Raw genomic sequence first — 112,901 nt, 5'->3', positions numbered from 1 at the left:
GCTTCCGCGGCGGCGCAGGTGTGACGGGTCGGTGCTCGGGTATGCACAAGATGTTTGCTGCCGGGCGGCGGGGATCCGGAGGGGGATCCCGGCCGCGGCTTCACCGATAGCACGCCCCGGTCGGCGTCGTGCGTAACGCCATGGAGATACGTTCGCCGAGCATCGTAGATTGGGTCCGCGCCGCGGTTGCCCGGGAGTAGCCTCAAGGTTGTCCGCTCGAGGAATCGAGGTCGCGATGCACGAGATGGCCATCACGCAGAGCGTCATCGACGCCGTCTGCGAGCACGCGGCGGGCCGGCGGGTGCACTCCGTCACCGTCGAGGTCGGCGCGCTGTGCGCCGTCGTACCCGAGGCCATGCGGTTCTGTTTCGAAGTCGCCGCCGAGGCGACCGTAGCCGAGGGCGCGCAGCTGGTCCTGGTGGAGATCCCCGGGGTAGGGGCGTGCCGGACCTGCGGAGCCGAGTTCCGGCTGCCGGACCCGATCCTGCTGTGTCCCTGCGGCAGCGCCGACGTCGAGATCCGCGCCGGGCGCGAGCTGCGTATCCGATCGATGGAGGTGAGTGAGGCATGTGCGCAACCTGCGGTTGCGGCGACGACGCCGCCGCGCTGATTCGCGTCCCGCACGACCACCAGCACTCCGAGGCGCACGACCACGCCCATGAGCACCCCCATCCCCATGAGCACACGCACGGCCCGGACGCCGACCACGTCCACGTGCCCGCCACCGAGACCGTCAGCCTGGAGCTGAAGGTGCTGGCCAAGAACGACGAACTGGCGCAGCGCAACCGGGCTTGGCTGGCCGAGCGCGACATCGTCGCGCTCAACATGACCAGCTCGCCGGGCGCGGGCAAGACCAGTCTGCTGGAACGCACCATCCGCGAGTCCGGCCGGACTCCGATCGCGGTGATCGAGGGCGACCAGGCGACATTGCTCGACGCCGAACGGATCCAGGCCACGGGGTGCCGGGTCGTGCAGGTCAACACCGGCGCGGGATGTCACCTGGACGCCGAGATGATGTATCGCGCGCTGGAGAAGCTCGACCCGGCGCCGGGCACGCTGCTGTTCGTCGAGAACGTCGGCAATCTGGTCTGCCCGGCGCTGTTCGACCTGGGGGAGCGGGAGAAGGTGGTCGTCATCTCGGTGACCGAGGGGACCGACAAACCGCTGAAGTATCCGCACATGTTCCAGGCGGCGGGACTGGTGTTGGTGAACAAGACCGATCTGCTGCCGTATGTCGATTTCGATCTGGACCGATGCCGGGAGTACATCCATTCGATACATCCCGGCGTCGAGGTCCTTCCGCTGTCCGTGAGCAGCGGTGCAGGCCTGTCTACCTGGTATGACTGGCTGGCCGAGCGGCGTCGCGCGGCCGGTTCGGCGGCTCTTGAGGAAGCCGCCGGGCGCGCTTAAGGTGAAGTGATCAGGATCACATCCACGGGTGACCCCTTCTTCGAGAAAGGCGAGATTCGGCCCCCGGTGGTCCGCTGCGGAAGGTGGCGAGACATGCCCACTCAGGAAGCAGTACGAGCCGAAGAAACGCTGATCCACGTTCTCTGGATCAACGCCGGACTCAGTTGTGACGGTGACTCGGTCGCCTTGACGGCGGCCACGCAGCCGAGCATCGAGGAAATCGCTCTCGGCGCCCTGCCCGGTCTGCCCAAGATCGCCGTGCACTGGCCGCTCATCGACTTCGAGTGCGGCCCGAACGGCGGCGCCGATGATTTCCTGGAGTGGTTCTTCAAAGCCGACCGCGGGGAACTCGAGCCGTTCGTTCTGGTGGTCGAAGGCTCGATCCCGAACGAGCAACTCAAGGAAGAGGGCTACTGGTGCGGGTTCGGCAACAATCCCGCCACCGGACAGCCCATGACGACCAGCGAATGGCTGGATCGTCTCGCGCCGAAGGCCACGGCCATCGTGGCGGCGGGCACCTGCGCGACCTACGGCGGCATCCACGCGATGGCCGGCAACCCGACCGGCGCGATGGGCGTGCCGGATTACCTCGGCTGGGACTGGAAGAGCAAGGCGGGTATTCCGATCGTGTGCGTGCCGGGCTGCCCGATTCAGCCGGACAACATGTCGGAGACGCTCACCTATCTGCTCTACATGGCGACCGGACAGGCGCCGATGATCCCGCTGGACGACGCGCTGCGGCCCAAGTGGCTGTTCGGGGCGACCGTGCACGAGGGCTGCGACCGGGCCGGCTACTACGAGCAGGGTGAGTTCGCCACCGAGTACGGCTCGCCGAAATGCATCGTGAAGCTCGGCTGCTGGGGGCCCGTGGTCAAGTGCAACGTCCCCAAGCGCGGCTGGATCAACGGCTTGGGCGGCTGCCCGAACGTCGGCGGTATCTGCATCGGCTGCACCATGCCGGGCTTCCCGGACAAGTTCATGCCGTTCATGGACGAACCACCCGGCGGGAAGTTCTCGTCCAGCGCATCGGGGCTCTACGGATCGGTGATCCGCAGCCTCCGTCACATCACCGGACGCACCGTCGACAAGGAGCCGCACTGGCGGCACCGGGGCCGGAAGCTGGAGACCGGCGCGACCCGCACTTGGTAGGAGGATCTCTGATGACACAGATCATCCCGGAGCCGTCGCACCGGACGATCGAGCCGGACCGTCTCGTCGAGATGGCGTGGGACCCGATCACCCGCATCGTCGGCAGCCTCGGCATCTACACCAAAATCGACTTCGAGAACCGGGAAGTGGTCGAGTGCCACAGCACCTCGTCCATCTTCCGCGGCTATTCGATCTTCATGAAGGGCAAGGACCCGCGCGACGCGCACTTCATCACCAGCCGCATCTGCGGCATCTGCGGTGACAATCACGCCACCTGTTCGTGCTACTGCCAGAACATGGCCTACGGCGTGCGCCCGCCGCACCTCGGCGAGTGGGTCGTGAACCTGGGCGAAGCCGCCGAGTACATGTTCGACCACAACATCTTCCAGGAGAACCTGGTCGGCGTGGACTACTGCGAGAAGATGGTCTCCGAGACCAACCCGGGCGTGCTGGCCAGGGCGGAGAACACCGAGGCGCCGCACGCGGGCGACCACGGGTATCGCACGATCGCCGACATCATGCGGGCGCTCAACCCGTTCACCGGTGAGTTCTACCGGGAGGCGCTACAGGTCAGCCGGATCACCAGGGAGATGTTCTGCCTGATGGAAGGCAGGCACGTCCACCCGTCCACGCTGTATCCCGGTGGACCCGGCACGGTCGCGACGATCCAGTTGATGACCGACTACCTGTCCCGGTTGATGCGCTATGTGGAGTTCATGAAGAAGGTCGTGCCGATGCACGACGACCTGTTCGACTTCTTCTACGAGGCGCTGCCGGGTTACGAGAAAGTCGGTCTGCGGCGCACGCTGCTGGGTTGCTGGGGCTCGTTCCAGGACCCGGAGTTCTGCAATTTCGAGTACAAGGACATGGCCGACTGGGGCCGCAAGATGTTCGTCACCCCCGGCGTCGTGGTCGACGGCAAACTGCTGACCACCTCCCTGGTCGACATCAACTTGGGCCTGCGGATCCTGCTGGGCAGTTCGTACTACGAGGACTGGACCGATCAGGAGATGTTCGTGAAGACCGATCCGCTGGGCAACCCGGTGGACCGGCGCCATCCCTGGAACCAGCACACCAACCCCCGGCCGCAGAAGCGAGACCTGGACGAGAAATACAGCTGGGTGATGTCGCCACGCTGGTTCGACGGCACCGACCACCTCTCGCTGGACACCGGAGGCGGCCCGCTGGCCCGGCTGTGGTCTACGGCGCTGGCCGACCTGATCGACATCGGGTACGTGAAGTCGACCGGCAACAGCGTGCAGATCAACCTGCCCAAGACCGCGCTCAAAGGTCCGGTCACGCTGGAGTGGAAGATCCCGGTGCACGGCAGCAACACCCTCGAGCGCAACCGCGCGCGCACCTATTTCCAGGCGTACGCGGCGGCCTGCGCGCTGCACTTCGCGGAGAAGGCGATGGCGGAGATCCGGGCCGGCCACACCAAGACCTGGGAGAAGTTCGAGGTCCCCGAGGAAGGCATCGGCTGCGGCTTCACCGAGGCGGTGCGCGGCGTGCTGTCGCATCACATGGTGATCCGGGACGGCAAGATCGCCAACTACCACCCGTATCCGCCGACGCCGTGGAATGCCAGCCCGCGCGACAGCTACGGCACGCCCGGCCCCTACGAGGACGCGGTGCAGGGCCAGCCGATCTTCGAGGAGAACGACCGCGAGCACTTCAAGGGCATCGATGTGATGCGCACGGTGCGCAGTTTCGATCCGTGCCTGCCGTGCGGCGTGCACATGTACCTCGGCAACGGAAAGTCGCTGGAGAAACTGCACTCACCGACGCAGACGCTCACCCCCGAGTGAGTCCGCGTCGGGCGAAACGACCGGAGGTGACGGTGGAGGATCGCCCGGACGACCAGGACGACGCGACATTCGGTGAAGCCCGGTGGCGGGAAGCCGGCGATCGCATCGAGACCTTGCTCGAGGCGAGTTCGGCGGGCGGTGCGCTCGCCCGCGAGCGCGCCGAGCAACTGGTGCGCGAACTGGTCGGACTCTACGGCGCGGGGCTGACCCGCGCGGTCGCGCTGCTCGACGCGGAAGCGGTCGAGCGGTTGGCCCGCGACGATCTGGTCGCCAGCCTGCTGCTGGTGCACGGGTTGCATCCGCACGATGTGTCCACCCGGGTGCGCACCGCGCTGGACAGCGTGCGCCCCTACCTCGGTTCGCACGGCGGCGACGTCCACCTGGTCGACATCGTCGACGGGGTGGTCCGCTTGGAACTGGCGGGTAGCTGCAAGAGCTGTCCGTCCTCGTCGGTGACGCTCGAGCTGGCCGTAGAGGACGCGGTGCGGGCGGCGGCGCCGGAAATCGAGTCCATCGAAGTGGTGGCCGCGCAGACGGAGTCGGCGGGGGTGATCTCCGCCGACTCGCTGTTCTCCCGCGTGCGCGCGGACGGCGCACGCTCCGGCAACTGGGTCGCGGTGCCCGAACTGGCCGAGTTGAGCGCGGGTGAGGTGGGCGGCTTCGACGTCGCCGGGCTGATCGTGCTGGCCTGCCGGGTGGGCGAGGAGCTGTACGCCTACCGGGACCACTGTCCCGGGTGCGACGGCTCCCTCGCGGGCGCGGTGCTGGAACGGCGCGTGGGATTCCCGGCCGGTGACGCGGTGCTGCGGTGCCCCACCTGCCGGGCGCACTACGACGTGGTGCACGCGGGCGCCCGGGTCGACGGCGACGGGCATCTCGAGCCGCTTCCCGTGCTCGTGCGATCCGGCGAACTGTCGGTGGCGGTGCCGGTGGGGGTGCACGGGTGAGCACACCGTTTCGCGCGCTCCAGCGAATCGCCGCCGACCGCGGGCCCGCTCCCCGGCCCGGCGAACGGTGCGAGATGTGCGCGGAGCCGATCGCCGAGCAGCACCGGCACGTCGTGAACGTCGAAGGCAGGCAGCTGATGTGCGTGTGCCGCGGTTGCTATCTGCTGTTCGTCGACCAGAACGCGGCGCTGCGCTATCGAGCGGTGCCGGATCGGTATCTCGCGTTCCCCGATTTCACGATCAGCCGGGCGGAATGGGACGCGCTGGAGATCCCGGTGAGCCTGGCGTTCTTCTTCCGCAATTCCGCGCTGGAGCGGACGGTGGCGTTCTATCCCGGGCCGGCGGGTGCGACGGAATCGGAATTGCCGCTGGAGCAATGGAACGCGATCCTGCACCGGCATCCCGAGCTGGATGTGCTCGCTGCCGACGTGGAAGCGCTGCTCATCCGGGTGCCCGACCGCCGCGCCGAGCAGGCGGCCTGCCTGCTGCTGCCGATCGACGCCTGCTACGAGTTCGTCGGCCGGATGCGGCTGCTGTGGCACGGCTTCGACGGCGGTCAGGACGTGCACCGGTATCTGGAACAGTTCTTCGCCGAGGCGTCGGCGCGCGCGAGAGCCGGGGGTGCGGCATGAGCCCGGTGTACTCGACGACGTTCGCCGTGCTCGAGATGAAGCCCGAGCCGTACGCCGTCGCGCCGATCCTGTCCGCGCGCGTCGGCATCGCCGCGCTCGCGGAGGAACCCGTGCACGCCATCGCCCTGCGCGCGCAGGTGCGCATCGAGCCGTTCCGCCGCGGCTACTCCGACGAGGAGGCCGCGGGCCTGGTCGATCTGTTCGGTCCGCGCGAACGCTGGCACGAGACCCAGCGTTCGTTTCTCTGGATGCACTGCGCCACCATGATTCCCGGTTTCACCGGCGGCGCCGAAGTGGATCTGCCGATGCCGTGCACCTACGACTTCGAGGTGACCGGGTCGAAGTACCTGCACGCGTTGCGCGACGGTGTGGTTCCGCTGCTTTTCCTGTTCAGTGGAACCGTTTTCATCCGGGGCAGTACCGGATTCGCCATCCAGCAGATCCCGTGGGACCGCGAGGACAAGTTCCAGATGCCCGTGTCGGTGTGGCAGAACCTGATGGCCGCGTACTTCCCGAATTCCGGGTGGGTGCGGCTGCACAACGACACCCTCCGCGCGCTGGCCGCCTACAAGTCCGGCCACGGCCTGCCCGGTTTCGACGACGCGGTGACCCGCCTGCTGACCAGCACCGAGGAGACGCCGTGACCACCGCCGACGCCCGCGCCCGCGCTCGTGCCGTTGCCGACGCGGTGCTCTACGAGGGCTACTTGCTCTACCCCTACCGGGCCGACGCGCGCAAGAACCAGTCGCGATGGCAGTTCGGCGTGCTGGGGCCGCGCGGAGCCGCCGCCGCAGGGCTCGGTGAGGAGCAGGCGCTGTCGGCGCAGTGCCTGCTCGCCCCCGGCGAACATCCGGAGATCACCCTGACCGTCCGGTTCCTCCAGCTCCAGCGCCGCCAAGTGATGGACGGGGACGGCACGTCCGTCGCCGAGTGGTCCGACGGCGAGCGGTCGTGGCTGTCCTGGGACGAGGCGGTCGAGCAGGAGGTCGTCATCGGTCCGGTCCCGCCGGGGCGCCTCGTCCGGTCGCTGGACGTCCCGGGCGGTCGCGACACCGAGGAGATCGCCACGGCCGCCGCCCCCGGGCGAGGCACGCTGGTGCGGACCCGGCTGCCGCTGGCGGGCGAGCTGGAACTCGCGGCCGACCGGGACGACGGCTTCGCGCGGCTGACCGTCATCCTGCGCAATGTGGGCGAACCCGCGACCGACCAGCGCGACGCCATCGCACGCTCGCTGATCGGCGCGCACGTCATCGCGGAGATCACCGGAGGCGAGTTCGTCTCGCTGCTGGAACCGCCGCCGGACGCGGTGGCCGCGGCCGCCCGCTGCGATCGGTACCGCTGCTTCCCGGTGCTCGCGGGACCGCCCGGCGACTACAGCATGCTGCTGATCTCGCCGATCATCCTCTACGACCACCCGGAGATCGCGGAGCAGAGCGAAGGCGCGCTGTTCGACTCCACCGAGATCGACGAGATCCTCACGCTGCGGATCCTCACGATGACCGACGCGGAGAAGGCGCTGGCGCGGGCCACCGATCCGCGCGCGGCGGAGATCATCGACCGCTGCGAAGCCATGTCACCCGACGCGATGCGGCAGCTGCACGGGGTGCTGCGCGACCCGCACGCCGAGGGGCCGGGACTGATCCCGGAGATCCCCGAGGGCCTCGATTGGTGGGACCCGTCGGCCGACCAGGCCGTACGCCCCGACCTCGACGCGGTGCCGGTCGCGGGCGTGCTCGTGCGCAAGGGCAGCAGGGTCCGGCTGCATCCGTCGCGGCGGGCCGACGCCCAGGATCTGTTCTTCGACGGCCGGTGCGCCCGGGTCGTCTCGGTCCACGAGGACGTGGACGGGCAGGCGCACGTGGGGGTCGTGCTGGACGACGACCCGGCCGCCGAGTTGCACGAATGGTACGGCCGCTACCTGTATTTCGCCCCCGACGAAGTGGAGCCGCTCGACGGCACCGAGAAGTGAAAGGAAGTCCGCTATGGAAACCGTGGGAGTGGTGTCGACAACCGTCGTCGCCGTGCTGGTGGCGGCGGGAGTGTATCTCGGCCTGCGCTCGATCCCGGATCTGCGGCGTTACCTCAAGATCCGGCACATGTAGCGGCCGACCGGAAAGGAGCATCATGGCTGAGCATCGCGAAGAGCCGCAATCGGCACGGGGCGCGCCGGGTTCGCGCGACACCGGCGCCGACGTCGCGGCCGGAGGTCCGGCGGATCGGGAGCCGGGGCACATCGATCACGAGGAGATGACCTCCGCGCACTCCGACGACACCAAGAAGGACGCCGAGTTCACCTCGGAAGCGCCACCCGACACCGAATCGGCGGCGCCTCCCTACGACGAGCGCAAGGAGACCGCCAACGCCCCCTCCGAGACGGCGACCGGAAAGGTCGACGACGCGCGGGTGGGCGGCGCGACAACGCCGACCGAGGAAGAGGGGTGAAAACACGGGCGCGGTGCTGATCGCCGGGATCGGCAACATCTTCCTCGGCGACGACGGATTCGGACCCGAGGTGGTGCGGCGGCTGCCGCCCCACCCCGACCCGGGCGTGCGCGCGGTGGACTACGGCATCCGGGGCATGCACCTCGCCTACGACCTGCTGGACCCCTGGGCCGCGCTGGTCCTGATCGACGCGCTGCCCGATCGCGGCGCACCCGGCCGGATCGAGGTGTTCGCCGCCGCGCCGGAGGACACCGGCGCCGCGCATCTGGACGCGCACGCGATGAGCCCGGACGCGGTCTTCGCCGGAGTGCGCGCCCTGGGCGGTGCGCTCCCACCCACCGTGGTGATCGGCTGCCAGGTCGCCTGCGTGGCGGAGGGCATCGGCCTGTCCGAGCCGGTCGCCGCGGCGGTGGACGAGGCGGTGGCGGCGGTGGGCGGTGTGCTCGCCGAGTTGCTGCCCGCCGGTGCCGATGGTTCCGAGCCGCTGCGGCGGGCCACAGCGCGACAGGAGGACTGACGATGTGTCTGGGCATCCCGGGACGTGTGCTGGCGATCCCCGACGGCTACCACGGCCAGATCGCGCTGGTCGAGGTGTCCGGCGAGCAGCGGAAGGTGAACATCGGCCTGCTCGACGAGGATCCGGCCCGGCCGGGTGACTGGGTGATCATCCACATGGGCTTCGCGGTGGAGAAGACCGACGAGGCCGGGGCCACGGCGGCGCTGGACGGGTTGCGCCTGCTGCAACGCGGAGACCTGCCATGACCACCCAGCGGCTGCGGCGGCGTCTGCTCGTGCGCGGTGTGGTCCAAGGTGTCGGGTTCCGCCCGTTCGTCTACACCACCGCCGCCGAGTTGTCCCTGTCCGGCAGCGTCGGCAACGACAGCAGTGGCGTCGTCATCGAAATCGAGGGAGCCCCGCCGGATCTGGACCGGTTCGCCGAGCGGCTGCGGCTGCGCCCGCCGCCGCTGGCGGTGGTCGAGGCGGTCGAGCAGACCGACATCCCAGTGCGTGGCGGCACCGGCTTCCACATCGCGGGTACCACCCGCGACGGCGGTGGCCGCACACTGGCCTCTCCCGATGTCGCGATCTGCGCGGATTGCGAACGCGAGTTGCGCGACCCCGGCGACCGCCGCTACCGCCATCCGTTCGTCAACTGCACCAATTGCGGTCCGCGTTTCACCATCATCGCGAGCCTGCCCTACGACCGCGAGCGGACGTCGATGGCCGACTTCGCCATGTGCGCCCGGTGCGCGCGGGAATACGCCGATCCCGCCGACCGCCGCTTCCACGCGCAGCCGATCGCCTGCCCCGACTGCGGTCCCACGCTCGCGTACACCGGACCGGGAGCCGGTGCGCCGCTGACGGCCGCGCGGCAGCTGCTGCGCGCGGGCGGCATCCTGGCGGTCAAAGGCATCGGCGGATACCACCTGGCCTGCGATGCCACCGACGAGACGGCCGTCGCGGAGCTGCGCAGGCGCAAACGCCGCGGGGACAAGCCGTTCGCCGTGATGGTGCCGGATCTCGCGACGGCAAGGGCCATCGTCGCCGTCGACGACGCCGCCGCGACGCTGCTGACCAGCCCGGCTCGCCCGATAGTGCTGCTCGCTCGCCGGTCCGCGGCCGGGGAATCCTCCTTGTTCGCAGCCGATTCGATCCGCACCGCTCAGCCGGGTGCAGACACCGCGTCGGTGGGCGCGGCGCGGGCGTGCCACCCGATCCCGGCTCCCTCGGTGGCGCCCGGCAATCCGGACCTGGGCGTCATGCTCGCCTACACCCCGCTGCATCTGTTGCTGTTCGGTCTGCCCGGCGACCCGCCCGGCCCGCAGGCGCTGGTGATGACCTCCGGCAACCTCGGCGGCGAGCCGATCTGCTACCAGGACGAGGACGCGCGCACCCGGCTGGCCGGGCTGGCCGACGGCTGGCTGACGCACAACCGGCGCATCCTGGTGCCCTGTGACGACTCGGTGGTGCGTTCGCTCGACGGCCGTGAACTGCCCGTCCGGCGCTCGCGCGGGTACGCGCCGCTGCCGCTGCTGCTGCCGGTTCCGCTGCCACCGACGCTCGCCGTCGGCGCCGACCTCAAGAACACGTGCGCGGTGGCGGACGGTCGATACGCCTGGCTGAGCCAGCACATCGGCGACATGGATGATCTGGCGACGCTGCGCTCCTTCGACGCGGCCCAGCGCCACCTCGCGGAACTCACCGGGGTGCGGCCCGCCCAACTGGTCGCCGACGCGCATCCCGGCTACCGCTCCACCGCGTGGGCGCGCAGGCACGCGGGTGAGCGAGCCGTGTACACCGTCCAGCACCACCACGCGCACATCGCCGCCGTCATGGGCGAGCACGGACTCGGCGCGAGCGACCAGGTGGTCGGCATCGCCTTCGACGGCACCGGATACGGACCGGACGCGGCGGTGTGGGGCGGTGAGGTGCTGCTCGCGGGTTACAAGGGCTATCGCCGCCTGGCCCATCTGAAATACGTGCCGCTGGCGGGCGGCGATCTCGCGGTGCGCAGGCCCTACCGCATGGCGCTGGCGCATCTGCGGTCGGCCGGGATCGAGTGGACCGAGGACATTCCGGCGGTCGCGGCATGTCCGCCCGCCGAGCGTTCGGTGCTGGCCCACCAGTTCCGGACCGGTTGGGGCTGCGCTCCCACGTCGAGCATGGGCCGGCTGTTCGACGCCGTGTCCTCGCTGTGCGGCGTGCGGCACGTCGTCGACTACGAAGCGCAGGCAGCTATCGAGCTGGAGGGGTTGTCCCGGGCGGGCGCCGAAGGCGCCACCGCATACCGGTTCCCGCTGGTCGATGGTGATCCCGCCCTGATCGATCCCGCACCGGTGCTGGCGGGCGTGGTCGCCGACGTGCGCGCGGGCGCACCCGCGCAGGTGGTGGGCGCCCGGTTCCACGCCGCCGTCGCCCGGCTGGTGCTCGAGCTCGCGGCTCGCTACGCCGCCCCGGCGACGGTCGTCGCCCTGTCCGGCGGCGTCTTCCAGAACGCCCTGCTGCTCGCGCGCTCGTGCGCGCTGCTGCGCGACAACGGCTTCACCGTGATCACCCACCACCGACTGCCGCCCAACGACGGCGGCCTCGCATTCGGGCAACTCCTCGCGTGCAGCGAGGGATGAGCGAAGGAGAGCAACGATGTGTCTTGCGGTACCAGGCAAAGTGCTCAGCCTGCACGAGCGGGACGGAACGCTGATGTCGGTCGTCGACTTCGGCGGCGTGCACAAGGATGTGTGCCTGCAATACATCCCGGACGCGGCGGTCGGTGACTACGTCGTTGTCCACGTCGGTTTCGCTATCCAGCGGCTGGACGAGCAGTCCGCGTTGCGGACCCTGGCCGAGTTCGAGCACCTCGGCGTACTGAACGAGGAATTCGGCGACGGTTTCGCCATCGCCGCGAAGCAGGCGGGCATGGACAATCCAGCCGCCGAGCCATCACGCGAGGAACCGGAGGCCCGGTCATGAAATACCTGGACGAATTCAGCAATCCCGAGCTGGCCCAGCGCCTGCTCGATCGGATCCGCACCGCGACCAACCGCCGCTGGGCGATCATGGAAGTCTGTGGCGGACAAACCCATTCGATCATCCGCCACGGCATCGACCAACTGCTGCCCGACCAGATCGAGATGATCCACGGCCCCGGCTGCCCGGTCTGCGTCACCCCGCTCGAGGTGATCGACAAGGCGCTGGAGATCGCCGCGCAGCCGGGCGTGATCTTCTGCTCGTTCGGCGACATGCTGCGCGTGCCCGGCAGCGCCAAGGACCTGTTCCGGGTCAAGAGCGAAGGCGGTGACGTCCGGGTGGTGTACTCGCCGCTGGACGCGCTGAACCTGGCCAAGGAGAATCCCGACCGGGAAGTCGTGTTCTTCGGCATCGGCTTCGAGACCACCGCTCCGGCCAACGCGATGACGGTGTACCAGGCCCAGCGCCTGGGCATCCGGAACTTCTCGCTGCTGGTGTCGCACGTGCTGGTCCCGCCTGCCATCGCCGCGATCATGGAGTCGCCGACCTGCCGGGTGCAGGGGTTCCTCGCCGCCGGGCACGTCTGCACCGTGATGGGCACCGACGAGTATCCGCCGCTGGCCGAGCAGTACAAGGTGCCGATGGTGGTCACCGGGTTCGAGCCGCTGGACATCCTGGAGGGCATCCGCCGCACCGTGCTGCAACTGGAGTCGGGCAGGCACGAACTGGAGAACGCCTACCCGCGCGCGGTGTCCGCGGCGGGCAATCCCGCGGCGAAGGCCATGCTGCAGGACGTCTTCGAGGTCACCGACCGAGCCTGGCGGGGCATCGGCGTGATCCCGCGCAGCGGCTGGCGGCTGTCGGATCGCTATCGCGAGTTCGACGCCGAACACCGCTTCGCCGTGGGCGACCTGCACACCGCCGAATCGACCATCTGCCGTTCCGGTGAGGTGCTGCAAGGGTTGATCAAACCCAACGAGTGCGCTGCCTTCGGCAAGCAGTGCACGCCGCGTAACCCGCTGGGCGCCACCATGGTGTCCTCCGAAGGCGCGTGTGCCGCCTACTACCTGTACCGGCGGCTCGATCTGCCCGCGGAGGTGGCCCATGCGTGAGGACGGCGCCGCCCCCGTGGCGATCGACGTTGAGGGCTGGGTCTGCCCGATGCCGCTGCGGGACGCGCCGAACATCGTGATGGGCCACGGCGGCGGCGGAGCGATGTCCGGCGAATTGATCGAGCATCTGTTCCTGCCCGCGTTCGGCTCGGCGGCGCACGCCGATCTCGGCGACTCCGCGGTGGTCACGCTCGACGGCGCGCGGCTGGCCTTCTCCACCGACTCGTTCGTGGTGAAGCCGATCGTGTTCCCCGGCGGCACGATCGGTGAGCTCGCGGTCAACGGCACGGTGAACGATCTGGCCATGTCCGGTGCGCGCCCGATGGTGCTGTCCACCGCGTTCATCCTGGAGGAAGGCACCGCGCTGGCCGACATCGCGCGCATCGCGCAGGCGGTCGGCACCGCCGCGCTGGCGGCGGAAGTCCAGCTGGTCACCGGCGACACCAAGGTCGTGGACGCCGGACACGGTGACGGGATCTACATCAACACCGCCGGAATCGGCGTGGTGGCCCCCGAGGTCGACATCCGGCCGCAGCGCGCGCGGCCGGGCGACGTCGTTCTGGTCAGTGGTGACATCGGCGTGCACGGTGTCGCGGTGCTCAGTTGCCGCGAAGGACTGGAATTCGGCACCACCGTGCTCAGCGACACCGCGCCGCTGCACGGCTTGGTCGCGGCGATGCTGGCCACCGGCGCCGACGTGCACGTGCTGCGCGACCCCACCCGAGGCGGCGTCGCGGCCTCGCTCAACGAGATCGCCCGCGCCGCGGGGGTCGGCGTATCCCTGGACGAGCGGCAGCTGCCGGTGCCCGACGGCGTGCGCGACGCGTGCGGGCTACTCGGACTGGACCCGATGTACGTGGCCAATGAGGGCAAACTGCTGGCTTTCGTCGCGCCCGAGGACGCCGATCGCGTGCTCGCGGCGATGCGGGAGCACCCGCTGGGCGCGCAGGCCGTGGCGATCGGCCGGTGTGTCGCCGAACATCCCGGCATGGTGGTGGCCCGCACCGCGCTCGGCGGGACCCGGGTGGTGGACCTGCCCGCGGGCGAGCAATTGCCGCGAATCTGCTGACGGCGGACGCAACGGTCAGGAGCCAGAAGGCGAGGTGTGGATCATCGTTCGGATCGCCGATAGCCCCTCGGCGGCGCCCCGCCCACTGCACGGAGGGCAGCGGCGCGGCGTCGCGGGGATGGCGGCGGTCGTCGTCACCCTGCACGTCCTCGGGTGGTCGGCACTGCTGCTGGTCGTGGTCCCCGGCGGGTACGTCGTGGACGGTGCGGTGTTCGGCGTCGGTCTCGGCGTCACCGCGTACACCCTCGGGATGCGGCACGCCTTCGACGCCGACCACATCGCCGCCATCGACAACACCACCCGCAAGCTGGTCGCCGACGGGCGCAAGCCGCTGTCGGTGGGGTTCTGGTTCTCCCTCGGCCACTCCACCATCGTCTTCGTCCTGGTCGCGCTTCTGGCGTTCGGCGTCAAGGCGCTGGCGGGAAACCTGCGGGACGAGCAGTCCGGGCTGCACCGCTGGACCGCGATATTCGGAACCGGTGTGTCGGGAACCTTCCTGCTCGCCATCGGGCTGTTGAACCTGGTCTCCCTGATCGGGATATGGCGGGTGTTCCGCGGCATGCGTCGCGGGACGTACGACGAGGCCGCGTTGCGGCAGCAGCTGGACGACCGCGGCGCCTTGCAGCGGGTGATCGGCCCGCTGACCCGAGCGGTGCGCGCCCCGTGGCAGATGTACCCGGTCGGACTGCTGTTCGGCCTCGGCTTCGACACCGTCACCGAGGTGAGCCTGCTGGTGATCGCGGGCGGCGCGGCGGCGACGGCCCTGCCGTGGTACGCGATCCTGGTGCTGCCGGTGTTGTTCTCGGCGGGAATGACGCTGTTCGACGCACTGGACGGCGCGTTCATGAACTACGCGTACGGGTGGGCGTTCGCGGGGCCGCTGCGCAGCGTCTACTACAACATCGTCGTCACGGGCCTGTCGGTCGTGGTGGCCCTGCTGATCGGCGCGCAGGAGATGATCTCGGTGCTGGCCGACGAATTCGGCATCGCCGACGGTCCGGTGGCCTGGGTCGGCGGGCTGGATCTCGGCGCCATGGGCTTGCTGATCGCCGGACTGTTCGTGCTCACCTGGGCGGTGGCGGTGGCGGTGTGGCGATTCGGCAGGCTCGAACAGCGCTGGTCCGTCGAGCGCGCCGGTGGAAGGCCCTGCCGATGACGGGCGGCGGCGCGGAGATGTTCGCCCGGTACGCGTACGCGCCCAACCGGCTCGGCTACTGCGGGCCGCCCGACGCGGCCGCGTTGCGGGACGGTTCGGAAGAACAGGTGCGCGCGGTGGCGCGCCGGTTCACCGGCGCGTGGCCCTACCTGCGGGTGATGGCCCGGATGACCGGCATCGCCGATCCGCTGGACCGCAGGCTGGTCGAATCCTATTGGCTCGGCGGTGGAGTCGGCGCGAGCCTGGACCCCCATGAGTTCACCGCGGAACTGCTGAATCTGCTCGGCCCGGTCGCGGGCGGGTACTGGACGCATCTGACCCCGCGGTTGGCCGAGGAGGCCGCGGCCAACCATTGTTTCCACGTCTTCGGTGTGTACCCGTGGTCCCGGCTGCTCCGGCACGGCAACGCGCATCCCTTGCACGTCCTCGACAGCTGCCGGATCACCTGGGCAACGGTCCTCGACCGCAGCGGCGGCGAGGTCTCGCTGCGCTGCCGCAGGCTCCGTTGGGACGGAGAACGCCTCACGCTGTCGGCGGAGACGTCCGAATCCGTGCCGATCCGGGTGGACGGGTACGCGGCGCTGCCGGATGTGGCGGCGGGGGAGCGGGTCGCGGTGCATTGGGGGCGGCTGTGCGGGCGACTGGACGACGCCGGGGTGCGGGCTCTGGAGGCGGGCACGGTGCGTCAGTTGGTGGTCACCAATCGGCGGCTGGCCGCGCGGCGGAGCACGGCGAGCTGACGAACGCTGTGCCGCGCCGCCGATCACGAACGCCGAATTCGTGGCGGCGAGCTTCAACGCCCGGACAAGGTCGCCGTCGTCCGAGGCCTATGGTGATGTTCCATTCGGACGCAAATATCCGATCGGTGGAAATGCGCAGCCCTCGACGGTTCGGCGAATTCGTAAGGCGCGACGCCGTTTTTCGGCAACCGGTGCCCGGAGTAGAATGTATACAGCTGTCGATCTCGACCGCGAGGAGTGTCGCGTGGATTCGCCAATGGTTGCCCGGGCGGAAAATTCATCGCTATCCAGGAATTGTTTCCCGGTTATTATCGCGGCGTGTGAGCGCGTTCCCTCACCTTCGAGTTCGATGAGCTGGCCTGCTGCTCGAGTCCTGCTGAAGGGAGGTGAACCACCGTGATGGATCAGATGATGGGGATGGCGCGCGACTGGTGGAATCGCATGTTCCCCGGCATGCAGATGCCGATGTTGCCAATGATGCCGATGATGTAGTAGCCGTTCCGCAGCCGGAAAGTCGAATGATGTCGCGGTGTGGCGTGCGAGTGTTTCGGTCACCGTACCGGTGCGACAAAACCAGCGCGTCACGCGCCGAGTATTCGACGGGCCGAGAATCCACCCCGGGGTCGATTGGGGTCGACCCGATGCGCGGTGTGAATGTCCCGCGCGGCGGGTAAGCCCACTTTCGTCATTCGACCTGATCGACCTCGGCGGAGGTATGCGATGAGCGGTGATCCACGGCAGGGAAAGCGGCCGGTGAGTGCGGTGCTGGCCGGCCCGTACGGGCATCCGTTCCATCCGATACTGGTCACCGTCCCGATCGGCGCCTGGGTCGCCAGTTTCGTGTTCGACATCGCGTCCCGCGTCGTCGACGATCCGGACTTCCTGGTCGAGGGATCGTCCTGGTTGATCGCGATCGGGGTGCTCGGCGCCTTGATCGCCGCGACGATCGGGTTCCTCGATCTGCTCGCGATTCCTACCGGCACGCCCGCCTTCCGTACCGGCTTGCTACACATGACTCTCAATTTGCTGCTGACGGTGGCCTATGCGCTTGGTTTCGTGTGGCGGCGGAGTGCGGACCTCGCGGTCGCGGTCCCGGCCGGGCCGCTGGCGCTGTCGGCGGCGAGCCTGGTGACGCTGGCGATTTCCGGGTACCTCGGCGGCAAGCTGGCTTATCGCTATGGCGTGCGGGTCGCCGACGAAACCACCCAAGCCGGCGGCTTCACCCACTGAATCCCTTCGCATCCCTCAGGAGGCACACCATGGGCATCGCCGCACTGGTTTCTTGGCTGCTCACCGCGGGCGGCGGTTTCTTCATGCTCGGCACGTGGATCGCCCGGGGCGGGACGCGGCAACCGAGTTCCACCCAGCTGCCCGTGCCGGTCGTGTTCGGTCACTTCACGCTGGCCGTGGCCGGACTGATCTGCTGGATCCTGTACCTCGTCCTCGACACGGACGCACTGGCGTGGGTCGCGTTCGTACTGCTGATCCCCGTCGCGCTGCTCGGATTCGCGATGCTGCTGCGCTGGCTGCCCACCTACCGTGCCCGTTCGGCGGGTACGGCGGAACCTCCCGAAGGGCACTTTCCCGTCGCCATCGTCGCGGGCCACGGCGTGCTGGCCGTGCTGACCGTCGTGCTGGTGCTGCTGACCGCACTCGGTGTGGGCACGAGCTGATACCCCCTCGTACCCGGCCCCGATCCTCACGCGCCACCGGAACGCGCCATGACCAGAGGTGCACGGCGGTGTCACTGCCGGGGTTGTCCGATCATTTCGCGCAGGCCCTTCCTGGTACATCGGCGCAGGCCGGCGCGGTGAGGTCGTAGACGGCGACATTGCCGATGTGTACCGCCGTGTAGTGCGCGGATACCCACTCGGCAATGTCTTGGTGCCCGGCCGGGCGCCACCATCCGTTGTCCGGACCCGGCCCGGCGGGCGCCTCGGCTTGGCCGCGCACCCGCCACGAGTCGGGCAGCCGCACCTCTTGCGCGAGGTAGTACGTCACCTGATGAGTGCGGACCATGGTCTGGAATTCGTCGAGGGTGGGTACCGGGTCGTCGGAAGTGAAACCGCCGATGGCGACGACCGGGGTGTGGCTGGCGAGCTCGAGCGACGCGGCGACCGAGGAGCGGTCCACGGCGGCCGACCAGGTCGTGGAGGTGTCGCGCAACAGCGCGGAAAGTCGAGGTTCGACCTCTCCGTTCACGAACGAGGTCACCTCGCGGCGCACGTCGTTCACCGGATCCGGAGCCGCGGGCTCGGCGGGGCCGACGGTCGGGCTGCCGCCGGTATGCGCCTGCGGCAGGGTGGCCGCGGCGTACGCCGTCGATCCGCCGATGCCGGCGAGCACGCCCGAGACGACGAGCACCGAGACGGCTCCGGCCCGCACCCGCCGCGCCCCGCCGGGGAACGCGGCGGCGACCAGTGCGAGCGCCGCCGCCGCCGAGACCACCGCGAGCGTCCAACGCAGGGGCGGCAGCCACTCGGGGTTGCGGTCGAGCAGGACGAACGCCCACAGCCCCGACGTGAGCACCAGTGCGGCGGCGCCGACTCGGCCGAACGCCGCGGATCGCCGCCGCCACATCTCGGCCACCCCGATCGCGAACATCCCGGCCACGGCAGGCCCGATCGCCAGCGTGTAGTAGGCGTGCATGCCGCCGCGCATCACGGTGAACGCGACGCCGTCGACGATCAGCCACAACCCGAAAGCCAGTGCGGCCGCCCGGATCGGGTCGGTGCGAGGCGCCCGCCCACGGGAGACGAGCACCAGTACGAAGGCGAGCAGGGCAGCCGGAAGCAGCCAGGAGATCTCGAATCCGATCTCGCCGCTGAACAGGCGAACCGGACTCGGTCCGCTCGATCCGGCGAACCCGCCACCGGTATGCCCGGCGGCCGGTGGCATCTCGTATCCGGGCGGCAGCGCGAACCGGTTGCCGCCACGGTGATTGTGCCCCAGGAAACGAGCGAACCCGTTGTAGCCCAACACCAGATCCATGAAGGTGTTGTTCGTCGAGCCCGCCAGGTAGGGCCGCGCGGGGGCGGGCCACAGGACCGTCAGCAGGACGTACCAGCCCGAGGAGACGACCAGCGCCGCCGCGGCGGCCGACAAGTGCAGCAGGCGCTTTCGCGCCGAGGCCGGCGCGACGATCAGATAGGTGAGCGCCAAGGCGGGCAGCACCATGAGCCCTTCGAGCATCTTCGCCAGGAACGCGAATCCGAGCGCGACGCCCGCCAGTATCAGCCAGCGCGCGCTCGCCTGCCGCGCCGCCCGGAGCGTGCAATACGCTCCCGCGGTCATCAGCAGCACCATCACGGCATCCGGATTGTTGAATCGAAACATCAACGCCACCACCGGCGTTGCCGCCAGAACGGCTCCGGCCAGCAGACCGGCGGCCCGGTTGGCGGTCGCCTCGGTGACCATCGCGTACAGCAATGCCACCGCGGCCACGGCCATCAGCGCCTGCGGCGCCAGCATGCTCGCGCTGCCGAATCCGAACAGCTGCCCCGATACGCCCATCACCCATTGCGACACCGGCGGCTTGTCCACGGTGATGAAGTTGCCCGGATCAAGGGAACCGAACAGCACCGCTTTCCAGTTCCGTGCACCGGACCAGGCTGCCGCGGCATAGAAGTCGTTGCCCATCCCGTTGACCGTGATGTGCCACAGATACGCGACCGCGGTCCCGATCAGCAGGAGGGACAGCCCCGCGCGCTCCCACCTCCGCGCGCGCGGTAAGCCGGGCGATCCGGCGCGGGTGGCAATCGGATTCGCATCGGGCACCGCGGCCGCGGCGGGGATCGCTGTCACCGCTGGAGCTTTGCAAGCGTCCTGGTGAATCGCCTGCGCATCAGCTGGCAATCAGCTGTGAGTGCCGCGCCTTGTGCCGTTCGGCGAGCGCCGACGGCGCGCATCAGCGCACGGCCGGCGTTCGGTGCTCCTGTGAAACCGTCAGATCTTGCGGATGACCGTGACGACCTTGCCGAGAATCTGTGCGTCGTTACCGGGAATCGGCTCGAAGACGGGGTTGTGCGGCATCAGCCAGACGTCCTTGCCGGTGCGCTTGAAGGTCTTCACCGTGGCCTCCCCGTCGATCATCGCCGCGACGATGTCGCCGTTGTCGGCGACGTTCTGCTGTCGCACGACCACCCAGTCGCCGTCGCAGATCGCCGCGTCGATCATGGACTGGCCGACCACTTTCAGCAGGAACAGGGAACCGTCGCCGACCAGCTCGCGCGGCAGCGGGAAGACGTCCTCCACGGCCTGCTCGGCCAGGATCGGGCCACCGGCGGCGATGCGACCGAGCACCGGGACGAACGTGGGGACGGGACGGTCGACATCGACGGTGATCTCACCGTCGTCGACCGCTGCGGCAGGGAGGCTGGTCACCGACCGCACCACCTCGTCCAGACCCCGGACGTCCACGGCGCGTGGCCGATTCGGATCGCGGCGCAGGTAGCCCTTGCGCTCCAAGGCGCGCAGCTGATGGGCGACCGACGAGGTGGACGTGAGGCCGACGGCGTCACCGATCTCCCGGATGCTCGGCGGGTAGCCGCGCTCGCTCACCGAGGAGCGGATCACCTCCAGCACTTTGCGCTGACGCACGGTGAGATCCGCTCCGCTACCCGCCGCGTCGGCGCCGCTCTCGGTCTCGTCGCCCGTGTCGTCCGTCTGCCTCACCGCAACCGCCCTTTCCTGCTGTGCCAGGCCGGTCGGTGCCCGGCATGCGTCCTCATGGCCTGTCGTGTCTTCGGTTCTTCGAATCTAGTCCGGTCGCGCCGCTGGATCAAACATCTGTTCGACGTATGTCGGGTGTTCCTGCTGACTTTGTCCGCGACGCGTGGTAGAAATCGAACACCAGTTCTTCGAACACATGAGCGAATGGCGACTGAACAAGTGTTCGAACAGCTCGAACGCCGACGGAGCACCTACCACGGAGGTTTGTCCGATGAGCACTGCGATCAGCGATGTCACCCCTTCCCTCGGCTCGGCGGTCGCGCAACCCGAGCGCCCCGCCGATCCCGATCGGGACGATCTCGGCTACGAGACCGCCCGGCGGTTGCTGTGTGATGGTGCGCGTGCCCGCGCACTGACACCCGCGTACCGATCCGCGGCCGATCGGCGCCCGCCCGGGGCGCGTCCCCGCGCCGGAGCGGTCGCCTACGACCGGGGTTCGCGACCGCTCGCGCGGCGGCGTGCTCATGGTGAACACCCGATGCGCCGGGTCGAGCAAGCGCAGATCGGGTTCGCCGTCCTCGCCGTCACCGCGCTGGTCACCGCCTTGGTGGTGGCGGGGCTGATCGCCCTGGCGCATGTGCGGGCGGGCGAGTGGGGCGGTGATTCCGGTCGGCCGGTACCGGCGGTGGTGGACGGCCCGGGTGCGCCGGTGGGCGGCATTTCGCGCTGAGCGGAAGGGAATTCGGCCACCTTGGGCGGCCGGATTTGTTGATCGACAAACTAGAACGTGTTGCTACCGTGCTGAAAACGTGATCCGGGCAACACCGCCCGAACGATGTCGGGATCTTCAGCACATGACACTCCTCAGCGCAGGCCGCTCGGTTCGCCTCTTCCTCCGCGCGGCCGCCTTGTCCCTCTGTCTGGTCCTCGGACTCGGTGCACCATCGATCGCCCGGGCGGAACCCGCGTACGCGGCCTATCTGGACCTGCCCTCCGTCAACGGTGACGGTGCGGGGGCGGGCGGACTCAGTCCCGCTCTGCCACTGAACGAATCGGATCTCGCCGAGGCGTTGCGGCAGGTACGGGCCGACGGTGTGGCGCCGCGCCGCTACGCGACACTGCTGCACCAGTACTGGCTGGTGATCGCCACCGGGAACGCCGATATCGATCCGGCGGCCTGGGATCCCGGGCAGGGCCCGCGTGCGAACGAACGCACTTTCAACCAGGTCTACGTCAACTACCTGCGGCTGGCCACGCGCCACCCGGAGTTCTACTGGGCGGGGCTGGCCGGCATCGCGGGCGGATCGTTCGCCTCCGGATTCTTCGACATGGGCGATGTGGGCGTGGTCCTGGACCTGCCCGGCATCCATCGGCTGGGCGACGCCGTCGCCGATCTGCTGCGCGCGACCCCGCCGGAATTGACGCGGGCGCTGCCGGAGGACATCCGGCTGCTCGCCACCGAGGGCTCCCGCCTGAGCGCCGCGGACGTCGCCTGGTATCAGACCCGCCTGATGATCATGCAGAAGCACATCTTCACGGATCTGGTGCCGATGCACGAAGCCTACGTCGCGCTGGGCATGCGCGGGATCGACGAGATGTACGCGGCGGGTGTGCTCGACGACGACATCCACACCGCGTGGCAGTCGATCGCCTCGGGCACCAGGGACGGTTACATCGACGCGCTGATCCGGATGACCGATCGGGAACAGAACCACGTCGTCGCCGACCAGTGGGACGAGACGTCGGCGGGCCGGGCGCCGATCGGCCGCGTGCTCACCTATGTCAGCACCATCGCGGGCAAACCCGGAGTGCCGGGCGTCCGCGCGCCCGGCGTGTTCGCCCCCACGCTGGTCGGCGCCGAAGTAGGTGGCCGCAGCCTCGCGCTGCGCGTGCCGTTGCCCGGCTTCAACTGGGCCGACCGCGAGACACGCTGGCACTACATCACCGGTGACCTGGTGCCCCGCCATATCGATATGGAGACCGACCCCGCCCTCGCCGGCGCCGTCCTCGGCGAGGCGTTCTGGGGCAAACTGGCCCGTGGCCGCCTCGCCGCCCGATTGCCGGACCTCCTCGCCGACTTGACCGCGCACTGGCAGATCGCCGGATGAGGAAGCCGCGTCCGGCAGCGGGGGTGAGTGCGGCAATTCGGGAACCCGGACGGGTATCCTCGAAGTGTTATGCAGGTATTCCGCGTGTCGCACGAGGAATGTCTGGTGCCGGGGTATAGACCTCTGTACACGGGCTCGCCGGACCGATCGCCCCGATCGGTGCCCGGTCCGGACGCGAGCACGCGCATCGACGAAGGATTTCTCGGATGCATTGCCCGTACTGCCGACACCCCGACTCCCGGGTGGTGGACTCGCGCGAGGCCGACGAAGGCGCGGCCATCCGCCGGCGTCGCGCCTGCCCGCAGTGTGGGCGGCGGTTCACCACCGTGGAGACCGCCATCCTGTCGGTGGTCAAGCGGAGCGGCGTCACCGAGCCGTTCAGTCGCGAAAAGGTCATCCGGGGTGTGCGCCGGGCCTGCCAAGGTCGTGAAGTCGACGACGACGCGCTGAACCTGCTGGCGCAGCAAGTGGAGGACGCGGTGCGCGCCAAGGGATCTCCCGAGGTGCCCAGTCACGAGGTGGGGCTGGCCATCCTGGGCCCGCTGCGTGATCTCGACGAGGTGGCCTACCTGCGGTTCGCTTCGGTCTACCGGTCGTTCACCTCGGCCGAGGACTTCGAACGCGAGATCCGGGAGATGCGCCAGGCGCGCGCCGAAGCGCTGTCGGCCGCCGACTGATTCAGCGCCGCACCGCGGCGATCGCCTTCTCGATTCGCTTGGCCGACACCGGAAACGGGGTACCGAGCTTCTGCGCGAACAGGCTGACGCGGAATTCCTCTATCATCCACCAGATCTCGGTGACCGCGGGCGCGTGCCTGCGGCTCTGCGGGAGCGACGCGACCAAGCGGTCATAGGCGGCGAGCACCCGATCGATTTCGGCCATGCCTTGCCGATCGCGAACGGCCGAGCCGGGCAACGCCTCCAGTCGCGCCACCGCCGCTTGGAGGTAGCGCGGCAGCTCACGCAGCCTGGCCGCGCCCGTTTCGGACACGAAGCCGCGGAACACCAGGTTGTCGAGCTGATGACGGACGTCTTCGGCGATGTCGCGCTCGCTCGTTCGCGCCAGTGCCACCGAAACCTGGTGGGCGCCCGCGAGCACCGGCACGACCAAGCGCACGTAACGAGCGACGGTGGCGGCGAAATCCGGACGGATCCGGGCGACGAGCGCGTCGAACTCCGCCGGGTCGTGCACCGGCCCGCCGGCGGACACGAGCAGTTCGTCGGCGGCAGCCGCGCGGCAGTCGTCGAGCAGCGCCTCCAGCGAGCCGTACGGATTCTGGCTCAGGGCAAGGCGATCCGCGGGCGACAGGCCCGCGGTGGAGCTACGGGCCGAAGCGGGCAGCGTGTGCAGCAGCAGCGTTCTGGTGCCGAGGCGCATGGCGGCGGCCTGCTCCGCGGCGGAGCTGAGCACCCGGACCGCCACGCCGTCGCCCTCGGCGACGAGCGCCGGGTATCCGATGACGGTCTGCCCCGCCACCTCGCGTCGCACCGTCGGCGCGAGGGTGCCGAGCGATTCGGAGGTCCACACCGTGGCAGGCGGGCGTTCGGCTCCCGCGGTGGCCCGGGCGACGGAGGCGGAAACCTGCTCGGCCAGGCGCGTTTTCAACGCGGCGAGACTCTTGTCCCGGGCGAGCACGGTGCGGTCGTCGCCGATGGCCGCGAAAGTCATGCGCAGGTGGCCGGGCAGTGCGGAGACGTCGAAGTCGGTGGGGGCGATCGGCACCGAACCCAACCGGGACAGCTCGCGCGCCAGCCCGGCCCGCAGCGGCTCCGCCCGCGGGGTCAGCGCCGCCAGGGCGGCGGCCGCGAAATCGGGTGCGGGGACGACGCTGCGTCGCAATGTCTTCGGCAACGTCTTGATCAGAGCGGCGGCCAGCTCGTCGCGCATGCCCGGCACCAGCCAATCGAAGCCGACGGCGCGGACGTGGGCGAGCTGTTCCACCGGGATCCGCACGGTGACGCCGTCCTCCTCGTTACCCGGCTCGAACTGGTAGGACAGCGGGAAAGCGAGTTCGCCTTGGCGCCAGGAGTCGGGGAAGGCCGCCGGGTCCAGTGCGGCCGCGCCTTCGTTGACCACGGTGGAGGTGGAGAAATCCAGCAGCTCGGGGTCTGCCCGGCGTGCGGTGCGCCACCAGCTGTCGAAGTGACGCACCGAGACGATGTCGGCGGGCAGGCGCTCGTCGTAGAACGCGAACAGCACCTCGTCGTCGACCAGGATGTCCCGGCGGCGGGCACGATGCTCCAGGTCGGCCACATCGTCGAGCAGCGCGCGATTACGGTGGAAGAACTCGTGGCGGGTCTGCCACTCGCCCTGCACCAGGGCGTGCCGGATGAACAACTCCCGCGACAACTCGGGGTCGATCCGGCCGTAGTCCACCGGCCTGCCGGTGACCAGCGGAATCCCGTACAGCGTGACGCGTTCGTAGGCGCGCGCCGCGCCCCGCTTGGCCGACCAGTGCGGCTCGGAGTACACGCGTTTGACGAGGTCGCCCGCGAGCCGCTCGGCCCATTCGGGCTCGATCTTCGCGGCCATCCGGCCCCACAGCCGTGAGGTCTCGACCAGTTCGGCGGCCATCACCCAGCGGGGCGGCTTCTTCGCCAGCGACGAGCCGGGGAAGATCATGAACTTGGCGTTGCGCGCGCCGAGGAATTCCCGGGATTCCGCCTCCCTGACGCCGATATGCGACAGCATGCCCGCCAGCAGCGCTTGGTGGATGGCGGTGGAATCCCAGGGGAGTCCGTCGTTGTCCGCGACGGTCGCCGCGGTGGCGCCCCGGCCACGTTCGGCGCCGGGGCGCCTGTCGCCCCCGCGCGTGGACCGGCTGCGGCGTGATCGGTTGCCCTGCTTGCCGTCCGGCGCGGCCGCTTCGGTTCGACCCGGTTCCGCCTGGCTCGCCGAGTCCTGTGCCCGCGCCGACCATCCGAGGCCCTTGGTGATCGTGCGCAGCTGCCCGTGCAGGTCCTGCCACTCCCGGATTCGCAGGTAGTGCAGGAACTCCTCCCGGCACAGCCGCCGGAACTGGTTGGACGACAACGACTTGCGTTGTCCGCCGAGATAGTCCCACAGCCGCAGGTAGGCCAGGAAATCGGAACCCTCGACCGTGAAGCGCGCGTGTTTGGTGTCGGCTGCCTGCTGCTGCTCGGCGGGTCGTTCCCGGACATCCTGGATCGACAGCGCCGCGACGATGACCAGCACGTCGGCCAGGCAACCGGTGTGTTGCGCCGCCACCAGCATCCGCGCCATGCGGGGGTCGACCGGCAGCTGCGCCATGTCCCGGCCGATCGGGGTCAGCGTCAGGGCGGTCGCGCCGTCGCCGTCCGTCCGGGACTTTCCGTCCCGGCGCGCGAGTGCGCCGAGCTCTTCGAGCAGGGCGATGCCGTCGCGGATGGCGCGGCGGTCCGGTGGCTCCACGAACGGGAAGTTCTCGATGTCGCCGAGGCCGAGCGCGGTCATCTGCAGGATGACCGCGGCCAGGTTGGTGCGCAGGATCTCCGGATCGGTGAAGACGGGCCGGGATTCGAAGTCGTCCTCCGAATACAGCCGGATGCAGATGCCGTCGGCGACGCGACCGCAACGCCCGGAACGCTGCCGCGCCGAGGCCTGCGACACCGGTTCGATCGGCAACCGCTGCACTTTGGTCCGCATGGAATACCGCGAGATCCGCGCGGTGCCCGGGTCGACGACGTACCGGATGCCCGGCACCGTGAGCGAGGTCTCCGCGACATTCGTCGCCAGCACCACCCGGCGCCCGGTGTGCGGGGCGAACACGCGGTGCTGCTCGGCGGCCGACAGCCGAGCGTACAGCGGGAGGATCTCGGTGCGCGGCAGCTTCCGATCCCGCAGCGCGTCCGCGGTGTCGCGGATCTCGCGTTCACCGGACAAGAACACCAGCACGTCGCCGTCACCCGCGGCGAACAACTCCGTCACCGCGTCGCCGATCGCGTCCACCGGGTCCCGGTCGACGATGCGGGTGTCCTCGTCGTCTTCGTCTCCGGCGGCGCCCGGAAGTTCCAGCGAGAGCGGTCGGTAGCGGATCTCCACCGGATACGAGCGTCCGGAGACTTCGACGATCGGTGCGGGAGTGCCTTGCTCGTCCGCGAAATGCCGGGCGAACAGCTCGGGATCGATGGTCGCGGAGGTGATGATCACCTTGAGGTCGGGCCTGCGGGGCAGCAGTTGCTTCAGGTAGCCGAGCAGGAAGTCGATATTGAGGCTGCGTTCGTGCGCCTCGTCGATGATGATCGTGTCGTAGCGGCGCAGCAGCCGGTCGCGCTGGATCTCGGCGAGCAGGATGCCGTCGGTCATCAGCTTGATCAGGGTGTGCTCGGAGGCGTGGTCGGTGAACCGCACCGTGTAGCCGACGACGTCGCCGAGTTCGGTGCCCAACTCCTCGGCGATCCGCTCGGCGACGGTGCGCGCGGCGAGCCTGCGGGGCTGGGTGTGCCCGATCGTGCCGCGGATGCCGCGGCCGAGTTCGAGGCAGATCTTCGGGATCTGGGTGGTCTTGCCGGAGCCGGTCTCGCCCGCGACGATCACCACTTGGTGCTCGGCGATGGCGGCGGCGATGTCCTCGCGGCGGGCGGTGACCGGCAGCTGTTCCGGATAGCGGATCTCCGGCACCGCCGCGCGCCGCGCTTCGACCCGCAGTTCGGCGGCCGCGATGTCGGCTTCCACCTCGCCCAGGTCGCCGCCGCGCGCTTTGTCGAGCCTGCGCCGCAACCGGTGTTCGTCGCGAAGGGAGAGGTTCGCCAAGCGGGTGCGAAGTTCGCGGGAGTCGGTGGCGGCTGTCCTGGTCATTGCATCGACCAGCCTAGCGAAACCCGCCAGCGGATTTTTCCACCAGCCACCGCGGCCGGTAGCCGAGTGGGAACTGAAGCCCCGTCCCTGCCGGTGACATGCGCCGATACGCGGGACCGGACGAGGACCGAGGATGCGGGCCCGGCGTCCGGTGGCCGCTGGTCACGGTCGACGGGCTGCCGCGGCGTCCCGGATCGGCGCCGTCTTGCGCTGTGCACGGCGCCCTGACGGCCGGGAGTGGACCCCGCCCCGGGAACCGGTAAAGGTGGAGACATGAACGCGCTATGGCATGGCTTCGCCGACATGGGCGCCGTCGAGCGGGACGGAGCGTTCGTGGTCGCTCGCGGAGACGGCGTCTACGTCTTCGACCGGGCGGGCAATCGGTACCTCGACGCGACCGCAGGCCTGTGGTTCGCCAACGTGGGCCACGGGCGCGGCGAGATCGCCGACGCGGTGGCCGCCCAGCTGCGCACGATCGCGCACTACTCCAATTTCGGCGACATCACCGAGCCCGCCACCCAGGAACTCGCCGAGCGGCTCGCCGGCCTCGCCCCGGTGCCGGGCAGCAAGATCTTCTTCACCTCGGGCGGTTCCGACTCCGTCGACACCGCGACCAAGCTCGCCCGCCGCTACTGGCACGAACTCGGGCAGCCGGGGAAGACGATCGTGGTCGGGCGGCGAATGGCCTATCACGGCATGCACGTGGCGGGTACGGCGCTGGCGGGCCTCCCAGGCAATCGGGAGGGCTACGGCGAGCTGATGCCCGCGGCGCGGACCGTCGAGTGGGACGACGCGAAAGCCCTGCTCGCGCTGATCGAGGAGGTCGGCGCCGATCGGATCGCCGCGTTCTTCTGCGAACCGGTCATCGGCGCGGGTGGTGTGTATCCGCCGCCTGTGGGCTATCTCGCCGAAGTCCGGCGCATCTGCCGCGACCACGACATCCTGTTCGTCGCCGACGAGGTGGTGACCGGTTTCGGCCGCATCGGCGGAGCGTGGTTCGCCTCGTCCCGGTTCGGGCTCGAACCCGACCTGATGACCACCGCGAAGGGACTGACCTCCGGTTATCTCCCGATGGGCGCGGTCTTCGCCGCCCCGCGCGTGGCGGAGCCGTTCTTCGGCGGCGGCGTCTGGTGGCGGCACGGCTACACCTACGGCGGCCACGCGGGCGCGGCGGCCGCCGCCCTGGCGAATCTCGACATCATCGAGCGCGAAGGCCTGCTCGAGGCCGCCCTGCGCGTGGAGGCGAGCCTGCGCGAGCAGCTGTCGGTGCTCGCCGGACATCCCAGGGTCGCCGAGGTGCGCAGCGGGTTCGGCGCCGTCGCTGCCATCCAGCTGGCCGACCCCGCCGAAGGGTTGCCGCTGGTAGACACGCTGCGTGCGCACGGGATATCCAGTCGCGCCGCGGGGCAGGGGGCCATGCAGATCTCGCCGGCCTTCATCATGACCGACGACCAGATCGCCGAACTCGTCGACGGATTCACCCGCGCGTTGAACGATGTGTGATTCACCCGCGTCGGTGATCGGAGCCTTGCATCGGGCCCGATCTCAGAGCGCGCGGGTCATGAAGACGCTGTGCGAATCGGGACGGTAGTCGCCGAACGGCGGGCAGTAGCCGAAGCCGTAGGCGGCGGGCGGGCCGGAAGAAGCGCACTGATCGGTCTGGTCGGGCATGAGTCCATCATCGCGGGTGGCCGGGCGCGCTCGCGCCGTCCGCTCGGTCCTGGTGCATGCGAGCCTTCTCAGGAACGTTCGCCCGGGCCGGGCGACTCCGTGACTCGAAGTGATCGCCTCATCTCGTCGCCGTAACGGACTGCGGCACAGTCTGTTCGGCCGGGCGCTGCCGGAAGTATCGCTCTCGGTGCGGAAATGCTGGTCGATTGCCGCAGCGGCGGCCGATCAGCGATGGGGGCGAATCGAAAAGGGCACCTCCACCCCTTCGGGATGCGAGCATGGGAGGGCGACGACCGTGGTCGCCGTGCTGAGAGGTGGTGGGGTGTGGCGGAGTTCGTGCAGGAGTATGCCGCGTTGCGGTGGGCGGTGGTGGCGGCGTTCGTGGTCGCCGCGGTGATCGTGCTGTCGCGGGTGACGGCGCCTGCGGTGCAGTCCGCCGATCCCGCCGAGGCGTTGCCGGATTCTTCCTCCGCCCGGGATGCCGCGGCCGGGCACTCCGAGTCCGACGCGGCCCATCTGGTGATGTGCCTGGTCATGCTCGGCATGCTGGTGTTCCCCTCGGGCGCGAGCCCGCACGCGTTGCGCGGTGTGCTGACGGCGATGGCCGTGGTCTTCGCCGGACTGTTGATGCTGCGCGCCGCCGAGCACGCCACCCAGGGGCGGGCGCTGCCCATCGACCGCTTGGTCCCGCTCGGCTACCACATCGCCGCCGCCGCGGCGATGCTCTACGCGATGTCCGGTCACACCGCCTCAGGCCACGTCGGCGGCCCGGCCGTAGCGCCCGCGCTCGGTCTGGCCGCGCTGTTCCTCCTCGACGCACTCCTGGTCGCGGTCGCCGCCTGCACCGGCTGGGCGCATGCGCGGCCGTCGGGCCCGCTGAGGTTGCTCGCGCGTTCCGGCGGTTGCGTCGCCGCCCTCACCGGGCCCGCGAAACCGTGGGCGGCCGTGCCGCACATGGTGATGGACGCCGGCACCGCTTACATGCTGGTGGCCGTGATCATTCGGTGACCGCGACCAATCCGGGTCCGCCCGCATACCGAACCCCTGTGCATGCAGGCACGGGATTCGGCGATGAGCAACGAACACGGTTCTGCTTCACCCCACCGATCGGGCGCCGCGGCACGCGAAGATGCCGATGGCCCGGCGCTCGCGTGCCCGCTGCCGACCGGCTACGACCGATCCCAGGCCACCCGGGCGAATCGTGAGCTCGCGGCGTTGCTCGCCGCCACGGGCACGGGCGATCGTGCCGCGTTCACCGAGTTCTATCAGCTCACCAGCCCGCGGGTGTTCGGGCTGACCGTGCGGATCCTGCGCAGTCACGCCGCCGCCGAGGAAGTGACCCAGGAGGTCTACCTCCAGGTGTGGTCGATGGCCGACCGCTACGACGCCTCGCTGGCCAGTCCGGTCGGCTGGCTGATGATGCTGGCTCATCGCCGAGCGGTGGATCGGGTCCGCGCGGAGAGTTCGGCCACCAGCCGGGACCTGGTCTACGCGCACGAGCATCTGGGCCGCGACCACGACGTCGTCGCGGAATCGGTCACCCAGCGCATCGAAGAGCAACAGGTGGCAGGCTGCTTGCAGAACCTGACCCCGACCCAGCGTGAGGCGATCGCGTTGGCGTATTACAGCGGGTGGACCTATCGGGAGGTAGCCGATCACCTCTCGGTGCCGTTGCCCACGATCAAGACCCGCATCCGCGACGGGCTGAAGAGATTGGAGAAGTGTTTGTCCGGGGAACGCACCGATGGTTGACGCCTCGCCACGGTCGGAGGCCGACCTCATCGACCTCGCCTACCCGTGCGCGCTGGACGCGGTCGCCGATATCGAGCGCAGGCATATCGATGCCCGCCTCGCGGCCGCGGACCCGGACGTGCGGCGGGCATTCTCCGACACCGTCTGGCAGGTGCGCGACGTCATGGGGCGGCTCGCCGTGCTCGACGAGTTCGCGCCGCCGCCGGAGCTGGAACGCCGCATCCTGGCCGCGCTGCCCGACGAGCCGCCCGGGCCCTCCGTCACGCGTCTCTCGGCGTGGCGGCGGCGGCCGCTGCGCTGGGCGGTGCCGATCGCGGCCGTCGCGAGCCTGGTGTTCGGTGCAAGCGTGCTGACCGCGCAGTTCATCGGCTCGCCGTCCGATCCGGCCGCTGCCGACCAGGTGCAGGTGCACCCGGGTGTGCGGACGGTGAACGGCTCGTTCGCCGGTGGCGGCGTGCTCGTCGTCGACGTCTCGTCCGAACTCGGGCGCGCGATCGTGGTGTTCGACCGGGTCGCGCCGCCGCCTTCGGGGCAGGTGTATCAGATGTGGTTGGTCGGCTCCGATGGACAAGCCCGCTCCGCCGGGGTGCTGAGCGACCTGCCGTCGACCACTCGGCCGTTCGTCACCGGTTTCCGGTCGGGCGACGTGCTCGCGGTGAGCATCGAACCCGACGGCGGCTCGGACGCACCGAGCGGCGATCCGATCGTAGGGGTCACGCTGCCCTGAGCGGGGACTAGATTTCCACCGGTTGGTCGCCGACGACTCGCCCGCCCAGGTGCACCCACCCGTCGGAGTCCCATCGGGTGAACATTTGCGAGCCTTTGCCCTGGGTGATGATCAGGCCTTTGCGCAGCAACGCCGTCAACGCCACGGCCGCCGCTCCGGTGGCCTCGTCCTCGGAGATCCCCATGGTCGGCGCGAACATGCGCGATCGCAGGACGGCGCGATGTTCGTCGGTCCACGCCCACAGGTAGTGCGGGCCGCCGGGAAACTCGTCCGGGTGCAGCGTGGCCAGCACCTCCGGGTCCTCCAGCTGATGGAAGGTGAACGGCGGCGCCCATTCGCCGCGAGCGGTGATCCAGGTCAATCCCTCGGTGAGTTCCACCGCCACCGGGCCCGCGGGCACAGCCAGGGTCCGCAGGGGGATGCCCTGGGACGCGAACCACCACGCGGTCCCCACCGAGGGGTGGCCCGCGAACGGGAGCTCCACCGTGGGGGTGTAGATGCGCACCGCGACCGTGCCGTCGACCGGCTCCTCGACCACCACGGTCTCGCTGTAGCCGGCTTTGGCCGCCAGCGCCTGCCGATCGGCCGCGGCCACCTCGGACGCCCGTGCGATACCCAGCTCGTTGCCGAAGCGCCCGGTCGCGTCGGTGAACACTCGCACCACATCAACCTGTGTGCTCATGCTCGACGAGCCTACCCGTGTGCCCTTGCGGGGGGCTGTCGGCTGGACCACATCGGGAATGCGAAAGAGGCCCCCGTCGCAGGACAGGGGCCTCTTTTCGAGCGAAATCAGATCGCGGCCGTGCTGAGCGCCTCGGTCGATTGCACCGCCTGGCCGACACCGGCCACGATGGCAGCGGCGCGCAGCGATTCGAAGATCACTTCGCGCGAGACGCCCGCTTCGCGCAGAGTGTGCTCGTGCGCCTCGAGGCAGTGCGCGCAGCCGTTGATCGAGGAGACCGCGAACGACCAGAGCTCGAAGTCGGCCTTGTCGACGCCGGGCGCACCGATGATCTGCATGCGCAGTCCCGCCCGCAGGTCGTCGTAGCGGCCGCCGAGGAACGCCTTGCCCCGGTAGAACACGTTGTTCATGCCCATGATCGAGGCGGCGCCGAGTGCGGCGTTGTACGCCTCCGCCGACAGCACGTCGGCGGCTTCCTCGGCGATCTCGCGCAGCGTGGTCGTCGACCGGGTCGCGGCCGCCGACGCCAGCAGGGTGCCCCACAGCTGCTGCTCGTTCAGCACGGTGGTGCGCGCGATAGATGACAAGTTGAGCTTGAGGTCCTTGGCGTACTCGGGAAGGGAGTTCTTCAGGTTCTCAATGCTCATTCGGCGATTCCTCTACTCGGTGCGGTCCCCGTATGGGGACTGTGTCGTTCTCGATGATGTGGGCGGCGCACCCGAAATCCCGGGTGCGAAGGGGTATTTCAGAGGCTGGCAGCCAAGAGTTCACCGGCGTTGATGGTCGGATCGCCCTTCTTCCAGTTGCAGGCGCACAGCTCGTCGGACTGCAAAGCGTCCAGCACGCGCAGCACCTCGTCGACGTTGCGGCCAACGGAACCCGCGGTGACGGAGACGAACTGGATCTCGTTGTTCGGGTCGATGATGAAGGTGGCGCGGTCGGCGACGCCGTCGGCGTTGAGCACGCCGGTGGCGGTGGCCAGTTCACGCTTGAGGTCCGAGAGCATGGGGAAGGGGAGGGTCTTGAGATCCTCGTGCTGAGCGCGCCACTGGAAGTGCACGAACTCGTTGTCCACCGAGGCGCCGAGCACCTGCGCGTCCCGGTCCTCGAATTCGTCGTTGAGCTTGCCGAACGCGGCGATCTCGGTCGGGCACACGAAGGTGAAGTCCTTGGGCCAGAAGAAGACGATCCGCCACTTGCCCGCGTGGTCGTCGCTGGTGATCCGGGTGAAGTAGTCGTCAGGCTGCTGAGCGTCGACCTTCGACAGATCACCGCCGATGACCGCGGTGAGGTTGTATGCCGGGAATTGGTCGCCGATGGTCAGCAGGGCCATGCTCGTCTCCTCGTCAGGTTGGTTGCCAACTGTGTTCTGCGGTATTGCGGGGCCGTTGCGGTTCCACGAGCCACCGCCTCGGGCCGGCACTCACACCGCCGGTGGAAAAGCTCACCGGCGATCTTGCCCAAGGGTGCGTAAAAGGTAAAGGTGATCAGTCGCACTACACTGATAGGCGTGACTGATCAGACTTATCAGCCCACCCTGTCACAGCTGCGTGCGTTCGTGGCGATCGCGGAATACCGCCATTTCGGCACCGCGGCCACGCGCCTCGGTGTGAGTCAGCCCACGTTATCGCAGGCGCTCGCCGCTCTGGAACACGGGCTCGGGCTCCAGCTGATCGAACGGAGCACCCGCCGCGTGCTGGTGACCGCCTCCGGGATGCGCTTGCTGCCCAAGGCGATGGCGACGCTGGAGGCGGCCGACCGCTTCGTCGCCTCGGCCACCGGCGACGGACTCGGCGGCACGCTGCGGATGGGCATCATCCCGACGGTCGCCCCCTATGTGCTGCCCGGGTTGCTGCCGGAACTGCGCAAGCGGCTACCCGAGTTGCGTCCGCAGATCGTCGAGGACCAGACCGCCCGGTTGCTGGACGGCCTGCGCACCGGCGTACTGGACGTCGCGCTGCTGGCGGTGCCCACCGAGATGCCCGGCCTGGTCGAGATCCCCCTCTACACCGAGGAATTCGTGCTGGTCACGCCGCGCGGTCACGAGCTGGCCGGGCGCACCGATCTCGCGGCGGCGGTGCTGGACGCCCAGCCGCTGCTGCTGCTGGACGAGGGGCACTGCCTGCGCGATCAGACATTGGAGGCCTGCCGCTCGGCCGATGTGCACCCGGCCGCCGTCGGTGACACCCGGGCCGCGTCCCTGTCCACGGTGGTGCAGTGCGTCGCCGGTGGGCTCGGCGTGACGCTGATCCCGCAGATGGCCGTCGCGACGGAAACCGCGCGCGGCACATTGGATGTCGCGCACTTCGGCGCCCCCGCCCCCGGCCGTACCATCGGCCTGGTCTTCCGTACTTCCACTGCTCGGGCCGATGATTACGAATATCTGGCCGCCATCGTCCGCGCTCAGCGGCCGATGTAGCCGCGCAGCCCGTGAGAGCGCGTCGAGCCAGGGTGAGAGGAGGCACGAGGTGGCATCGGCGGCGCGGGGAGACGGGCGGCTGGGCCGCCTGTCCGGGCGGGATGACGCGCTGTTCGTCTACGGCACGCTGCAGTTCCCCGAAGTGCTGGAGACGCTGCTCGGGCGAGTCCCGCCGAGCGAACCGGCCGAGATGACCGGTTGGCGCGCCGCCGCGCTGCCGCGGCGGATCTACCCGGGGCTGGTCGCCGCACCCCTTGCCCGCACCCGCGGTGCGGTGCTGAGCGGTCTCACCGCGGCGGAGTGGACGATCCTCGACGCGTTCGAGGACGACGAGTACGACCTACGCCGAGTGCGCGTCGAGCACCGGAATGTTCCGGTGTGGACCTATGTCTGGACGGTGGCGGCGGATCCGGCGGACTGGCAGCGGGAGCGGTTCGCCGCCGAGCACCTCGCGCATTTCGCCGCTCGCTCCGCGAGGTGGCGACGAGATCCGGCGAGTTTCCCGGATCCGGCCGGACCGGGATGGTCGGGGCCCTCGGCGTGAGGCGCACGGACGCCGCCTCTTGCCATTCCAAGACGACCGGTCGTATATTCAACGCATGGCACGACCACGGCGCAGCGAAGACACTCGGCGGCTTCTGGTCGAAGAGGGTGCCGCGGGTTTCCTGACCAGCGGCTATCACGGCACCGGGATCAAACAGATCCTCGACCGGGTCGGGGTGCCGAAGGGTTCGTTCTACAACTACTTCGACAGCAAGGAGAGTTTCGGGCGCGCGATCATCGAGCACCACTCCCTCTGTGTGCAACGCAACCTGACCGAGGCGTTCGCCGACGCGCCGGACCCGGTGAGCGGATTGCGGGCGTTCTTCGGGCGGCTGATGGACGACTTCGTCGCGTCCGATTTCACCGGCGGCTGCCTCATCGCGAATCTGGGCGGCGAACTGGAAGGCAGTGAGCTGCTGCGGGAATCGCTGTCTAAGGCGTGGGCCGCGTGGCGCGACCGTATCGCCGAGCAACTCGCGCAGGGGCAGCGCCTGGGCATGATCCGCGCCGACATCGAGGCGGGCGAGCTGGCGGATCTGCTGCTCGAATCCTGGGAGGGGGCGGTGATCAGGATGAAGATCGATCGCACCCTCGACCCGCTGCGCAAGTGCCTGGATCGCCTCCTGGGCGACTACTTCCTGCCCTGATCAGGGCGTCACACTCATCGGGCGTCTCGGCCGACCATTCGAAGACGACCGGTCGTATATATGAAAGGACAAGCCATGGCGAAGACGGTCATCGTGACCGGTTCCTCCAGTGGGATCGGCCGCGATATCGCACGGGCATTCGTGGAGCGCGGCGACAACGTCGTGCTCAACGGGCGAGACGAGGCAAAGCTGATGGAGGTGGCCGCCGCACTCGGTGCGCCGGAGCGAGTGGCCACGGTCGCGGGCGATATCGGCGCGGCCGCCACCGGAGCGACCTTGGTCGGCGTCGCCGTCGAGCGGTTCGGCGGCGTGGACGTGCTGGTCAACAACGCGGGCATCTTCGGAGCCAAACCGTTCGTCGAGGTCACCGAGGGAGACCTGGACGGCTATCTGAACGGAAACCTCAAAGGCACCTACTTCACCACGCAGGCCGTGGTGCGGCGATTCCTGACCCAAGCGAGAGGCGGCAGCATCGTCAATATCGGCACCGTGCTGATCGACCATGCCCTCGCCGGGCTGCCCGCCACGGCGGCCCTGGTCAGCAAGGGCGGCGTGCACGCGCTGACCACCAGCCTGGCCGCCGAACTCGCCGCCGACGGCATCCGGGTCAACGCGGTCGCCCCCGGCGTCATCCGCACGCCGCTGTTCGGCGACGGCGACGAACCGGCCTCCGCCCGGCTCGCACTGCTCAATCGCATCGGCGAAGTCGCCGAAACGACGGCCGCGGTGCTGTATCTCGCCGATGCGGAATTCACGACCGGACACATTCTCCCCGTCGACGGCGGGTTCATCGCTGGAAGGGCGGCCTGAAATGCCGTACGTGAACATCAAGGTCACCGACGAAGGCGTGACCCGCGAACAGAAGGCGCGGCTGATCGAGGGCGTCACCGATCTGCTGCACGACGTGCTCGGCAAGGCGCCCGGGAGCACCTACGTCGTGATCGACGAAGTCGCCCTGTCCAATTGGGGTGTCGGCGGGGTCGACGTCGAGCGGTGGCGTGAGCAGCAGCGCTCCTGAACCGCGAACTCTCTGCCGGACAACTCGTCACGAGGAAGTCGCACCGGAACCGTTACGTTCCCCTCTGCCGCCTCTCGATACGGCCTATACAGCTCGATGGCGGAGAGCCGCGGTGCCAACTTTGCTACCGAACGCCGGATGCGCCGGTCCCGTTCGGGACCGGCGCATCCGGGTGCCTTGGCCTAGACCCGCAGCGCGTGCGGTTCGATCGCGCCGCGCACCAGCGCCCGCGCGTCGATGGTCTCGGGCCGGTAGGGCAACCGCGCCAGACGATCGGTCATCCCGCCGACCGGATCGTCGACCGTGTCCACCAGCCCGAACAGGAACGACCACTCGTGCTCGTCGCTGCCGTAGTGCACGACGGTGCCGAACTGCTCGTGGAAACGCTCCCAAGACCGCTTCAGCGTCTCGTTGCGCCACATGGTCGCGCAGCCGGCCTGGGCGCACAGCACCCCACCGGGCGCGAGCAACGCGCGACATCGGGACAGGAACTCCGCCTCGTAGAGCCGATTGTGCTGCGCGTCCTCGACGCGCTCGTCCGGCAGGTCGATCACGACGACGTCGTAGCGGGTGCCCGCCTGCGCGGCCGTGGCCAGGAAGTCCCAGCCGTCGGCGTAGTGCACCTTGATCGGTCCATCGCCCTCGACGGCGGCGGCCAGCTCGTCGCTGGAGTAGCCGTAGGGCAGGTGCCGGGCGCACAGCTCCACCTCGAGCTGGTCGATGTCGACGTGGTCGACGTGGGTGGCGCCCGCGGCGACCGACATCTGACTGGCGACACCCTCTCCGGAGCCGATGATCAGCACTTTGTCCAGCTTCTCGGCCAGCGCGAAGGCGGGGACCATCATCGCCTCGTGGTAGGTGAGCTGGGAGAACTCGGTGGACTGCCGGTCGTCGTCGGAGAACAGGCTGATGCCCTGCTCGGTCCGCGCGATGACCATGTGCTGGAACGGGGTGTGGGTGTCGACGATCACCTCGTGCAGGTCCCAGATGCGGGTCAAGCCCGCGCCCACCGGTTCCTCGATCCGCTGGCTGCCGTGTCCCCTGCGGATGACCTGCATGCGAACATCCTTGGGAGCCAACGCGTCCCGCAGTAGCTCGACCGCTTTCGACGCGCCCGCGCCGATGCTGCCGCAGGTGAACACGTCGACGAAGATGTCGCCGGACTCCGGATAAGTGTGAATCGAGGCGTGGGACTCCGACAACAGCGCGAGGACGGTCACCCCCTGCGGTTCGAACTTCTTGTGTACGACATCGCAGATGGTGACGCCCGCCGCGATCAGAGACTCACGCAACGCCGATTCGAGTCGTTCGAGATCGTCGCAGAGGTCTGCGTCGACACCACCGAACTCGGCCAGCACATGCCAACCGGTGAATTCCGCCGTCATGGGCAAACTCACTCTCGCTCAGCGCCCGAGACATGAACGGTCAAGGGCGGAAAACCATTGAATGACACCGACGAATAGCTCGCGGTATAGGCACCGGTGTCGAGGATTCGAACGCGATCACCGGCTCGCAACGTGGTCGGTAGGAGGACTCGCGTGCGTTGATACAGTACATCGTCGCCGTCGCAGGTCGGACCGGCCACCACCGCCTCGTCGACGGGGTCGCCGTCCCGGTCGGTGACGAACCGGTAGGCGATGTACTCGTTCTCCGTCTCGGCCATCCCGTTGTAGCGGCCGATGTCGAGATACACCCAGCGCCGTCCGTCCGGCGCGGTGCGGACGCCGACGACCTCGGCGTGAATCGTGCCCGCCGAACCGACCAGTGCCCGGCCCGGTTCGACGACCAATCCGGTATCCCCGGAAAGGAATTCGGCTGCGGCGTGCTTGACCACAGCGGCGATCTTGCCCAGCCCGGGCGCGGGGTCGGCGTAGGAAATCGGCATCCCGCCGCCGATGTTCACCGAACCGACCGCGATGTCCTTGTCGGCCAGCGCCTCGGCGATCCGGCCCGCCTGCTCGATGCCGATCCGCCAGGCGGCGGGGTCCAGTTGCTGGGAGCCGACGTGGAAGTACGGCCCCGCGACCACGAGCCCGAGGTCGCGGGCCCGGACCAGCAGCCGCAACGCCTCACCCGGGCTGCAACCGAACTTCGTGCCGAACGGGGTGCGCGACTCCGGCGCCGAGGCGAGGAACCGGCACTCCACCTCGGAGCCGGGCGCGTGCTCGGCTATGCGCAGCAAGTCGTCCTCGGTGTCGAAGGCGAAGCGGCGCACGCCCGAGGCATAGGCCCTGGCGATATGCGCGGCCTTCTTGATGGGGTTGCCGTAACACAACCGCTGCGGCGCCACCCCCAGCCCGAGGCAGAGGTCGATCTCGCCGACACTGGCGACATCGAATTCCGCGCCCTCCTCGTCGAGCAGGCGCACGATCGCCGGCACCGGGCTCGCCTTCACGGCGAAACGGATCCTCGTCGTGGCGCCCGTGTCCGCGGACAGGGCGGCATCGAGCGCGCGGTAATTCTGGCGGACACGCTCGGGATGGATGACAAGGTAGGGCGATTCGGGCATAGTTGATCTTTCGCTTGGGCAGCGGGGGAGAGAGTATCAGCGGCCCGTACCCAGAAACGAATCCGTCGAAACCTGGGTTCGCCACATGGTCGCGCACCCTGTCCTCCTTGCGCGACGGAGCTGCTGACCTGCGTGGACACGGGACCGATGGGTGATGCGGGCTCAGCCGGCGGACACGGTGACGTCGTCGAAGACGACTTCGCCCGCGGCGTCGGACTCGGCGAGATCGACCACCGCGTCGATCGACCAGCCGTGCTCGCCCGCCGGGTCGTCGAGCACCTGGCGCACCTGCCAGAATCCGGGTCTTCGTTCCACCTGGAACAGTTGCGGACCTCGGGCGTCGGGGCCCGTGCCGATCCGCTCGTACTCCGCGTAGTAGTCCGCGAGCGCATCGGCCCAGTCCGGTCCTGGACTCAGTTCGGCCAGTTCGTCCCAGCGTCGCAGTGCGGCCAGTTCGACGCGGCGGAACATCGCGTTACGGACCATGACCCGGAAGGCGCGCTCGTTGGCGGTGATCGGGCGCACCGTTTCCGCGCCGAAGGCGAGCTGGTCGGCGTCGGTCTCCGCACCCGGGTTGGTCAGTTGCTCCCACTCGTCGAGCAGGCTCGAATCCACTTGGCGCACAAGCTCTCCGAGCCATTCGGTGATGTCGTCGAGTTCCTCGGTGCGCGCCGACTCCGGCACGGTCCGCCGCAGCGCGCGGTAGGCGTCGGCGAGGTAGCGCAGCACCACGCCCTCGGAGCGGGCCAGCTCGTAGAAGGAGATCAGCTCCGCGAAGGTCATGGCGCGTTCGATCATGTCGCGCGCCACCGACTTGGGCGCGGGCGCGAATTCCGACACCCACGGGTGGCCTGCGCGATAGGTCTCGTACGCCGGTTCGATCAGCTCGGCCAGCGGTTTGGGCCAGGTCACCTCTTCGAGCAGTTCCATCCGCTCGTCGTAGTCGATGCCGTCGGCCTTCATCTCCGCGATGGCCTCGCCGCGAGCCTTGTGCTGCTGGGCCATCAGCAGCTGGCGCGGATCCTCCAGAGTGGATTCGATGAGCGACACCACGTCGAGGGTATAACTCGGGGACTGTTTGTCCAGCAGGTCCAGCGCGGCCAGCGCGAACGGCGACAGCGGCTGGTCGAGGGCGAAATCGCGCTGCAGGTCGACGGTCAGGCGGGCGCGGCGGCCGTGGGCGTCCGGCTCAGGCAGTTGCTGCACCACCCCGGCGTCGCGCAGCGCGCGATACAGCCGGATGGCACGCAGGATGTGCCTGCGCTGGGCGGGACGCGGCTCGTGGTTGTCCTCGAGCAGGTGACGCATGGCGGTGAAGCAGTTGCCCGGCCTGGCGATCACGTTCAGCAGCATGGCGTTGGTCACCGTGAAACGCGACACCATCGGCTCGGGCTGCGCGGCCACCAAGCGGTCGAAGGTCTCCTCGCTCCAGGACACGAAGCCTTCCGGCGGTTTGCGTCGCTGCACCTTGCGCTGTTTCTTGGGATCGTCGCCCGCCTTGGCCAGCAACCGGGTGTTCTCCACCTCGTGTTCGGGAGCCTGCACGACCACGGTGCCCATGGTGTCGTAACCGGCCCGGCCCGCACGGCCCGCGATCTGATGGAACTCCCGTGCCTTGAGCCTGCGGGTGCGCACGCCGTCGAACTTGGTCAGCCCGGTGAGCAGCACGGTGCGGATGGGCACGTTGATGCCGACGCCGAGGGTGTCGGTGCCGCACACAACCTTCAGCAGACCGTCCTGGGCGAGACGTTCCACCAGGCGCCGGTACTTCGGCAGCATGCCCGCGTGATGCACGCCGATGCCGTGCCGGATCAGCCGCGACAGGGTCTTGCCGAAGCCCGCGGCGAACCGGAACTCGCCCAGCGCGCCGGCGATCGCGTCCTTCTCGGCGCGCGTCGCGAAATTCACGCTGGTCAGCGCCTGCGCGCGCTCCAGCGCGGCGGCCTGGGTGAAGTGCACGACGTACACCGGGGCCTGGTGGGTGGTGACCAGTTCCTCGAGGGTCTCGGTGATCGGGGTGCGGGCGTAGGAGAAGCTCAGCGGCACCGGGCGCTCGGTACCCGCGACGATCGCGGTGGAGCGGCCGGTCCGGCGCTCCAGGTCGCGGGCGAAGAAGTCGACCTCGCCGAGCGTGGCCGACATGAGCAGGAACTGGGCACGGGGCAGTTCCAGCAACGGAACCTGCCAGGCCCACCCCCGGTCGGGGTCGGAATAGAAGTGGAATTCGTCCATCACGACTTGGCCGACCGCGGCGTCCGCGCCCTCGCGCAGCGCCAGGTTGGCCAGGATCTCCGCGGTCGCGCAGATGATCGGCGCCTCCGGATTCACCGCGGCGTCGCCGGTGACCATGCCGACGCGTTCGGCGCCGAACACCTCGCAGAGAGCGAAGAATTTCTCGCTCACCAGCGCCTTGATCGGGGCGGTGTAGTAGGTGCGCAGCCCCTGGGTGAGGGCGAAGAGATGTGCGCCGACCGCGACGAGCGATTTCCCGGAACCTGTTGGGGTGGCGAGGATGACGTTGGATCCGGATGCCAGCTCGAGCAGCGCCTCGTCCTGCGCCGGGTAGAGCGGGGTGCCCTGCTCGGCGGCCCACATTCCGAACGCCTCGTAGAGCGCGTCGGCGTCGGTCCCCGGGATGTCGAGCAGTTCGGTCAGATCCACTCCGACCACCCTACGGCCTCGCCGGCGAACGGCCGTGCAGGGGCGACAGGGACCCGGCCGCCGCGCGGCTCAGTCCTGCTCGCCCTCGTCCCCGCCCTTGTCCCGGCTCTGCTCGGCGAGGAACCGCTCGAACTCGGCGCCCAGTTCGTCACCGCTCGGCAACTCGCCGTCGCCCACCAGCAGGCTCGACTGCCGCTCCTGCGCGGTGACGAAGCTGTCGTACTGCCGTTCCAGGGCGTGCACGACGGTCTCCACCTCGGCGTTGCCCGCGATGTGCTCGTTGACCTGTTCACGCACCCGGGCGGCGGCCTCGCCCAGCGCGGCCAGCGGGAACTCCAGACCGGCGTTGTCGGCGACGTTCTCCAGCAGCGTCTGCGCGGCCTCCGGGTAGGCGGTCTGCGCCAGGTAGTGCGGCACGTGCACGGAGAAGCCGACCGACTCGTGCCCGTGCTGCGCCATCCGGAATTCCAGCAGCGACGACGCGCTGCCCGGCACCTGCAACTCGCCGGGCCACCGCTGGTGGTCGGAGATCAGGTCGCGATCCGAGGAATGCGCGGTCACGCCGAGTGGACGGGTGTGCGGAATGGCCATCGGGATGGCGCTGAGACCGATGCTGCGGCGCACGCCGAGCTGTTCGGCGAGCAGTCGCACCGCGGTGGTGAACTTCTCCCAGCGTAGGTCCGGTTCCAGGCCCGCGAGCAACAGGAACGGGGTGCCCGCGGTGTCCCGCAGAGCCCAGAGGTTGAGCTCCGGCTCGGCGTAATCGGAGAAATGATCGGTCTTGAAGGTCATGAGCGGACGGCGCGACCGATAGTCCAGCAGCTCGTCCACGTCGAACGAGGCGACCAGTTCGCTTTCGAGGCTCTCGCGCAGGTGCGTGGTCGCCAGCCGTACCGCGTGCCCGGCGTCGGTGAAACCCTCCAGCCCGTGCACCAGGACCGGGCCCGCGCCGTCGGCGGACGACAGCTGCGGAGCGGGGAACTCCAGTTCGTACATTCGCGACTCGTAGTCCATCGCGTACTCCTTCCTGCGCGGCTCCTGCGGCCCGGACGCGTACCGCACGCGCCAGTGTGATTGCCTGCCCGATCGTTCGCCACCCTTGCTGGTGGTGCGAGACGAGCAGTCGTCCGGACCGGGGACCGCTGTCCATTGTCCCCCATGTCGTGGCGGTCACCGCGCACGGCCGGACACCGACCCGTACTCCGAGGCAACAGCATCGGTGGCTCGCGCATTCCCGGCCCGGCGGCGTGGCATCGCCGGCTGGACACCAGGAGTTTGGCACAGTGGGGGTGTGACCGTGGCGGATTCCAGGCGCATGCGGCCGGGCTGGGTGGCGCCCGTCGTCTGCGCGGTGCTGCTCGCAGGATGCGGGTCGACGGTACCGGGGCGCCCGGTCTCGTCGGTGCCCGCTACGGTGACCCGGCATGTGAGCGCCGAACTACCGACGCTGTTGCCGGATGCGAACCAGTTCCCACCGCCCTATACGGCGGTGGTGCTGCCGCAGGAAGCCGTGGCCCAGGCGGCGGGCGATCTGGACGGCATGGGACGCGGTGCGGATGTCCAGCCCAGCCGCTGCGCGCCGCCGGATCAGGACTTCGGCCCCGAGCACACCGCCATGGCGGTCGGCACGGACGATGCCACGCGTGCCACGCTGACCGTCGAATTGACGCGCACCGGCGAACCGTTGACGGCATTGCGCGCCCGGCTGGAGCAGTGCGGATCGGTGCGGGTGCAGCGAGCGGGCGCCGCCACAACGGTGACGACCGAGCAGGCTTCGCCACCGCCGATCGACGCCGACGACGCCCTTTCGCTGCGCAGGATCGTGCGGCCCGAGGCGGGAGGCACCCGGCTGATCCAGTCCATGCGCACCCACGTCGCGCAGACCGGAGATGTGCGTGTCTCGGTGACGTATATGTCCTTCGCCGATGACGAACCGGATACCGCGGCATTGAATGCGCTGTTCGCCACCGCGGTGCGCAAAGTGCGCGAGAGATAGCAGACAGAGGCCGGCACCGTAGCAGGCGCCACCGACACGACTTGCGATACCTCCGTCGTGCCGGTCGAGTGGTGCACAGTGTGAAGCGAAATCCCCAGGGCGGCGGAATCGCCAGGTCGGCGGCGCGGGCCGGAGACAGCCGGGCCGCATGGTCGAAGCATGACCAATTCCGCGACCCCGTTTCCCGCTCCCGAACCGGTCGATGCCGGCTGTGCGGGCAAGGACGACACCTCCCGACCGGCAACCGGCAGTGACCGTTCGTCGCCTTCCGGCGTTTCTTCCGAGGCCGAGGTGTGCGTCTCTCCCGCCGCCATGGTTGCGCCGCACTCCTATTCGCATACCGCGCAGAGCGGAACAAGCGCATGGAACCCCGGTGGCGCGGCCGGCGATGCCCGATGCCGTGATGAACCTCCGCCGTTCCGGGATACGCCCGATCACGTTGTGTGCGTGGACGACCCGGCGGAGTTGATCGCCGGTGTGCCCGCCATGCTGGGCTTCACCCCGGAACGGTCGGTGGTCGTGCTCGTCCTTCGGCACGGGACGGCGGGTGGTGCGATAGTCGACGCGGTGGTGCGGTTCGACCTGGACTCGCCCAGCGGGCGGCGGGTACGGGGCGCGACATTGGCGGCGGCGGTCGCGCGGATCTGCGCGCACGACGAGGCGGCCGAGGTCCTGGCGGTCGTCGTGGACGAACGCGCCATGGAACCGGGGGCGGGAGCCGACCGGCCGGGCTGCGCGACCGGACGATTCGATGTGCTGGTCGGCTCGCTCGGCAGGAGGTTGGCGGCATGCGACATCTCGCTCGGCGGAGTGTGGGCGGTGCGTGCCATCGCCGCCGGGCAGCGCTGGTGGACGTTGACGGGGCCGCGGCGGCACGGGGTGCTCCGGGATCCGGCGGCCTCTCTCGTGACGCTGACCCACGTGCTGGACGGCAGGCCGATCCGCGGTTCGCGTTCCGAACTCACCGCACTGGTCGCGCGGGACCCGCTCGCCCATGCCGAGGTGACCGCGCATCTACCGGACGCGCTCGCACGCGCCCGTGAACGCTATGCGCGGGCCGCGCGTCGCGGCGACCCGATCGGATACAGCAGGCAAGCGCTCGACCATGTGCTGTGGCAGATCGCCAACACCGCCTCGGGCGCCGCGCTGATGGCGCCCGAACTTGCGAAAATAGCGGCAGCCCTGCGCGATAGGGCGGTGCGGGATTCGATGTTCGCCTTGGCCGTCGGTGACAACGCCGACGCGGCCGAGGCGGTGTGGGCCGCCCTGACCCGCGCGCTGTCCGGCGCCGATCGCGCCGAGGCCGCCGCTCTGCTCGGCTACAGCGCCTACGTCCGTGGCGACGGACCGTTGGCGGGCATCGCGTTGGAGGCCGCGTTGGAGGCGGACCCCGGACACCCGATGGCGATGCTGCTCGATACCTCGCTGCGCCTGGGCATGCGCCCCGAACAGTTGCGCAGGCTCGCGCACAGCGGCTACCGAACCGCCGCCGGTCTCGGTATCGACCTGGGCGCGCCGACCTCGTGAAACCCGTTGTTCCACTTGTGGTCGACGAGTCCGCGATGCGTAGTCCGGCGAGCCGGGTGCCGAAGTGTTCCGACGACTCCGCAGTGCTTCGTCCGCATGCACGGCGTGACAGCGGTCCGGGCTCCGGCGCGATCGTGACCGCCCGAGTCGGCGCCGGCCCGGCCCGGGCCGTGGGGGAGCGGTTATTTCGCGCTGTGCGCGCGGGGGCCGAGCGACTGGAGGAAAGCCCAGGCGTCGGTGACGATCTCGTCGAGGTCGTTGTGTTCGGGACGCCAGCCGAGTTCGGTGATGGCACGTTCGCTGGACGCGATGAGCGTCGCCGGGTCGCCCGGGCGGCGGGGCGCGTCCTGCGCGGTGATCGGCAGACCGGTGACGCGCTCGCAGGCCGAGATCACCTCGCGAACGGAGAATCCGGTGCCGCTGCCGAGGTTGTAGATCCGATGGGTCCCCGCTTCGGCGGTCGCCAAAGCCAGCAGATGGGCCTGAGCGAGGTCGCGGATGTGGATGTAATCGCGGACCGCGGTGCCGTCGGGGGTGGGCCAATCGGTGCCGAAGACCGAGATCGCCTTGCGATGCCCAGCCGCGACCTGCAATACCAGGGGGATGAGATGCGTTTCCACCACCCGGTTCTCGCCGAGGCCACCGTAGGCGCCGGCCACATTGAAGTACCGCAGGCTGGTCGCCGCCAGCCCGTGCGCGACCGCGTAGGAGGTGATGGCGTGGTCGATGGCCAGTTTCGACGCGCCGTACGGATTGGTCGGGCGGGTCGGAGCGTCCTCGGTGATCGGGACCTGCTCCGGTTCCCCGTAGACCGCCGCGGTGGAGGAGAAGACCAGCCGCGGCGTTCCCGCGCGCCGCATGGCCTCCAGCAGTTCGAACGTCTTCACCACATTGCCGTGCCAGTACTTCTCCGGCTGCTGCACCGACTCGCCGACCAGCGACTGCGCCGCGAAATGCAGGACTCCGTCGAAGGGTTCGGCGGCCAGCAGCCGGGGCGCGGCGACCGCGACGTCACCCTCGACGAACCGGACAGCGGAAGGGACGCCGTCGGCATTGCCGGTGGACAGATCATCGACCACGACCACGTCGTGGCCGGCTTCCAGCAGGACCTGGGCGCAGACGCCGCCGACGTAGCCCGCGCCACCTGTGACGAGAAGTTTCACGTCTCAGGCCAGCTTCACCTGGACGGCGTGCGCCATCTCGTCGGGCAGTTCGAAGCCGTCGTGGCCGGGCACGGTGATGACCACCGACCCCTGTTTCGTCTCCACCGTGACGCGCGCGTCGGGGACCACGCCCGCCTCGCGCAGCCGGCCGATGACCTCCGGGTCGGTCTGGATGTGCTCGGCGAGCCTGCGCACGACGACGGCGTGCAACTGGCCGGGCGGCAGATCGGACAGGCGCAGCAGCGTCTCGTCGGCGGAGGCGGGCGGGTTGATGCCCAGCTCGTCCAGGCCGGGGATGGGGTTGCCGTACGGGGAGGTGGTGGGGTGGTTGAGCACCTCGACCAGGCGGCGCTCGACGTCTTCGCTCATCACGTGCTCCCAGCGACAGGCCTCCGCGTGCACGTTCTGCCAGTCGAGGCCGATGATGTCGACGAGCAGCCGTTCGGCCAGCCGGTGCTTGCGCATGACCGCGACGGCCATGCTGCGCCCCTTGTCGGTCAGCTCGAGATGACGGTCTCCGGCAACCAGCAGCAAACCATCACGTTCCATCCGTGCGACGGTCTGGCTCACGGTGGGACCACTCTGTTCGAGGCGCTCGGCGATCCGGGCGCGCAGGGGCACCACGCCCTCCTCCTCGAGGTCGTAGATGGTACGGAGATACATCTCCGTGGTGTCGACCAGATCCTTCACCTGTTACCCCTTCGTCGGCACGAATTCTACCCACGCACGACGGCACCCCCGTGTGCCGGATCGTGTCGCTCCACGCCGCGCACGACATTCCGGCGGCATTGCGGCAACCCGATCGGCGCACGGCAGGCGGCCATGAGCGTCTTTCTTGTATTTGTACTGCATAGGAACGTTTCGCGGGGTTCCTTGCTTCCCGCTAGCGTTGCGACCATGGCCACTGCACCGCGCGGCGAACCTCAGGCGCCGACCTCGCCCGGGACCAGCCGGTCCGGAACCGTCGTCTGGAGCGAGCGGTTCCTGGATTACACCTGGACTCCGGAGCATCCGATGCAGCCGGCGCGCCTGAAGTTCACCATGGCGCTGGCCGGAAGTCTCGGATTGCTCGAGGGTGTCGAACTGCTCGAACCCGCCACCGCCGGGCGTCCGGATCTGCTGCGTATCCACACGCCCGATTACCTCGACGCGGTCGAACGCGCCGTGCCACCGGTCGGTTCGCCGGCCACGCCGCCCTACGGGCTCGGTTCCCCGGACAATCCGGTGTTTCCGCGTATGCACGAGGCCGCGTCCACGATCGTCGGCGGCACCCTGGCCGCGGCCAGGGAGATCGCCGAGGGCCGCACCAAACGGGCGGTGAGCATCGGCGGTGGCATGCATCACGCGATGCCCGATTCGGCGGCCGGTTTCTGCGTGTACAACGACCCGGCGGTGGCCATCTCCTGGCTGCTGGATCACGGTTTCGACCGGATCGCCTACATCGACGTGGACGTGCACCACGGCGACGGCGTGCAGCGGGCCTTCTACGCCGACCCCCGGGTGCTGACCATCTCGCTGCACCAGCATCCGGCCACCTTGTGGCCCAACACCGGTTGGCCGGAGGAGACCGGCGCGGGTGCGGCGGAAGGCACTTCGATCAACCTGCCGCTGTTGCCCGGCACGCGGGATGCGCAGTGGCTGCGTGGTTTTCACGCGGTCGTTCCCGGCGCGGTGGCGGCGTTCGGTCCGCAGATCGTGGTCAGCCAGTGCGGGGTGGACACACACCGCGAAGACCCGCTGGCCGACTTGGAACTCACCGTCGACGGGCAGCGCGCGGCCTTCCGCGCCATGCGCGAACTCGCCGACCGTTATGCCGAAGGACGTTGGCTGGCCGTCGGCGGTGGTGGATACGGCCTGGTCCGGGTGGTGCCGCGGGCGTGGACCCACTTGCTGGCCACCGCGTTGGACCGCACCGTCGACCCGGCGACGCCGATTCCGCAGGACTGGATCGACTCGATCCGCGCGGCGGCGCCGCGGGCGGAGCCGCCGCGCACCATGGGCGACGGCGGCGACGTCGCCTACCGTCCGTGGGACGGCCCCGGCGGCAGCGGTGAGACCGGTGACGCGCGGGCCGACCGCGCCCAACGTGCCGTCGACATGGCCGTGCTGGCCACCCGCCGAGCGACTTTCGGGTTGCTAGGTCTGGACCCGGAGGACCCTCGTGACTGATTACCCCGATACCTCGGACACTCCCGCCACCCCGCCCCCGCCGCCGCAGCACTGGTTCGCCGATGTGCTGGCCTCCGACGGCGGCGTCGTCCGACTGCGCCCGATCACTCCCAGCGACGCCGAGCGGCTGCAGGAGTTCCACGGCGCACTGTCGGATCGCACCAGGTACCTGCGGTATTTCGGCCCCTACCCGCGGATCTCGCCGAAAGACCTGTACCGCACCACGCATGTCGACTATCACGACCGGGTCGGGCTGGTTCTCGAACTGGGCGAGGCGATCGTCGCGGTGGGCCGCTACGAACTGCTGGAGCGGGACGGGCCGCGAGCGGCGGAAGTCGCGTTCGTGGTCGCCGACGGGCATCAGGGACGCGGGTTGGGCTCGATCCTGCTGGAGCATCTGGCGGGTGCCGCCGCCGAGAACAAGATCGAGACCTTCGTCGCCGAGGTGCTCGCCGAGAACACCGTGATGGTGACGGTTTTCCGCGACGCGGGCTATCAGGTCGAGCGCAGCAGGGATGGATCGGTCCTGCATCTCGAGTTCGCCATCGACCCCAGCGAAGCGCTGCTCTCGGTACGCGATTCGCGCGAACGCGCTTCGGAGGCGCGCAGCGTGGGCAATCTGCTCGCGCCGCGGTCGGTCGCCGTGATCGGGGCAACCCCCGCGCCTGGGCGAGTCGGCGGTGCGGTGCTGGCGAATCTGCTGTCGGGTGTATTCCAAGGACCGGTGTTCCCGGTGAACCCGAACCGCAGATCGGTGCGTGGGGTGCGGGCGTACGCCACGGTCCGGGAAATCCCCGACGAGGTCGATCTCGCCGTGGTCGCCGTGCCGCCCGCGGCGATCGGATCGGTGCTCGACGACTGCATGGCCAAGGGGGTCAAGGGTCTCGTGGTGCTGACCGCGGGTTTCGCTGAGACCGGCGAAGGGGGTCTGGCAGCCGAACGCGAACTCGTGGCCGCTGCCCGCGGTCACGGCATGCGCGTGGTCGGGCCGAGCGCCCTCGGCATCGCGAACACCGACCCGGCGATCGGCATGAACGCGACCCTCGCCACGGTGTTGCCCGGGCGCGGACGGATCGGATTCTTCTGCCAGTCCGGGCCCTTGGGCGCGGCCATCCTGGGCGAGGCGGCGGCGCGCAATCTCGGCCTGTCGACGTTCGTGTCGGCGGGCAACCGCGCCGACGTCTCGGGCAACGACCTGCTGCAGTACTGGGACAGCGACCCGGCCACCGATGTGGTGCTGCTGTATCTGGAGAGCTTCGGCAATCCGCGCAAGTTCTCCCGGATCGCGCGCCGGGTGGCCCGGACCAAACCGATCGTCGCCGTGAGCAGCGGCCGCTCGGTCGCGCAGCCCGCGGGGGACATGGACCGTTCGATCGTGCGGGATCTGTTCGCGCAAGCGGGCATCGTCCAGGTCGACTCGATCTCGGAGTTGTTCGACTGCGCCGCGCTGCTGGGCTATCAGCCGCTGCCGCGCGGCTCGCGTCTGGCGGTCGTCGGCAACAGCACGGCGCTCAACTGGCTGGCCGTCGACGCGGCGCGGGGCGAGGGCCTGCAGGTCGGCGAGCCGGTCAACCTCGGCCCGCAGGCGACGCCGGGCGCGTACCTGGACGCACTGGTCGCGGCCCTGCGGTCGGATGAGACAGACGCCGTGATCGTGGTTTTCGCGCCCCCGGTGCCGCTGCCGACCGCCGGTTTCGCCGACGCGATCCGGGCGGCGGCCGCGGTGCCCGAGTCGGGCAAACCGATTCTCACGACGTTCGTCGCCGAGCAAGGAATCCCGAACCTGCTCGCAGTGCGCGGTCCGGGCGCGACGGCGGCGCACGGGTCGATCCCGTCGTATCCCGATCCCGAGCGCGCCGCGCGGGCCCTGGCGCGGGTGCGGCGATACGCCGAGTGGCGGACCAGGCCCGTGTCGCCGGTGGTGCGGCCGCAGGGCATCGACACCGACCGCGCGCGCCGATTGGTGGCCGACTGGATGGCCGGGTCGGGTGGTCGGCGGCTCACCGATCTGGAGACGGTGGAACTGCTGGCCTGCTACGGCATCTCGGTTGTGCAATTCCGTGAGGTACGCAGCGCCGAGGAGGCGGTGGCGGCCGCCGAGGAACTCGGCTATCCGGTGGCGGCCAAGGCGACCGGTGAATTGTGGCGGCGCAGGCCGGATCTCACGGGCGTCCGGCTCGATCTGTGGCGACCGGAAGCGGTGCGACAGGGATACGCGGATCTGGCGGAGTTGTGCGGTGATCCCGTCCTGCATATCCAGAAGATGGCCACGAAGGGAGTCGGCTGCATTCTGCGCGTTCAGGACGATCCCTCGTTCGGGTCGGTGATCGAGTTCGGCCTGTCCGGCCTGATCATCGAATTGCTCGGCGACCGCGCCTATCGCGCGCTGCCGTTGACCGCCGACGAGGCCACTGCCTTGATCGACGCACCGCGGGCCGCGCCCCTGCTGTCGGGCACTCCCGCGAGCCCGCGGGTGGACAAAGCGGCGTTGGCCGAGTTGGCCCAGCGCATTTCGGCCTTGTTCGACGATCTGCCGGAGATGCGGGAACTGTCCTTCGACCCGGTGCTGGCCTCACCGACCTCGGCGGAGATCCTCTACGCGCGCGGCCGTATCGGCCCGGAGCCGAGTCGTTTCGATACCGGTCCGCGCCGGCTCGGCTGAGCAGGACGAGCCACCCCGGGTGAGCTGTCCCCGGGGAGTGGCGTGGCTGAGACGTCGGCTCACACAAGTCACAAGCGGGATGTCCGATAACGGACGATCCCTCGCACCGCGATTTGGGGATGCGATATTCGTCCTGAGAAAGGCCCAGCTCGCCATGAAGATTCGCAGCCTTGCCCTGTTGTCGTTGCTCGTGACGGCGGTGACCGCGTGTTCGGTCAGCATCGGTACGCCGAAAGTCGAAGAGGCCGATCTGGAGAGGTCGGTGAAGGATTCGCTCACCGAGAAGGTCGGGCAGGAACCCGACGCCATCGACTGTCCCGGCGATCTCACCGGCAAGGAAGGAACGACCATGCGCTGCACCCTCACCGCGGGCGGAGACACCCTCGGTGTGATGCTGACGGTGACCTCGGTCGACGGTGACACCGTGAAGTACGACATCGCGGTGGATCAGAGCTGAGCCCACCGGGCGGACGTGGGGGAAGTACGACACCGCCGACCGGCTCGCGCGACACCCGGAGGGGACGGGCACGCGCGCTTACCGGTCGGCGCGGAGAGGTGACCAGGGCGCAAACGGGTCACCGAGCCGAACGCCGGCGCTGTCTCGACGCAGCCGGCGCCGGGATGATCAGCTGGCGTAGGCGCGGAGCCGATCGGCCCGCTCGCCCTTGCGCAGCTTCGCCATGACTTCACGCTCGATCTGGCGCACCCGCTCGCGGGAGAGGCCGAAGAGCTTGCCGATCTGGTCCAGCGTGCGCGGCTGGCCGTCGTCCAAGCCGAATCGCAGCCGGATGACCTGCTGTTCGCGCTCGTCCAAGGTGGCGAGCACGCTGCGCACGTCGTGGTGCAGCAGGCCTGCGATGACCGCCGACTCGGCCGAGGTGGCCTCGGAATCCTCGATGAAATCGCCCAGCGGGGCCTCTTCGTCGTTGCCGACCGGCATATCCAGGCTCACCGGGTCACGGCTGTGGTCGAGCAGATCGGAGATCTTGTCGACCGGGATGCCGGATTCGCGGGCCAGTTCCTCGTCGGTGGCCTCGCGCCCCAGTTGCTGGTGCAGTTCGCGCTTGATCCTGGCCAGCTTGTTCACCTGCTCGACGAGGTGGACGGGCAGGCGGATGGTGCGGCTCTGGTCGGCCATACCGCGGGTGATGGCCTGCCGGATCCACCAGGTGGCGTAGGTGGAGAATTTGAAGCCCTTGGCGTAGTCGAACTTCTCCATGGCGCGGATCAACCCGAGGTTGCCCTCCTGGATCAGGTCGAGCAGCGGCATGCCGCGGCCGGTGTAACGCTTGGCGAGCGAGACAACAAGGCGCAGGTTGGCTTCCAGCAGATGAGACCGGGCGGCCTGACCGTCGCGCACGATGATCGCGAGATCACGCTTGCGGGTCGACGACAGTCGCTTGCCGGTTTCCAGCAGGTTTTGCGCGTAGAGGCCCGCCTCGATGCGCTTGGCCAGCTCGACCTCGTCGGCAGCGGTGAGCAGCGCGGTGCGGCCGATCCCGTTCAGGTACACGCGTACCAGGTCGGCGGCAGGGCTCTGAGCGTCGAGGTCCGAATCGCTGATGCGCACACGAGTGGTGGCGGGGCTTGTCATGACTTGCCTCCTGTCGGTGGTGTCTCACTCCGATAAACGGACCCGACAGAAAGAAAGTTCCCCGTTACGGCTGGCATAAACCGCTCTGAGCAGCGGTTTCCGCCCCTCTCGTCTGAGAAGTTCCTGAGAAGCACCGCAGCGCGGGGACAATCTCCCGCCAGGACCCGCACCGACCGGCGCGCGGTCGCCGTGTGATCACACGGGCCTGATCAATCCGTGCCGTACCAATCCGGTGACCACGGCCAACGCGTCGGCCGCGAACTCGGCGCTCACCTGCTCGGATCCGTGCGCGAGCGCCAGCAACTCGATCAGCTCGTACAACGGCAGCCCCTCGCCGTGCATTCCCGCCAGCAGTGCGATCGTGGCCTCATCCACTTCGTGCTGCCAGCGGGGCCCGTCGCCGCGGTGCAACCGCGCCACTTCCGGCGTCCAGCCCTCGGCGCTGCGCAGATACACCCGTTCCAGCGCTGTCGCCGGGTCCACGGCGAAACGCGAAGACCAGGCGAGACTTTCGTCACCGGCGACAGCACGCAACCAGGCAGAGCGCTCGAAATACCGGACGGCCTCCTCGCCGAGCGGATCGTCGAAGCCGTGGGTGAGATCCTCGGCGAGCAGTTCGGTGGGCCCGTCGATGCTGCGCAGGTAGACGAAACCGAACCCGATTCCCTCGACGTCGGCGGCCTCGAAAGCGTCCAGCCAGCGCTCCGCACGAGCCTGCGCGGCCGGATCTCGCGGATCCGCTCCCGCGTCCCGCAGCCAGGTGCCCACGTACAGCGCGGGATCGGCGACGTCACGTTGCACCACCCAGGCGTCCACGCCGTGCGCGGGCAACCAGGAGGAGACCCGCCCGCGCCAGTCCTCGTTCTCGACATGGACCCACGCGGCGAGCATCGCGGCGGTGCCACCGGGGGCGAGCAGGTCGGCGGCCTGCGCGATCACCAATTCGCTCGCGCCGTCGAGCGCGAGGCCGGAGTCGCGATAGGTGTGCTCGACGCGCCCGGGACCCACCACGAAGGGCGGATTGGCCACCACCTGGTCGAAGCGCCTGCCCCGCACCGGTTCGAACCAGGAACCCTCCATCAGTTCGATGTCCAGCTCGTTGAGCGCCGCGGTGGCCTCGGCCAGCCACAGCGCCCGGGGATTGACATCGGTGGCGGTCACGCGCCGCGCGTAGGACGCGGCGTGCACCGCCTGTACGCCGCAGCCGGTGCCGAGATCGAGCACCGTCCCGACCGGCCGGGTGGGTGTGGCGCGCAGCAGCGAGAGAGAGGCGTGGCCGACGCCGAGGACGTGCTCCTCGGTCAGGGTGCGCCGGTGCATCGAATCGTCGAGGTCGGACAGGACCCATCGGGTGCCCGCGCCCGCGTCCAGCGGCCGCAGGTCCAGCGCCGCCCGCACCTGGTCGCCGTCGCGGTCGAGCAGGCCCGCGGCGACCGCGCGGTCGATTGCCACGGGCGCGAGCGCCCCGGCCACCTCCCGTTCGGGCAGCGCGTCGCCGAGCAGCAGAAGGCGGATCAGCGTGCCCAGTTCTCCGGCCCGGCGTGCCGCGCGGCGCACCGGCACCGGCTCCGACCGGCCCAGTGCGGCGTGCGCGTCGCCGAGCACCTCGAGCAGGGTGTCGGCGTCGTAGCCCACCCTGGTCAGCGCGGTCCGCAGGTCCGGGCACAGCGCGGTGAGCAGCGATCCGGTGGTCGTCGATCGGTTCGTAGACACACCGGTACTCTGCCACCGCGACCGCCGGGCGCGGATCGAGCGCCCACCGTGTCACGGGGACCTCGACGTGGTGGACGTCCCCGTGACGGGCCTGTGGGATGCCGCCGTGCCGCCGTGCCGCCGTGCCGCCGTGCCGCCGTGCCGCCGTGCCGCCGTGCCGCCGTGCCGCCGTGCCGCCGTGCCGCCGTGCCGCCGTGCCGAGGCCGATCAGACTCCGCTGGGATCGCGTCCGGTGACGCAGTACAGCGCGTCGGCCGGATCGCTCAGGACGATCCAGTGCTCATGACGCTCCACCACGGTCGCGCCGAGCGACTCGTGCCACGCGGCGGTGGCTTCGATGTCGCTCGCGGCCAAGTCGACATGCGCGCTGGTCGGGCGGTTCTCACCGAGGCGCTGCAACAGCAGCTGCATGGGTAACTGCTGTTCCGCGGAGCGCAGGCGGGCGAATTCCGGCCGCCTGCCGGGCTGGAAAGCCCACCCGGTCAGCAGCTTCCAGAAGCGGGTCTCCACCTCGTGGTCGAGCGGGCCGATGTCGAGGCACACCTGGTCGAGGCGCGAGAACGTGCCGTCCGGGGCCCGGACGGCGGGTGCGGGCGTGCTCCTCGCGCGGCCGCTGGGCGTCAGGCAGAACGTCTGGCCGCCGGGGGAGCGCAGCACGGCGTAGTCCGGATGGTTGGCGACCAGCTCCGCTCCTAGGTCCAGGGCGGTGCGGACGGCGGAGGGGATGTGGTCGACGTCCAAATCGAGGTGCACACCGCCGAGGCCGGTCACCGCTTGCATCTTGACGCTCGCCGCGGCGAACAGCGCGGGGTCGGGCAACAAGGTGAGGAACTCGTCGTTCGCACCGCGCCGAGGGGAGAGTTCGGTGCCGGTGACCGTGGACCAGAACTTCGCGCAGTCGTCGAAACGCTGCGTCGGGCGGTCCAGGAAGACCCAGATCCACCGAATCATGTGCGCTCCTGTCTAGTCGCCCGCAACAACGGTGATCGTGTGCGCGAGGTCCCATGCGACCCTAGGTACGCGTGCGCGCCTTGTCGAGAAGATACCGGCGCCCCCTCGATTGGCACGAATTTGATGGTATGTGGCATTTCCGCCACTCGTTGCGTGGACATGATTCCGGCAGGCTCATCCGGTGACCGAACTGCGGACGCCGCCCCCGATTTCTCTCCACACCGCGCCGCGCCGGCGCTTGCATCCGGCATGGCTGGTCGCGGGCGTCGGTTTCATCGCGCTGCTGGGCGCGGCCGGGTTCCGGTCGGTGCCCGGCGTGCTGATGGACCCGCTGCACGAGGAGTTCGGCTGGTCACACGCAACCATCGGGACCGCCGTTTCGCTGAATCTGCTGCTCTACGGTCTGATCTCACCGTTCGCCGCCGCGCTGATGGACCGTTTCGGCATCCGCAGGGTGGTGGCCTGCGCGCTGCTGCTGGTCGCCGCGGGCAGCGGGCTGACGGTGTTCATATCCCGGCCGTGGCACCTGGTGCTGACCTGGGGACTGCTGGTCGGGGTGGGTGTGGGGTCGATGTCGATGCCGTTCGTCGCGACGATCACCGGCCGGTGGTTCGTGCGTCAGCGCGGTCTGGTCACCGGGGTGCTCACCGCCGCGGGCGCGACCGGGCAGTTGGTCTTCCTTCCGCTGGTTTCGGCGCTGGCCCACGCGCACGGCTGGCGGGTGCCGTCGCTGATCGTCGCGGCCGCGGCACTGGCCGTGGCGCCGCTGGTGCTGCTGTTCATCCGGGACTATCCGAGTGACCTGGGCGTGCGAGCGTACGGCGCCGAGCCGGACAGCGCGGTGGGCCTTCGGGTACCCGCCGCCGGTGGCGCGTCGCGGGCGCTCACGGTGCTCGCCACCATCGCCCGCCGTCCCGGCTTCTGGTTGCTCGCGGGCGGGTTCGCGGTCTGTGGCGCGTCGACCAACGGGTTGGTCGGTACCCATTTCGTCACCGCCGCGCACGACCACGGCATGCCACCGACCACCGCCGCGAGTCTGCTGGCCGTGGTCGGCATCTTCGACGTGGCAGGCACCATCGCCTCGGGCTGGCTGACCGATCGGATGGACCCGCGTTACCTGTTGATCGGCTACTACACGCTGCGCGGTCTGTCGCTGCTGATCCTGCCCGCGCTGCTCGGTCCGGACACCCAGCCGAGCCTGTGGGTGTTCATCATCTTCTACGGCCTGGACTGGGTGGCCACGGTGCCGCCGACGGTCGTGCTGTGCCGCGAACTGTTCGGCGCCGATGGGCCGGTCGCGTTCGGCTGGGTGTTCGCCGCCCACCAGATCGGCTCGGCGGTGGCGGCCACCGGCGCCGGTGTCATCCGCGACCTCCAGGGCAGCTACGACCTCGCCTGGTATCTGGCGGGCGGTCTGTGCGGGGCCGCCGCGGTGATGTCGGCGGTCATCCGCCGGGCTCCGGCCCCCGGCGGGGCGTTCGGCTCGCGGTGAGTGGGCGCCGCGCAGAACTCAGCCGTCGATGGCGTTGTGCGGACGCGACTCGATGGCGGGGCGGGGACGGTCCCAGCGACTGGGCTCGTCCTTGCGGCGGGGTGGGCGATCGTTGGCGATCAGCACCGCGATCCAGGGCAGCGGGATCGATGCGACGATGATCAGGATGGACAGCAGCGGATTGCCGAACGTGCTGTAGGCGATCGCGGCGAGAACCAGGCACGGTATGCGGAACGCCATGATGATCGTGTACCGGCGCACCCTGGCCCGGTGCTGGTCTTCGAGAGAGGGCGCCGCCTCGGTGATCAGCACCGGGTGTTTGTCGTCATTGCCTGGGAAGTATCCGGGGGAACGGCGGGGCTGCGTCGGCATCGTCACGTCGGGGTGCTCTTCGCGGTCGCGGCCGTCGGCGGATGAGGAATCGCCGTTCTGCTGCATACCCCGAGTCTTCCACTCGCGCTCGATCCGCGCACATACGGTCGTGTTCTGCACCGAGATCGCGGGGCACATCCGATGCGATCCCGCGATCGGCCTCCGCTCCGAGATCGTGGTCCCCGCTGATGCGGCACCGTGCTCGGCCCGGTACCGCGCGATGCGGCATCATGGAACGCGTGAGCACCGACACCATGGTTCGCCCGGATACGACGACCGACGAGACGACGGGCGACGACACCCCGAAGTTCTTCCACTATGTGAAGAAGGACAGGATCGCCGAGAGCGCCGTCATGGGCACCCACGTGGTCGCGCTGTGCGGAGAGGTCTTCCCGGTGACCCGCTCGGCCAAGCCCGGCTCTCCGGTGTGCCCGGAGTGCAAGAAGGTCTACGACGGCCTACGCAAGGGCGAGTGAGACCTACAACTCGCCGGACGAGGACCCCGCTCCGCGTAGACCGAACATGACGTGCGAGCCGTCGGGCTCGGCCTCGTCCGGGCTCGCGGCGGCCTCGTTCCGGTCTGCCGTGTCCGCGTCGGCTCCGCCCTCTCCCTCTCCGCGCACCTGGCTGGCGATCCACTCCTTCACCTGCTCCATGCGCGTCGCCCGGGCGGGCCAGAACTCCTGCACCGCCGCGTTGAACTCCGCGCCCAGGATCACCGCGAAGCCCAGGAAGAACGTGAACAGCAGGAACGCGATCGGCGTCGCCAGCGCACCGTAGGTGACGCCGGTGCGGGTGACCCAGGACAGGTAGCGGCGCAGCACGTCGCTGGCCGCCATGAAGAAGACCCCGGCCACCAGGGCCCCGCCGAAGAGCCGGTGCCAGGGCAGCGAGGTGTGCAGCGCCAGCTTGTACAGCGTGGTCAGTCCGACGATCAGCAGCAGGCCGACGCCCGGGTAGTAGAAGAAATCCAGCAGTCCCAGTCCGGTCGCCCGCCACGCGGTGGGCAGCACCCGTCCGATCAGCGTCGGCCCCAGCGCCACCAGCGGCAGGATGAACACCGACGCCACCAGGAACAGCACATACAGCAACAGGGCGAAGATGCGCTGCCACACCGGGTGCCGCGCGTCCTGCTGGTCGTGCGCCTCCACGATCGAGTCGACGAAGGTCGCCATCGCCGACGACCCGGCCCACAGCGACAGCACGAAGCCCACCGACACCACCGCGCCGCGCCCGCGCCCGAGGACGTCCTGCACCGTGGGCTCGATGAGGTCGGAGACCACGTTCGCGCTGAACAGGTCCTGGCTGAACGCGATGATCTTGGTCTCGACGATCTGCACCGTGTCCGGGCCGAACCAGCCGCCGACGTAACCGAGGCTGCCGAGTACCCCGAGCAACAGGGGCGCCAGGGAGAGCGTCTGCCAGAACGCCGCCGCGGCCGACTTGGCGAAGATGGAATCCGCCCAGGCCTTCCGTGCCACCCGCATGATCAGCGCGGCGGCGCCCCTGCTCACCGCCGCCGCCCGCGCGCCGGCGCGGTCGGTCCAGGTGGGCGCGCGCACGGCGGCGGTGCGGGGCGACGGTGCGTCGGTCCGCGGTGGATCGCCCGGGAGGGCGCGGTGCTCGGTCATCGTGCTTACAGCATCGCGCACTTCGGCGATCGGCATCGGACTGTGCGCGGGACGTGTCGATGCGCATCGGGTGAACTGCCGGCGTCCTGGCTGGTGGCCGTGTGATGCCCGTCGCGCCCGCCGCGTCGGTTTGGCGACACACCGTGGCGGGCCGCTAGGGTCGTCTGCGTGACTGGGTCGGGTGCCGCTGTGGCGGGAGAAGCGGAGACGCCGGGCGAGTCGACAGCGGCGGGTACTGTCGTCGGCGGCTCGCTCCGCGCCTGGCAGCGACGGGCGCTGACGAAGTATCTGGCCACCGGACCGCGGGACTTCCTCGCCGTGGCCACCCCGGGCGCGGGTAAGACCACTTTCGCGCTGCGGGTGGCCGCCGAGCTGCTGGCCGACCGCACCGTGGACCAGATCACCGTGGTGGCGCCGACCGAGCACCTCAAGCATCAGTGGGCGCAGTCCGCCGCGCGCGCCGGGATCGCACTGGACTCGCGGTTCTCCAACTCCACCGGCGGCACCTCGGGTGATTATCACGGCGTCGTGGTCACCTACGCGCAGGTCGCCGCGCATCCCTTCCGCCACCGCGTGCGCACCGAAAACCGCAGGACGCTCGTCGTTCTCGACGAGATCCACCACGCCGGAGACGCCAAGAGCTGGGGCGACGCGACCGCCGAGGCGTTCGGTGACGCCACCCGCCGCCTCGCGCTGACCGGTACACCGTTCCGCAGCGACGACAGCCAGATCCCGTTCGTCGTCTACGAACCCGACGAGTCCGGGTTCCCGAAGTCCCGTGCCGACCACACCTACGGCTACGCCGAGGCCCTCGCCGACGGCGTGGTGCGGCCGGTGGTCTTCCTGGCCTATTCCGGCGAGGCGCACTGGCGCGACAGCGCGGGGGAGGAGTATTCCGCGCGTCTCGGCGAGCCGCTGAACGCCGAACAGACCGCCCGCGCCTGGCGGACCGCGCTGGACCCGGCGGGCGACTGGATCTCCGCCGTGCTGCGCGCCGCCGACATCCGGCTGCGCCAGAAACGCGCCTCCGGTATGCCGGACGCGGGCGGTCTGGTGATCGCCACCGACCAGGACCGTGCCCGCGACTACGCCGAACTGCTCGAGCACATCTCGGGTGAGAAGCCCGCGCTGGTGCTCTCCGACGACCCGGCCTCCTCCAACCGCATCGCCGAATTCGGCAAGAGCACCCAGCCCTGGATGGTCGCGGTCCGCATGGTGTCCGAGGGCGTCGACGTCCCGCGCCTGGCCGTCGGGGTGTACGCGACCAGCGCCTCCACCCCGTTGTACTTCGCGCAGGCGATCGGGCGGTTCGTGCGAGCCCGCAAGCCCGGTGAGACCGCGACCGTGTTCCTGCCGTCGGTGCCGGTGTTGCTGGATCTGGCCGCGCAGCTGGAGTTGCAGCGCGACCACGTCATCGGCAAGCCGCACCGGGAGAAGAACGGCCTCGACGACGACCTGCTGATCGAGGCGAACAAGCAGCAGGACGAGCCGGGCGAGCAGGAGAAGTCCTTCGTCGCGCTGGCCGCCGACGCCGAACTCGACCAGGTGATCTACGACGGGTCCTCCTTCGGTACAGCGACTTTCGCAGGCAGCGACGAGGAAGCCGATTACCTCGGGATTCCGGGCCTGCTCGACGCCGAGCAGATGCGCGCGCTGCTGCGCGAGCGGCAGGCCAAACAGGTTTCCGAGCGCAGTGTGCCCGCACCTGTCCCCGATCCCGGCGCGCAGGTGGCCGGAGCCGCGGAGCGGGTCGCCACGGCCGATCGGCTGGGCGAGCTGCGACGTGAACTCAACAGCCTGGTGGCGATGCACCACCATCGCACCGGGAAACCGCACGGGGTGATCCACGGCGAGTTGCGCCGCGAGTGCGGTGGGCCGCCGACCGCGCTGGCCTCCGCCGAGCAACTCGGTGAGCGCATCGCCGCGCTGCGCCGGAAATAGCCCGCGTCAGCCGGCGGGCCAGGCGGTCATGGCGCAGTCGATGGAGGCGGTGAGCTCCGCCGCCGACGCGCCGTCGCGTGCCTGGATGGACAGGCCGTAGAGGACCGTGGTGTAGAAACCGGCCAGTGCCGCGGTATCGGTGCCTTCCGGTAGGTCACCCTCGGCGAGGCCGCGATCGAGCCGCCGCCGGAGGTCTTCGATGGTCTCGCGGCGCTTGTCGACGAGGAAGTCGCGGATGCCGGTGTTGCGGGTGGTGTAGGTGGATCCCGCCAGCACCACCATGCACCCGTGCGGCTTGTTCTCCTCGGTGTAAGCCCTCGCGTTGTTCCGCAGCATCGCCTCGACAGCCGCCCGCGCGGTCGGCTCCTCCCGCAACGCGCGGGCGGTGTAACCGCCGTCGGTGTGCCCGTAGAGCTCCACGGCCGCGCGGAACAGCTCCTCCTTGCTCCCGAACGCGGCGTACAGGCTGGGGGAGTTGATCCCCATCGCGGTGGTGAGGTCGCTCATCGAGGCGCCCTCGTAGCCGTGCTCCCAGAACACTTCCATGGCACAGCGCAGCGCCTCGGCGCGATCGAAGGCGCGCGGTCGTCCCCGTTCAGCCATGCCGGACCTTTCTGTGTCGATCGTTAAATATACCTCTTGACACCTGGCTGGACGATGCGCTTGGCTATTTATGTATTGATCGACACAGAAATTGGAGGAGTACCGATGCCGGACCTCACGGGCAAGGTCGCGCTGGTCACCGGGGGCAGTCGCGGGATAGGGGCGGCGATCGCGCGCCGCCTCGCCGCGGCGGGCGCGGACGTGGCGCTGACCTACCAGCACGCCGAAGGCCAGGCGAAGACGGTGGTCGGCGATCTGCGGGCGCTCGGCCGCCGAGCCGTCGCGATCCAGGCCGACAGCGCCGATGCCACGGCCGTGCGCGCGGCGGTGGACCGCGCCGCGGCCGAACTCGGCGGGCTGGACATCCTGGTCAACAATGCGGGGATCTTCCCGGCGAAGCCGTTCGAGGAGTTCACCCTCGCGGAGATCGACAACGCGCTCGGCGTGCACGCCCGTGCCGCGTTCGTCGGGGCGCAGGCCGCGGTCGCGCACATGACCGACGGCGGCCGGATCATCAGCATCGGCACCAACCTCACCGATCACGCGCCGTTCGACGGTTTGACGCTCTACAACCTCAGCAAGTCGGCGCTCAGCGGTTTCACCAAGGCGCTGGCGCGCGAACTGGGCCCGCGCGCGATCACGGTGAACCTCGTCCAGCCGGGCTCCACCGACACCGACATGAACCCTGGCGACGGTGCGCACGCGCAGCGGCAGCGTGACCTCACCGCGCTGGGCCGCTTCGGCGCCGCCGACGATGTCGCGGCCGCGGTGGCCTACCTGGCGGGGCCGTCCGGTCGCAGCGTGACCGGCGCGTTCCTCACCGTGGACAGCGGCACCAACGCCTGATCAGCCGGAGAAATACCGTCCCGGCGGGATTCCGACCGCCCGCCGGAACGCCGCGACGTAAGCGCTCGGCGTCCCGTAGCCGACCCGGCCCGCGATCCGGGCGACCGGCAGGCCCGCGGCGAGCAGCGGCAGCGAAGCGGCCAGTCTGGCCTGCGTGCGCCACTGGCCGAAGCCGAGACCGGTCTGCGACACGAACAACCGGGCCAGCGTGCGCGGGCCGGCGGCCACGTGGACGGCGAACTCGGCGAGCGTGCGCGGGTCGGCCGGATCGGCGGTGAGCGCGTCGGCCACCTGCCGTGCCCGGGGATCGCTGGGCCATCGCGCACCGATCGGGATCACCGGGAGGGGCTCGAGCAGATCGAACACGACCGCCTCGGCCCGCGCTCGCTGCTCCCGGCCGGTGTCGGTCGTGGTGAGCAGGTCGAACAGTTCGTGCAAGAGCCGGGTCACGCGCAACATGGTCGGCCCGGCGAACTCGACCGGACAGCGGCCGGGGTCGAGGAAGATGCCGCGCATCGCGGCGCCGTCGGAGGTGCCGGTTCGGTGCGCGACGCCCGCGGGGATCCACAGCGCCCTGGTCGGCGGCAGCACCCAGCGGTTGTCGTCCACCTCGACCGCGAGGACGCCGCGCGAGGCCCAGGCGATCTGGTGTTGCGGATGCTCGTGCCGCTCGAACCAGTGCCTGGCGGGCAGCACTCCGACCCCGAACACCATGGCGGTCGCGCCCACCGGAGCGGGATGGACTGCGGCGTGGCCGTTCTGCGACACAACTTGTCACCGTAGCCTGTCGTGCCCGGCGCGATCCGTTCCTAGCGTCACAGGCATGGCGATGAACATATTCCACCGATTGCTGTGCCGCTCGTCGATGTGGGAGAAGACCAGCGCGACGCGCATCGTGCCGTGGGCGCTGTCCGACCTCGACCTGGGCGCCGACACCGTGGAGATCGGTCCCGGCTACGGCGCGAACGTCTCCGCGTTACTGGCTAGGACATCGGCGCTCACCGGTGTCGAAATCGATCCGGCGCTGGCGACCCGGCTGCGCGAGCGGCACGGCGATGCGATGACGGTGATCGATGGCGACGGCGCCGACATGCCCTTGCCGCCGGGGCGATTCGACTCCGTGGTCTGCTTCACCATGCTGCACCACGTGCCGACACCCGGCAGGCAGGACGCCCTGTTCGCCGAAGCCCTGCGGGTCCTGCGCCCGGGCGGGGTGTTCGCGGGCAGCGACGGGCTCGACGGCCGCCTGTTCCGGCTCATGCACCTCGGCGACACCTGTGTGCCCGTGCCGCCGGAGACCGCAGCCGACCGGCTGCGCCGTATCGGCTTCACCGATGTGCGGATCGACACCGGCGCTGCGAGTTTCCGCTTCCGGGCCAGACGGCCCGAGTGAGGTCCGAGCCAGGAACGGCGGTAACGAGAGGGTCGCGGGCTCCTCCCGGTCGGGTGGCAGGCGGGAGGGGCGCCTCGGCTGTCGCCCGGCCGTTCAGCCGGTCGTCGTTGTGAAGAATCGCCGCGGGTCCAGTGCACTGATCGGCGTCCACCGCGCCTGCGGTGCGGGCTCGTCCGAATCCATCGGCGCGGCAGCGAAATAGCCCTGGATCGCCAAGGCGAGGCGCGGATCCTCGTCGACTCGACGCGCCATCTCGTAGTAGACGGCCAGGACGTGGACGCACCGGGCCTTGCGTGCCGTGCACGAGCAGTCGGTGCCCGCGAGCTGTGGCCCGAGCGCGATTCCGGCCGCGCCGATCGCGCGGTGCGTGTCGTCGGTCAGCAGGGTCGGGTCCGGCGCGATCGCGGCTATCGCGGTGATCGTCTGCCGGGACAGCGGTGCCACCTCCACGTGGGTCAGCGACGCCTCGCCGCCGCGGTGGATCGTGGCCCGCACCACCCGGCCCTCGACGGTGGCTCGCACGCCGTTGTGGCGGGCGATGCTGCGCGCGCGGGGCAGCAGCGGATCCGGCCGGATCTGACGCAGCGGCTCGGCCAGCCGCACCCAGTCCATGCCCCACGCCGTGTAACCGAACTCGTTGTCCGCCATCAACTCTCCCTCTTGCGCCGCAGCATCTCGATCAGCCGGTCGTCGTCCAGGGCGGCCAGAGCCGCGATGCCCGCCGCGTCGCCGAGGTCGCGCAGCGCGGCCTTGCGGTCGTGCATGCCCGCGATGTGCTCCTCCACGGTGGTGGCCGAGGTGAGCGTGGTGACGGTGACCGTGCGGGTCTGGCCGATCCGGTGCACCCGGTCGGAGGCCTGAGCCTCCACCGCTGGGTTCCACCAGCGATCGAAGTGGACGACGTCGGCGGCGCGGGTCAGCGTGAGCCCGGTGCCCGCCGCCCGCAGACTGAGCACCAGCACCGGCGGTCCGTCCGCGGCTTGGAACCGCGTGACGATCTCGGCGCGCTCGGCCTGGGAGAGCCCGCCGTGGAAGAACGGCGCCCGCACTCCGAACTGCTCGGCGAGGTGCCGCACCAGCAGCTCACCGGTCTGGCGGTACTGCGTGAAGATCAAGGTGGGACTGCCGGTTTCGAGATCGGCGGCGACGATGTCGGTGCACAGGTCGAGTTTTCCGGAGCGGCCCGCGAGTTCGTGGAGTTCGCCGGTGATCAGCCCGGGATGGTTGCACACCTGCTTGAGAGCGGTCAACGCGGCGAGCACGCGACCATGGCGCTCGATGCCCGCTCCGAATCCGTCCTCGACGGCTTTGTCGAGCAGCTGGTCGTAGAGCCGCTCCTGTTCGTCGGTGAGGTCGCAGAGCAGGTCGCTGTGGATCTTCGCGGGCAGCGCGGCGGCGACCTGGCTTTTCGTGCGGGCCAGCAGCACGGGTTCGACGGTGTCGCGCAGACGCGCCGCGGCGGCCGCCGAACCCTCGTGGATCGGCCGCACGAAACGACGCCGGAACTGCGTCCGGTGCCCGAACAGCCGGGGCGCCACCAGGTGCAGCAGGGCCCACAGCTCCTCGAGGTGGTTCTCGACCGGCGTGCCGGTCAAGGCGACGGTCGCGGCCGCGTCGATCGCGCGCGCGGCTTTCGCGACCTGGGTGCGAGGATTCTTCAGCGCCTGCGCCTCGTCGAAGACGGCCGTCGCCCAGGCGCGCTGCGTCAGCAGCCGTCCGTGCAGCCGCAAGGTCGGATAGCCGGTGACGACGACGGTGGCGGGGTCGGCGTCGAGGGCGCCGCCGCGCCAGACGGCCACCCGCAGCCCAGGCGCGAACCGGCCGATCTCGTGTGCCCAGTTGCCGACCAGCGAGGTCGGGCACACGACCAACTGTGGGCCGCTCGCGGCCCGATCGAGCAGGAAGCCGATGGCCTGCACGGTCTTGCCGAGTCCCATCTCGTCGGCGAGAACCGCGCCGCCGTGCGCGGCCACGGTCTCGCGTAGCCAGCCGATTCCGCGTGCCTGGTAGGGGCGCAGGCGCGCTTTCAGCGTCGCCCGCAGGTCCGCGGCGACGGCCTCGGTGTCGTGCAGTACGCGCTGCGCGCGGTGCGCGGAGACGATCGCCGCGCCGGACGCGTCGGGGACGGCGTGCGCGGCGATGGGCAGCGCGTCGGTATCGGTGCCGGGTGGCTCCCCGGCCAGTGCGGAGCGCACGATGCGCTGCCAGGCCGAGACGGACTCTCCGGAGTGCTCGAGCGCCGAGTCGGCGAAGGTCACGGGGTCCACCAAGACGGCGTCGACGTCGGTGACTTCCAAGGTTCCGTCCGCGGCGGCCGGGACGGCCAGCGCGAGGGTCTCGCGGTCACCCGGACCCGCCGGGGCCGGACCCGGGGCGTGTCCCGCCCAGGTCCAGAGTGCGAACATGTGCCGATCCGGCAGGTAAGTGGCATGTGTGCTGGGCAGGACGCACCCCTTGAATCAACGTATGGCGTACGGAGTAAAGTGACAACGTACACCGTACCGAGTTTGTTCCGAGGAGCCGGTGAACGACGACATCACACCCGATCGGGCCAGGCAGCTGATGGGCTTGCTCTGGCGGCACGAACTTCCACCGCGTCCGGTGGGGCGCGGTCCGAAGCAGACGGTCACCGTCGACGCGGTGGTCGCGGCGGCGGTCGCGCTCGCCGACCGGGAGGGCTACGAGAAGGTCTCCATTCGCACGGTCGCCGCCGAGCTGGGGCTGCGGCCGATGAGTTTGTACACATACGTGCCGAGCAAGGACGCCCTGGCGGTCCTCATGGTCGACGCGGTGGCCGACGAGGACCCGCCGATACCTGCGGATCTGCCGCCGCGTGAGCGCTTGGCCGCGGTGGCCCGCCGGGTCCGTGCGGAGTTCGTGGCGCACCCGTGGCTGCTCGAGGTGCCGCCCTGGCGGCTCGTGCTCGGGCCGGGACGGATGCGCCGCTATGAGCGGCAGCTCGCCGCGATCGAGGGGCTCGGCATGCCGGACGTGGTGATGGACCGGGTAATCGCCGTGCTGTCGGAGTTCGCCGCCGGGAATGCGCGCATGGCGGTGGCCGCCGCTCGCGAGACCGGGCGGATGAGCGACGCGGAGTGGTGGGAGGTGCACGGGCCGCTGCTGGCCGAGGTCATGCCGTCGAGCCGGTTCCCGCTCTCGGCGCGCGTCGGGGCGACGGTCGGCGAGCTGTACCAGGCGCCCGCCGACCCGGACGGCGCGTTCGAATACGGCCTGGCCAGGCTGTTGGACGGCATCCTCGCCGGAGTGTCCGGCGACTGATCGCCGCCCGGACACGCCGGCAGCGGGCGACCTGTGGGTCGCCCGCTGCCGGTGGAAACGGTGTTCTGTTGTCCGATGCTGTTGTGTCAGGACGCGAGGAGCGGATCAGAGTGCGGGAGCGGACTCCGTGTCGATCACGGCGTCCAGCTCACGCAGCCGATCCATGTGTTCGTTCGCGTGGTGCTGGCAGAAGAGCAACTCTCCACCTGCGGGCAGTACGGCACGCACTCTGGCAGCCGCCCCGCAGCGGTCGCAACGATCGACCGCGGTCAGTGGGGTGCTTGTCAGGGTTCCTGGCATGACTCCTCCGTCCTGGCTCCCGGTCCCGACGACCGTTCACCTGGTGTGGGGCCCGTGGTCACTCACCACGAGCTCGCTACCGCTACTTCCCAGCAGGGGTATGACTACTCTGTCAGACGTTCGGGACGGGGGACTTTGTTCCCGCGTATGAAGCAGTGTGTTTTCGATAACACGACCAGGGATTTCGCTACGGGCGAACGCCACAGGTCCTGTCGCCGATGTGCACTGCGTCACACCCTCGATCGACCGATCCAGTTGTCTACCGGGAGATTACCCGTGACCTATGACACTCACACGCTTGTTCACCTATGCACTTCGGAGGAATGGCTTTCCGCTCGGCAAACGGGGGAGTACCGTTCGCCCTCGCTCGCCGAAGCGGGATTCATCCATCTCTCCTCGCCGCAGCAGGTGCACCTGCCCGCAAACCGGTTGTTCCGAGGACGGCGCGATCTGGTGTTGTTGCGTATCGATCCCGGTCGGGTCGGGTCGCCGATCGAATGGGAGCCGGGCGTGCCGACCGATCCGGAAGCGATGCTCTTCCCGCACCTGTACGGGCCTCTGCCGGTGGCAGCGGTCACGGGCGTCGAGGAATACCTGCCCGAGGCGGACGGGACATTCGCCCCCCGTGCGGAGTGACTATCGCTCCCGGATCTCGCGCGCCACGATGGCGGCTTGAACCCGCGACCGCACACCCAGTTTCGTCAGCACCCGGGAGACATGTGTCTTGACGGTCGTTTCGCCGATGAACAGCCGACCTGCGATCTGCGCGTTGGACAGGCCGTCGGCGAGACAATCGAGCACTTCGCGTTCCCGGTCGGTGAGTTCGTCGAGCCCGGCGGGAGCCGGTTGCGCGGCAGCCTGATTCGACGCGGCGAATATCGAGATCACCGCTGGCGTCACTTCCGGAGCCAGCACGCCGTCACCCGCAGCCACCGCGCGCACCGCCTCGACCAGCGCCCGCCCCGACGTGGATTTCAGCACGAATCCCGAGGCGCCCGCGCGCAGCGTGCGAAAGACGTACTCGTCCACATCGAATGTGGTCAGGATGAGCACCTTCGCCAGGCCGTCGGCGGTGATCCGCTCGGTGGCGGCGATCCCGTCCATCCCGGGCATCCGCACGTCCATCAGCACCACCTGCGGCCGTAGCGCTCTGGCCTGCGCCACCGCGACATCGCCGTCGGCCGCCTCGCCGACCACCTCGATGTCGCCCTCGACATCCAGGATCATCCGCAGGCCCGCACGGATCGCGGCGTGGTCGTCGGCGATCACCACTCGAATCGTCATGCGGCACCGGCGGAGTCGAGCGGCAGTCGGGCCACGACTTCCCAATGGCCGGAATCCGTTCCGGCGCACAAGCTTCCGCCGAGCGCCCCGGCTCGCTCGCGCATGTTCGGCAGACCGCGGCGCGTGGCTGCGGCCGCCGGGTGCGGCCGCGCCGATACGGTCCGGTTGCGGACGGATATCCTCAACATCTCGTCTTCGGCCCGCACGTCGATGCGGACCTCCTGTCCCGGTGCGTGTTTCATAGCGTTGGTCAAAGCCTCCTGCACGATGCGATAGGCGGTCTGGTCGACCGCGCTGGGCAGCGCCGCGCCGTCCAGCGCTTCGCGCACTCGCACCGAGATGCCCGCCGCGCGTGCGGCGTCCACCAGGATCGGCAACTGGGCGAGGGTGCGCGGTGCGGCGACCTCCGCCGCGGTGTCGTCGCTGCGCAGCAACCCGATCATGGTGCGCATCTCCTCCAGCGCGCTGACGCTGTTGGAACGGATGGATCGCATGATTCCGGCCACCGCGGGGTCGGCGTCGCGGCGGGCGAGCATCCCGAGCGCCGCCTCCGAGTGCAGCGCGATGGCCGACAGATGCCCCGCGATCACGTCGTGCAGGTCGCGCGCCATCGTGGTGCGCTCGTCGGCGATGGCCGCGCGGCGGTCGAGTTCGGCGACCAGGGTGAGCGCCTGGGCCCGGCTGCGCTCGGCATGCGCGATCTCCTTGTGCGTGCGCACCGAACTCGCCCACCAGATCGGCGTCGCCACGAAACCGAACGCCCCTACCAACGCCAACGCGACCGCGCGCAGGTCGCCGGTCAGCGCGAGGGCCGACACCACGACCATGCCGCAGAGCACCGACCAGGACAGGGCCGTGATCCGTGACGCCCGGCGCCCGCCGTAGAGCACGGCGGCGTAGATCAGGTCGGCGTAGATGATCCACACCGACACCGTGGCGCCGAGCCGGATGTCCACGGCCAGGGGCAGGAGCCCACCCAGCATGGCCGCGACCGGCGTCCGGCGCCGGGCGAAGGTCGCCAGGCACAGCACGGCGAGCACGCCGAAACGCACCCACGACGACACCTGCTCGCCCCGCTCGGTCATCGTGGACAGGCCGGTGAGGTACAGCGCCGCGCCCCCGGCGAACGCGATCACCGCGCCCAGCGCATCCCGCGTCCGCTCCGGCACCTCCGACCAACGCCGCACGCCTCCATCACAGCACAGCGCGCGCGACGCGCCATCGGCCGAAGTGATGACCGATCGGGCCGCGGGCCGGGTGATCCGGTTAGTCTGGAGGGTGTGAACGTCGACGTCACCGCACTGCCAGGCATCGGTGTCCGCAAGGACTTCGAAGTGCGCTCCGGTCGCCGAATCGGCGTGGTCGCCCACCGCGACGGTGATATCGACCTGATCGTCTCCAAGCTCGAGGACCCCGACGCCTGTGCCGCCCAGATCCCGCTGAGCACCGATGAAGCGGCGGTCCTGGCCAACCTGCTCGGCGCGCCGCAACTGGTCGCCAAACTCAACGACGACCACCGGGACCTGCCCGGGATCACCACGCGCCAGCTGCCGATCGGGGACAACTCCCCGTACGACGGCCGCACCCTCGGCGAGACCGAGATGCGCACCCGCACGAAGGTCTCCATCGTCGCCGTCATGCGGGCCGGGCAGCTGCATCCCTCGCCCGGTCCCGATTTCACTTTCACCGCGGGCGATCTGCTCGTGGTCGTCGGCACGCCGGAGGGCTTGGATGCCGCCGCGAAGATCTTGACGCACGGCTGAGCCGTGACGGACACCGCGCTCGCCCTGATCGAGCTCGGAGGGGTTCTTTTCGTTCTCGGCATGCTAGGGCGTGTCGCAGGCCGAGTCGGTATGTCGCCAATCCCGCTGTACCTGCTCGGTGGCCTCGCCTTCGGCCAGGGCGGTCTCGTCGAACTCCGGGCCGCCTACGACTTCGGCCACGTCGCGGGCGAGATCGGCGTGGTGCTGCTGCTGTTGCTGCTCGGCCTGGAGTACACGGCCGTGGAATTGGTGACCGGGCTGCGCCGTTCCTGGCCGGCCGGTCTGATGGACATCGTGGTCAACGCGTCCCCCGGTGCGGTAGTGGCGCTGATGCTGGGCTGGGGCCTCAACGGCGCGATCACGATGGCGGGGGTCACCTACATCTCGTCCTCGGGCATCGTGGCGAAAGTCCTCGACGACCTCGGGCGCCTCGGCAACCGGGAGACACCGGTCATCCTGTCCATCCTCGTGTTCGAGGACTTGGCGATGGCGGTCTACCTGCCGATCCTCACCACGGTCCTGGCCGGGCTGAGCTGGATCAGCGGGCTGCGCGCGCTGGCGGTGGCGCTGGTCACCATCACGCTGGTCCTCGTGGTGGCCCTGCGCTACGGACGGTACGTGTCGGCGATCGTGGACAGCGCCGATCGGGAGGTCTTCCTGCTCACCCTGCTCGGCGCGGCGCTGCTGGTGGCGGGCGCCTCCTCGGCGCTGAGCGTGTCGGCGGCGGTCGGAGCGTTCCTGCTCGGCATCGCGATCTCCGGCTCGACCGCGCGCGCGGCGGTGAAGATGCTCGAACCGCTGCGCGACCTGTTCGCGGCCATCTTCTTCGTGGCGTTCGGCTTGAGCACCGACCTTCGATCGATTCCCCCGGTACTGGGGTGGGCAATCGTGCTCGCTGTGATCAGTGTCGTGACGAAGGTGGCGACCGGGTGGTGGGCCGCGGCGCGGGAGGGCATCCGGCACCTCGGCCGTGCTCGCGCGGGCGCGGCCCTGGTCGCCCGGGGGGAATTCTCCATCGTCATCGCGGGACTGGCCGTGAGCGCGGGCGCGATGGACGGTCAGCTCACCGCGCTCGCCTCGACCTACGTCCTGCTGATGGCGGTGCTGGGTCCGATCGCGGCGCGCGTGGTCGAGCCGATGGTCGGGCTGTTGCGCAACCGCGGCCGTCCCGAGCCTTCGGTGTCCTGATCAGCTCCGCGCCCAGCGGGCCTTGCGCGCGGCCGTCCGTTCCAGCCGGTGCCAGAACAGGCTCGCGGTCGCGCCGACCGCCAGCCCGATCACGGCGGCGCACAGATGGCCGTAGTCGGTGAAAGTCGGCTCCACCCACAGCGCCGCGCCGAGCGCCACGAGGATCGTCCCGGCCCACACCGCTCGCACCCTGCCACGGAACCGGAACGCCAGCGCCGCGAGCACGGCCGAGAACCCGTAACTGGTGCCGACATCCGCGGCGACAGCCACTCGCAAGGGAATGACGCCGCGGTCGATGGCATGGGCGATGCCGGTGACGGTCAGCAGCGTCGCCCCGATGTGGCCGGTCGCGAACAGCAGAATCCAGCGCCCGGTGCCCAGCCAGCGCTCCGCATAGGCCATGACGACCAGGAAACCGGCGATGGTCGCCCAGGGAAAACCGCCTTCGGTCCAGAACGCCGAGGCGACCAGCACCTGAACCGGGTTGTGCCGCATGTTGTACAGATTGGTCGACGCCGAGAAGATCAGTCTGCGCTCCACCGAGTCCCCGACCCCGCGCAACGTCCACCATGTGACGAACAGCGTGAACGCGTACGCGGTGCTCGCGGGCGCGGCGCCCAGATGCCCTCGGATCGCGGGCAGGAGCCGGCGCGGCGATTCGGGACGGCGTAGCCAGACCCAGGTGTCACGCAGTTCGGCGCGCAGGTCGGCGGTCTGCGTCCACGGCGACCGCGGTACGGGCGAAGTCGAGGGCGGGGCAACCACCCCGCAAGTCTGCCGCGCCGGGCGTACGTCTGCCGTGCGGCCCCGTGTGCGCTCCGTCACGGCACGAGCGAGGGTTGTCCGTACGAACCAGGCGGAAGTCGCCCCACGATCGGCCCACGGGCCGCAGCGAGGGATCCGGAATCCGATCGAGCGCTCACACGAGCGACCCGGGTCACCCGAAGGGCGACGCCCGCATCCGCCGGCCGCTGGAGGAATCGAGCGGCGCGACGAATACGGGCGTCGAGGCTGTGCGATCTAGTCGAGGTAGTCGCGCAGGACCTGGGAGCGGCTGGGATGGCGCAGCTTGCTCATGGTCTTGGACTCGATCTGGCGGATGCGTTCACGGGTGACCCCGTAGACCTGGCCGATCTCGTCGAGGGTGCGGGGCTGGCCGTCGGTGAGCCCGAAGCGCAGCCGGACAACGCCCGCCTCGCGCTCCGACAGCGTCTCCAGCACCGACTGGAGCTGGTCCTGCAGCAGCGTGAAGCTCACCGCGTCCACGGCGACGACGGCCTCGGAGTCCTCGATGAAGTCACCGAGCTGGCTGTCGCCCTCGTCACCGATGGTCTGGTCCAGCGAGATGGGTTCACGCGCGTACTGCTGGATCTCCAGCACCTTCTCCGGCGTGATGTCCATTTCCTTGGCCAGTTCCTCCGGCGTCGGCTCGCGGCCGAGATCCTGGAGCAGCTCACGCTGGATGCGGCCGAGCTTGTTGATGACCTCCACCATGTGCACCGGGATGCGGATGGTGCGGGCCTGGTCGGCCATGGCGCGGGTGATGGCCTGCCGGATCCACCAGGTGGCGTACGTGGAGAACTTGTAGCCCTTGGTGTAGTCGAACTTCTCCACCGCGCGGATCAGACCCAGGTTGCCCTCCTGGATCAGGTCGAGGAACGCCATGCCGCGGCCGGTGTAGCGCTTGGCCAGCGAGACGACCAGGCGCAGGTTGGCCTCGAGCAGGTGGTTCTTGGCCCGGTTGCCGTCGCGGACGATCCAGTTGTAGTCGCGGCGCATCGCGACCGGCAGCTTCTCGCCCTGCTCGGCGAACTCGCGCACCTTCTCCGCGGCGTAGAGGCCCGCCTCGATCCGCTTGGCGAGTTCGACCTCCTCCTCGGCGTTGAGCAGCGCGACCTTGCCGATCTGCTTGAGGTAGGCGCGGACCGAGTCGGCCGAGGCGGTGAGTTCGGCGTCCTTGCGGGCCTGCCGCAGCGCCTCGGACTCCTCCTCGTCCCAGACGAAGTCGCCGGAGGCCTTGTCCGCGGGCGTCGGTTCCTCGGCTTCCTCGGTCTCCGCCTCCCCGGCCACGTCGACCAGTTCGTCGCCCTCGGTGAGGTCCTCTTCGGAGACTTCCAGATCGCCGAGATCATCGAGATCGAGCGACTCGTCCTCGATCGCCTCGTCGGTGCCGGGCTCGCCGTCCGGGCCCGCCTTTTTGGTGGTGGCCTTCTTCGCCGGAGCCTTGGCCGCCTTCGCGGCCTTCTTGGCAGGCGCCTTCTTGGCGGCGGCCTTCTTCGCCGGAGCCTTCTTCGCGGCAGCCTTACGGACCGGCCGTGCTGCGTTTACATCTGCGGAGTCGGCATCGGCCGAGTCGGCGGTCTGACGGGTATTCGTGGCTACCACGTACGCCCTTTCGTGACGGTCTCGTGCGGCGTCACGCCAGAGTAGTGTTCCGGCGGAGCGATCTGTCGGGTTTCACCGGCGGAGGGCCGGTCGGGGTTTCTCCGGCTCAGCCGGGCACGTTCCATTGTAACGATCTAACCAGGGTACCTACGGCACGATGCCGGTGGCGGCATCCTCGCCGTACCCGCGCGCCTCACGGTGCGACTCCTCCCGCGATCGCCATGGCGGCGCCGACGATGCCCGCGGTGTTGCGCAGGCGGGCCGGGATGACGGGGGTCCGATTGGTGAGCAGCGGGATCCACTGCTCGGCGTCGCGGCTGATGCCCCCGCCCGCGACGAAGACGACGGGGAAGAACAGGTCCTCCAGCGTGGTCAGCACCAGGCTGACCTGCGCTGCCCACTGCTCGTAGCTCAGGCCGTCACGTTCCTTGATCGAGGCCGCCGCGCGGTGCTCGCTCTCCATGCCCTGGACCTCCAGGTGGCCGAGCTCGGTGTTGGGCACCAGCGTGCCGTGGTAGAGCAACGCGGAACCGATGCCGGTGCCGAAGGTCAGCAGCAGCACCAGACCGGCGAAATCGCTTGCCGCGCCGTAGCGGTCCTCGGCCATGCCCGCCGCGTCCGCGTCGTTGAGCACGGTGACCGGACGGCCGCCGAGCGCGGTGGAGAACAGCGCCCGCGCGTCGGTCCCGATCCAGGATTTGTCGATGTTCGCCGCGGTGCGCGCCACTCCGCCGGTCACCACCGCGGGCAGCGTGAGGCCGACCGGCCCGGTCCACTCGGCCTCGGCGACCAGTTCGGCCACCGCCTCCGCCACGGCACCCGGTGTCGCGGGGTGCGGCGTCGCGATCTTGATCCGCTCGTGGACCAACTCGCCGGTGGCCAGATCGACCGCGGCGCCTTTGACGCCGCTGCCGCCGATGTCGATGCCGAATGCGTGCCCCCGAGCGGACATGACTAACCCCTCGTTCCCTGTGCTGGCCGGTGTGATGACAGCGCTGCACGGGGCCCACGACGCCGCTGCGGGCGCTGCGAATGGGATGCCCGACGACGGCGCTGTGTCGTGCACGACAAGAGTAATGGGACCACGGGGCTGGGCGTTCGGCGAGGATGTGTGATGCGATGGAGGACGTGCCGGAAACCTCATCGCCAGTGTCCGACTACACCCCCGACTCCTTCGTCTCGATCGTCGCGCGTGGCGACGAAGCCGACCTGCGTCGCGTCGCGGTCGACATCGCCGAGACGGCCGCCGCCCATGTCCGTGCCCGCCGCCCCGAGGTGTTCGGGCCCGCGGGCGCGCACGCCGAAGGGGCCGTGCAGTCCAAGAGTCACGAGACCGACCCGGTGACCATCGTGGACACCGAGACCGAAGATCTGATCCGAAAACTGCTCGCCGAACAGCGCCCCGGCGACCCGATCCTCGGCGAGGAGGGCGGCGGCAGCCTCGACGACGCCAGCGCGGACACCGTCCACTGGGTGGTGGATCCGATCGACGGCACCGTCAACTTCCTCTACGGCGTCCCCGGCTACGCCGTATCGGTGGCCGCGCTGCGTGGCGGGCGGCCGGTCGCGGGCGCCGTGGTGGACGTCGCGCGGGCGGCCACCTACAGCGCCGGGCTCGGGCTCGGTGCGCTGCGGGTCGACGCCGACGGCGTGGTGGAGCATCTGAGTTGTACGCCCGTCGAATCGGTCGCGATGTCGTTGGTGGCCACCGGATTCGCCTACGGCAGGCAGCGCAGGACCAGGCAGGCCGAGCTGGTCGCGCAGGTGCTGCCGCACGTGCGCGACATCCGCCGGTTCGGCGCGGCGGCGCTGGATCTGTGTCATGTCGCGGCGGGCCGGGTGGACGCCTATTACGAGCACGGATTGAACGCCTGGGACTGGGGCGCGGGCGCGTTGATCGCCGCGGAGGCGGGCGCGCGGCTGACGCTTCCGCCCGCGACGGCGCCGGGCACCGACGGCGACCTGGTGGTGGCCGCCGCGCCCGGCATCGCCGAGGAATTGGGCGAACTGCTGGCCCGGGTGGGTGCTACCGAGCCGATTCCGGACCGCTGATCAGCAGCGGGCCTGCCGCGCGGCGTCGAGCAACTTGACATCGATGGATGTGGAGTTGCCCGGCGCCGGGTTCTTGAGCGAACGCAGCACTTCCTCCGCGTCGTTGCTGGGCCGGATGTCCCGGAACAGCGAGCCGAGCACCAGATCGACGGTGTCGTCGCCGCGCTGATCCTCGATCAGCTCGGCACACGGCGCGACCAACTGCACCGCGGCGGCGGCCGGACGGCCGTTGACGCCGAAGCGAACCTGCCCGGTGCATTCCAGGTCGCCGTTGACGTATACCGAATCGTTGCCGTATTGCGTTCCGGGTGCGCTCGCGAAGCCGAGGTCGCCGAGCTGGGCGGCGACATGCGCGGCCTGGCCGCGCTGGTTGTTCGCGTTGAGCACGCGCACCTTGCTCGCCGCCAGCGGGGCTGGTTCCACGTCCTGCAGCCGGCCGGCGCCGACCCGCTGGCCGAGCGGAGCCGGTTGCGGCGCACCGGGATCCGACGCGGGGCTGGGCGAGTTGCACGCCATCGCGGTGTGGTCGGCGTCGTGCGTCGTGAGGGCTTTGACCCAGACGATCCCGCAGATCAGAGCGAGAACGCCGAGCATGATGAGCCAGGGCTGGGGGCGGCGACGCAGGAACGGCCGCCCATGCGGATCCGTCGAGGTACCTTCGGTGATCAGTGAAACCACCAGCACACTCTACGAAAATCTGACGGCGACCCGGGCGCAAGGTCTCGGTGCGTTCCCCAGATGGTGTCGATTGGCCCTCATTTTCGACTCGGCTGTGTTTTGATTGCGACTTTTCCTCCGGGGTCCGCTATTGTCTGGCGGCCCAGATCGAATCGCCGGTGCGGAAATCAGTGGTCGGTCGCGGGAACAAGAAGGGCATGTCCTGCGTTTACCCAGCGCTATCAGGAGTGGATCGACATGATCCGCCCTGATAGGCGACCGGTGTACGTGTGACGTGCACCACCGGCGGGGCGGTACCGGTCGCGCCGATTCCGGCAGGAATCGGGTGTGAGCGGACCGGTCCGGGATATACGGAGTTAGGACGAGGGGAAGACGACATGGCAACCGACTATGACGCACCGAGGCGCACCGAAACCGACGACGTGTCGGAGGATTCGCTGGAGGAGCTGAAGGCTCGTCGTAACGAGGCACAGTCCGCCGTCGTGGATATCGACGAATCCGATACCGCGGAGTCGTTCGAGCTTCCCGGCGCCGACCTGTCCGAGGAAGTGCTGACGGTTCGGGTGATCCCGAAGCAGGCCGACGAGTTCACCTGTTCCAGCTGTTTCCTGGTTCATCACCGGAGCAGGCTGGCCAGTGAGAAGGGCGGCCAGATGATCTGCATGGATTGCGCCGCCTGATCTCGACGAGATCGAGCAGAGTGTCAGCCCGCGCTCGGTAGACCGAGCGCGGCAAGGACCCGTTCGGGTCGCCGCGTACTGACCAGCCAGTACGGCGTCGGATCGTCCGGGTCGTCGAGCACGAGCAATACCATCGGCCCGATCCAGGGGCGATGCTGGACATAAGCGGCGGGGTCGAGCTGGCGACCCAGCGCCGCGCTTTTCGCGGTGGGGGCGACGGCGGCCGCGCGGGCAACGAAGTTCACCGGTAGATGTGCGCGATCGGCGCGCAGTTCCGGTGTGCCGTTCGCGTCCGGCGCCACTTCGACGCGGTGCCGGCTCAGCCACAGCAGCACCCAGACCGGCACCGGGAACAACAGCGCATAGGGCAGCCATGCCCGCAGACCCGGCGCGCCCATGTGGATCTCCGCCGCGAGCAATCCGGTGACGGCGAACGCCACCGGCCACCACCACAGCGGCACCCACAGGCGCTCCCGGTAGTGCTGCGCGGGCTGCTTTTTCTCGTCCATGGTCATGGGATTGGGCTGGTCCGACACGAGTCAACACTAAGTCACGAGGGCAAACAGCCTACGCGTAGGCTCGTCCAACGTGAGCGCACTTTCACCCATACCTTTGCTGCGGCTGGACCCCGGCATCCCCGTGCCAACGCGCGCCCATGCGGGCGACGCGGGCGTGGATCTGTGCACCACGCAAGACGTCATCCTGGAGCCGGGGGAGCGGGTGCTGGTCGGCACCGGTGTCGCCGTCGCGCTACCGGTCGGCACGGTCGGCCTGATCCATCCGCGCTCGGGTCTGGCGGCCAAGACCGGGCTGTCGGTGGTGAACACTCCGGGCACGGTCGACGCGGGGTACCGGGGCGAGATCAAGGTATGCCTGATCAACCACGACCCGCGCACGCCGATCGAGTTGCGTCGTGGCGACCGGATCGCGCAACTGCTGGTGCAGCGAGTGGAACTGGTGGATTTCGTGGAGGTCGACACGCTCGACGAGACGACCCGGGGGGCGGGCGGGTACGGCTCGAGCGGTGGTCACGTGAGCCTGACCGCACCGACGAACGGGGTGGGCCGGACGACCGGCAAGGAGGCATGACGGGAATGTTCGGGAAGAGAAAGAACGCGAGCCGGGCCGCGGACGACCGGTACGACGAGGCGGACGACTACGCCGACTACGAGTCCGCCTACGCCGACGAGTACGACGACGAGTTCTACGACGACGCCCCCACCGACGAGCGCTCCTACGAGGGCGTGGATCTGAACGTCGACCGGCCGCACGGCCGGCCGGGCCCGTACGACTACGACGAGGTCGCCGAACTGCTGGACGAGGTGTCCGAGCAGCGGCTGGATCTCGGGTCGGTGCTGTTGCCGGTCCCGCCGGGCGGTCAGTTGCAGGTCGAGATGACACCGGAGGGGCAACCGCAAGCGGTGCACCTGGCCACCGAGCACGGCCGGATCACCGTCGCGGCCTACGCCGCGCCGAAGACCACGGGCCAATGGCGGCTGGTCGCCGCGGATCTGGCCGACTCGCTGCGCAAGGACGGCGCCCGGGTGTCGGTCGAGAACGGACCGTGGGGCCGGGAATTGCTGGCGCTGACCGAAGGCGCGGACCTGCGTTTCATCGGCGTGGACGGCTATCGCTGGATGGTGCGGCTGGTCGCGGCGGGTCCCTCCGGCGCGGCGAACGACGGCACCCCGCTGGTGAAGGCGGCGCGGGCCATCCTGAGCGAGACGGTCGTGCGGCGTGGCGAGGACCCGCTGCCGGTACGGGAGCCGCTGCCGGTGGTGCTGCCCCAGCAGCTGGCCGAGCAGCTGGCCGCGGCCCATCAACAGCAGGTGGAAGCTCAGCAGCAGGCGATGGCCGCGCAGGTGGCGGCGCAGACCGGCGCGCAGCCCGCGGTATCGCGGATGCCGCAGGGCCCGCGTCGCGGCGCGGACGGGTCGGCCATGCAGCAGCTCGGCCTGAACTGAGCCGACGAACTCACCAGAAGGCGCCGATACCCGCGTGTCCCAGGATCGCGGGGTCGGCGCCGAGTTCGTCCAGGGTGATCCGGTGCAGCCGCGAGCGCGGGGCCAGCGCCGCCCACTCCTCGGCGACGGCGTGCGGATGCACCGGGTCGTCGACCGCGGTGACCACCGCGAGCGGCGGCTCGAACGTGGCAAGCAACTCGGCGGCGGGCCACTTGTAGTCGGCGGCCTCTTCCAGCGCCTGCGGAAGATCCGGCCACTGCGCCCGCCACGACTGGGTCAGCGCGTCGGCCAGCCACCGCGGGCTGCTCTCGCGCATCCGGTCGGTCACCGCGGCCAGACCGTCGGTGCGCAGCTGTGCGGCGGTGGCCGCCGCGCTCAGTGCCGCTGGGCAGGCGGCGGTATCGGGGCCGGTCCAGGCGGGCAGCGCCGCCACGACTCCCACGACGCGATCCGGGTGCTCGGCGGCCCATTCCATTGCGATCGCCGCACCGAGCGAGATGCCCGCGACCAGCATCGGACCGGAGCCGGACGCCGCCTCCAGCGCGGCAAGGCAGCTCGCCACCACCCGGCGGGGGTCCGGTTCCACCGCGACGAAATCCCAGCCGCGTGCGGCACAGGCGGGCCCGAATGCGCGCCGGGCGAAATCGGCGTCGGATCCGGTGCCGGGCAGCGCCACGACGCGAGCGGGGTGTGGGGAGTCGAACATCGGTCCGAGCGTAGCGGGGGTGGCCCCGCCCATCTACAGTGGCGTTGTACGGCCGCAGCGGGTCGTGCGGATCGGATCCCTCACGATGGTGTGCGACCCACGCCATCTGCTCTATGCAGGAGAGCGTGCACAATGTCATCCGCAGCCTCAGGGTATTTTCGACGTCTGGGCCGCAGGCTGACCCAGGACCTCGATCAGCTGGACGCCGAAGAACTGGCCGAGACCTCCGAGGCCTCGGGTGCCTCGCGCGCGTCGGAGTGTCGGCGCGGTGACGAGGCCACCATGCTCGGTAGGCTTCGCAGTGTCGAAGCATGTCCCAAGTCGGCGGGCGCCAGCGTCCAGGCCGAGTTCTTCGACGGCACCGACGCGATCACACTGGTCTGGATCGGGCGCAGGCGCATTCCCGGCATCGAGCCGGGGCGGCGCATCCTCGTCCGTGGCCGGGTCGGCGACCGTGACGGCCGCAAAGTGATCTTCAACCCCTACTACGAATTGCGCGGGAACAGCTGACGTATGCCATTGAGCGACGACAACGCAGGATCGGACGACCGCACCGGGCTGAATGTGCCCGATCGTGACGAGGAACGTGCCGAACAGACCCTCCTCGAACAACTCGGCGGCTTCAGCGGCCTGATCTACTCGACGCTTCCGGTTGTCGTGTTCGTTCCCGTGAACAGCCTCGCCGGGCTGACCGCCGCCATCTGGGCGGCCCTCGGCGTGGCCGCCGCCATCCTCGTCTGGCGCCTGGTGCGGCACGATCCCATCCAGCCCGCCATCTCCGGCTTCTTCGGCGTCGGCATCTGCGCCTTCATCGCCTACCGGATGGGCGAGGCCAAGGGTTTCTTCCTCTTCGGCATCTACACCAGCCTCGTGTACGCGGGGGTGTTCCTCGCGTCCATCCTGGTCCGCAGGCCGTTGGTCGGCGTGATCTGGGGCGTGCTGAACGGGCACGGCTCCGACTGGCGGTCCGATCCGCGCTCGGTGCGCCTCTACGACCTGGCCACCGCTACCTGGATCGTGGTGTTCGGGGCCCGCTACCTGGTGCAGTCGCAGCTCTACGACACCGACCGCACCGGCTGGCTCGCCTTCGCCCGCATCGCGATGGGCTGGCCGCTGACCGCGGTGGCGCTGGGCGTCACCGTGTGGGCGGTGCGTCGCGCCGGGCACCTGCCCACCAAGTCGGTGGTCGCGGCCGGACCGGCTTGAGCTGTTAACCCTCCGCCGCCGCCAGGCGAAATGCACAGGGGTGGGATAAGTCCCACCGCGGAGGTGGGTGCTTCCCCACCCTGGGGTGCCTGGTCGCCCCTCCGAGTTTCTCAGACGATCTATGCGTACCGAAAAACACGCACTGATCGGCAAGAAAGGACTCGGACGTGGCTACCGAGCACAACACCGCGGCGCTGCCCAAGAACCACCATCCCGCTCTCTCGGAGAGCCGACGGGTATCGGCCGAGCTGGACAAGCTGATCGGGCCTGCGGCGGCGGGCGATCGCCGGGCGGTCGCGGAGATCATCCGGATCGTGCATCCGCTCGTGCGGCGCTACTGCGGCGCGCGCCTGGGCAATACGGCTCACCTGCAGGTCACCGCCGACGACGTGGTCCAGGAGATCCTGCTGGCCACCGTCAACGCCATCCCGCGCTACCGCGACCAGGGCAAGTCGTTCCTGGCCTTCGTCTACGGCATCTCGGCCAACAAGGTCGCCGACGCGTTCCGCCGCTCGCAGCAGCACCCCGCGTACCCGATGGCCGATGTGCCGGACTACGCGTCCTCCGCCGCCGGGCCGGAGGAGTGGGCGCTGGCCTCCGAACGGCGGGCCGCCACAAGAGAACTCATGAAGGTGCTGGCCCCCGCGCACCGCGAGGTGCTGGTGATGCGCATCGTGCTCGGCTGGTCGGCGGCGCAGACCGCCGAGGCCATCGGCACCAGCCCGGGCGTGGTCCGGGTGATGCAGCACCGCGCGCTGAACAAGCTGCGCGCGCAGCTGAAACCGGCCGCATAGCTCTCCGGCGGTGCTTCGCCGCGAACGTGCGAACCCGCGTCCGGCCGTATTCGGGGCGTTATGGCCTGATGCCGTGGTTGGCGAGTTCCAGCCGGAGGTCTTCCTCGGCCTCTACCGAGGTCACGAACAGCAGCTCGTCGTCGCCTTCCAGCGCGTCGTCGGGCTGCGGCACGATCACGCGACCGCCGCGCAGGATGGTCACCAGGGCGGCATCGCGTGGCAGGGTGAGCGTGCGCACGGGTTTGCCCGCCAGCGCGGTGTCCGCGGGCAGCGTCATCTCGACCAGATTCGCCTGACCCTGGCGCAGCGTCATCAGGCGCACCAGATCGCCGACCGACACCGCCTCCTCGACGAGGGAGGCGAGCAGCCGGGGTGTGGACACCGCGACGTCCACACCCCAGGAACCGTCGAAGAGCCATTCGTTGCGCGGGTCGTTCACGCGCGCCACCACCCGGCGCACGCCGAACTCGGTCTTGGCCAGCAGGCTGTGCACCAAGTTCGTCTTGTCGTCACCGGTGGCCGCGATGACCACCTCGTAGGTCTCCAGCCCGGCCTGCTCCAGCAGGGCCAGTTCGCACGCATCGGCGTGCACCCAGACCGCGTCCGGTATCGCGGCGGAATCGATGTGCTCGACTTCGCGCTCCAGCAGCATCACCCGGTGGCCGCCACGCAGCAGCTCCCTGGCGATCGATCGGCCGACGGCGCCTGCTCCGGCGATGGCCACTTTCATGTTCAGTCCTCGCTCGCTGGGGGCTTCGTCGCCAAGGCGACGGCTTCGCCCACGGCGCCGGATGCGGCGGCCACATAGACGATGTCGTCGGCCTGGATGATGGTCTTGCTGTCGGGAAGCAGTGCCTGGCCGAACCGGATGATGAACGCGACCCTGGCCGCGACGGTCTGCTCCAAGTCGCGCACGGTGCGGCCGTACCACTCCTCGTGCAGCGTCAGCTGGGTCACGGCAACCGTTCCGGTCGGGTCGCGCCAGGTGGTGGTGCCGGTATCGCCGATGAGGGCGCGCAGGAAGCGGTCGGTGGTCCACGGGACCGTGGCGATGGTCGGGATGCCGAGCCGTTCGTAGACCGCGGCGCGCTTGGCGTCGTAGATGCGGGCGACCACGCGCTCCACCCCGAACATCTCCCGGGCGACCCGGGCGGAGATGATGTTCGAGTTGTCGCCGGAGGAGACCGCCGCGAACGCGTTCGCCCGCTCGATTCCCGCCTTTATCAGCACATCTCGATCGAATCCGACCCCCGTCACCTGCTCACCCGGGAAATCGGATCCCAGGCGCAGGAAGGCACTGGGATCCCGGTCGATCACGGTGACTTCGTGACCTACGCGGACCAGGGCCTGGGCCAGCGACGAGCCGACGCGCCCGCACCCCATGATCACTACGTACACCGTGCAACCTCGTTCCTGGAACCATGGTGTTCGGTCTGGTTTGCTGTTCGGTCGAACGCTACCCGTCGAATGATTCCACCGGCCACGTTCCCCCTCCAGCCGGCGAGCAAACCTGCGAGCCACGCGCGCGATCCACCGTGCGGGGGCCTATGCTCGCTCCAGTGTCCAAGTTGACGACGGCAGCGAAGCGAGTGCTGCTGGGCAGGCCTTTCCGTAGCGACTCGCTGGGCCATACGCTACTGCCGAAGCGAATCGCCCTCCCGGTGTTCGCCTCCGATGCCATGTCATCGGTGGCCTATGCCCCCGAAGAGATCTTCCTCGTGCTGTCGGCCGCCGGAGTGTCGGCGTACCTGTACGCGCCGTGGGTCGGATTGGCGGTCGCCTTCGTCATGGCGGTGGTGGTGGCCAGCTACCGGCAGAACGTGCACGCCTACCCGTCCGGCGGCGGCGACTACGAGGTGGCCACCACGAATCTGGGGCCGACCGCGGGCCTGACCGTGGGCAGCGCGCTGCTGGTCGACTACGTGCTCACCGTCGCGGTATCGATCTCCTCGGCCGCGTCCAACATCGGCTCGGCCATTCCCTTCGTCGCCACCCACAAGGTGCTGTTCGCCGTCGTGGCCATCGCCCTGCTCACCGCGATGAACCTGCGCGGTGTGCGGGAATCGGGCACCACGTTCGCCATTCCGACCTACGCGTTCATCGCGGGCATGTTCGTCATGCTCGGTTGGGGTCTGTTCCGGATCTTCGTGCTGGGGGAGGAGTTGCGGGCCGAGTCGGCGGGCTTCGGATTGAACGCCGAGCAAGAGCATCTCTACGGGTTGGCGTTCGCATTCCTCGTCGCGCGCGCGTTCTCCTCCGGCTGTGCCGCGCTGACCGGTGTCGAGGCGATCAGCAACGGCGTGCCCGCGTTTCGCAAACCCAAGTCGCGCAATGCCGCCACCACTCTGCTGCTGCTGGGAACGATCGCGATCGTGCTGCTGATGGGCATCATCATCCTCGCCCAGAAGATCGGAGTGGTGTACGCGCACAACGTCGCCGACCTGACCGGCGCGCCGTCCGACTACCACCAGAAGACGCTGATCGCGCAGCTCGCCGAGACGGTGTTCGAGGGATTCCCGGTGGGCTTCTTCTTCATCACGACGGTGACGGCGTTGATTCTCGTGCTCGCCGCGAACACCGCGTTCAACGGGTTCCCCGTGCTCGGCTCGATCCTGGCGCAGGACCGCTACCTGCCGCGCCAGCTGCACACCAGAGGCGATCGGCTGGCGTTCAGCAACGGCATCCTGTTCCTCTCCGGCGCGGCCATCGCGTTCGTGGTGCTGTTCGGCGCCGAAGTCACCAAGCTGATCCAGCTGTACATCGTCGGTGTGTTCGTGTCGTTCGTGCTGAGCCAGACCGGCATGCTGCGGCACTGGACCCGCCTGTTGCGCACCGAGACCGACCCGGCGCAGCGCGCGCGGATGAAACGATCGCGGGTGATCAACGCGGTCGGTCTCAGCGCGACCGGAGCGGTGCTGGTGATCGTGCTGATCACCAAATTCTTCGCGGGCGCCTACATCGCCATCTTCACCATGGTCGCGATCTTCATCGTGATGAAGCTGATTCGCAGGCATTACGACTCCGTCGCGCGGGAGTTGGACGAGCAGGAGTGGGATGGTGTGCTGCCCAGCCGCTCGCATTCCATCGTGCTGGTCTCCCGGCTGCATCTGCCGACCCGCCGTGCCCTCGCCTACGCGCGCGCCAGCCGCCCCGACACGCTGGAGGCGGTGACGGTGAACGTCGACGAGGCCGACACCAGGGCGCTGGTGCGGGAATGGGAGAACAGTGATATCACGGTGCCCCTCAAAGTGATCGAATCGCCCTACCGCGAGATCACCAAGCCGGTGCTCGATTATGTGAAGCGCGTACGCAAGGACGCCCCGCGCGACGTGGTGACCGTGTTCATCCCCGAATACGTGGTGGGCCGTTGGTGGGAGCAAGTACTGCACAACCAGAGCGCCCTACGGTTGAAGGGCAGGCTGCTGTTCGAACCGGGCGTGATGGTGACCAGCGTGCCGTGGCAGCTGAGCTCGTCGGCGCGGTTGAAGACGCCCGGGGTGGTGAACGCGCCGGGCGCGTTCCGGCGCGGGTACGAGGACCGGACATGACGCCAGTGGAGCATTCGGGATGAGCGATCGGCGGACCGGCACGTTCGAGGTGCGGCTCGGGCCGCCGGGGCACGGCGGCTTTTGCGTCGCACGGCACGAGGGACGTGTGGTGTTCGTCCGGCACGGACTGCCAGGTGAGCTGGTGCGGGTCCGGGTCACCGAGGATCGCGGCGGCTCGTTCTGCCGCGCCGACGCGGTCGAGGTGCTCGAGGCGTCCCCGGACCGGGTGCGGGCCACCTGTCCCGTCTCCGGTCCCGGTGGAGCAGGATGCTGCGACTTCTCCTTCGCCACGCCGGTCGCCCAGCGCGCGCTGAAGGCCACGGTGGTGGCCGAACAGTTGCGGCGGCTGGCCGGGATCGAGCGCGACGTGCTGGTGGAGCCGATCGGGTCCGGTGACACGATCGGCGGGTGGCGCACGCGCGTGCGGCTCGCGGTCGACGCCAACGGACGCGCGGGCGTGCACCGTTATCGCAGCACCGACGTGATCGCGGATCTGCGGTGCCCGCAACCGGTCGCGGGGGCGCTGGACGGCATCGCGGCCCGGCAGTGGACGCCCGGGGCCGACTTGGTGATCGCGGTGGACGGCGACGGGATCCGGCATGTCGTCGAGGTGGCCCCGCCCGAGGCCGAGCCGGGCAGCCGTGGCGCGGATCGTCGAGGCCCGGGCGCGAGTGGTCGGCAGGCCGGTGGCCGGGATCGGCGCGGGAGCGCCGGAAGCGGCCGACGCGATCGGCCGCACAGCCGGGGCGGGCGCGGCGGGGAATGGGCCGCCGCGGACCCCACCCGCCGCGACGATCGCCGCGCGGCGTCCGCGCGACGTGCTGCGGCCCACGCGGCACGCGACGAGTGGGTGTTCGAGGGCAGCGGGCGCGCGGTCGAGTATGTGGCCGGCCGCCGCTGGGAGGTCGCGGCTACGGGCTTCTGGCAAGCACATCACGGTGCGGCACAACGTTATTCGGATCTGATCGCGGAATGGTCGGAACTCGGGCCCGGCGGGCGGGCCTGGGATCTGTACAGCGGCGCGGGGGTCTTCGCCGCGCGCCTGGCCGAGCAGGCCGGGCGGACCGGTGTGGTGCTCGCGGTGGAATCCGCCCGGCCCGCGGTGGCCGACGGCGCCGCCGCCTTGCGCGATCTGCCCTGGGTGGAGCTGCGGGCCCAGCGGGTGGAGCGCTGGGTGTTCGAGCACGTCGGCGGGGCCGCCCCGGATGTCGTCGTGCTCGACCCGCCGCGCGCAGGCGCTGGCAAAGAGGTGATCGGCGCCGTCACCGCCAGTGGGCCCGCGCGGATCGTCCACGTCGGCTGTGATCCCGCCGCGTTCGCCCGCGACCTCGGCTTGTATCAGGCCGCGGGCTACCGGCTGACCGATCTGCGTGCCTTCGACGCCTTCCCCGCGACGCACCACGTGGAATGCCTGGCGCTGCTGCGGCGCTGAGCGTTCAGTCCTCGTAGACCGGGGGCCTGCGGTCCCGGCGGGCGCGCATCGCCTCGTCGAAATTGCCGGTGGTGAGGCGCACGTAGAGCTGAGCCGTGCCTTCGTGCTGCATGTGCGACTCGAAGCCGGCCGCCTCCATACCGCTCCAGAGCATGCGCTTGGTGAGCTCGGTGCCCACCCGGCTGTAGCCGATGATGCGTTCGGCCAGGTCGTAGCACGTGTCCAGCAGTTCGGGGCCTGGAACCGCGCGCGAGATCAGACCGATGCGCTCGGCTTCGGTCGCGTCGACGTCGCGGCCGGACAGCATGATCTCGAACGCGCGCGACGCGCCGACGGCGCGAGGCAGTAGATAGCTGAGGCCCAGTTCGGCCGAGGTCAGGCCGTTGTTGATGCCCGCGGCGCGGAAATACGCGTCCTCGGCGGCGAGCCGGATGTCGGCGCCGACGGCCAGGCACAGCCCGCCGCCGATGGCCGCGCCGTTGACCGCGGCGATCACCGGCTGGTGCATCCGCCGCAGCGTGATCAACACGTCGTTGAGCAGATCCATCGATCGCCGCGCGACGCTGGTGACGGTCAGCCCGTCGACGTTCGGCACCTTTCCCGCGCCGGTCAGGTCGGCTCCCGAGCAGAAGCCTTGTCCCGCGCCGGTCAGCACGACGACCCGCACGTCGTTGTCGGCGCGCACCTGCTCCAGCGCCTCGCGCAGCGGAATCATCACGTCGAACGCCATCGCGTTCATCCGTTCGGGCCGATTGAGCGTCACCAGGGCGATGTGCGGCCGCGGTGTGTCGATGAGCACGAACGACATGCGACCTCCCGATCGGTGACGACCTCAATATAGGCACGGCCGGCCCCGCGCGGCGACGAAATCGAGCGCGCCGCCGCGGGATCCGAGCCGCGCCGCCGGACCGGCCAATTAGAGTCACCGCCATGACCGTGTACGTAATTGCGCAACTGAAGTTCACCGATCGCGCCGCCTACGATCGCTACCAGGCGCGCTTCCTGGACGTCTTCCTCCGCTACTCCGGCACGCTCCTGGCCGCCGACGAGTCCCCGCAGACCATCGAGGGTGTCACCGACCGCGAGAAGGTGGTCCTGATGTCCTTCCCCGACGAACCGTCCTTCCGCGCCTGGGCCGAATCGCCGGAATATCAAGAGATCTCGAAGGATCGGCACGCCGGAGCGGATACGGTCAGTCTGCTGGTGCGCGGTCTCGGTCACGGTTCGTGAACGACGGACCCCGCGGGACCCGCCGTCAGTCCAACTGCCAGGTGATGCGGATGCCCGCGGAGATCTCGCTCTCGCCCAGCTCGACCGGGATGGCGGCGGCGCGGTAGGCCTCCATCGGAGCCGACATGGACTGCGCGCGCGGCACCGGCGGCGCGGAGGCGGTGTTCTCGGTGATCTCCACGACCTTGCCGAGCGTTCGCCGCGCGCGCCGCGCGTACTGCTCGGCCTTGGCGAGGGCGTTCTCCCATGCGGCGTCGCGGGCGCGGGTGAGCAGGGCCTCCTGGTCGGCGAAGGTGAGGACGAGTCCACCGAGGCGGACGTCGTCACCGCCCGCCTCGACGCAGTTGGCGACGACGGTGCCGGGCGCGGGATCGGCGTCCTCGCCGACCTCGCGCAACGCGATCGTCAGCGATGTGCTCGCGAGGTATCCCGTGATGCGGTTGCCCTGCCCCTCGGTCCACACGGTCTCGGTCTGCACCGACAGCCCGCTGGTGGCGATGTCCGAGCCGTCCACGCCGTCGGAGCGCAGCGACCGCGCGACCGCGGCGACGCGCTCACCGGCCCGGCTGTAGGCGAGCGCGACCTTGCTCGCCCGCGATTCGACCGAGACGGTCACCCGCATCAGGTCGGGGGTGGCGCGGGCGGTGCCGTGCCCGTAGGTCGTGACGGTGCCCGCGCGCGAATCGGTCTTCTTGCCCACAACGTCTCCTCGTCGCTCGCTGTCGATGCGTACCGCACCATCGTGCCTGCTTCGAGGGGTGCCGCGGTCCTCGCTCGGCGCGAAGCTCCGGGGTGAGTCGCTCCGGGTGGATGCCGCCGCCGATCCGCGCCGCCACGCGGGGTCCGTTTGCCGGCGAGGCCACTTGCTCGGCCCGGTCCACCTTGTCGCTCCGTCCGGGTACCGTATGTCGAGGCTCACATTTCGACGCCAGGTCGGTTGGTGTGATCGTTCTCGTGCGGGAGCATCAGCCGCCGCTCCGTAGACTGATCGGATCAGATGCGCTATCCGGAGGGAGCTAGTTCAGGTGGGAGTGCTTTCCCGGGTCGACACGCCCGATGATCTGCGCCGGCTGACCGTGCCGCAAGTGCGCGAGCTGGCGGAGGAGATCCGCGAGTTCCTGGTGCGCAAAGTCGCCGCGACCGGCGGGCACCTCGGTCCGAACCTCGGTGTGGTCGAACTCACCATCGCGCTGCATCGGACCTTCGACTCACCGGCCGACCCGTTGATCTTCGACACCGGGCACCAGGCCTACGTGCACAAGATCCTGACCGGGCGCAAGGATCAGTTCGACTCGCTGCGCAAGCAGGGCGGCCTGTCCGGCTACCCCAGCAGAGCGGAGAGCGCCCACGACTGGGTGGAGTCCTCGCACGCCTCCGCTGCGTTGTCCTACGCCGACGGTCTGGCGAAGGCGTTCGCGCTGAGCGGGCAGGACCGGCACGTTGTGGCGGTCGTCGGCGACGGCGCGCTCACCGGCGGCATGTGCTGGGAGGCGCTCAACAACATCGCCGCCGCCCCGGACCGCCCGGTGGTCATCGTGGTCAACGACAACGGCCGCTCCTACGCGCCCACCATCGGCGGCCTGGCCGAACGGCTGACCGCGCTGCGCACCCAGCCCGCCTACGAGCACGCCCTCGACGCGGGCAAGCGCATCCTGAAGAGCATTCCGCGGGTAGGGGAATCGGCTTACTCGATGGTGCACGCCGTGAAGGCGGGCATCAAGGACGCGGTGAGCCCGCAGGAACTGTTCAGCGATCTCGGCCTCAAGTACGTCGGGCCGGTGGACGGCCACGACGTCGTCGCCCTGGAGTCCGCGCTGCGCCGGGCCAAGGACTTCGGCGGCCCCGTCGTGGTGCACGCGGTGACGCAGAAGGGCCGCGGCTACGCGCCCGCCGAGAACCATGTCGCCGACCAGATGCACGCCTGCGACCCCATCGATCCGCTGACCGGCGTCCCCGTCGGCGGTCCGAAGGCGCGCGGCTGGACCTCGGTGTTCTCCGAGGAGCTGATCGCGCAGGCCGAGCGCCGCGCCGACATCGTCGCCATCACCGCGGCGATGCCGGGCCCGACCGGGCTGGCCGCGTTCGGCGAGCGCTTCCCCGACCGGATGTTCGACGTCGGCATCGCCGAACAGCACGCCATGGCCTCCGCCGCGGGGCTCGCGCTCGGCGGCATGCATCCGGTGGTGGCGATCTACTCGACGTTCCTCAACCGCGCCTTCGACCAGTTGCTGATGGACGTGGCGCTGCTGAAGCAGCCGGTCACCGTGGTGCTGGACCGCGCGGGCATCACCGGCTCCGACGGCGCCAGCCACAACGGCATGTGGGACCTCTCGGTCCTCGGGATCATTCCCGGCATCCGGGTCGCCGCTCCGCGCGACGCCGCGACACTGCGGGAGGAACTGGCCGAGGCGCTGGCCGTCAACGACGGGCCGACCGCGCTGCGTTTCCCGAAAGGCAGTGTGGCCGAGGACATCTCGGCGGTCGAACGACTCGACGGCATCGACGTGCTGCGGATGGCGGAGCCGGACGGCGGCTCGGTGCAGGCGGTGCACGGCGATGTCCTGCTCGTCGCGGTGGGCTCCTTCGCCGGTGCGGCCCTGGAAGCGGCGAACCTGCTCGATTCCGAGGGGATCTCGGTCACCGTCCTCGACCCGCGCTGGGTGCTGCCGGTCTCCGACACCCTGCTGAAGCTCGCGGAGAACTACCGGATGGTGGTCACGCTGGAGGACGGTGGGCTGCACGGCGGCATCGGCTCCACGGTGTCGGCTCGCCTGCGCAACTCGGGGCTGGACATCCCGGCCCGCGACCTCGGTGTTCCGCAGCAGTTCCTCGACCATGCCGCCCGCGGCGAACTGCATGCCGAACTCGGCCTCACCGGCCCGGATATCGCCCGGCGGATCAGCGGGTGGCTCGCCGCTCGCTGACGCCAGAGGCGAGCGGGGGCTAGTCCGACGGCGGCAGCGCCGCGGCCAGCGGCGCAACGGCCAGCTCTCGTTGCCACGGCCGGGCGCCGCCGGACTTCAGGAATCCGTCGACGGCGGAGGGTTCGACCGCGGCATAGTCGGGCAGCCCGTCCCAGCACAGGCGGCGCACCAGGTCCGGCGCGAGCAAGTTCTCCACCGGGATCGAGTGCTCGGTCGACAGGTCACCCATGGCGGCTCGCGCCCGGGTCAGGCGCGCCGCAGCGGCCGGATCACGGCGCTCCCAGCGGTTGACCGGCGGCGGGCCGTCGAACGGCTGGGTGAGCGGCGGCAGATCGCTGTCCGGCAAGGTGCGACCGCGCTCGATCGCGGCGAGCCATTCGCGGGAGTACCGGCGCTGCCGTGGCCCACCGAACACCGGCAGGGTGCGCAACTGCGCGATGTTCCTGGGCTCCGCGGTGGCCGCGGCGATGATCGCGGCATCCGGCAGGATGCGAGCGGGCGCCACATCGCGGGCGCGGGCCAGCGCGTCCCGGGCGGTCCACAGCTCGCGCACCACCGCGAGCTGCCTGGTGCGGCGCAGCGTGTGGATGCCCGAGGTGCGCCGCCAGCGCTCGGCCTTCGGCGCGGGCGGGTCCAAGGTGCGAATGTGCTCGAATTCCTGTGCCGCCCAATCCATTTTGCCCTGCTCGTCGAGAGCTTCGGCCACGGCGTCGCGCAGTTCCAGCAACAGTTCGACATCCAGGGCGGCGTAGTTCAGCCAGTCGGCGGGCAGTGGGCGGGTGGACCAGTCGGCCGCCCCGTGCCCCTTGCGCAGCGCACGGCCCAGCAGCCGTTCCACCATCGCGGCGAGCCCGACGCGCTCGAAACCGGCCAGGCGTCCGCCCAACTCGGTGTCGAAGAGCCGGGCTGGGCGCAAGCCGAGTTCGGCCAGCCCCGGGAGATCCTGGTCGGCGGAGTGCAGTACCCACTCCAGGCCGTTGATCGCGTCGGCCAGCGGGCCGAGTGCGTCGGTGACCGGGATGGGATCGATGAGGAACGTGCCCGCGCCCGCGCGGCGCAATTGGATCAGATACGCGCGCGCCGAATAGCGGAACCCGGAGGCGCGCTCGGCGTCCACGGCGAGCGGGCCGGTGCCCGCCACCAGCCGGGCGGCGGCTGCGCTGATCTCGGCGGCGGTGTCCAGTACCGGTGGCACGCCCTCCACCGGCGCGAGCAGCGGCGTCGCGGCCGAGGGTTCGGATTGGTCTGGTACGGACATGGTGTTGAACTCTACGTGCCGACTCTACGGCGCCGCCGTCCTATCGGCGCATAAGTGTGTCGACGGATCGGGCGCGATGGGCCCGGTGGAGCGGGTGACGGTGATTCCGGCGCAGGTCACGCCACACCGGCGGGTGTGCTCAGGGACGATCGCCGGACAAGCCGGGTGGTACCCGCAGCTGGGTCACCCCGGCCGGGGGTAGTCCCGCCGCGTAGGCCAGCACCTCGCAGAACGCCTCGAGGTGCGGGCGCAGATCGGTGGTGACCGGCGTCCACGAGGCGCGTAGTTCGAGCTGATGGGCGCGCGGCGGCCCGGCGATGTCTCCATAGCGCACCGAGCTGGTCGAGGTCACCGTGCCGCCCAGCGCGGTGAACGGCTCGGTCCGTGACTCCAGCGCGTCCACCAGCCAGCTCCACGCCACCTCTGGTAGCAGGGGGTCGGTGGCGAGCGCGGCGTCGATGTCGGCCTGGATGTAGGCGACCAGACGGAGGGTGCCGTGCCAGGTGTCGTCGCCGTCCGGATCGTGCAGCAGGATCAATCTGCCGAACGCGTCGCCTTCGGAATCGATCGGCACGACAGGGGTTTCCGGATGGGAGACCTCGGCGCCGATGGCGTAGGAGTACGGTGCGAGCCGTTGCGGCGGCCGGATAGGCGCGAGCTCGATCCGAGGGTGCACGGTTGCGGTGCCCATCGCCTCGACCGCGGCGCGAAATTGAGCTGGCTCGCCATGAGGTCCCTCGGTCGGTGCGGCGCCGTCGCGGAAGTCGAGCGGTGTCACGACTGCTGACGGTAGACCTTGTGCCCCCCGCGCAGTCGGAGGCGCGCCGCTACGGGCCGGGCGGCGTCTGCGCTGTCATCGCTGCCGCCTCCGCGTCCGCCCCTCCTTCCGGGCCCGCATACGATAGCCGTGATGAGCACTCATACCCGCCGCCGGTTGACCGATGCACCGTTCCTGGCCGCCGCTACCGGCGCGACGCCGAGCAGGCGTCCGGTGTGGTTCATGCGCCAGGCCGGACGCTCGCTGCCCGAGTACCGCGAGGTGCGCGCGGGCGTCGGGATGCTCGAGTCCTGCTTCGACCCGGAGCTCGTGTGCGAGATCACCCTCCAGCCGGTTCGCAGGCACCGGGTCGACGCGGCGATCTTGTTCTCCGACATCGTCGTTCCGCTCAAAGCGGCGGGGATCGATCTGGACATCGTGCCCGGCGTCGGCCCGGTGGTCGCCGCGCCCGTGCGGACGGTCGATGACGTGCGCGCACTGCCCCGGCTGCGCCCCGAGGAGGTCGGGGCGGTCACCGACGGCGTGCGACTGCTGGTCGACGCGCTGGGGGAGACGCCGCTGATCGGGTTCGCGGGCGCGCCGTTCACCCTGGCCTCCTACCTGGTCGAGGGCGGTCCGAGCAAGAACCACGAGCGCACCAAGGCGATGATGTACGCCGACCCGCAGACCTGGCACGCGCTGCTCGGCGCGCTCACCGACATCACCATCGCGTTCCTGCAGGCCCAATTGGCGGCCGGCGTGGACGCGGTGCAGTTGTTCGACTCCTGGGCGGGTGCGCTCTCACTGGCCGACTACCGCAATTTCGTGCTCCCGCATTCGGAGCGGGTGTTCGCCGAGATCGCCGAGGCGGGGGTGCCGCGCATCCACTTCGGGGTAGGAACCGGCGAGCTGCTCGGCGCCATGGGCGAGGCGGGCGCCGACGTGGTCGGTGTCGATTGGCGGGTGCCGCTGACCGAGGCCGTCCGTCGCGTCGGGCCCGGAAAGGCGTTGCAGGGCAACCTCGATCCCGCCGTGCTGTTCGCGGGGCCCGCCGCCGTCGAGGCGCATGCCCGGCGGATCGTGCGCGAAGCGGACGAGGCGATCACGCTCGGCGCCACCGGGCACATCTTCAACCTGGGCCACGGGGTGCTCCCGGAGACCGATCCGGGCGTGTTGACCGCCTTGGTGGAACTCGTGCACGAGCTGTAGGGGAAGGCGCAGCGGGGAACCGCCGGTCGGCAGTCCGACATGCGCTGACCGACTCGCCGGGGCATCGGTCGTCCGAGCCGGTGCGCAAGGAGAACCCTGTCCACGGTTCTACGCGCGTCCGCCTGCCGTGAGGCAAGTGCCATCGAGCAGGGTTCCGGTTCGCGTTCCATCCGTCCGGGGCGGAAGCCGCGGGCGGCACGGCTGCTGTCGTCGTGGACACGATGTGTCCCGGTCATCGAGCGCCGACCGTCGGACGGTCGCCGTGGCGGGACACGATACGGTCGAGGCATGCGTATCGCGGTGGTCGGCGGTGGGATCAGCGGACTGGTGGCCGCGTATCGATTGCGGACGTTGCTCGGGCCGGATGCCGACGTGGTCGTGCTCGATCGCGCCGAACGGGTCGGTGGCATCCTCTACACCGGTGAACTGGCCGGAGAGCCATTGGATCTCGGCGCGGAAGCGTTCGTCGGCCGACGGCCGGAGGTACCCGCGGTGCTGCGGGAACTCGGGCTCGAGTCGCAGTTGGTGACGCCTGCCGGTCTGCGGCCGCTGCTGTGGTCCTCCGGAGCCGCCCATCCGCTTCCGGAGGGCACGTTGATGGGTATTCCGTCGAACGCCGAGTCGATGCGCGATCTGGTCGACGCCGAGACGCTGCGACGGATCGCCGCCGAACCCGACCGGCCGCTGACCTGGGAGCCGGGCTCCGATATCGACGTCTACCAGCTGGTCGCCGACCGCTTCGGCACGCAAGTCGCCGAGCGCAGCGTGGACCCCCTGCTCGGTGGCGTGTACGCGGGAAGCTCCCGATCCATCGGTGTCCGTGCCGCGCTGCCCACCCTCGCCGCCGCGCTGGACAACGGCGCGAGCAGCCTCACCGCCGCCGTCGGCGCCGCGCTGCCACCGCCTTCGAGCGCACCGGTCTTCGGTGCCCTCCGCGACGGGTACCGGGTGCTGCTCGAGGCACTCGCCGAACGCTCCGAGGCGAGGTTTGTCACCGCGACCCCGGGGACGCGGCTGGCCAGGGGTCTGCGCGGTTGGGTGGTCGACCCGATCGGCGCCGTCGACGCGGTGGTGCTCGCCACCCCTGCGCCGGTGACCGCGCGACTGCTGAAGACCGTTGCCCCCTCCGCCGCGGCGGAACTGGCGGGCATCGAACTCTCCTCGTCGGCGGTGGTCGCGCTGGCGCTGCCCCGCGAGACCGCGCTGCCGCAGAACTCCGGCATCCTGGTGGCCACCGGAGAGCCGCTGCGCGCGAAGGCGTTCACCCTCTCCAGCCGCAAATGGACGCATCTCGCGCGACGCGAAACGGCCCTCGTTCGCGTCTCGTTCGGCAAGTTCGGGGACGACTCGCCGCTGTCGTGGCCCGATGCGGAACTCGTCGCGGCCGCCACCGAGGACCTGGCTACCGTCACCGGGGCAGCCATCGAGCCGATCGAGGCTGTCGTGCGGCGCTGGCCGGGCGGCCTCGCCCAGTACGCGCCCGGCCATCCGGCCCGCATCGCGGCCGTCGAAGCCGAGGTCGCTGCGCTCGACGGGCTGGCGGTCGCGGGCGCCTATCTGCACGGCGTCGGGGTGCCCGCGTGCGTCGCCTCCGGCACGGCCGCCGCGCAGCGGATCGCGGCGACGGTCGGTGCGGGCAGCGCACGCTGAGTGGACCCCGGGTCGCGCCCGCTCGTGCACGCCGGGGTAGTGCGATACCGCCGGTGTGATTCTCCGCTTTTCCCGGGCCTGCTCGGCAATTCCCGCTGAAAATGCGCACGAATCGGCGTAATTAAGAACACTTCGCCGGTATGCGGAATCGGGGGAATTCGCCGGTAGCGTGATCGGCATGCAGCTCTCGCACTTCACCGATATCGGTTTGCGCACCATCATGCGGCTGGCGGTCGAGGACGAGAAGAATTCCAGGGTGACCACCAAGTTATCGCGCGGCAGGTAGGCGCGTCGGAAAAGCATGTGGCCAAAGCGGTTTCCCGGCTGGTCGAGCTGGGCCTGGTGCAGGCGCACCGCGGACGATCCGGCGGGCTCTTCATCACCGCAGCCGGGCGCGGCGCGTCGGTCGGTGAGCTGATCCGGGAATTGGAAGGCGACCGCGACGTAGTGGAGTGCGGCGAACCGAATCCGTGTCCGTTACTCGGCGCGTGCCGGTTGCGCCGAATTCTCGGTGACGCGAAGAAAGCTTTCTATGCCGAACTGGACCGCTATTCGATAGAGGAATTGGTCACCTCGTCGACCACCGGGTTGCTGCATTTGCTCGTCCGCCCGACGGCGGATGTTTCCCCTGAGATGAAGGAAGTGTCATGAACCTGGACAGCGTTGTCCGTGCCGAACCGGAACTCGAACCGCGGCACGCCGAGGTCGTTCGCGCGACCCTGCCGCTCGTGGCGGCGAACATCGACCGCATCACGGCGGTGTTCTACCGCACCATGTTCGACGCCCACCCGCAGCTGCTGCGTGACACGTTCAACCGGGGCAATCAGGCACAGGGCAGTCAGCAGCGGGCATTGGCCGCCTCCATCGCCACCTTCGCCACATATATGGTTGACCCCGCGCTGCCGCACCCGGCCACCATGCTGTCGCGGATCGCGCACAAGCACGCGTCACTCGGCGTGACTCCGGAGCAGTACCGGATCGTGCACGACAACCTGTTCGCCGCCATCGTGGAAGTGCTCGGCGCCGACGTGGTCGACGAGGCGGTCGCGGCGGCCTGGGATCGGGTCTACTGGTTGATGGCCGACACCCTGATCGACCAGGAGAAGGGGCTCTACGCCGAGGCGGGCGTGGATTCCGGCGACGTCTTCCGGGATGTGCGCGTCCTGGCGCGTGACGAGGACCCCTCCGGTGTCGCCGTCTTCACCGTAGAGTCGGCGGACCCGGCCACCGAGCTGCCGGGCTTCGTTCCGGGACAGTACGTTTCGGTCGGTGTGCGCCTTCCCGACGGCGCGCGCCAGCTGCGTCAGTACAGCCTGGTCGGGCGGCCGCGCGATGGCGCGCTGTCGTTCGCCGTCAAACGGGTCGAGGCGGCCGATGGCTGCCCAGCGGGCGAGGTGTCCTCGTGGCTGCACCAGCATCTGCGCCCCGGCGACCCGTTACAGATCACTCTCCCGTTCGGCGATGTCGTCGTCGATACCGCCGCGACGACGCCCCTGGTGCTGATCTCCGGCGGAATCGGCGTGACCCCGATGATCGGCATCCTGGAATACCTCGCCGCTCACGCCCCGTGGCGGCGCACCCTGATCGTGCACGCGGATCGTGGACCGGGGACCCATCCGCTGCGCCATCGGCTCCGGCAACTCGCTACTCGGCTCGAACAGGCCGATGTCGAAATCTGGTACGAGCAACCGGCTCCCGGCGCGCGGCACGGCAGGGTCGACCTCTCGGCACTGAGCCTGCCCGGCGACGCCGACGTCTATGTCTGCGGTCCGCCCATGTTCCTGCGCGATATCCAGCGTCAGCTGCGCGCCGCCGGGATCCCGGACGCCCGGGTGCACATCGAGCAGTTCACGCCCGGCGACGCGGGCGCTCCGGAGCGAGTGGCACGATAGTGCTATGGCGCGACTCGACTATCAAGCTCTCAACTCCACCATCCGCTACCTGATGTTCTCGGTTTTCCAGGTGCAGCCCGGAGTGCTGGGCGAGGACCGGGACGCCGCGACCAAGGAGGCCAAGGCGTTCTTCGACGGTCTCGCCGACCGCGATGTGGTGGTCCGCGGCATCTACGACGTGGCAGGGATGCGCGCCGACGCCGATTTCATGATCTGGACGCACGCCGAGCGTATCGAGGACCTGCAGGCCGTTTACGCCGACTTCCGCCGCACCACCGAGCTGGGCCGGGCCAGCGCGCCGGTCTGGAGCAACGCGGCGCTGCACCGTCCCGCCGAGTTCAACAAAAGCCACATCCCGGCGTTCCTGGCCGGCGAGGAGCCGGGCGCCTACATCTGCGTGTACCCGTTCGTCCGGTCCTACGAGTGGTATCTGCTGCCCGACGAGGAACGCCGCCGGATGCTGGCCGAGCACGGCAAGGCCGCGCGTGACTACCCGGACGTGCGGGCCAACACCGTCAGCTCGTTCGCGCTCGGCGACTACGAGTGGATCCTGGCGTTCGAGGCGCCCGAACTGCACCGCATCGTCGATTTGATGCGCGATCTGCGGGCCACCGACGCCCGGCGGCACGTGCGCGAGGAGATCCCGTTCTTCACCGGCCCCCGCGTCGAGGTCGAGGAACTGATCGCCGCTCTGCCCTGATGCCGCACCGGACCGCTTGCCCAGAGTTTTCGGGGCATGCGCCGAGCGGCCGGAACTCCGTACGCTGCCGGTGAGCGACGGGCTGTTACTCCGCTGCGCTGTCCGAGGGGTGCAGTCGCAGGGCGATGGAGTTGATGCAGTAGCGCTTGTCGGTGGGCGTGTTGTACCCCTCGCCCTCGAACACGTGGCCGAGGTGGCTGTGGCAGTTCGCGCACAGCACTTCGACCCGGTGCATGCCGAGCGAGTCGTCCGACCGGAGAATCACCGCGTCGGACGCCGCCGGATCGAAGAAGGACGGCCAGCCGCAGTGCGAGTCGAACTTCTCGGTGCTGCGGAACAACTCGGCGCCGCAGGCCCGGCACGCGTAGACGCCCTCGGTCTTGGTGTCGGTGTACTCGCCGACGAACGGCCGCTCGGTAGCGGCCTCGCGTAGCACCGCGTACTCCTCGGGGTCCAGCTTCACTCGCCATTCCTGCGGCGTGAGCTGAATGCGCGGCGCGGGCAGGGACGTCTCGGCTTCGGAACTCATGGTTCCACGCTAATACGATTCTGCTCCACGGGCGCCGAGCCGTTGTGTGGCCTGGAAGTTTCCGCGGCCGGGGCCGAGTCGGCCGCCGGGACGGGACGCCGCGGCGCCTCGCCGCGCGGGTCCGGCGCGGACCTCATCCACGCGGGATCGATGCCGAACGGCAGCCTGCCTTCCCGCCGCGCGGCCAGATAGCGGTCGCCGAGCACACAGAACACCACGATGAGCAGCAGACCCCAGCCGAAGGTGATGCGCAGGTACTCCAGGTTGCGGCCGATGTGCTGCCAGCGGTCCGACAGCCACTTGTCGTAGCTCATGAACCCGAAGATCGCCAGCCAGGCCGGCCAGTTGCGCAGCACCGAGTTGCGCAGCACCACCGTCATCAGGAACGGGAACAGCATCATCGAGTAGTACATCTGACCCAGCGAGCTGAGCAGGAACGAGGCGGTCAGCAGCACGCCGGAGGCGGTGCAGACGAAGAACAGCTCGTCCTCGCGGTAGTAGCGGTACAGCAGCCACAGCGAGATCAGCACGAGCACACCCAGCACCACACGCATACCCCAGGTCAGCCACGGCGGCAGCCCGTAGTACTCGCCGTTGCCGACGATCGCGCTGTTGAAGTAGTCGCGCGATTCGAAGATGTAGGGCGCGGTGCGGGTGAGGAACTTCTCCGGATCCTTCGACAGCGGCCAGGCGATCGCGGTCAACGCCAGCGGCACGCCGAGCGCGGTGACGAACACCTTCCACTGCCCGCGCACGAGCGCGATCAAAAGCAACGGAGCGAGTGTCGGTTTGACCGCGATACTCAATCCGAGCGCGGCGCCCGCCCAGAGGTCTCGCCGTTTCAGCAGCAGGTGGATGAAGATCAGCTCCGCCAGCAGCACACAGCCGTTGACGTTGGTGAACACGAGTGTGTTGATCACGGTCTCGGACGTGAACATCGCCAGCAGCAGCGCGGGAGCGGCGACCGAGTTCAGCGTGTAGCGGAACAGCCGCAGCAGCAGGTACCAGGCGAGGAGAATCGCGATCGCGTTCAGGGCGATGAACAGCCAGCGCGACTTCTCGTAGTCGATGGCCGCGATCGGCGCGATCAGCAGGGTGCCGCTGGGCGGGTACAGATAATGCGGGTCCACCGAGTCGAAGTTCGCGGTGTACACCGGACGCCCGTTCAAGAAGTCGAGCGACGCCTGGTAGACCGGCCGGTAGTCGTCGGTGATGAAGCCGTTGACAGCCTTGATGAAAACCCGGTTCAGCACGGTCATGACCGCCAAGGGCCAGAGTGCGAACTTGATCACCTCGGCGGTGGTGCGAGCGGTCCGGGGCTCGAGCGGTCGAAGGAACACTGGGGCACGGTACACCGGATCGGTTACCGGCGGTTGGCCGGACCTGCCCGACTCGCCGCTCGATCGGCCGCTCGAGCGGCGCTAGGCCGGGCAGGCGGTACCGTCTGCGGGGAGTTTGCCGTCCTTCAGATAGTCGACGACCGCCCGCTGCGCGCAGCCCGAGTGCGTGGCCACCGGATGGCCGAAGCCCTGCCAGGACAGCGCCGCGTGCCGAGCGCCTGCGGAACCCAGCGCGCCGGTCACCGACGACTGACCACCGTTGCCGACCACCGGGTCGGCGACCCCGCCGAGCACGAGCACCGGGATATCCAGCTTCTCCGGCAACGGTGGTGCGGTCGACACCGGCCAGGCGGCGCACTCCATCAGTCCGATGGCCGCCGCTTTGCCGAAGACGGGATACTTGCCCGCCCAGGTGCCCGCGAGCTCGGTGGCCTTGTCCGGCGTCGGCGGCAGCTGCGTGTCGGTGCACCGGTTGACGAACTGGCCGTCGCTCGCGATGGCCGCGCTTTCACGGGCGATCAGAGCGTCCAGCGGGCCCCGGTCGCCGCGTCCGGCCGCGGCGAGCGCGTCGGACAACTCGGCGACCCGAGCGGCCTGGTCGGCACGCGGGCTGCCGAGAAAGCCCGACACCGCGGTGAGCAGGGCGTTCGCCGAGATGTCGCCGAGGCCACCGCTCCCGGCCCGGTTCACCAGATCGATGACCGCGGCGCGCGGGTCGGCGCCGAGCGAGCAGCCGACGCCGACGCAGCGCTGCGCGAACGCCGTCAGCGCCGCCTCGGCGCCCTGCACGGCTTGTTCGGCACGGGTCACGGAGTCGGTCCCGACCGGCTCGGGGGAGTCGAGCGTCAGCCGGGCGAGATGGTCACCGTATTTGCGGGCATAGCTGAGCGCGACCTTCGCGCCGTTGCCCGTGCCCAGTAGCGCGATGTGCTCCACCTGCCACTGCCTGCGCAATTGTTCGATGTCGTCGGCGGCGTGCGGAGCGTCGAAGGCACCCTCGTAGGGCTGCAGGAAGTCGCGGCAGGCGATGGTGCCGTCCTGGCTCAGCTTCGTCATCCGCGCCACCGGGTCGCCCGCGGACTGGGCGTTCTCGGCCAGGCCGCGGCGGATGTCCGCGGGCAGGCAGTCGATCGGCTGTGAGGTGCCGATGCCGCGCCGGTCCACCGCGACGATCGGGCGGGCGGCCAGCAGCGCGGAGGCCGGGCCCGCGGCCAATCCGGCCAGGGTGGCGGAAGAGGAGCGATCCGAACCGGAGGTGAGCACCAGCGGCGGCGCGTCGGCGGGGGTCTGTGCCAGCCTGGCCCGCACCGCGCCTGCGCGGAAGCTGCCCAGCACCGCGCCGGTCGAGTCGATCGGGGTGGAGTACTCGGCGCAGTCGAGCACCAGCCCCGCGGGCGCCGGACCGAGCCCGAGCTGATCCAAGGTCGGCTGGGTGCATTCACGCCAGCTGAGGTCGGTCTTGGGCAGTTCGGCGCTCGGCGGCGGCGCGGGTGCGGCGGAGGTCGTCGCGGTGCCCGCGACGGGCGGGCGCTGCACCGCGACACCGGGACGATCCGACGGTCCCGCGCCGCAACCGGCGGTCACGATCGAGAGGGTGGCGGCAAGCACGGCGGCCCGAGTCCAGCGCATTGCTACAGCCTGCCAGGTTCCGGTGGTTCTTTCATCGACGGGCCCACCGGGTGAGCATCGTGCCGTCGTCGTCCAGTAGCACGTGCGCGCGCGTCATGCGGACGCGGAACTCGTGGGCGGACAGCGAGATTCGCCGCGCCGCGCCGCCGACCAGCAGCGGTGCGGTGGTCAGGCAGAGTTCGTCGACCACGTCGGCCTCCAGCAGCTCGCCGAACAGGTGCGGACCGCCCTCGGTGAGCACACGCAGCAGGCCGCGCTCGGTGAGTACCCGCAGCAGGCCGCCCGGCGTCACCGCGATGTCACCCGCTTCGATCACCTCGGCGCCCGCGTCCGCCAAGCGCTGTTTGCGGTCGGCGGGTGCGGTGACCGTCGTGATGATCAGCGGCGGCACCTGGGTATCGGTGAACAGGCGCGCGCCCGGGTCGAGCGCCGCGCTCGCCGTGACCACCGCGATCGGCGGCGGGGCGCCGTCGGGATGGCCCCCGATGCCGCGCTCGTGGAACGCGCGCCGTCGCGCCGGGTCGGTACGCGCCCCGCCGTAGTTCTCCGCGCGCGCCGTGCCCGCGCCGACCACGATCACCTCGGCCAGTTCTCGCAGCAACATGAACACCGTCCGGTCGGCCGGCGTGCCCAGTCCTTCGGTGAGGTTCCCGCTGGTCGCGGCGCCGTCGATGCTGGAGACGAAATTGGCCCTGACCAAAGGCGCTTCGAGCGCGGTGGGGAAGGCGTACAACTGCGCGAGGTCGTCGGGGCTGAGTCCTGTGAGCTGGATCGCATTCTGGCTACGCTGCATGAGACCAGATCACACCACGTCTCTAGGCTTCGTTCATGCAAGAACGCCTCGTCGATCGGCACCCGGAGGTCCCGGCCGATCAGCTCGTCGCCCAGATGGTGCCTCCGCCCATGTTCGACGAGGTGAGCTTCGCCTCCTACATCCCCGACCCGAAGGAACCGAGCCAGGCGGCCGCGGTCGGCAAGGCCGAGGAGTTCGCCGGGCAGGTCGCCAAGATCAGCAAGGCCGCCAACAAGAAGAGCTTCTTCGGTAAGAAGAAGCAGGTCAGCGGTGCGGGCCTGTATCTGGACGGTGGGTTCGGTGTCGGCAAGACCCACCTGCTCGCCTCGATCTTCCACAGCTCGCCCGCGCCCAAGTCGTTCGGCACGTTCGGTGAGCTGACCAATCTGGTCGGTGCGCTCGGTTTCGCCAACGCGCTCGAGCGCCTGTCCGGCAACAGCGTGCTGTGCATAGACGAATTCGAACTCGACGATCCCGGCGACACCATGCTGGTATCCCGGTTGCTCACCGAACTGTCCGCCGCCGGTGTCTCGATCGCGGCCACGTCGAACACGTTGCCGGGTCAGCTCGGCGAAGGACGTTTCGCGGCACAGGATTTCCTGCGCGAGATCAAGAAGCTCGGCGCCATCTTCGAGGCGGTGCGCGTCGACGGGCCGGACTACCGCCACCGCGACCTGCCGCCCGCCCCGGCGCCCACCGCGCCGGAGGTGCTTGCCGAGCGGGCCGCGAGCACACCGGGCGCCACCCTCGACGAGTTCGACGCGCTGCTGAAGCACCTCAGCACGCTGCATCCGTCGAAGTACGGCGCGCTGATCTCCGGAGTGTCGTCGGTGTTCGTCTCGAACGTGCATCCGGTCACCGATCAGGCCGTGGCGCTGCGCATCGTGGTGCTGGCCGACCGGCTCTACGACGCGAGCATCCCGGTGACGGTGTCGGGTGCGAAACTCGATGAGATCTTCTCCGCGGAGATGCTCGAGGGCGGTTACCGCAAGAAGTACCTGCGCGCCATCTCGCGTCTTCTCGCGCTGTCGCGGTTCGAAGTCGCGGCCTGACGCCGACCTCGAACCCTCCGGCGAGACCGACGGGTGCGAGCCCGAGAACCGATGATTGGAGCAGCCGAATGGCCCCTGGTTTCCGTGGCCCGGTCGCGATGGCAGCCGGTCTGGCCGTCGCCTTGGGACCGGTAGCAGGCATCGCGCAGGCCGACCCGCCCGCGGCCGTCGTAGCGGATCCCGCTCTGCACCTGCAGGGGGTGCAGAACGCCCGCGACATCGGCGGGTACCGCACGGCCGACGGCCGGATCGTGCGCACCGGTCTGGTGTTTCGCACCGGGCAGCTGAACAACGCGACGCCGGAGGATCTGGCCGCGCTGAGCGATCGCCGTGTGCGCTCCGTCCACGACCTGCGCACGGTCTACGAGCGGGCGATCGGGCCCGACCGGCTGCCCGCCGGCGCGACAGCGCACTGGGCCGACGTGATCGGCCAGGCTCCACCGGAGGTCATCGCCACCACGCTCACCGGAGGCGATGGGCTGTATCGCGCGTTCATCACCGCGCCGGGCGCGAACGAGGCGTTCGCCTCGGTGCTGCGCGACATCACCGGCGCCGACGGGGCGGTGCTGTTCCACTGCACCGCGGGCAAGGATCGCACCGGCTGGACGGGGGCGGTGCTGCTCACCCTGCTCGGGGTGGATCGGGCCACCGTCACCGAGGACTACTTGCTGTCCGACCGGTTCCGCAACGCGAGCCAGGACGATCCGCTCAACGGTGTCCAGGCGTCCTGGCTCGACGCCGCCTTCGACCAGGCCAACCAGACCTATGGCAGTTTCGACGCCTACGTCCGGGACGGACTGAGGCTCACCGACGGCGATATCGCCGCCCTGCGGGCCCGGCTGCTGGGCTGAGCGGCGTCTCGGCCGAACGTCCACTTCGGCGGTCCCGGGCCGGGGGCGTGCACTACGATCCCGGCATGGCGAAGTTTGAGACATGGGACGGCCTGGAACTCAATTACCGGGTCTGGGAGGGCGAGGGCGTCCCGGTCGTCCTGCAACACGGGGTGGTCGCGGACACCAACGCGAACTGGATGAGCACCGGCGTGGTCGGAGCCCTGCAAGCCGCCGGGCACACCGTGGTCTCCCTGGACGCGCGGGGCCACGGTCGTTCCGGCAAGCCACACGAGGCGGCGCGGTACTCGTGGCAGGCCATGGCGCGTGACGTGCGCGCGCTCTACGACGAGCTGGGCTTCGAGGAAGTCGCGCAGGTCGGATACTCGATGGGTGGAGTGATCTCGCTGATGGTGGCCGCGACCGACCAGCGGGTGCGGCGGCTGGCCGTCGGCGGCATCGGTTCGGGTGTGCTGGACTGCGGCGGCGTCGACCGCCGCGTGATCGACCTGCCCGACCTGCAGGCCGCGATGACCGGCGACGGCGCGGGCGCGTCACCGACCGCGAAGATGTTCCGGGTGCTGGCCGACGCGGTGGGGGCCGACGTGGACGCCATCCACGCGGTGGCGACGGGTCTCGACGACCGTCCCATCGAGACTCTGGCGGACATCACCGTGCCCGCACTGGTGCTGGCGGGCGCCGACGACCCGTTCGCCGCCGAACCCGAGCGCCTCGCCGCGGCGCTGCCGAACGGCGCGCTCGCCGTGGTGCCAGGCGATCACCTGATGGCGGTGGTGAACCCCGCGTTCCACACCGCGCTCGTGGATTTCCTGCGCTGAGCCGGAACTAGAAAACCAGCCGCAGGACGTAGTCGCGATGCACCTGCTTGCCGACGGTGAATGTCCTGGTGCCCACCTCGGCGAAGCCGTGCTTCGCGTAGAAGCGCCGGGCGCGCGCGTTCTCCTGGTTGACGCCGAGCCAGACGCCGGGATGCCCCTCGGCGCGCGCCCAGTCCAGCGCGGCCTTCATCAGCGCGGTGGAGACCCCGGTGCCGTGGTGACCGGGTAGCACGTACATCTTGCTGATCTCCACCATCGGCTGCAGCCCGACCGATTCCACCACCGCTGGGTCGGCCGGGCCGCCCGTGACCAGCATCGCGTACCCGACGATCTCGTCGTCCGCGACGGCCTTGAGCACGATCCTGGCCGGGTCGTTGAGGTATTCGCCGAAGCGTTCGCCCGACAGCGCTTCGCCGACGAAGACATCGATGTCGTCGGGCGTCGCCTCGGGCGGACACGCGAGCGGGAAGGTCGCCGCCGCGACGTCGCTGAGCGCTTCCGCGTCCCACAGCCCGGCCCGGTCGACGATGACTGGGAGGTTGCTCATACCTCCATCAGAGCACATGACCAGATGAGAATGTCATTTCTCGCCACATGATCCGATTCTCGTGATGCTCTCGGCAACGCTGCCGGGTGTACGGTCGCGGGATTCCCGCCATCGCGCTCCGTTGCCGATGGTGAACTCGCCCGCAGCGCCGTGGTCACACGGCAGGGACGGCATGCCGTACTCAGCGGCCCAGCGGCCGTCACGGGAGGAGTCGGAGAGGCCGCCTTGACTGTCGCTTGTCCTGCAGAGATGTAAACATACTTCTCATGTCCAAGAGCAAGATTTTCAGCGCTGTCCAAGCGCCGACGAGATCATGTGGGATTTCTTCCTGGCCCATCCGCTGAAAGGTCCCGTGCACCGCTGAGCGTCACGCGGAACCCACCGGCGGCCACCCGATCGGCACCCCACGGCCTACCCCGCGCCGGAGTCGGTGGGTAGGTCCAGCGTGTCCGGGCGGGGGGCGGTAGGCGCGCTCGCGACGCGCTGGGAGTGGAAGACGCGGGACAGGGCGATCAAAGCCACGGCGAACAGCAGCGGGATCACGAAGCCCGCGCGGTGCCCGGCACTCGCCGCCACCGCACCGACCACGCCGCCGCCCAGCAGGGTCCCCGCATAGTTGAACAGGTTGAGGCGCGCGATCAGTGCGTCGAGTTCCCGCCCCGCCGCCAGTTGCCCGGCCGCGCTGAAGCACAACGGCGCGATCACGGGCAGCCCGGCGCCCGCCACGAGGAAGCCGGCGATCGCGACAGCCGGACTCGGCGCGGCCACCACGAGCGCCAGGCCGAAAACTCCCATGCCCGCCGCGGTCCGCACCACCTTGCGCGGGCCGAAACGGCGCACCAGCGCATCGCCCGCGACCCTGGTGACCAGCGACGTGCCCTGATACGCGGCGAAGGCGAGTGCCGCGGTCGCCGAACCGGCGAGCAGGTCGTCGGTGAGGTACAGGGCCGACCAGTTGCCCACCGCCAGGTCGACGGCGAAGACGAACGCCGCCGCGATCCCGAGCGCGAGATACGCGCGCAACGCGACGGCCGGTCCGGGTGCGGCGGTCTCGATGGGACTGCTCTCCGCGTCCCGCGCGCCGAGCAGCCCCGGCCCCAGCGCCCAGCCGAGCAGCAGCACGATCGCCGCGGCCACCAGCAGCGATTCCCGCAGCGTCACCTCCAGCGCCTCGCACCCCGAGACGAACAGCGCCCCGGCAATGGTTCCGGCGCTCCACGCGGCGTAGAACGACGACAGGATGAACGTCCCGTACCCGTGCTGGATGAACACCGCCTGCATGTTGGTGCCGGCGTCGACGATCCCCACCGCGGTCCCGTAGCAGCCGAGCGCTGCCACCAGCAGGGCCGTGTTCGGCGCGAACGCCGCCGCCGAGCCGGTGACGGCCACGAGCAGCAGCCCGATCCGCACCGCCGCGCGGCTGGACCAGCGCAGCGCCAGCCGCTCCGCCAGCACGCTGCCGCCGCCCGCCAGCAACGAGATCAGCACCACCGAGACGGCGATCACCCCGTCCGAAAGGCCGAAATGCTCCTTCTGCTGCGGCAATTCGGTCAGCACGACGGCGAGGAAGAAGCCCTGCGAACCGAACGCGAACGAGTTCGCGATCCGGGCGCGCCGCAGGACGGGCGCGATCGAACTCATGGGCGCAGGGTAGCCGGGCAGTGGCGACGGCGCGCGGCGACCCCGGCCGGGGCGATCGGCCACGGTGATCGGACGGCACGTCCGGAAGCGCGGCCTGGCCGCCGCCGGTGATCGGTGTCACTATCGAAGGGCCGCAACAACACTCGCGAACCGAGGGGGAACCGACCGGATGAGAGAGCTGCCCGCGGACTTCTTTCACACCCCGCATGCCTTCTACCAGCAGTTGCGCGCCGAGGGGCCGGTGCACCGGATCCGCTTGCGAACCGGCGTTCGCGCCTGGCTGGTGGTCGACTACGACGCCGCCAAGCAGGTGCTGCGCCATCCCGACGTCCGCAAGGACCCGCGCACTCCGGTGGGCGCCCACGCACGGCGATCAGCCTCGGGCGACAGCGGCGTCACCGCGGTCAACCAGCGCCTGAGCCACCATCTGCTCAACGCCGACCCGCCGCGGCACTCGCGGCTGCGCAAACTCGTCACCCCGGCGTTCGCACCCGCGCGAACAGAGGCCCTCGCGGCACGGATCTTTACGATCGCGGAGGATTTGCTCGACGCGATGGATCGCACCGCGGGAGCGGGGCCCGTCGACCTGCTCGCGGAGTACGCCTTCCCGCTGCCCATCACCGTGATCTGCGAACTGCTCGGCGTGCCGGTCGAGGACCGCGCGCGGTTCCGGGAGTGGTCGGCGGCCGTGGTGGACAGTCCCATGTCCACCCCGGAGAGTATGCGCACCGCGACCGACGCCATCGTCGACTATTTCGATGGGCTGATCGCCCGACGGCGCGCGGAGGGGCCGGGCGAGGATCTGATCTCGCAACTGCTGCTCGTCACCGAGGAGGGGGACCGGCTCAGCCACGACGAGCTGATCTCGATGGCCTTCCTGATCCTGGTGGCCGGTCACGAGACCACGGTGAACCTGATCGGCAACAGCGTGCTGGAACTTCTGGCCGATCCGTCCCGCTATCAGGCCCTGCGCGAGGACCCAGCGGGCGTCGCACCGCTGGTGGAGGAGATGCTGCGCTACAACGGACCGGTCAATGTGGCCACCCTGCGGTACACCGCCGCGCCGGTGCGGCTGGGTGACAGCGTCATCCCGGCGGGGGAGCTGGTGCTGGTCTCGGTGGCATCGGCCAATCACGACGAACAGCACTTCACCGCGCCCGGGGCATTCGACCCGGGTCGCGGTGCGAACGGTCACCTGGCCTTCGGCCACGGCATCCACTACTGCCTCGGGGCGGGTCTGGCGCGGCTCGAGGCCCGCGTCGCGCTGACCAGTCTGGTGCGGCGCTATCCGCTGCTGCGGCCCGCCTTCGACGACGTGGACCTGCGGTGGCGGGAAAGCATCCTGATCCGCGGGCTGCTCGAGCTTCCCGTCGTTGCGGCGAGTGCGCCCGCAGTACGCTGAAGAGCGGATTCGGTCGACCGACTTTGCTGCGCGCCGCAGGCGACGTAGTCTCCTGCGCATGACAAGCGGAAGCCGCATCGGGATCGTCGGTGCGGGTATCGCAGGTCTCGCCTGCGCGAAAGTGCTGAAACAGGAGGGTTTTCCGGTCGAGATTTTCGACCGCGCACCCGATATCGGTGGCGTGTGGAGCGCGACCCGGCGATACCCGGGACTGCAAACGCAGAACTCCAAGGACACGTATCACTTCTCCGACTTCCCCATGCCCGCCGACTACCCGCGCGTCCTCGACGGGCCGCACATGCAGGCCTATCTGGCCGCCTACGCCGAGCACTTCGGGCTGACCGAGCACCTGCGGTTGCGCACCGAGGTGGTGGCCGCCGATCCGGTGGACAGCGGCTGGTTGCTGGAAATTCGCGACGAGAGCGGAATTCATCGGGCGTCGTGCGACCACCTGGTGATCGCCAACGGCATATTCAGCGACCCGGCGATGCCGGAGTATCGCGGCGCGGACTGGTTCCGCGCGGCCGGCGGGCGCCTGTGCCACTCCTCGGAGTTCACCGATCTGGAGTCGGTGCGCGGCAAGTCGGTCGTCGTGGTGGGTTACGGCAAGTCCGCCTGCGACATCGCCACCGCGGTCAGCGAGGTCGCGGCCTCCACCTCGGTGGTGGCCCGTCGACTGCTGTGGAAGATGCCGCGCAAGCTGGCCCGGGTGATCGACTACGAACGGCTGATGCTGACTCGCTTCGGTGAGGCGCACTTCCATTACCTGCGGCCCCGCTGGATGGACCGATTCCTGGACGGTCCCGGGGAATCGTTCCGGACCAGCAACTTCGACCTGATCCAAGAACTCGTCACCAAGCACTCCCAGCTGCGCGAACTCGGCTTGGTGCCGGGCGGGCGGTTCCAGGAGATCGCCGACAGCACCGTGAGCCTGGTGAGCGATGGCTTCTACGAGCAAGTGGCCAACGGACGCATCACGGTGCACCGGGACACGACGATCACCGAGATGGGCGGCGGTCCGAAGGCGGCGCCCGGGATCCGGCTGTCCACCGGGCAGGTGCTGCAGGCGGACGTCGTGATCTGCGCGACCGGGTTCCAGCAGCGCGTGCCCTTCCTCACGCCGTACATCCAGCGCCGGCTCACCGACGAGCACGGCAACTTCCGCCTGCACCGCCAGATCCTGCCGCTCGAGGTTCCGAACCTGACCTTCGCCGGCTACAACTCGTCGGTCATCAGCACGCTGAACGCCGAGGTCGCCGCGCACTGGACCGCCGCGCTGCTCACCGGCAGGCTCGATCTGCCCTCCGCCGAGAAACTCGACGAGCAGATCGACGCCCGCCTGCGCTGGATGGAGGAACGTACGCCCGGCCACCACGCACACGGCACGGCGGTCGTCCCGTTCTCCATCCAGAATATCGACGAGATGCTCGGCGACCTGAAGTTCCGTCTGCCCCTGCACACGCGTCTGGCGCAGGTGTTCCGCCGGATCAAGCCGGAGTCCTACCGGGGACTGGCCACCCGCCGCAAGCCGGGGCCGGGACCGGTCGCGCCGCCGACCACCCCGGTCGAGGCGGAACTGCTTCCCTACGAGGGCGGCGGCGGCCGAGTCAGCCGCTAGGCTTCCGTTGCCGCCCCGGCCAGGCGGCGATCCGCCCTATGGTGGGGTATGTGGCGCGCGGAGTGATCCGGCGCGCCGGTTCCGGTTCCATCGTGCGATGCGGTAGGCGGCGGGCAGGTTTGCGCCCCGCGCGCAGCGACTCCTCCGGTCGCCGGTCAGCGGAGGGGGGTGTGCGCACAATTGCATCGACTGCCGAACTGGGGCGTCGCCCGACGAAATCGCGCCGGGGCGTCCGGCAAGTTGCGGGGCTCGGTGCGAACAGCCGTTTCCGACGTCGTCGCCCGAGCGGCCCAGTGCCGACGTGCGTAGTGCATATCCGGAGGTCATCGGGTACATGAACACGAGGGACGGCGTTATGGCGTGCTCGATCGTGGACGATTCGGCCGACGACTGTCCGGAGTTGCCGCCGGGGTGCGACTCGCCCCCGCTTGTCGCCCGCGCAATACCGGGGCCCGCTGTTTGCGTTGGCGATAATCCAAGGGTGGAAGCGCTGGACATGAATCTCCTCGTGGCCCTCGACGCACTGCTGGACACCCATAGCGTCACCCTGGCCGCGCAGCGCCTACACACCTCGCCGCCCGCGATGAGCCGGACGCTGGCCAGATTGCGCGGCGTGCTCGGCGACCCGTTGCTCGTACGCGCGGGTCGAAACCTGGTGCCGACACCAAGGGCCCTGGAATTGCGCTACGAGGTCAGCACCCTGGTCGAGCAGGGACGCGCGCTGCTGACACCGCGCGACGACCTCGACCCGGCGGCGCTGCGCCGGACGTTCGCCGTGCAGGCGGGCGACATGGTGCTCACCGAACTGGCCGGGCCCCTGCTGTCGGCCGTACGCGCCCAGGCGCCGGGCGTCACGCTGCGCTTCCTGTCCGACTCCCTGGAGGGCACCGCCGCGTTGCGCGACGGACGTGTCGATCTCGAAGTCGGAGTGATCGACCACACCGACCCGGAGACGACCGTGCGCAGAGTGCTCACCGACCGCGTGATCGGCGTCGCCGCCGCCGACCATCCCCTGGTCACCGATCGCGTCACCGTCGCCGCGTACGCCGCCGCACCGCATCTGAGCATTTCGCGCAACGGCCGTTCGCACGGCCCGATCGACGACCGTCTCGCCCTGCACGGCCGCACCCGGCGAGTGGTCGCCACCGTGCCGACACTGACCAGCGCGCTGTTCGCGGTGCGCGGCACCGACCTGGTCTGCTCCGCGCCCGCCATGCTGAGCGCCGCCACGCTACCGGCGATCGGATTGGGCGCCTTCGAGATACCGCTGCCGCTGCCGGAGGCCGCGATCGGGATGGCGTGGCATCCGCGCAACACCGCCGACGGAGGGCATCGCTGGCTGCGCGATCTCGTCCAGGAGATCCTGCTGCGTTCGGCGGGCGCGGCGCGTCCGCCGAAGCGGCGGCGCGTCAGAGTGGCTCAGGACACCGGCGGCGGGCTGGAGAGCCGATAGTCGGCCGGCCTGCGCTGCGCTTCGGTGCGCTCGGAGGAGTATCCGTTCGAGGTCGAGTCGAACAGGTCGGAGCGTCCCAGCGGGGCCGCGGCCGTGCGCTTGAGCTCGTCGAGCATGGCTTGCAGCTTGTCCACGTGGGTGTTCTCGACCGCTGTCCGGTC

The 112,901-nt window shown here is 69.7% G+C and carries 110 protein-coding genes and 1 pseudogene (1 of these 111 cut by a window edge); 67 read left to right on the top strand and 44 right to left on the bottom strand.

Going from position 1 to position 112,901, the window contains the following annotated elements; translation table 11 throughout:
* Positions 1–235: 235 nt before the first annotated feature.
* From ABZ420_RS01395 to ABZ420_RS01305, 19 genes are all read left to right on the top strand, one after another.
* Positions 236–610: a hydrogenase maturation nickel metallochaperone HypA gene (locus tag ABZ420_RS01395; RefSeq protein ID WP_357115960.1), complete on the top strand. Its 375-nt coding sequence runs from the start codon at positions 236–238 to the stop codon at positions 608–610.
* On the top strand, positions 568–1,410 hold the full coding sequence (gene hypB, locus ABZ420_RS01390; protein ID WP_357034103.1) for a hydrogenase nickel incorporation protein HypB: 843 nt from the start codon (positions 568–570) through the stop codon (positions 1,408–1,410). Before ABZ420_RS01395 ends, hypB begins: the two co-directional genes overlap by 43 nt.
* A gap of 93 nt (positions 1,411–1,503) precedes the next feature.
* Positions 1,504–2,559 carry a hydrogenase expression protein HypE gene (locus ABZ420_RS01385; RefSeq protein ID WP_357115958.1) on the top strand — a complete coding sequence of 352 codons (1,056 nt, stop codon included), beginning with the start codon at positions 1,504–1,506 and terminating at the stop codon, positions 2,557–2,559.
* Positions 2,560–2,570: 11 nt separating this feature from the next.
* A complete protein-coding gene (locus ABZ420_RS01380) occupies positions 2,571–4,367 on the top strand; it encodes a nickel-dependent hydrogenase large subunit (RefSeq protein ID WP_357115956.1) in 1,797 nt (598 codons plus the stop codon).
* A 32-nt stretch (positions 4,368–4,399) separates the two neighbouring features.
* Positions 4,400–5,314, top strand: a complete 915-nt coding sequence (locus ABZ420_RS01375) for a NifU family protein (RefSeq protein WP_357116446.1) — start codon at positions 4,400–4,402, stop codon at positions 5,312–5,314.
* A complete protein-coding gene (locus ABZ420_RS01370; RefSeq protein WP_062974008.1) occupies positions 5,311–5,946 on the top strand; it encodes a DUF5947 family protein in 636 nt (211 codons plus the stop codon). The genes ABZ420_RS01375 and ABZ420_RS01370 overlap by 4 nt, the downstream gene beginning before the upstream one ends.
* Complete coding sequence (locus tag ABZ420_RS01365; RefSeq protein WP_357115954.1) at positions 5,943–6,590, top strand: DUF6084 family protein; 648 nt, start codon at positions 5,943–5,945, stop codon at positions 6,588–6,590. Before ABZ420_RS01370 ends, ABZ420_RS01365 begins: the two co-directional genes overlap by 4 nt.
* Positions 6,587–7,915 (top strand): hypothetical protein, encoded by a 1,329-nt coding sequence (locus ABZ420_RS01360; RefSeq protein ID WP_357115952.1) that lies wholly within the window; start codon positions 6,587–6,589, stop codon positions 7,913–7,915. The genes ABZ420_RS01365 and ABZ420_RS01360 overlap by 4 nt, the downstream gene beginning before the upstream one ends.
* 155 nt (positions 7,916–8,070) lie before the next feature.
* The gene (locus tag ABZ420_RS01355) at positions 8,071–8,388 is read left to right on the top strand and encodes a hypothetical protein (RefSeq protein WP_357115950.1); all 318 of its coding nucleotides are present in this window, start codon (positions 8,071–8,073) and stop codon (positions 8,386–8,388) included.
* A gap of 13 nt (positions 8,389–8,401) precedes the next feature.
* Entirely contained in the window at positions 8,402–8,905 is a 504-nt protein-coding gene (locus ABZ420_RS01350; RefSeq protein WP_357115948.1) for a hydrogenase maturation protease, read from the top strand.
* Between the two features lie 2 nt (positions 8,906–8,907).
* Positions 8,908–9,150 (top strand): HypC/HybG/HupF family hydrogenase formation chaperone, encoded by a 243-nt coding sequence (locus ABZ420_RS01345; protein WP_040867901.1) that lies wholly within the window; start codon positions 8,908–8,910, stop codon positions 9,148–9,150.
* Positions 9,147–11,513 carry a carbamoyltransferase HypF gene (locus ABZ420_RS01340; protein WP_357115946.1) on the top strand — a complete coding sequence of 789 codons (2,367 nt, stop codon included), beginning with the start codon at positions 9,147–9,149 and terminating at the stop codon, positions 11,511–11,513. The genes ABZ420_RS01345 and ABZ420_RS01340 overlap by 4 nt, the downstream gene beginning before the upstream one ends.
* A 16-nt stretch (positions 11,514–11,529) precedes the next feature.
* On the top strand, positions 11,530–11,856 hold the full coding sequence (locus ABZ420_RS01335; protein WP_357115944.1) for a HypC/HybG/HupF family hydrogenase formation chaperone: 327 nt from the start codon (positions 11,530–11,532) through the stop codon (positions 11,854–11,856).
* Positions 11,853–12,965: a hydrogenase formation protein HypD gene (hypD, locus tag ABZ420_RS01330; protein ID WP_357115942.1), complete on the top strand. Its 1,113-nt coding sequence runs from the start codon at positions 11,853–11,855 to the stop codon at positions 12,963–12,965. The genes ABZ420_RS01335 and hypD overlap by 4 nt, the downstream gene beginning before the upstream one ends.
* Positions 12,958–14,034 (top strand): hydrogenase expression/formation protein HypE, encoded by a 1,077-nt coding sequence (hypE, locus tag ABZ420_RS01325; protein ID WP_357115940.1) that lies wholly within the window; start codon positions 12,958–12,960, stop codon positions 14,032–14,034. The genes hypD and hypE overlap by 8 nt, the downstream gene beginning before the upstream one ends.
* 85 nt (positions 14,035–14,119) lie before the next feature.
* Positions 14,120–15,190, top strand: a complete 1,071-nt coding sequence (locus ABZ420_RS01320) for a HoxN/HupN/NixA family nickel/cobalt transporter (protein WP_357116444.1) — start codon at positions 14,120–14,122, stop codon at positions 15,188–15,190.
* The gene (locus ABZ420_RS01315; protein ID WP_357115938.1) at positions 15,187–15,930 is read left to right on the top strand and encodes a DUF6390 family protein; all 744 of its coding nucleotides are present in this window, start codon (positions 15,187–15,189) and stop codon (positions 15,928–15,930) included. The genes ABZ420_RS01320 and ABZ420_RS01315 overlap by 4 nt, the downstream gene beginning before the upstream one ends.
* A 720-nt stretch (positions 15,931–16,650) precedes the next feature.
* Positions 16,651–17,160 (top strand): DUF2231 domain-containing protein, encoded by a 510-nt coding sequence (locus tag ABZ420_RS01310; RefSeq protein WP_357115936.1) that lies wholly within the window; start codon positions 16,651–16,653, stop codon positions 17,158–17,160.
* A 29-nt stretch (positions 17,161–17,189) separates the two neighbouring features.
* Complete coding sequence (locus ABZ420_RS01305) at positions 17,190–17,603, top strand: hypothetical protein (protein ID WP_062973988.1); 414 nt, start codon at positions 17,190–17,192, stop codon at positions 17,601–17,603.
* Between the two features lie 91 nt (positions 17,604–17,694).
* Here ABZ420_RS01305 and ABZ420_RS01300 read toward each other — a convergent pair whose 3' ends face one another.
* Together ABZ420_RS01300 and lexA are read right to left on the bottom strand one after the other, a co-directional pair.
* Complete coding sequence (locus ABZ420_RS01300) at positions 17,695–19,734, bottom strand: glycosyltransferase family 39 protein (RefSeq protein ID WP_357115934.1); 2,040 nt, start codon at positions 19,732–19,734, stop codon at positions 17,695–17,697.
* A 141-nt stretch (positions 19,735–19,875) separates the two neighbouring features.
* Complete coding sequence (gene lexA, locus ABZ420_RS01295) at positions 19,876–20,529, bottom strand: transcriptional repressor LexA (protein ID WP_157172826.1); 654 nt, start codon at positions 20,527–20,529, stop codon at positions 19,876–19,878.
* Positions 20,530–20,872: 343 nt separating this feature from the next.
* Here lexA and ABZ420_RS01290 point away from each other — a divergent pair, with 343 nt between their 5' ends.
* From ABZ420_RS01290 to nrdR, 3 genes are all read left to right on the top strand, one after another.
* On the top strand, positions 20,873–21,331 hold the full coding sequence (locus ABZ420_RS01290; protein ID WP_357115932.1) for a hypothetical protein: 459 nt from the start codon (positions 20,873–20,875) through the stop codon (positions 21,329–21,331).
* A 124-nt stretch (positions 21,332–21,455) separates the two neighbouring features.
* Positions 21,456–22,709, top strand: a complete 1,254-nt coding sequence (locus ABZ420_RS01285; RefSeq protein WP_357115930.1) for a hypothetical protein — start codon at positions 21,456–21,458, stop codon at positions 22,707–22,709.
* A 206-nt stretch (positions 22,710–22,915) separates the two neighbouring features.
* Positions 22,916–23,386 (top strand): transcriptional regulator NrdR, encoded by a 471-nt coding sequence (gene nrdR, locus ABZ420_RS01280; RefSeq protein ID WP_040867881.1) that lies wholly within the window; start codon positions 22,916–22,918, stop codon positions 23,384–23,386.
* A 1-nt stretch (position 23,387) separates the two neighbouring features.
* Here nrdR and hrpA read toward each other — a convergent pair whose 3' ends face one another.
* A complete protein-coding gene (gene hrpA, locus ABZ420_RS01275) occupies positions 23,388–27,506 on the bottom strand; it encodes an ATP-dependent RNA helicase HrpA (RefSeq protein ID WP_357115928.1) in 4,119 nt (1,372 codons plus the stop codon).
* 273 nt (positions 27,507–27,779) lie between these two features.
* Here hrpA and ABZ420_RS01270 point away from each other — a divergent pair, with 273 nt between their 5' ends.
* On the top strand, positions 27,780–29,009 hold the full coding sequence (locus ABZ420_RS01270) for an aminotransferase class III-fold pyridoxal phosphate-dependent enzyme (protein ID WP_357115926.1): 1,230 nt from the start codon (positions 27,780–27,782) through the stop codon (positions 29,007–29,009).
* Between the two features lie 42 nt (positions 29,010–29,051).
* Here the strand turns inward: ABZ420_RS01270 and ABZ420_RS01265 are convergent, their stop codons facing one another.
* On the bottom strand, positions 29,052–29,177 hold the full coding sequence (locus ABZ420_RS01265; protein WP_357115924.1) for a hypothetical protein: 126 nt from the start codon (positions 29,175–29,177) through the stop codon (positions 29,052–29,054).
* A gap of 324 nt (positions 29,178–29,501) precedes the next feature.
* Between ABZ420_RS01265 and ABZ420_RS01260 the strand changes: the two genes are divergently transcribed.
* The 3 genes from ABZ420_RS01260 to ABZ420_RS01250 all read left to right on the top strand — a co-directional run bounded on the left by ABZ420_RS01260 (position 29,502) and on the right by ABZ420_RS01250 (position 31,656).
* Positions 29,502–30,185 carry a DUF5134 domain-containing protein gene (locus ABZ420_RS01260; RefSeq protein WP_357115922.1) on the top strand — a complete coding sequence of 228 codons (684 nt, stop codon included), beginning with the start codon at positions 29,502–29,504 and terminating at the stop codon, positions 30,183–30,185.
* Positions 30,186–30,248: 63 nt separating this feature from the next.
* Positions 30,249–30,929, top strand: coding sequence for an ECF RNA polymerase sigma factor SigK (sigK, locus tag ABZ420_RS01255; protein WP_357115920.1), 681 nt, complete (start codon positions 30,249–30,251; stop codon positions 30,927–30,929).
* On the top strand, positions 30,922–31,656 hold the full coding sequence (locus tag ABZ420_RS01250) for an anti-sigma factor (RefSeq protein WP_357115918.1): 735 nt from the start codon (positions 30,922–30,924) through the stop codon (positions 31,654–31,656). The genes sigK and ABZ420_RS01250 overlap by 8 nt, the downstream gene beginning before the upstream one ends.
* Before the next feature lie 7 nt (positions 31,657–31,663).
* Here ABZ420_RS01250 and ABZ420_RS01245 read toward each other — a convergent pair whose 3' ends face one another.
* The 3 genes from ABZ420_RS01245 to ABZ420_RS01235 all read right to left on the bottom strand — a co-directional run bounded on the left by ABZ420_RS01245 (position 31,664) and on the right by ABZ420_RS01235 (position 33,671).
* Positions 31,664–32,338 (bottom strand): PhzF family phenazine biosynthesis protein, encoded by a 675-nt coding sequence (locus tag ABZ420_RS01245; RefSeq protein WP_357115916.1) that lies wholly within the window; start codon positions 32,336–32,338, stop codon positions 31,664–31,666.
* A gap of 107 nt (positions 32,339–32,445) precedes the next feature.
* The gene (locus ABZ420_RS01240) at positions 32,446–32,985 is read right to left on the bottom strand and encodes a carboxymuconolactone decarboxylase family protein (protein ID WP_357115914.1); all 540 of its coding nucleotides are present in this window, start codon (positions 32,983–32,985) and stop codon (positions 32,446–32,448) included.
* Between the two features lie 98 nt (positions 32,986–33,083).
* Positions 33,084–33,671: a peroxiredoxin gene (locus ABZ420_RS01235; RefSeq protein ID WP_357115912.1), complete on the bottom strand. Its 588-nt coding sequence runs from the start codon at positions 33,669–33,671 to the stop codon at positions 33,084–33,086.
* 177 nt (positions 33,672–33,848) lie between these two features.
* Between ABZ420_RS01235 and ABZ420_RS01230 the strand changes: the two genes are divergently transcribed.
* The 5 genes from ABZ420_RS01230 to ABZ420_RS01210 all read left to right on the top strand — a co-directional run bounded on the left by ABZ420_RS01230 (position 33,849) and on the right by ABZ420_RS01210 (position 36,965).
* Positions 33,849–34,757 carry a hydrogen peroxide-inducible genes activator gene (locus ABZ420_RS01230; protein ID WP_357115910.1) on the top strand — a complete coding sequence of 303 codons (909 nt, stop codon included), beginning with the start codon at positions 33,849–33,851 and terminating at the stop codon, positions 34,755–34,757.
* 49 nt (positions 34,758–34,806) lie between these two features.
* Positions 34,807–35,301, top strand: a complete 495-nt coding sequence (locus tag ABZ420_RS01225; RefSeq protein ID WP_357115909.1) for a gamma-glutamylcyclotransferase family protein — start codon at positions 34,807–34,809, stop codon at positions 35,299–35,301.
* Between the two features lie 55 nt (positions 35,302–35,356).
* The gene (locus ABZ420_RS01220; protein WP_357115907.1) at positions 35,357–35,947 is read left to right on the top strand and encodes a TetR family transcriptional regulator C-terminal domain-containing protein; all 591 of its coding nucleotides are present in this window, start codon (positions 35,357–35,359) and stop codon (positions 35,945–35,947) included.
* 75 nt (positions 35,948–36,022) lie between these two features.
* Positions 36,023–36,757: an SDR family oxidoreductase gene (locus tag ABZ420_RS01215; protein WP_357115905.1), complete on the top strand. Its 735-nt coding sequence runs from the start codon at positions 36,023–36,025 to the stop codon at positions 36,755–36,757.
* A gap of 1 nt (position 36,758) precedes the next feature.
* The gene (locus ABZ420_RS01210; RefSeq protein WP_357115903.1) at positions 36,759–36,965 is read left to right on the top strand and encodes a 4-oxalocrotonate tautomerase family protein; all 207 of its coding nucleotides are present in this window, start codon (positions 36,759–36,761) and stop codon (positions 36,963–36,965) included.
* 182 nt (positions 36,966–37,147) lie between these two features.
* On the opposite strand, the gene speD is transcribed toward ABZ420_RS01210, so the two are convergent.
* From speD to ABZ420_RS01190, 4 genes are all read right to left on the bottom strand, one after another.
* Entirely contained in the window at positions 37,148–38,350 is a 1,203-nt protein-coding gene (gene speD, locus ABZ420_RS01205) for an adenosylmethionine decarboxylase (RefSeq protein ID WP_357115901.1), read from the bottom strand.
* An 8-nt stretch (positions 38,351–38,358) separates the two neighbouring features.
* Positions 38,359–39,474 (bottom strand): type III PLP-dependent enzyme, encoded by a 1,116-nt coding sequence (locus ABZ420_RS01200; RefSeq protein ID WP_357115899.1) that lies wholly within the window; start codon positions 39,472–39,474, stop codon positions 38,359–38,361.
* A gap of 162 nt (positions 39,475–39,636) precedes the next feature.
* Positions 39,637–42,135, bottom strand: a complete 2,499-nt coding sequence (locus ABZ420_RS01195) for a DUF3516 domain-containing protein (protein ID WP_357115897.1) — start codon at positions 42,133–42,135, stop codon at positions 39,637–39,639.
* A 69-nt stretch (positions 42,136–42,204) separates the two neighbouring features.
* Positions 42,205–43,149, bottom strand: coding sequence for a PAC2 family protein (locus ABZ420_RS01190; protein ID WP_357115895.1), 945 nt, complete (start codon positions 43,147–43,149; stop codon positions 42,205–42,207).
* A gap of 277 nt (positions 43,150–43,426) precedes the next feature.
* Between ABZ420_RS01190 and ABZ420_RS01185 the strand changes: the two genes are divergently transcribed.
* The gene (locus ABZ420_RS01185; protein WP_357115893.1) at positions 43,427–44,131 is read left to right on the top strand and encodes a sensor domain-containing protein; all 705 of its coding nucleotides are present in this window, start codon (positions 43,427–43,429) and stop codon (positions 44,129–44,131) included.
* A gap of 447 nt (positions 44,132–44,578) precedes the next feature.
* Entirely contained in the window at positions 44,579–45,658 is a 1,080-nt protein-coding gene (locus ABZ420_RS01180) for a DUF4192 domain-containing protein (RefSeq protein ID WP_357115891.1), read from the top strand.
* 182 nt (positions 45,659–45,840) lie between these two features.
* Here the strand turns inward: ABZ420_RS01180 and galE are convergent, their stop codons facing one another.
* Both galE and ABZ420_RS01170 read right to left on the bottom strand, forming a co-directional pair.
* Positions 45,841–46,821, bottom strand: a complete 981-nt coding sequence (gene galE, locus ABZ420_RS01175) for a UDP-glucose 4-epimerase GalE (protein ID WP_357115889.1) — start codon at positions 46,819–46,821, stop codon at positions 45,841–45,843.
* 3 nt (positions 46,822–46,824) lie between these two features.
* Complete coding sequence (locus ABZ420_RS01170) at positions 46,825–47,511, bottom strand: metal-dependent transcriptional regulator (protein WP_357115887.1); 687 nt, start codon at positions 47,509–47,511, stop codon at positions 46,825–46,827.
* A gap of 207 nt (positions 47,512–47,718) precedes the next feature.
* Here ABZ420_RS01170 and ABZ420_RS01165 point away from each other — a divergent pair, with 207 nt between their 5' ends.
* The 3 genes from ABZ420_RS01165 to ABZ420_RS01155 all read left to right on the top strand — a co-directional run bounded on the left by ABZ420_RS01165 (position 47,719) and on the right by ABZ420_RS01155 (position 52,109).
* Positions 47,719–48,990, top strand: coding sequence for an acetoin utilization protein AcuC (locus ABZ420_RS01165; RefSeq protein WP_357115885.1), 1,272 nt, complete (start codon positions 47,719–47,721; stop codon positions 48,988–48,990).
* Positions 48,983–51,652: a GNAT family N-acetyltransferase gene (locus ABZ420_RS01160; protein WP_357115883.1), complete on the top strand. Its 2,670-nt coding sequence runs from the start codon at positions 48,983–48,985 to the stop codon at positions 51,650–51,652. The genes ABZ420_RS01165 and ABZ420_RS01160 overlap by 8 nt, the downstream gene beginning before the upstream one ends.
* A gap of 154 nt (positions 51,653–51,806) precedes the next feature.
* Positions 51,807–52,109, top strand: coding sequence for a DUF4333 domain-containing protein (locus tag ABZ420_RS01155; protein ID WP_357115881.1), 303 nt, complete (start codon positions 51,807–51,809; stop codon positions 52,107–52,109).
* Positions 52,110–52,277: 168 nt separating this feature from the next.
* Here the strand turns inward: ABZ420_RS01155 and ABZ420_RS01150 are convergent, their stop codons facing one another.
* From ABZ420_RS01150 to ABZ420_RS01140, 3 genes are all read right to left on the bottom strand, one after another.
* Positions 52,278–53,246 carry a sigma-70 family RNA polymerase sigma factor gene (locus ABZ420_RS01150; protein ID WP_357115879.1) on the bottom strand — a complete coding sequence of 323 codons (969 nt, stop codon included), beginning with the start codon at positions 53,244–53,246 and terminating at the stop codon, positions 52,278–52,280.
* A gap of 195 nt (positions 53,247–53,441) precedes the next feature.
* A complete protein-coding gene (locus tag ABZ420_RS01145; protein ID WP_357115877.1) occupies positions 53,442–54,959 on the bottom strand; it encodes a methyltransferase in 1,518 nt (505 codons plus the stop codon).
* A 207-nt stretch (positions 54,960–55,166) separates the two neighbouring features.
* A complete protein-coding gene (locus ABZ420_RS01140; protein WP_357115875.1) occupies positions 55,167–55,910 on the bottom strand; it encodes a VOC family protein in 744 nt (247 codons plus the stop codon).
* 181 nt (positions 55,911–56,091) lie between these two features.
* Here ABZ420_RS01140 and ABZ420_RS01135 point away from each other — a divergent pair, with 181 nt between their 5' ends.
* Positions 56,092–57,402, top strand: coding sequence for an MFS transporter (locus ABZ420_RS01135; RefSeq protein WP_357115873.1), 1,311 nt, complete (start codon positions 56,092–56,094; stop codon positions 57,400–57,402).
* An 18-nt stretch (positions 57,403–57,420) separates the two neighbouring features.
* Here the strand turns inward: ABZ420_RS01135 and ABZ420_RS01130 are convergent, their stop codons facing one another.
* Positions 57,421–57,774 carry a DUF3099 domain-containing protein gene (locus tag ABZ420_RS01130; RefSeq protein ID WP_357116442.1) on the bottom strand — a complete coding sequence of 118 codons (354 nt, stop codon included), beginning with the start codon at positions 57,772–57,774 and terminating at the stop codon, positions 57,421–57,423.
* Positions 57,775–58,013: 239 nt separating this feature from the next.
* Here ABZ420_RS01130 and ABZ420_RS01125 point away from each other — a divergent pair, with 239 nt between their 5' ends.
* Entirely contained in the window at positions 58,014–58,250 is a 237-nt protein-coding gene (locus ABZ420_RS01125) for a DUF3039 domain-containing protein (RefSeq protein WP_357115871.1), read from the top strand.
* 3 nt (positions 58,251–58,253) lie between these two features.
* Here the strand turns inward: ABZ420_RS01125 and ABZ420_RS01120 are convergent, their stop codons facing one another.
* Positions 58,254–59,261 (bottom strand): YihY/virulence factor BrkB family protein, encoded by a 1,008-nt coding sequence (locus ABZ420_RS01120; RefSeq protein WP_357116440.1) that lies wholly within the window; start codon positions 59,259–59,261, stop codon positions 58,254–58,256.
* 420 nt (positions 59,262–59,681) lie between these two features.
* On the opposite strand from ABZ420_RS01120, the gene ABZ420_RS01115 reads away from it, so the two are divergent.
* A complete protein-coding gene (locus ABZ420_RS01115) occupies positions 59,682–61,346 on the top strand; it encodes a DEAD/DEAH box helicase (RefSeq protein WP_357116438.1) in 1,665 nt (554 codons plus the stop codon).
* Positions 61,347–61,352: 6 nt separating this feature from the next.
* Here ABZ420_RS01115 and ABZ420_RS01110 read toward each other — a convergent pair whose 3' ends face one another.
* A complete protein-coding gene (locus ABZ420_RS01110) occupies positions 61,353–61,949 on the bottom strand; it encodes a TetR/AcrR family transcriptional regulator (protein ID WP_357115869.1) in 597 nt (198 codons plus the stop codon).
* 105 nt (positions 61,950–62,054) lie between these two features.
* Here ABZ420_RS01110 and ABZ420_RS01105 point away from each other — a divergent pair, with 105 nt between their 5' ends.
* On the top strand, positions 62,055–62,795 hold the full coding sequence (locus ABZ420_RS01105; protein WP_357115867.1) for an SDR family oxidoreductase: 741 nt from the start codon (positions 62,055–62,057) through the stop codon (positions 62,793–62,795).
* Here ABZ420_RS01105 and ABZ420_RS01100 read toward each other — a convergent pair whose 3' ends face one another.
* Positions 62,796–63,563, bottom strand: coding sequence for a helix-turn-helix transcriptional regulator (locus tag ABZ420_RS01100; protein WP_357115865.1), 768 nt, complete (start codon positions 63,561–63,563; stop codon positions 62,796–62,798).
* Between the two features lie 55 nt (positions 63,564–63,618).
* Between ABZ420_RS01100 and ABZ420_RS01095 the strand changes: the two genes are divergently transcribed.
* Positions 63,619–64,188 carry a class I SAM-dependent methyltransferase gene (locus ABZ420_RS01095; protein WP_357115863.1) on the top strand — a complete coding sequence of 190 codons (570 nt, stop codon included), beginning with the start codon at positions 63,619–63,621 and terminating at the stop codon, positions 64,186–64,188.
* 93 nt (positions 64,189–64,281) lie between these two features.
* Here ABZ420_RS01095 and ABZ420_RS01090 read toward each other — a convergent pair whose 3' ends face one another.
* Together ABZ420_RS01090 and ABZ420_RS01085 are read right to left on the bottom strand one after the other, a co-directional pair.
* On the bottom strand, positions 64,282–64,836 hold the full coding sequence (locus ABZ420_RS01090) for an SWIM zinc finger family protein (RefSeq protein ID WP_357115861.1): 555 nt from the start codon (positions 64,834–64,836) through the stop codon (positions 64,282–64,284).
* On the bottom strand, positions 64,836–66,593 hold the full coding sequence (locus ABZ420_RS01085) for a DEAD/DEAH box helicase (protein ID WP_357115859.1): 1,758 nt from the start codon (positions 66,591–66,593) through the stop codon (positions 64,836–64,838). The genes ABZ420_RS01090 and ABZ420_RS01085 overlap by 1 nt, the downstream gene beginning before the upstream one ends.
* Positions 66,594–66,711: 118 nt before the next feature.
* Between ABZ420_RS01085 and ABZ420_RS01080 the strand changes: the two genes are divergently transcribed.
* Positions 66,712–67,467, top strand: coding sequence for a TetR/AcrR family transcriptional regulator C-terminal domain-containing protein (locus tag ABZ420_RS01080; protein WP_357115857.1), 756 nt, complete (start codon positions 66,712–66,714; stop codon positions 67,465–67,467).
* 105 nt (positions 67,468–67,572) lie between these two features.
* On the opposite strand, the gene ABZ420_RS01075 is transcribed toward ABZ420_RS01080, so the two are convergent.
* Positions 67,573–67,767 carry a hypothetical protein gene (locus ABZ420_RS01075; RefSeq protein WP_036538000.1) on the bottom strand — a complete coding sequence of 65 codons (195 nt, stop codon included), beginning with the start codon at positions 67,765–67,767 and terminating at the stop codon, positions 67,573–67,575.
* A 276-nt stretch (positions 67,768–68,043) separates the two neighbouring features.
* On the opposite strand from ABZ420_RS01075, the gene ABZ420_RS01070 reads away from it, so the two are divergent.
* Positions 68,044–68,403: a DUF952 domain-containing protein gene (locus ABZ420_RS01070; protein WP_357115854.1), complete on the top strand. Its 360-nt coding sequence runs from the start codon at positions 68,044–68,046 to the stop codon at positions 68,401–68,403.
* On the opposite strand, the gene ABZ420_RS01065 is transcribed toward ABZ420_RS01070, so the two are convergent.
* Both ABZ420_RS01065 and ABZ420_RS01060 read right to left on the bottom strand, forming a co-directional pair.
* On the bottom strand, positions 68,404–69,051 hold the full coding sequence (locus ABZ420_RS01065) for a response regulator transcription factor (RefSeq protein WP_357115851.1): 648 nt from the start codon (positions 69,049–69,051) through the stop codon (positions 68,404–68,406). It abuts the gene before it with no gap.
* Entirely contained in the window at positions 69,048–70,238 is a 1,191-nt protein-coding gene (locus tag ABZ420_RS01060; RefSeq protein WP_357115848.1) for a histidine kinase, read from the bottom strand. Before ABZ420_RS01060 ends, ABZ420_RS01065 begins: the two co-directional genes overlap by 4 nt.
* A gap of 93 nt (positions 70,239–70,331) precedes the next feature.
* Here ABZ420_RS01060 and ABZ420_RS01055 point away from each other — a divergent pair, with 93 nt between their 5' ends.
* Both ABZ420_RS01055 and ABZ420_RS01050 read left to right on the top strand, forming a co-directional pair.
* Entirely contained in the window at positions 70,332–70,814 is a 483-nt protein-coding gene (locus ABZ420_RS01055) for a cation:proton antiporter regulatory subunit (RefSeq protein WP_357115845.1), read from the top strand.
* Between the two features lie 3 nt (positions 70,815–70,817).
* On the top strand, positions 70,818–72,002 hold the full coding sequence (locus tag ABZ420_RS01050; RefSeq protein WP_357115842.1) for a cation:proton antiporter: 1,185 nt from the start codon (positions 70,818–70,820) through the stop codon (positions 72,000–72,002).
* On the opposite strand, the gene ABZ420_RS01045 is transcribed toward ABZ420_RS01050, so the two are convergent.
* From ABZ420_RS01045 to ppgK, 3 genes are all read right to left on the bottom strand, one after another.
* Complete coding sequence (locus tag ABZ420_RS01045) at positions 72,003–72,767, bottom strand: rhomboid-like protein (protein WP_357115839.1); 765 nt, start codon at positions 72,765–72,767, stop codon at positions 72,003–72,005.
* 255 nt (positions 72,768–73,022) lie between these two features.
* Positions 73,023–74,387 carry an RNA polymerase sigma factor gene (locus ABZ420_RS01040; RefSeq protein WP_357115836.1) on the bottom strand — a complete coding sequence of 455 codons (1,365 nt, stop codon included), beginning with the start codon at positions 74,385–74,387 and terminating at the stop codon, positions 73,023–73,025.
* Between the two features lie 193 nt (positions 74,388–74,580).
* Positions 74,581–75,339: a polyphosphate--glucose phosphotransferase gene (ppgK, locus tag ABZ420_RS01035; protein ID WP_062977979.1), complete on the bottom strand. Its 759-nt coding sequence runs from the start codon at positions 75,337–75,339 to the stop codon at positions 74,581–74,583.
* A 197-nt stretch (positions 75,340–75,536) separates the two neighbouring features.
* Here ppgK and ABZ420_RS01030 point away from each other — a divergent pair, with 197 nt between their 5' ends.
* Positions 75,537–76,439 (top strand): inositol monophosphatase family protein, encoded by a 903-nt coding sequence (locus ABZ420_RS01030; RefSeq protein ID WP_245660180.1) that lies wholly within the window; start codon positions 75,537–75,539, stop codon positions 76,437–76,439.
* Here ABZ420_RS01030 and cei read toward each other — a convergent pair whose 3' ends face one another.
* Positions 76,440–77,117, bottom strand: a complete 678-nt coding sequence (cei, locus tag ABZ420_RS01025) for an envelope integrity protein Cei (protein ID WP_062977997.1) — start codon at positions 77,115–77,117, stop codon at positions 76,440–76,442. It abuts the gene before it with no gap.
* 377 nt (positions 77,118–77,494) lie between these two features.
* Between cei and ABZ420_RS01020 the strand changes: the two genes are divergently transcribed.
* Complete coding sequence (locus ABZ420_RS01020) at positions 77,495–77,797, top strand: DUF4193 domain-containing protein (RefSeq protein WP_014986697.1); 303 nt, start codon at positions 77,495–77,497, stop codon at positions 77,795–77,797.
* A 23-nt stretch (positions 77,798–77,820) separates the two neighbouring features.
* On the opposite strand, the gene ABZ420_RS01015 is transcribed toward ABZ420_RS01020, so the two are convergent.
* Positions 77,821–78,306, bottom strand: coding sequence for a DUF3093 domain-containing protein (locus tag ABZ420_RS01015; protein WP_357116436.1), 486 nt, complete (start codon positions 78,304–78,306; stop codon positions 77,821–77,823).
* Between the two features lie 79 nt (positions 78,307–78,385).
* Between ABZ420_RS01015 and dut the strand changes: the two genes are divergently transcribed.
* Positions 78,386–78,886: a dUTP diphosphatase gene (gene dut, locus ABZ420_RS01010; protein ID WP_357115831.1), complete on the top strand. Its 501-nt coding sequence runs from the start codon at positions 78,386–78,388 to the stop codon at positions 78,884–78,886.
* Between the two features lie 5 nt (positions 78,887–78,891).
* Positions 78,892–79,761, top strand: a complete 870-nt coding sequence (locus ABZ420_RS01005; protein WP_357115829.1) for a DUF3710 domain-containing protein — start codon at positions 78,892–78,894, stop codon at positions 79,759–79,761.
* Positions 79,762–79,771: 10 nt separating this feature from the next.
* On the opposite strand, the gene ABZ420_RS01000 is transcribed toward ABZ420_RS01005, so the two are convergent.
* Positions 79,772–80,467, bottom strand: a complete 696-nt coding sequence (locus ABZ420_RS01000; protein ID WP_357115826.1) for an alpha/beta fold hydrolase — start codon at positions 80,465–80,467, stop codon at positions 79,772–79,774.
* A gap of 132 nt (positions 80,468–80,599) precedes the next feature.
* Between ABZ420_RS01000 and ABZ420_RS00995 the strand changes: the two genes are divergently transcribed.
* The 3 genes from ABZ420_RS00995 to ABZ420_RS00985 all read left to right on the top strand — a co-directional run bounded on the left by ABZ420_RS00995 (position 80,600) and on the right by ABZ420_RS00985 (position 82,467).
* Entirely contained in the window at positions 80,600–80,977 is a 378-nt protein-coding gene (locus ABZ420_RS00995) for an OB-fold nucleic acid binding domain-containing protein (protein ID WP_040867807.1), read from the top strand.
* A gap of 3 nt (positions 80,978–80,980) precedes the next feature.
* A complete protein-coding gene (locus ABZ420_RS00990; RefSeq protein ID WP_357034214.1) occupies positions 80,981–81,673 on the top strand; it encodes a DUF3159 domain-containing protein in 693 nt (230 codons plus the stop codon).
* A gap of 167 nt (positions 81,674–81,840) precedes the next feature.
* Positions 81,841–82,467: a sigma-70 family RNA polymerase sigma factor gene (locus ABZ420_RS00985; RefSeq protein ID WP_357115823.1), complete on the top strand. Its 627-nt coding sequence runs from the start codon at positions 81,841–81,843 to the stop codon at positions 82,465–82,467.
* Positions 82,468–82,525: 58 nt separating this feature from the next.
* On the opposite strand, the gene ABZ420_RS00980 is transcribed toward ABZ420_RS00985, so the two are convergent.
* Positions 82,526–83,197, bottom strand: coding sequence for a TrkA family potassium uptake protein (locus ABZ420_RS00980; RefSeq protein WP_062977989.1), 672 nt, complete (start codon positions 83,195–83,197; stop codon positions 82,526–82,528).
* A gap of 2 nt (positions 83,198–83,199) precedes the next feature.
* Positions 83,200–83,865, bottom strand: a complete 666-nt coding sequence (locus ABZ420_RS00975; RefSeq protein ID WP_357115820.1) for a TrkA family potassium uptake protein — start codon at positions 83,863–83,865, stop codon at positions 83,200–83,202.
* A 161-nt stretch (positions 83,866–84,026) separates the two neighbouring features.
* On the opposite strand from ABZ420_RS00975, the gene ABZ420_RS00970 reads away from it, so the two are divergent.
* Positions 84,027–86,015, top strand: a complete 1,989-nt coding sequence (locus tag ABZ420_RS00970) for an APC family permease (RefSeq protein ID WP_357115817.1) — start codon at positions 84,027–84,029, stop codon at positions 86,013–86,015.
* A 19-nt stretch (positions 86,016–86,034) separates the two neighbouring features.
* On the top strand, positions 86,035–87,447 hold the full coding sequence (locus ABZ420_RS00965) for a TRAM domain-containing protein (protein WP_357115814.1): 1,413 nt from the start codon (positions 86,035–86,037) through the stop codon (positions 87,445–87,447).
* Positions 87,448–87,451: 4 nt separating this feature from the next.
* Here the strand turns inward: ABZ420_RS00965 and ABZ420_RS00960 are convergent, their stop codons facing one another.
* Entirely contained in the window at positions 87,452–88,255 is an 804-nt protein-coding gene (locus ABZ420_RS00960; RefSeq protein WP_357115811.1) for an enoyl-CoA hydratase, read from the bottom strand.
* A 122-nt stretch (positions 88,256–88,377) separates the two neighbouring features.
* On the opposite strand from ABZ420_RS00960, the gene ABZ420_RS00955 reads away from it, so the two are divergent.
* On the top strand, positions 88,378–88,677 hold the full coding sequence (locus tag ABZ420_RS00955; RefSeq protein WP_357034226.1) for a DUF1330 domain-containing protein: 300 nt from the start codon (positions 88,378–88,380) through the stop codon (positions 88,675–88,677).
* 25 nt (positions 88,678–88,702) lie between these two features.
* Here ABZ420_RS00955 and ABZ420_RS00950 read toward each other — a convergent pair whose 3' ends face one another.
* Positions 88,703–89,377, bottom strand: coding sequence for an SIMPL domain-containing protein (locus tag ABZ420_RS00950; RefSeq protein WP_357115808.1), 675 nt, complete (start codon positions 89,375–89,377; stop codon positions 88,703–88,705).
* A gap of 325 nt (positions 89,378–89,702) precedes the next feature.
* Between ABZ420_RS00950 and dxs the strand changes: the two genes are divergently transcribed.
* Positions 89,703–91,601 carry a 1-deoxy-D-xylulose-5-phosphate synthase gene (gene dxs, locus ABZ420_RS00945; RefSeq protein WP_357115805.1) on the top strand — a complete coding sequence of 633 codons (1,899 nt, stop codon included), beginning with the start codon at positions 89,703–89,705 and terminating at the stop codon, positions 91,599–91,601.
* A gap of 19 nt (positions 91,602–91,620) precedes the next feature.
* On the opposite strand, the gene ABZ420_RS00940 is transcribed toward dxs, so the two are convergent.
* Positions 91,621–92,859, bottom strand: a complete 1,239-nt coding sequence (locus tag ABZ420_RS00940; protein WP_357115802.1) for an HRDC domain-containing protein — start codon at positions 92,857–92,859, stop codon at positions 91,621–91,623.
* Between the two features lie 139 nt (positions 92,860–92,998).
* Complete coding sequence (locus ABZ420_RS00935) at positions 92,999–93,637, bottom strand: DUF3000 domain-containing protein (RefSeq protein WP_083863719.1); 639 nt, start codon at positions 93,635–93,637, stop codon at positions 92,999–93,001.
* A 123-nt stretch (positions 93,638–93,760) separates the two neighbouring features.
* Between ABZ420_RS00935 and hemE the strand changes: the two genes are divergently transcribed.
* From hemE to hemQ, 5 genes and pseudogenes are all read left to right on the top strand, one after another.
* A complete protein-coding gene (gene hemE, locus ABZ420_RS00930; RefSeq protein ID WP_357116434.1) occupies positions 93,761–94,825 on the top strand; it encodes a uroporphyrinogen decarboxylase in 1,065 nt (354 codons plus the stop codon).
* A gap of 288 nt (positions 94,826–95,113) precedes the next feature.
* Complete coding sequence (locus tag ABZ420_RS00925) at positions 95,114–96,475, top strand: protoporphyrinogen oxidase (protein WP_357115799.1); 1,362 nt, start codon at positions 95,114–95,116, stop codon at positions 96,473–96,475.
* Positions 96,476–96,653: 178 nt separating this feature from the next.
* Positions 96,654–97,126: pseudogene (locus ABZ420_RS00920) on the top strand (Rrf2 family transcriptional regulator).
* On the top strand, positions 97,123–98,367 hold the full coding sequence (locus tag ABZ420_RS00915) for a globin domain-containing protein (protein ID WP_357115796.1): 1,245 nt from the start codon (positions 97,123–97,125) through the stop codon (positions 98,365–98,367). The pseudogene ABZ420_RS00920 and the gene ABZ420_RS00915 overlap by 4 nt, the downstream one beginning before the upstream one ends.
* A 4-nt stretch (positions 98,368–98,371) precedes the next feature.
* Positions 98,372–99,067 carry a hydrogen peroxide-dependent heme synthase gene (gene hemQ, locus ABZ420_RS00910; protein WP_062976055.1) on the top strand — a complete coding sequence of 232 codons (696 nt, stop codon included), beginning with the start codon at positions 98,372–98,374 and terminating at the stop codon, positions 99,065–99,067.
* 85 nt (positions 99,068–99,152) lie between these two features.
* On the opposite strand, the gene msrB is transcribed toward hemQ, so the two are convergent.
* The 4 genes from msrB to ABZ420_RS00890 form a co-directional block, all read right to left on the bottom strand.
* A complete protein-coding gene (gene msrB / locus ABZ420_RS00905; protein WP_357115793.1) occupies positions 99,153–99,596 on the bottom strand; it encodes a peptide-methionine (R)-S-oxide reductase MsrB in 444 nt (147 codons plus the stop codon).
* The gene (locus ABZ420_RS00900) at positions 99,593–100,936 is read right to left on the bottom strand and encodes a glycosyltransferase family 87 protein (protein WP_357115791.1); all 1,344 of its coding nucleotides are present in this window, start codon (positions 100,934–100,936) and stop codon (positions 99,593–99,595) included. Before ABZ420_RS00900 ends, msrB begins: the two co-directional genes overlap by 4 nt.
* An 81-nt stretch (positions 100,937–101,017) precedes the next feature.
* On the bottom strand, positions 101,018–102,565 hold the full coding sequence (locus ABZ420_RS00895; RefSeq protein WP_357115788.1) for an alpha/beta hydrolase: 1,548 nt from the start codon (positions 102,563–102,565) through the stop codon (positions 101,018–101,020).
* 31 nt (positions 102,566–102,596) lie between these two features.
* A complete protein-coding gene (locus tag ABZ420_RS00890) occupies positions 102,597–103,358 on the bottom strand; it encodes a pyrimidine reductase family protein (protein WP_357115785.1) in 762 nt (253 codons plus the stop codon).
* A gap of 35 nt (positions 103,359–103,393) precedes the next feature.
* Here ABZ420_RS00890 and zapE point away from each other — a divergent pair, with 35 nt between their 5' ends.
* From zapE to ABZ420_RS00875, 3 genes are all read left to right on the top strand, one after another.
* A complete protein-coding gene (gene zapE / locus ABZ420_RS00885) occupies positions 103,394–104,410 on the top strand; it encodes a cell division protein ZapE (protein WP_357115782.1) in 1,017 nt (338 codons plus the stop codon).
* A gap of 68 nt (positions 104,411–104,478) precedes the next feature.
* Positions 104,479–105,261 carry a tyrosine-protein phosphatase gene (locus tag ABZ420_RS00880; RefSeq protein WP_357115779.1) on the top strand — a complete coding sequence of 261 codons (783 nt, stop codon included), beginning with the start codon at positions 104,479–104,481 and terminating at the stop codon, positions 105,259–105,261.
* A 65-nt stretch (positions 105,262–105,326) separates the two neighbouring features.
* Positions 105,327–106,079, top strand: a complete 753-nt coding sequence (locus tag ABZ420_RS00875; protein WP_357115776.1) for an alpha/beta hydrolase — start codon at positions 105,327–105,329, stop codon at positions 106,077–106,079.
* 7 nt (positions 106,080–106,086) lie between these two features.
* Here ABZ420_RS00875 and ABZ420_RS00870 read toward each other — a convergent pair whose 3' ends face one another.
* Positions 106,087–106,626, bottom strand: coding sequence for a GNAT family N-acetyltransferase (locus ABZ420_RS00870; protein WP_357115773.1), 540 nt, complete (start codon positions 106,624–106,626; stop codon positions 106,087–106,089).
* 411 nt (positions 106,627–107,037) lie between these two features.
* Entirely contained in the window at positions 107,038–108,267 is a 1,230-nt protein-coding gene (locus ABZ420_RS00865) for an MFS transporter (protein ID WP_357115770.1), read from the bottom strand.
* A gap of 169 nt (positions 108,268–108,436) precedes the next feature.
* Here ABZ420_RS00865 and ABZ420_RS00860 point away from each other — a divergent pair, with 169 nt between their 5' ends.
* The 3 genes from ABZ420_RS00860 (at position 108,437) to ABZ420_RS00850 (ending at position 112,740) form a co-directional block, all read left to right on the top strand.
* On the top strand, positions 108,437–109,669 hold the full coding sequence (locus ABZ420_RS00860) for a cytochrome P450 (protein WP_357115767.1): 1,233 nt from the start codon (positions 108,437–108,439) through the stop codon (positions 109,667–109,669).
* Positions 109,670–109,727: 58 nt separating this feature from the next.
* Positions 109,728–111,287 carry an NAD(P)/FAD-dependent oxidoreductase gene (locus ABZ420_RS00855; protein WP_357115764.1) on the top strand — a complete coding sequence of 520 codons (1,560 nt, stop codon included), beginning with the start codon at positions 109,728–109,730 and terminating at the stop codon, positions 111,285–111,287.
* Positions 111,288–111,777: 490 nt separating this feature from the next.
* Positions 111,778–112,740 (top strand): LysR family transcriptional regulator, encoded by a 963-nt coding sequence (locus ABZ420_RS00850; RefSeq protein ID WP_357116432.1) that lies wholly within the window; start codon positions 111,778–111,780, stop codon positions 112,738–112,740.
* Here ABZ420_RS00850 and ABZ420_RS00845 read toward each other — a convergent pair.
* A protein-coding gene (locus ABZ420_RS00845) for a hypothetical protein (protein WP_357115761.1) crosses the window boundary here: on the bottom strand, positions 112,707–112,901 show its 3' portion. 819 nt of this gene lie beyond the right edge of the window; 195 of the gene's 1,014 nt are visible here — the last part of the coding sequence; the start codon falls outside the window, past its right edge; its stop codon occupies positions 112,707–112,709. The two genes, ABZ420_RS00850 and ABZ420_RS00845, sit on opposite strands and share 34 nt — an antisense overlap.

Source organism: Nocardia sp. NPDC005745, from assembly GCF_040630775.1.
Taxonomy (GTDB): domain Bacteria; phylum Actinomycetota; class Actinomycetes; order Mycobacteriales; family Mycobacteriaceae; genus Nocardia.
This window is presented reverse-complemented; position numbering and strand designations above follow the sequence as displayed.

Bases quoted from the DNA above. Each gene is read 5' to 3' on its own strand.
- ABZ420_RS00870 (WP_357115773.1), bottom strand. From the start codon at position 106,626: ATGAGCAACCTCCCAGTCATCGTCGACCGGGCCGGGCTGTGGGACGCG.
- ABZ420_RS01000 (WP_357115826.1), bottom strand. From the start codon at position 80,467: ATGTTCGACTCCCCACACCCCGCTCGCGTCGTGGCGCTGCCCGGCACC.
- ABZ420_RS01005 (WP_357115829.1), top strand. From the start codon at position 78,892: ATGTTCGGGAAGAGAAAGAACGCGAGCCGGGCCGCGGACGACCGGTAC.
- ABZ420_RS00855 (WP_357115764.1), top strand. From the start codon at position 109,728: ATGACAAGCGGAAGCCGCATCGGGATCGTCGGTGCGGGTATCGCAGGT.
- ABZ420_RS00890 (WP_357115785.1), bottom strand. From the start codon at position 103,358: ATGCAGCGTAGCCAGAATGCGATCCAGCTCACAGGACTCAGCCCCGAC.
- ABZ420_RS01120 (WP_357116440.1), bottom strand. From the start codon at position 59,261: ATGCGGGTGGCACGGAAGGCCTGGGCGGATTCCATCTTCGCCAAGTCG.
- ABZ420_RS01305 (WP_062973988.1), top strand. From the start codon at position 17,190: ATGGGCATCGCCGCACTGGTTTCTTGGCTGCTCACCGCGGGCGGCGGT.
- ABZ420_RS00960 (WP_357115811.1), bottom strand. From the start codon at position 88,255: ATGTCGTTCGTGCTCATCGACACACCGCGGCCGCACATCGCCCTGGTG.
- ppgK (WP_062977979.1), bottom strand. From the start codon at position 75,339: ATGTCCGCTCGGGGGCACGCATTCGGCATCGACATCGGCGGCAGCGGC.
- hrpA (WP_357115928.1), bottom strand. From the start codon at position 27,506: ATGACCAGGACAGCCGCCACCGACTCCCGCGAACTTCGCACCCGCTTG.
- ABZ420_RS01215 (WP_357115905.1), top strand. From the start codon at position 36,023: ATGGCGAAGACGGTCATCGTGACCGGTTCCTCCAGTGGGATCGGCCGC.
- ABZ420_RS01380 (WP_357115956.1), top strand. From the start codon at position 2,571: ATGACACAGATCATCCCGGAGCCGTCGCACCGGACGATCGAGCCGGAC.
- ABZ420_RS01095 (WP_357115863.1), top strand. From the start codon at position 63,619: ATGGCGATGAACATATTCCACCGATTGCTGTGCCGCTCGTCGATGTGG.
- ABZ420_RS01150 (WP_357115879.1), bottom strand. From the start codon at position 53,246: ATGACAAGCCCCGCCACCACTCGTGTGCGCATCAGCGATTCGGACCTC.
- ABZ420_RS00860 (WP_357115767.1), top strand. From the start codon at position 108,437: ATGAGAGAGCTGCCCGCGGACTTCTTTCACACCCCGCATGCCTTCTAC.
- ABZ420_RS01340 (WP_357115946.1), top strand. From the start codon at position 9,147: ATGACCACCCAGCGGCTGCGGCGGCGTCTGCTCGTGCGCGGTGTGGTC.
- nrdR (WP_040867881.1), top strand. From the start codon at position 22,916: ATGCATTGCCCGTACTGCCGACACCCCGACTCCCGGGTGGTGGACTCG.
- ABZ420_RS01210 (WP_357115903.1), top strand. From the start codon at position 36,759: ATGCCGTACGTGAACATCAAGGTCACCGACGAAGGCGTGACCCGCGAA.
- ABZ420_RS01130 (WP_357116442.1), bottom strand. From the start codon at position 57,774: ATGCCGACGCAGCCCCGCCGTTCCCCCGGATACTTCCCAGGCAATGAC.
- ABZ420_RS01075 (WP_036538000.1), bottom strand. From the start codon at position 67,767: ATGCCAGGAACCCTGACAAGCACCCCACTGACCGCGGTCGATCGTTGC.
- ABZ420_RS01355 (WP_357115950.1), top strand. From the start codon at position 8,071: ATGGCTGAGCATCGCGAAGAGCCGCAATCGGCACGGGGCGCGCCGGGT.
- ABZ420_RS00980 (WP_062977989.1), bottom strand. From the start codon at position 83,197: ATGAAAGTGGCCATCGCCGGAGCAGGCGCCGTCGGCCGATCGATCGCC.
- msrB (WP_357115793.1), bottom strand. From the start codon at position 99,596: ATGAGTTCCGAAGCCGAGACGTCCCTGCCCGCGCCGCGCATTCAGCTC.
- speD (WP_357115901.1), bottom strand. From the start codon at position 38,350: ATGACGGCGGAATTCACCGGTTGGCATGTGCTGGCCGAGTTCGGTGGT.
- ABZ420_RS01015 (WP_357116436.1), bottom strand. From the start codon at position 78,306: ATGGACGAGAAAAAGCAGCCCGCGCAGCACTACCGGGAGCGCCTGTGG.
- hemQ (WP_062976055.1), top strand. From the start codon at position 98,372: ATGGCGCGACTCGACTATCAAGCTCTCAACTCCACCATCCGCTACCTG.
- ABZ420_RS01065 (WP_357115851.1), bottom strand. From the start codon at position 69,051: ATGACGATTCGAGTGGTGATCGCCGACGACCACGCCGCGATCCGTGCG.
- ABZ420_RS00995 (WP_040867807.1), top strand. From the start codon at position 80,600: ATGTCATCCGCAGCCTCAGGGTATTTTCGACGTCTGGGCCGCAGGCTG.
- ABZ420_RS00880 (WP_357115779.1), top strand. From the start codon at position 104,479: ATGGCCCCTGGTTTCCGTGGCCCGGTCGCGATGGCAGCCGGTCTGGCC.
- ABZ420_RS01245 (WP_357115916.1), bottom strand. From the start codon at position 32,338: ATGAGCACACAGGTTGATGTGGTGCGAGTGTTCACCGACGCGACCGGG.
- ABZ420_RS01020 (WP_014986697.1), top strand. From the start codon at position 77,495: ATGGCAACCGACTATGACGCACCGAGGCGCACCGAAACCGACGACGTG.
- ABZ420_RS01365 (WP_357115954.1), top strand. From the start codon at position 5,943: ATGAGCCCGGTGTACTCGACGACGTTCGCCGTGCTCGAGATGAAGCCC.
- ABZ420_RS00915 (WP_357115796.1), top strand. From the start codon at position 97,123: ATGAACCTGGACAGCGTTGTCCGTGCCGAACCGGAACTCGAACCGCGG.
- ABZ420_RS00925 (WP_357115799.1), top strand. From the start codon at position 95,114: ATGCGTATCGCGGTGGTCGGCGGTGGGATCAGCGGACTGGTGGCCGCG.
- ABZ420_RS01335 (WP_357115944.1), top strand. From the start codon at position 11,530: ATGTGTCTTGCGGTACCAGGCAAAGTGCTCAGCCTGCACGAGCGGGAC.
- ABZ420_RS01200 (WP_357115899.1), bottom strand. From the start codon at position 39,474: ATGCCCGAATCGCCCTACCTTGTCATCCATCCCGAGCGTGTCCGCCAG.
- ABZ420_RS01395 (WP_357115960.1), top strand. From the start codon at position 236: ATGCACGAGATGGCCATCACGCAGAGCGTCATCGACGCCGTCTGCGAG.
- ABZ420_RS01285 (WP_357115930.1), top strand. From the start codon at position 21,456: ATGACACTCCTCAGCGCAGGCCGCTCGGTTCGCCTCTTCCTCCGCGCG.
- ABZ420_RS00940 (WP_357115802.1), bottom strand. From the start codon at position 92,859: ATGTCCGTACCAGACCAATCCGAACCCTCGGCCGCGACGCCGCTGCTC.
- ABZ420_RS01140 (WP_357115875.1), bottom strand. From the start codon at position 55,910: ATGATTCGGTGGATCTGGGTCTTCCTGGACCGCCCGACGCAGCGTTTC.
- sigK (WP_357115920.1), top strand. From the start codon at position 30,249: ATGAGCAACGAACACGGTTCTGCTTCACCCCACCGATCGGGCGCCGCG.
- ABZ420_RS01110 (WP_357115869.1), bottom strand. From the start codon at position 61,949: ATGGCTGAACGGGGACGACCGCGCGCCTTCGATCGCGCCGAGGCGCTG.
- ABZ420_RS01290 (WP_357115932.1), top strand. From the start codon at position 20,873: ATGAGCACTGCGATCAGCGATGTCACCCCTTCCCTCGGCTCGGCGGTC.
- ABZ420_RS01315 (WP_357115938.1), top strand. From the start codon at position 15,187: ATGACGGGCGGCGGCGCGGAGATGTTCGCCCGGTACGCGTACGCGCCC.
- ABZ420_RS00895 (WP_357115788.1), bottom strand. From the start codon at position 102,565: ATGCGCTGGACTCGGGCCGCCGTGCTTGCCGCCACCCTCTCGATCGTG.
- ABZ420_RS01190 (WP_357115895.1), bottom strand. From the start codon at position 43,149: ATGGACTACGAGTCGCGAATGTACGAACTGGAGTTCCCCGCTCCGCAG.
- ABZ420_RS01105 (WP_357115867.1), top strand. From the start codon at position 62,055: ATGCCGGACCTCACGGGCAAGGTCGCGCTGGTCACCGGGGGCAGTCGC.
- ABZ420_RS01265 (WP_357115924.1), bottom strand. From the start codon at position 29,177: ATGCCCGACCAGACCGATCAGTGCGCTTCTTCCGGCCCGCCCGCCGCC.
- ABZ420_RS00955 (WP_357034226.1), top strand. From the start codon at position 88,378: ATGACCGTGTACGTAATTGCGCAACTGAAGTTCACCGATCGCGCCGCC.
- ABZ420_RS01155 (WP_357115881.1), top strand. From the start codon at position 51,807: ATGAAGATTCGCAGCCTTGCCCTGTTGTCGTTGCTCGTGACGGCGGTG.
- hypD (WP_357115942.1), top strand. From the start codon at position 11,853: ATGAAATACCTGGACGAATTCAGCAATCCCGAGCTGGCCCAGCGCCTG.
- hypE (WP_357115940.1), top strand. From the start codon at position 12,958: ATGCGTGAGGACGGCGCCGCCCCCGTGGCGATCGACGTTGAGGGCTGG.
- ABZ420_RS01250 (WP_357115918.1), top strand. From the start codon at position 30,922: ATGGTTGACGCCTCGCCACGGTCGGAGGCCGACCTCATCGACCTCGCC.
- ABZ420_RS01235 (WP_357115912.1), bottom strand. From the start codon at position 33,671: ATGGCCCTGCTGACCATCGGCGACCAATTCCCGGCATACAACCTCACC.
- ABZ420_RS00990 (WP_357034214.1), top strand. From the start codon at position 80,981: ATGCCATTGAGCGACGACAACGCAGGATCGGACGACCGCACCGGGCTG.
- ABZ420_RS01090 (WP_357115861.1), bottom strand. From the start codon at position 64,836: ATGGCGGACAACGAGTTCGGTTACACGGCGTGGGGCATGGACTGGGTG.
- hypB (WP_357034103.1), top strand. From the start codon at position 568: ATGTGCGCAACCTGCGGTTGCGGCGACGACGCCGCCGCGCTGATTCGC.
- ABZ420_RS00875 (WP_357115776.1), top strand. From the start codon at position 105,327: ATGGCGAAGTTTGAGACATGGGACGGCCTGGAACTCAATTACCGGGTC.
- ABZ420_RS01165 (WP_357115885.1), top strand. From the start codon at position 47,719: ATGGCCACTGCACCGCGCGGCGAACCTCAGGCGCCGACCTCGCCCGGG.
- ABZ420_RS01240 (WP_357115914.1), bottom strand. From the start codon at position 32,985: ATGAGCATTGAGAACCTGAAGAACTCCCTTCCCGAGTACGCCAAGGAC.
- ABZ420_RS01085 (WP_357115859.1), bottom strand. From the start codon at position 66,593: ATGTTCGCACTCTGGACCTGGGCGGGACACGCCCCGGGTCCGGCCCCG.
- ABZ420_RS01385 (WP_357115958.1), top strand. From the start codon at position 1,504: ATGCCCACTCAGGAAGCAGTACGAGCCGAAGAAACGCTGATCCACGTT.
- ABZ420_RS00865 (WP_357115770.1), bottom strand. From the start codon at position 108,267: ATGAGTTCGATCGCGCCCGTCCTGCGGCGCGCCCGGATCGCGAACTCG.
- ABZ420_RS00965 (WP_357115814.1), top strand. From the start codon at position 86,035: ATGAGCGATCGGCGGACCGGCACGTTCGAGGTGCGGCTCGGGCCGCCG.
- zapE (WP_357115782.1), top strand. From the start codon at position 103,394: ATGCAAGAACGCCTCGTCGATCGGCACCCGGAGGTCCCGGCCGATCAG.
- ABZ420_RS01345 (WP_040867901.1), top strand. From the start codon at position 8,908: ATGTGTCTGGGCATCCCGGGACGTGTGCTGGCGATCCCCGACGGCTAC.
- ABZ420_RS01270 (WP_357115926.1), top strand. From the start codon at position 27,780: ATGAACGCGCTATGGCATGGCTTCGCCGACATGGGCGCCGTCGAGCGG.
- ABZ420_RS01310 (WP_357115936.1), top strand. From the start codon at position 16,651: ATGAGCGGTGATCCACGGCAGGGAAAGCGGCCGGTGAGTGCGGTGCTG.
- ABZ420_RS01220 (WP_357115907.1), top strand. From the start codon at position 35,357: ATGGCACGACCACGGCGCAGCGAAGACACTCGGCGGCTTCTGGTCGAA.